We start from the raw sequence: 115343 nt of genomic DNA on the forward strand, positions 1-115343 counted from the left end.
CCACTCGCCGCCAGGTTGCCCCGCGCTGCCGTTCGACTTGCATGTGTAAGGCATGCCGCCAGCGTTCAATCTGAGCCAGGATCAAACTCTTCAGTTTAATCTCTGTTTTGTGTTCATTTCTGAACTCTGTTCTTTCGAACAGTGTCGCTCACTCAAAATACTGACAGTTCAATCTCCTATTGCTAGAAGATCGTCTTGCTTTATTTCTTGTGAACACTTGCTATATTATTTAAGCATTTCCAAACAACCTAAGTTGCTTGGTGCGCTTCACCAAGTGCCCACATTTATTGACTGTTAATTGTTAAAGAACCAAATTCTTTTCTACCCTGCCAGACTATCTTCCGATCCAGCTTTGCGTCGCAGCGTTGTGTGCGTCAGCAGCAGAGAAACGAGATTATGAAGCACTTTACTTACCCTGTCAACACCTGCAACTCTTTTCGTTTTGTTTCGCTCTTTCGAACGACTTAAACTGTTGCGCGGCATTTACAGCACCAGATCTTTCCGCAGCTTTTACTTTTCCGCTCAATCTCCAGCCTTGCTTCACTTTCTTCGCCCCGCTCTTCAGCGGGAGGCGAACTATAGCAAACTATCTCCCTACTTTGCAAGGGCTTTGCGGGAATTATTTAGTTCGTTTATAAAAAGCAAAATCATGGGTGCGCTGCGCGCACCTTATTATTCTTGGTGTTTGTCGTAGAGCTCTGTTGCTGGCATCACGGCTCATCGGCGGACGACGCTGGGCTCCTGCCTGCGCAGGAGCGACGAATCGATGGGTCTCTATATTGATGGCATTTCGCTCAGCGACCGAAACCCATCCCCATCCCTTCCTTCCCCTTGAAGGGGAAGGGGGTTTCACGGCTTGGCGAAATGTAGGCATTGCGAAACCCCGGCATCATCCCTAGAAGGGGGAAGGGTTTCGCATACATAGTTAACGTCGGCTTTTCCCGCAAGGAAATCCGTATATCAAAGCACATGCGGGTAAAATAGCGGATTCATCAAATCACTAATAGAACATCTGCTTGTGTATACACATATAAGCAGATCACTTGTCATTAGTGTCATCCGGACCGAATTTATGTTGCGCATTACCGATTTACAACTCCCGCTGGACCATGCCGAAGACGAGCTAAAAATAGCCGTACTAAAGGAATTGGGAATAACAGAAAAAGAATTGATTAATTTTACGGTGTTCCGCCGTAGCTATGATGCGCGTAAAAAGACGGCGATTATTTTGATCTACACGATAGATGTAGAAACGACGAATGAAGCTGCCTTGCTGGCCAGCCACAAAAACCGTACCAAGCTCTCAGAGATGCCAGACACATCCTATAAGTTTGTCACACATGCGGATAACAAGCCGTTCAAACGCCCAGTTGTGATTGGCTTCGGGCCTTGTGGTCTGTTTGTTGCGTTACTCTTGGCGGAAATGGGATTTAATCCTATCGTGCTGGAGCGTGGCAAAACTGTGCGTGAACGTACCAAGGATACCTGGGGTCTGTGGCGCAAGCGTGAATTGAAGCCGGAATCAAATGTGCAGTTTGGTGAAGGTGGTGCGGGCACTTTTTCTGACGGCAAGTTATATAGCCAGATCAAGGACCCCAAGCATTATGGTCGCAAGGTGTTGACGGAATTCGTCAAGGCTGGCGCACCGGACGAGATCATGTATGTCAGCAAACCGCATATCGGAACCTTCCGTCTGGTGAAGATGATAGAAGAGATGCGTCACAATATAGAAGCGCTGGGCGGTGAAATCCGCTTTGAGCAAAAAGTGACGGATATCGATATTGTTGATGGCAAGATTCAGGGCGTGCGCTTGAATGACAATGAATATATAGAGACTGCTCATGTGGTGCTGGCGATAGGTCATAGCGCCCGGGATACATTCCAGATGATTGCTGAGCGCGGCGTATATGTAGAGGCAAAGCCATTTTCCATCGGCTTTCGGGTAGAACATCCACAATCCATCATTGATAAAGCGCGCTTTGGTCCAAATGCAGGCAATAAGATTCTGGGTGCCGCAGATTACAAGCTGGTGCATCACGCCAAAAATGGCCGCTCTGTATATAGCTTCTGCATGTGCCCGGGTGGCACGGTGGTGGCAGCCACATCCGAGCCTGGCCGTGTCGTCACGAATGGCATGAGCCAATATTCACGCAATGAGCGCAATGCGAACTCTGCCATCGTTGTCGGCATTACGCCAGCCGATTATCCTGGCAATCCACTGGCGGGTATAGATTTGCAAAGGGCGCTGGAAGAAAAGGCCTATGAAGTGGGTGGTAGTAATTACAATGCACCTGGTCAGTTGGTTGGCGACTTTTTGGCCGCCCGCCCATCAACTGCGCTGGGTACGGTAGAGCCATCCTATAAACCTGGTATTACCTTGTGTGACCTGGCGACGGTATTACCTGAGTTTGCAATCACAGCAATACGTGAAGCCCTGCCTGAGTTTGAGAAAAAAATAAAAGGCTTTGCAATGAAGGATGCGATTTTGACTGGAGTGGAAACACGCACGTCTTCCCCCATACGCATCAAGCGCAATGACGATGATTTGCAAAGTCTGAATACACGCGGTCTGTTTCCTGCGGGTGAAGGTGCTGGCTATGCAGGCGGGATCTTGTCTGCCGCAGTAGATGGCATCAGGGTAGCAGAAGCTGTTGCCCTTGATATCCAGGCGAACACGTAAAAAGAAAAATCCAAGCAGACATAGAAAATGGCAAAAACGGAATTCGTTTTTGCCATTCTTCTTTGCGACTTGTTTTAACCCAAAAGATCTTCCAGTCCTGCAGCCAACTCCGCCAATGGAGGCATTTCTTCAAGGATAAGCTCTGGCTTGATGCCCAGTTTTTTTGCCACATCTGTTGGGAAAGTGGCTTCACGCTCTTCTTTGGAATAATGGCTTTCCTCTCCCCTCGCACACCAGGAGGCGATATGGACGACCGCACCTATCTGGTCAAACTCTGACTGTTGCAAGGGTTCTCCACAAGCCTTGATGGCAGTGGCAAAAGTATCCGGGAAGCGCCAGCGCCTGGACAACTCAGCACCTACGTCAAAAAAATCATACCCAAAGGACGTGCGTTCGACATCTGGCCTGCGCGGATCAAGCGGCCCGGCAGTTTTATCGACTTGCAGCATTTGCTCTGGCATACCTGCGTGCATGACTAACTGGCCTATGGCATGCATCAAACCAACAGTAAAAGCAAAGTCCGAATTACAGTGGGCTTTTTTTGCCAGCCATTTTGATACGACAGCAGTATGCAGGCTATAACGCCAGAATTGCTTAAGGTCCACCCCAGGCATAGCTTTGAAACCGCTGGTTAAACCGCTGCTGACCACGAGAGTACGAACGGTCATGAAACCCAGCATCAGCACAGCATCATCGACCGAACCGACCGTCCTTGATGCATGATAATAAGAAGAGTTTGCCAGGCGCAGCAGTTTTGCGCTGAGGACCTGGTCTGCAGACAGCTTGCGGGCAATCTCGTCTATGGAGACATCATCATTATTGAAACTGTCGATGACTTCCTGGACGACTTTGGGTATAGATGGCAAAGCATTTTGCTGCTGAAACAGATTCTCGATTTTCATAGGGCATCTCCTTTGGGGATGTGGATAAAGAGGTCTGTGCCTCTTATTATTTTCCGGAAATTGAATACCAGTCAGCAAATTCCCTGAGTAACCGGGAGAAATGCGTATTGCTATCAAAAATCATACTCTGATATTGGTTTTTCAGAAATGCTTTTTTGCTGTATGTATCGCTTTACACAAGATTGCTAACAATTCAGACAGGGTACCGTATTTTGATATCACTTTTCTGCTTGCATGGATGTAATTTGTTATTTTCTCGTCAGCTTACTTTTTGACTTGTTTCTTTACTTCACTTCGGGGTAGACATGGTGGTAAAGTAGTTTTTATAAGCCATAAACAAGTTTTGGATAAGTTCATCAAGTCAGAGCAAGCAGCCAGGAGACGCATCATGCAAAACGCCATAGAACTCGCAACACAAGTCGGTGAAGAACTCAAATCCAGAAAACTGATACTTAGCATAGCCGAATCCTGCACTGGAGGCGGCGTCGCCCATGCCATTACAGAAATTGCCGGTTCTTCGGAATGGTTTGACTGTGGCTTTGTCACCTATTCCAACTCATCCAAAACTGAATTGCTGGATATACCGGCAGCGCTGATCGCGCAACATGGTGCAGTCAGTGAAGAAATCGCCGCCGCCATGGCACAGGGTGCCTTGGCTAATTCTGAAGCCCATCTGTCCTTATCAACTACAGGTATTGCAGGCCCGACTGGGGCAGTACCAGGCAAACCGGTAGGAACAATCTGCTTTGGCTGGGTAGTCGGCGGTGTCTCTCATACAGAAAGACTGGTATTTGCAGGCGACAGGAAATCCGTTCGGGAACAAACTGTTGTTCATGCATTAGATAAATTACTAAGGTATATCAAGGAGTTATAAATTGCTGACGGCATTGCCAGCGACAATTGCTACATTCGTGCATTCACCAGCAAAATTAACGGCACATAGCAGCCGCCTGCATATTTTGCTGGTAGATGATGATGCAGAAATCGCTGAGCTGCTCAGCAATTATCTGGGCAAATTTGATATAAGCTGTGTCGCCGTACAAGATGGCGTGGCCATGCGCGCAGCATTGCAGTCTCATCATTTTGATGTCATTTTGCTGGACTTGATGCTGCCCGGCGAGGATGGCCTGAGTCTGTTGCGCCAACTACGCCGCCGCGCTACCACACCTGTGATCATGCTGACTGCCAGAGGCGAATTTGCTGACAAAATACTGGGACTGGAATCGGGTGCAGATGATTATCTGATCAAACCCATTGATACCCGGGAACTGGTCGCTCGCATACAAAGCGTCAGCAGACGCGCGCATACATCTGCGCGGCAAACACAAGAAATCAACGATAGCAAAACAACGGAAATACGCTTTGATGCCTGGGTGTTGAATTTGCCAGCGCGACAATTATGCAGCCCGGATAAACTCATTATTCCACTGTCAAATGCCGAATTCAGGCTCTTATTGGCCTTTATCAAAAGACCGGGGCAAATACTCAGCCGCGACCAATTAATCGATTTCGCACACAATAAGTCCACCGAAGTCTTTGACAGAAGCATAGATTTGCTGGTGTCTCGCCTGCGTCAAAAACTGGGTGATGATTCACGCAATCCCAGCCTGTTAAAAACCATACGTGGTGAAGGTTATCTGTTTAACGCCGCAGTGCTATGAAAAAGCTGCTTCGCGATACCATCTTCAGCCGCCTGTTTGGCCTGGCCATGGCGGCGGTAGTTGTCAGTCACATCGTCACCTTTATCCTGTTGTTTGTTTTTCTGGGAGATCACCGCCCTCCTCCTTCGCCAGAACATATGCCACCCCATCCCCCGCACGGCATATTGCACGGCCCTTTTCTGGGTTTTTGCCTGAGCATGGCAATACAACTGTTATTACTGGCGGTAGCTGCCTGGATAGGTTCACGCAGCCTGGCACGTCCCATGCAAAAACTGGCTGCTGCGGCAAGTACCCTGGGTAATCACGAACAGCCCCTGGCGATTCCGGAGACTGGCCCGGAGGAAGCACGCCAAAGTGCCAAAGTCTTTAATCAAATGCAAGAACGCCTGTTCCAGCAAATGGAAGAAAGGGAGCGTTTTCTGGCGGCAGTTTCCCATGATTTGCGCACCCCCCTAACGCGCATGAAGCTGCGTATAGAGCAACTTCAAAATGAAACCACAGGCGAAAAGTTGCTGGATGATGTGGAAGAAATGCGCATGATGCTGGACGCCACCCTGGATTATCTGCGTGGCAGTGAAGAATCCAGGCAAATGCTGGACATAACTTCACTGATGGCTGCCATTGTTGACAATATGCAGGACGAAGGCAAAGCTGTCAGCATGCACGGGGAAGCCAGGCCTTTAGCGGCCTTGCCAAATGAACTGAGGCGCTGTATCAGCAATCTGCTGGAAAACGCGATTGCCTATGGCAAAACTGCGCAAGTCAGTATGCATGACAGTCAGCATGAATTATTAATTTGTATTGAAGATCAAGGCCCGGGCATACCCGAAGCAGATTTGGAAAAAGTATTCGCCCCCTTCGTCCGTCTGGCTATTTCCAGAAATAAAAATACCGGTGGTGTTGGCCTGGGGCTCAGCATTGCCAGAGAAGTCGCAAGACGTCATCAAGGTAGCCTGATATTGAAAAATCGCCCCGAGCATCAAGGTTTGATAGCAGAACTGCGTCTACCAAGAGGATGAGTTCTACATTGTGTCAAAACCGATACAAAGCAGACACAAGCGCGCAACACGTGAATGCGACACTTCAGAACATGACAAGCATGACTGAAGGAGAACGCAATGAGCAGTATCACTGGCGTAAGTGGCAGCAATAGTAGTTATTTCCCGCAAACTGGCGGCACGCAAAGGCGTGAGCGCGACACCAGCAAGATAGCGGAAAATGTTTTTTCCAAGCTTGACACAAAAAACCAAGGCTATCTTGAAGTCACGGATCTTGAAACCGCATTTGGTAATATCGCGTCAACTTCATCTACTGGCGCTACCAATAGTGACAGTACAAGCAGCTCAACTGGCTCAACCAATACAACAGGCAATAACACCAGTATTAATGACTTGTTTAAAAAACTCGATAGTGATGGCGACGGTAAAGTCACCAAAAGCGAGTTTAGCGATGGTATTAAAAAACTCAGCGATGCCTTGGAAACGCAATTCAATGCCAGACGCACCCGTGGTGCAGAAGGTTCCAGGCCACCGCCGCCACCTCCTCCACCAGAAGACGGCGATGATACTGACCAGACTGGCCTGGACAAAACCCAGTTGACAGATTTGTCTGCCGAAGTTGGCAAAACCAATAGTAGTGCTGGTGCGGCACTCAGCCAGGTGGCGCAAAATTTTGAGGCTGCCGATACGAATCAGGATGGCAAGGTCAGCCTGCAAGAAACCCTGGCTTATCTTGAAAAGACTACTACCACCAATACTCAGGCGAGTAGTACGTCCGCAACTGCCAGTACAGCCAACACCGCGACCACAACCGCCAGCAGCTCAACAAGCAGTAGCTCAAGTACGGATACGGGCACCAGCACTGTATCAGATGGCACGGCCAGTTCTGTTACGAACACAAGTACGAATACTGATGCGGCCTTGTTCAAAAAGGCTTTACAGTTATTGCGCGCGTATAGCTCTCCCCCGACTACATCTACCAGCCAAAGTATTTCGGTCAGCGCTTGAAAACGAAATAATCCCGTAAGTATCAAACAACAGAAAGGCACATATTCATGATGTGCCTTTCTGGTTTTCCCGATTCAAGAAATTGTCATTGCTCCCGATTTTGCATCAATAACTCGTTGATGAGGACCGACTCTATCTTGTCTGTTTGTAGCGCTGTGTTCAAGCCAGACTTGAGTTGCGCCCTGACGGTGTCGAATCCTTCTTCACTATGCAAATCATCCGGATCAATCTTGGCAAATTCGATTTGAAAGATATTCGTCAGTATTTTCTTGTTTTCAAATAACCATTCCTTATCCTCAGTGCGGACTTGTATGGTGACTTGCATGCGCACCACTTGACCATTCAGGTTGGCGACTTGCTGCGGCAATACAAAATAACTTAGCCCGGCAGTATTGCTGGTCACGCTACGGATATAAAAGAAAATCCCCAGCAAAATTGCAAAACCAATCACCACAATGACGGCGGCATATATGCCAAAGCGATCTTTAGCTGCAGCAGTCTTTTTTGTTGAGTTTTTTGCAGTTGTCTTTTTAGGGGGACTATAGGCAGGTGCGGAGCTGCGCGACTGGGCTGCACTAGCTTTAGATGCGGGGCTGGCAGCCTGGGCGGCGGGCGTGTCAGTACCGACATCAAAATCCAAGTCAGGGTCTGGATTTTTTGTTTCACTGCCATCTATTGCTTCAAAATCCAATTGCGCACTGAGCAAGCTGGCTTTTGACCTATCTTTAGACATGACTACCTCTTATAGCTTGCGCATGGCGATATGCCCACGACACTGGTCAAGCAATTACATTGCCACATGGAAATTTTTAAGCAAGGAAAGCATAGCTCATATTTTACCCAAATTCACAAAAATCCAAGGCATGGGCTCGAAAAATTCAATGAACCAAGTATTGTGTTTACTCTATTTGGGCCATTTGTTTTTCAGCAATCATCCTTCCTCCTTCGCCGCTTGCACATCCAACCGGGTTTGGCACTTAAATGCTTCGTTACAAACTAAGGGTGTAAATCAGCAGCCAATTTCGCTATTATGTGGACATTCCCCCGCACGACCACGACAGGCATGACCAATCCCGCAATTCCCAAAGTCAGAAATACGAGCATAGACAATATCAAGGCTGTCTTGATATTTTTTGTCGTTTTCGGCCATCTGATAGAAATTTATGTGGGTGAAGATCATCTTTTGCGCTCCATCTGGATTTTTGTTTATTCCTTCCACATGCCCATGTTTGCCCTGATGTCAGGCATGTTTTCGAAGGCGCAATGGGATGATAAAAACGCTACGCAACTGATATCCACGGTTTTGGTGCCTTTGATAGGCTTTGAAATTATTTATGAAGCCACCGAGTTTGCCCTGAAAGGCACGGGCAGCGTTTATGTCGGCCTGATCGCCCCTTACTGGATGCTATGGTATCTGCTGAGTTTGTTATGCTGGCGCCTGATGCTGCCTTTATTTTCGCGCATGCAGTTTGGCGTCATGCTGGCACTGGCATTGTCACTGGTGGGCAGTTATTCTGAGCATGCTGGCTACTACCTTGGTATTTCACGTACCCTGATCTTCTTCCCCTACTTCTTGTTGGGTTGGAAGCTTGGCCCTGAAGTGTTCAATGTCAAAAAGAAGGAACGACTGTTTATCAGTGCGGCAGTGGTGCTGGCGGCCTTCATCGGCGCTTTCATGCTGAAAAGTGATTTTGACTATCGCTGGTTCTATGGCAGTTACTCACTGCACCGCCTGGAAATGGCTAACCTGACTGGCAGCATGTACCAGTTATTACAGTATGCAGCGTCGACGATAATAGGTTTAGCAGTGCTGTATTTGCTGGCGCAAAAAGATTTGCGTCTGGCACAGATAGGCAAGCGCTCCATCTATGTTCTGGTCTGGCATGGTATGGCGCTCATTATTTTGCAAGAAACCGGCGTATTACGAGCCATTTTCAAATATGAAAATACAGTAGCCCTGGCGATTTCAGTATTGGTTTCCATGGCGATCACATGGATATGCGCACATGGAAAAACCGAAGTTCTGACCAAGCGCCTGATTCTGAACCCACTCGCATGGTTGCTGATACCTCAGCCAGCAAGCAAACCTGCTGAGATCATCCCCGAAACACAAGAAAAACCTGTGCAGCAAGAACCTTAAATCTTGAACAACTCGCTTCTATCGATGAAAGCGAGTTTACTCTCAGCTAAATCTCATCAAACACCAAATGGCATCAGCTCAGTCCCGGGTTGGTGCCTTGGTTTTACCTTCATCAAACTGCTGTGGATTCTTGCCTGAAATGCCACAGTAAAACTCACGTATCTGCAGCATATCCGCCTCAATATCGCCACTCACGTTGAACATTTTCCCGATACCACCAGCCTTGCGCTTGAAGTCCAGATAACCAAGTGCAATCGGCACCCCGGCACCAAGAGCAATATAGTAAAACCCGGTTTTCCAGTGAGTAACCTTGCCCCTGGTACCTTCGGGCGGCACGATCACCGTCAATCTTTGATTTGCATGAAAAGCGTCTACAGTGCCTTGCACCAGGTTACCAGACTTGCTGCGGTCAACAGGAATACCGCCCAGCCAGCGCATGACATGTCCCAGCACTGGCGGAAACAAGCTGGACTTACCCATCCAGTAAACCCGCAAACGCAGGGCAAAACAAACCATCAAGGTCACCGGAAAATCCCAGTTACTTGTGTGCGGAGCGGCAATCAGGACATATTTTTGTTCGGCAGGAACGATACCCTCGACCTTCCAACCAATCAGCTTGAGTCCGAGTACGGACAGCCAGCGCATGATGGTATTGATGACGGGAGTTTCAAAAATGGTAAGATGCATGCCGTAAGTCTTTGATAAGAAAAGAGAATTCTGCCTTCTCTTCAAGCAAGCGGCATTATAGTGAGCGGTAGCAACTCTGGGAAATAAATATCGGCTTTTTTAAAATTAATTAACGAAAGCAATTAAACCAAGCTTATCAAGTCTTCACCCAATTCAGGATGTGTTCCCATTGGGGCAAGTCTTTTTCTACTCTGGAGGGGGCGACATCCCACAAAGTGGCGCCGTGGGCTGCCAGTTGTATGTAGTTTTGTGTATCCCGCAAAAAACCAAGTACTGGCAAGCCTAGCTGCCCTACGTAGTGTTCAAGCTGCTCAGCTGCCTTGCTGCGGGTGTTCACGCGCATGCCAAGTATGGCGATCTGGTAGCCATTTTTTTTATGCTGGGACAGGCTTTTCAGAAATTCTTCGGTAGCGAGGATATCAAAAATCGATGCCTGCAAGGGCACGATAATCTTGTCTGCGGACTTCAACACCATATCGAGCTTGTTGCCAACCAGCCCGGCCGGGGTGTCCAGCACAACATGGGTCGTGCCTTTGGGTGGTTTCAATACATTGCCGTCAGCAATATCCCAGGCCTGGATTTGGGGCAGATTCTGTGGCCGCAATGTCAGCCAAGTTCGCGAAGACTGCTGCACATCGGTATCACCCAGCATGACCTTGTGCCCATGCGCAGCGAAATAGCCAGCCAGGTTGGTTGCCACCGTGCTTTTACCGACGCCCCCTTTGGGGTTGACAATTGCAATGACAGGCATGTCCGCTCCTTTTACAGTTTAAGAACCGCAGCATCTGGTCAGATTATCCATATTAACCGGAAGATAGCAAGACTTCATCTGGAAAAGCTCATACGCAAAACCATCCCAACCGCTTTGCAAGTGCTAAAGAAGCATCAGGCAGGCACCAATAAGGCCAGATGTTGAGGGCTCAGATAACACCACTCCCCTTCTTCCAGTTCCAGCGATGCCAATGTCAATTTACCTATGGCTGTACGTTGCAAGGCAGCACAATGATTGCCAGCAGCGGCCAGCATGCGCTTGACCTGATGGTATTTACCCTGCTCCAGCACGATTTCCAGCAGATGATCACCCAACTTTTGGCAATGTATTGCTGCCAGTGGCGCGGGTTCATCATGCAGTTTCACGCCCTGCAATAATAAATTCACCAGATCTTCCGTCACTGGTTCAGCCGTTGTCGCCTGGTACACCTTGGGCACATGGCGCTTGGGTGAAGATTGAGCGTGGATAAATGGACCATCGTCAGACATCAGCAACATGCCGGTAGTGTCGTGATCAAGCCGCCCCACAGGCTGCACATCGCGCCAACTGAATTGCTCTGGCAAAAGTGTCAACACACCTGGATGATGGCTGGGCTTGCGTGAGCATTCAAAGTTTGCCGGTTTATTAAGAACGATATATACGCGCTCGCGGTATTCCCAGTCTTCTTCAAAAATATGAAACTGCAAGTCCTGGGTTTCAAAGCTGGTCTTGACACTGCGTATCACTTCACCGTTGATGGAGACTTCGCCATCTTCCACCAAGTCGCGGCAATATTTTCGGGTTCCAAATCCTTGCGACTGCAGGATTTTATCTAAGCTTAATTTTGTCATGCCGCGACTTTATCAGATGTTGCACTTACCCGGCTAGCCACCACTTGCTTTCAATTGACCTCAGCGGTTTCTTCATCCACCATTTTGGGATCAAGAGGCAAACTGATCTTGAAGCAAGTTCCCTTGCCCACTTCACTTTCAACAATGATATTGCCGCCCAGTATGCCAGTCACCAGGTTGTAAACAATATTGAGTCCCAGGCCACTCCCCCCCAAGCCCAGGCGGGTGGTGAAGAAGGGGTCAAAAATACGCCCTAGATTCCCATCTGGTATACCCTTGCCATTGTCGCGCACGGTTACTTCGACAAAACTTTCATCAAAAATGCGCGCGGTAATACTGACCGTGCCGCGATAGTCCCCTTCAAATGCATGAATAAAGGCATTGTTGATCAAATTGGTCATGACTTGCCCCAAAGGCCCAGGATAACTATCCATCATCAGCTTGGCTGGGACATTGTGCACAACATCATGACGTGTCTTGCGTATGGCAGGCCCCATCGTCAAAATCAGCTCGGACAGCATTTCGTCGAGCGCGAAGACACGGCGGTTGGCACTGGTCCTGTCGACGGCAACTTGCTTGAAGCTGATCACCAGCTCGGACGCCTTGCTCAAATTACGCAAGAGTAAATCGGCACCAGTCTTGGCGTTTCTCAAATATTCTTCCAGTACAGAACGGCGCAAGCCTTTTTCAAATTCGGCCAGCACATTATCTGTATGCTGGGCCAGCGTACTAGCCACGGTGACGCTGGTGCCTATAGGTGTATTGAGTTCATGGGCAACTCCCGCCACCAGAGAACCCAGCGCCGCCATTTTTTCAGTCCTGAGCAATTCCCTCTGCGCACGCTGCAGATTTTCCAGCACAATGGTCAATTCGCTGTTGGCTGCTTCCAGCGCCTGGGTGCGCTCAGACACCCGCCTTTCCAGCGTGGTGTTCATATTGCGAATTTCCTGCTCATTCTGGCGTTTTTCAGTAATGTCTTCTTGCACCAAGATAATCAGGGGTTCATTACCCAGCCGTATCATGCGACCTGATACCTGACAGAGGATGATTTTTTCCTGCTGGCCGCAGGTCAGCCAGGCTTCATAATCATGGATTTCACCATCACGTTCTATGATGCGCAAAATTTCCAGAAAATCAGCCTCATTGCGCCACAGGGCTTTCTGGGTTTCGCTATCCCCCAGAATTTCGTCATGTGACCAATAGAACTGCCTGACCCAGGCATCATTCACATCGATCATGCTGTAGTGCTGGCTCTTGCGCAGCACCGTCATGGCAACGGGGGAAGCCTGGAAAATACCGATGAATTTTTCTTCAGTGACCTTCAAGGCCTGCTCGGCACGCAGGCGTTCATTGAGCTCTTGTTGCAAGGTGATATTTTGCGCTTCTCTTTCGGTAATCAAACGTCCCAGGTTCAGACGCATCTTGTCCAGGCCCTGCGCCAGATTTCCAATTTCATCCTGACGCACCCATTCCAGCGGTTGATCCAGTTTGCCACGTGCCAGCCGTACCGTTGCCGACTGCAATTCCATGATAGGCCTGACGATGCGGCGTTCAAACAATAACCAGATCAGGATAAAAGAAAACACCACCTGGACCAGCAAGGCCAGACCGAGTTTAAGAAAATCTGCCCATAATTCTTTTTCGATATGCTCGGTGGTCAGTTCCAGCATGACACTGCCTATGACCTTGGTTTCCAGCAAGATCGGGCGTTCTTCGCGCAGGAATTTAGCGCCCTCTTTTTTGAATTTGCTGCTGTGGGCAAAAATGGATTTGGATTCATCCAGCACTTCCACGCTGACCACTTCAGGGTTGCGCATGACGGCTTGTATGAATTGATTGGCGACAGCCTTATCCAGCGTCCAGACTGGCACTGCCATGCCGCGCGACAGCATGTCGGCATATTGCGACATGGGATTACGTACGCGCAGTTGCAACTCGCGCTCGTATCTGTCCTGAACCAAAAAACGCCCCAACACAATCGCAGGCAATACGATGCCAACCACAACGCCGATAATAAGAATTTGTCGGAGGGAGAGTGTACGCAATGGATTACCTGTTGTTTGCAGCGGTTACTTCGATTGTTGCTTACGCCACAATTGTATATTTGCCGCGATGAGCTTGTTCATCACGTTTTGTTTGTCCAGTTTATAAACTGCCTTGGCAATACGGCCACGCATTTCTGGCGTGTTGCAGGCTGATTTATGGGATAGGGTCAAATATAAATTTTCATTTGTAATAGGTGGCGTGACGGTTTTCAAGCCTGAAATATTGAGCTTGGCAACATAGGCCAGGCCAGGGTCTTCTTCATAAATCAAATAATCTGCACGGGAAAGACTGAGCATCTTCAAAGCCTGTTCCAGACTGGGGACCATGGAAATCTTGAGTGACTCTTTGGCATAGCGATCAAAGTCTTCGCCAAAACTATTATTAATCACAGTCACCCCCTGCTTGCCTGCAAGGTCAGACCATTTTTTATACGGCAGATTAAAATTATTGCGGGTCCAGATCACTGTGCGTGTTTCACGAAAAGCCGGATAGAAATAATCCATGTATTCCAGTCTTGGCTGGGTAAAAAAGGCACCTGCCAACAAGTCCACACGGCCCAGTTTCGCTTCTTCCTGTACCCGTCCCCACGGGCCTACATATTTAATGTCGATAGGTATGCCGATTTCTTTGGACAATAATTGCATCCATTCAGCATTCGCCCCTATCAGGCGGTTTTCATCTTCTGGGTCACGCCACAAATAAGGGGGATATTCAGGGTTGCCAGTCGCTATCAGGCTTTTGCAGGATTCATTGGCACGTGCGGCTGAACTAAACGCTGTCGCCAGCAACAATGCCATCCAGCACAGCAACCGCAGCATGACATTATTTGAAGGACCAGCTTTGCAAGTATCAAGCTTCATGGCACGACCTTCTCGACAAGAACGTGGGGGATAGACACCTAAGTCTAACTGCTGGAATTAGGCTTGGCAAGGAAGTAGTTGCGAAGGAGGAACGGTTTCCAAAAAGAAAATAATTCCTCCAAATCCTGACTATAAGTGCAAGATTTTTACCATCTTGAAATCGGACAGAAAAAGGGATTGCGTGAGACTGAATTAAGCAACGCAATCCACTTTCGACATATCCTCATGCTATATGTTTATGATATAAGTTTAGCGCCTGACGATAGAATTACCATTACTTCTGACAGCATCACCGGACAGCAAACCAGGATCATGATCAAAAGCATAGGTTTGCTTGTTGCCATTATCAAAAGCCACCGTCACATTCCACTCCTTGGTCGTCTTCACTTTTTGTTCTATCTTGTGCCCGGCCAATGCGCCACCAGCAGCACCGGCAATAGTCGCCAGATCACGGCCAGTGCCACCACCAACCTGATTGCCCAGCAGGGCACCGGCAACGCCACCTGCAATCACGCCCAGGGCGCCGCCCTCACCTTCTTTATCCACAACGGCAACGGCAACGACTTTGCCGCAGTCAGGGCAAACCGGTTCGTGTCTGGCATTCACTGGAGCTGCAACAGGCTTGCTCATGTTTTGTTTGGCAACGGCCAGCGATGCATTGTATTCAGCCTTGGCATCACGCAAACACTGCATCCTGGCCGCTGAACTGCCAGCATCAGCGCACAGTTTTTTATCGTCGTTGTATCTTTGCGTGGCGCGTTTGCTGTCTGCTGCATATTGTTGTTTGGCAGTCATATTTTGCGCAAAAGCACCCGTCACGGCAGTCAACATCAGACTGGCCAGAAACAATTTTTTATTCATTTACTACTCCTCGATTGATCAAAGTTTTTATGGCTTGGTGAACCATATTACTCCTAACGTTGATAAAGGAAAATTGATGACCTAAATAACAATAATTGACAGTTCCTGGTCTACATCACGCCAGAGCTTAAACAGTGGTGCGTACGCTCACAGGTGTGCTCGCTATCGAGGTCGAGCTCAGTGATGCGGTCTCGCTCAATGACGCGAGGATCTTGTCGCGGCAGGTCGACAGGATTTCGTCGGCCAGGGGTGAATCGTCCGGGCATGCGCGCGACATGACTATGGCACCGATCGCATGCGCCAGTATATCAAGGGAGCTGGCTCGCGTCCGGCCTGCGTCTACACCGTTCAGGGAAGTGTCCTGCTGGCTCAACGCGGCCAACTGCATCTCAATGCCGGCCGCAAACGTGGTTCGCACCTCTTCGGGTTGACGCACGGCATCCCCGCACAGCGCAGCCATCGTACAGCCAGTCGCAAGAGTGTCGCGGTGCGCACGCGAGATATAAAGCCGCACGAACTCCGACATATCCACACCAGCAGTGAGCGCTGCAGACTCTGCGATGCCACAGGCCGCCGATTCTGCCATCAGGTCGGCCTTGGAGCGGAAGTGCTTGTAGAAGCCGCCGTGGGTGAAGCCAGCAGCCGCCATCAGATCGGCAACACCAACCCCATCGTAGCCGCGCTCCCGAAACAGTGTGGATGCCGTCTTGACAACGTGTACCCGGTTGGCTTGCGCCTGGGCTTTGGTGATCTTCATTTCTCGTCCTCGGTGGATTTACACATGCATGAAGGCCTCATTATATATTGATGTCAATCGTAATCAAAGTCTTGACAATTTTGATTATGATCGTCATCATTAAAGAAATCCCCAACACCAGAGGTTGAATCAGCATGATCAAGAAAACAATTTTTTGAACCATAAGGCCAGCAGGGCCACGCATCGGTGCGTCCTAAAATCAGATATCACTTTATCGGGGCGGTGCCCCTTCATAACCCAGAGAGCAAACACATGACTACATCTACCTCCGTTCTTATTACAGGCGCCTCCACAGGCATTGGTGCCACCTACGCCGAGCGTTTCGCGCGCCGCGGCCACGACCTCGTGCTGGTGGCACGCGACAAAGTGCGACTGGATGCCCTTGCGGCCCGCCTGCATCAGGAGCATGGCGTTACCGTCGATGTCCTGCCAGCTGACCTTACCAAATCCAGTGACCTGATCCTCGTCGAAGCACGTCTGCGCGACGATGAACGCATTGGAACGCTGATCAATAATGCCGGGATGGCACAGTCAGGCAGCTTCATCGAGCAGACCCCTGATCAGGTCGAGCGGCTGATTGCACTCAACACCATCGCACTGGCGCGGCTCTCAAACGCGGTTGCTCCACGCCTGGTGCGTGCTGGTAAAGGTGCAATCATCAACATCAGCTCAGTCGTTGGCCTGGCGCCTGAGTTCAATATGTCGGTCTATGGCGCAACCAAGGCCTTCGTGCTGTTTCTTTCGCAAGGTCTGCACTTGGAACTCTCGCCCAAAGGCGTCTATGTCCAGGCTGTGCTTCCCGCTGGAACCTACACTGAGATTTGGGAGCGTGCGGGTATCGACATCAGTGCCTACTCCGAGATGATGAAAGTAGACGACCTGGTTGATGCAGCACTGGCTGGCTTTGATCGTCGTGAACTCGTCACCATTCCGCCACTGCAAAACGCTGCACACTGGGACGCTCTCGATACCGCGCGGCAAGTGCTGCTTTCGGATATTCAACAAGCGAACGTGGCCGGGCGCTACAGGCCACAAGCCTGAGCCTGACCGTTTTCACCACAACTTGATTCGAAGATCCACGCCATGTCGTCTCTGCCAAGAACTACCCTTTGCCTCTTTGCGCTGTCCGCAGCGCTTGTTTCATCGTTTGCTACGGCCAGCGATGCGATTGCCGCGAACGTCGATACGGCCACTGCGACCACTGCAACCATGCCGCAGACAATGACCTGGAAAGACGTGTCTACGCAAAGCGTTTCCGCCAACGGCGTGGACTTCGCATACCGTGAACTCGGGCAACACAACGGCGGCACTCCGGTGGTGTTTCTCGTTCATCTGGCTGCCGTCCTGGACAACTGGGACCCACGCGTTGTTGACGGGTTTGCTGAAAAACATCACGTGGTCACGTTCGACAATCGTGGCGTCGGTGCATCGACGGGCACGCCAGCAAACACGATAGAACAAATGGCGGACGACGCCATCACTTTCATCAAGGCCAAGGGATACAAACAGGTTGATCTCTTCGGCTTCTCGATGGGAGGAATGATCGCGCAGGAGATTGTGCTCAAGGAGCCTGATCTGGTGCGCAAACTGATCCTGGCTGGCACAGGGCCTGCCGGTGGACCAGGTATCAGCACGGTGGCGGGTGTAGCGAACTACGACTTGCTCCGTGCGACCTTCACCGGCCAGGATCCCAAGCAGTATCTCTTCTTCACGCGTACGCCGAACGGTATCGAGGCTGGGAAGGGCTTCTTGAAGCGCTTGCAAGAGCGCACAGAGAATCGCGACAAGGAAATCACCGTGCGGGCCTACCTGGCTCAGCTTCAAGCGCTCAGAGTGTGGGGTCAGAAGCAGCCGGCCGACCTCTCGGTGGTCAAGCAAGCCGTTCTTGTGGTCAATGGCGATGACGACAGGATGGTTCCGACCATCAACTCGTATGACCTCGCCAAGCGCCTGCCGAATAGCCAGTTGATCATCTACCCTGATGCTGGCCATGGCGGGGTGTTCCAGTACCACAAGGACTTCGTACCCAAAGCACATGCATTTCTGGCGAACTGAGCCTTCATCCTTTTTTGCTATTTTGAATGATGCTTAACATATCAAACCCGTAACCCAAAAAGAGAAATAACCATGACATTCAAGGCGCTGCTTACCACCAAGACGGGCGATGTGATTTCCACCGCCTTGGTCGACTTCGACGAAGCCGATCTGATGCCAGGCGACGTCACCGTCGCGATCGACTATTCGACGGTGAACTACAAGGACGCAATCGCGATCAGTGGCCGCTCGCCGGTGATACGCCAGTTTCCGCTGATTCCGGGCATTGACTTCTCGGGCACCGTGGAAGCCTCGTCGCACCCAGGGTTCGCAGTGGGTGACCGCGTTGTCGCCAACGGTTGGGGCCTGAGCCAAACCCACCATGGCGGTTTCGCGCAGAAGGCGTGCGTCAGCGGCGACTGGCTGGTCAAACTGCCTGAGGTGTTTTCGACGCACGATGCCATGGCCATCGGCACGGCGGGGTATACCGCAATGCTGTCCGTGCTCGCGCTGGAGCATGCGGGAGTGACGCCGGACAAAGGTGATGTGTTGGTAACTGGAGCTGGCGGTGGCGCTGGTTCCATCTCTATCGCTTTGCTCTCCAAGCTAGGTTATCGGGTGGTCGCTTCGACCGGGCGACTGGAGGAGACTGGCTACCTGCGCGAGCTGGGTGCGGCCGAAGTTATCGACCGCCACACGCTGTCCGAGCCGGGCTCGCCAATCGCCAAGGAGCTCTGGGCAGGCGCGATTGACTCTGTGGGTAGCCACACACTGGCCAACGTACTTGCGCAGACCCGCTACCGTGGTGCGGTAGCGGCCTTCGGACTTGCGCAGGGCGCGGACCTGCCCGGCTCAGTATTCCCCTTCATCCGGCGCAACGTGACTCTGGCTGGCATCGACTCGGTCAATGCGCCACAAGACGTGCGGCTGCAGGCATGGGCACGTTTGGCCACCGATCTGGACTTAGGCAAGCTCGCCCGCGCTACGCAAGTCGTTGGCCTGGCCGATGTGCCCGGCCTTGCGGGCCCGGTGCTTCAAGGCCAAGTGCGCGGCCGCACGGTCGTGGACGTCAACGCATGAAGACAAAAACCTGCTGCATCACGGGTAAATAAAAAACCCGCCATCTGGCGGGTCTATATTGAGGATGATAGGAACACTTACAGCTTTGCCTTGATCAGCTTACCCAGTTTTTCTATACCTTCATTGATACGCTCTGGCGACACGGTGACGAAGGACAGGCGCAAAGTATTCTTTTCAGGATTGTTTGCATAGAAAGGTCCCCCAGGAACAAAGGCAACATTTTGCTGAATTGCTTCATCCAGCAATTGCTTGCTGTCCATGTGCTCAGGCAAGGTTACCCAGATGAACATGCCGCCTTCAGGTTTGGTCCAGCGCACGCCTTCCGGGAAATGTTTGCTCATCGCCTCAAGCATGGCGTTGCATTGTTTTGCATACAGAGTGCGTATTGTTGGGATGTGCTCGCTCAAGAAGCCATCCTTGATAACTTCATACACCACCATTTGTGTCAATTGTGCTGTGTGCAAATCAGCCGCCTGCTTGGCTTGCTCAAGTTTGCGTATCAGCGGTGTAGGGCCAACCACATAACCCAGGCGTATGCCTGGCGTCAGCACCTTGGAGAAAGAACCCATGTAAATCACGCCGCCCGGATTCATGTTCAGCATTTTTGGCAAAGGTTCGCCGCTGTAGCACAGATCGCCATAAGGATTATCTTCTACCAGCGGGATGCCCATGCGTGCGCAGGTTTCCACCAGTTCATAACGGCGCTCTACCGACAGCGTGCGTCCGGTTGGATTCTGGAAGTTTGGCAAGGCATACATCAGACGAGCGCCCGCACCTTTGGCAGCAACCGAGGCTGGTATCAGACCATGGTCATCGGTATCCACTGATTCAAATTCAGGGCGATAAACGGAAAAAGCCTGCAATGCACCCAGGTAGCTCGGTGTTTCCACCAAAACCTTGCTGCCTTCATCCACCAGCACTTTACCGAGCAAGTCCAGGCCTTGTTGGGAGCCAGACACCATCATGATTTGATCGGGCAGGATTTTTGAATCATTGGTAGACAAAGAATCAGCCAAAAACTCACGCAAAGGGGCATAACCATCGGTAGGACCATATTGCAATGCCGATTTACCTTGTTGCGTCAGCACCTTGTCAAAGGCGGCGCGCATGCGCTCTACCGGAAAGGTTTCTGGAGATGGCAATCCACCAGCGAAAGAAATCACTTCAGGACGCATGGTCACTTTTAGAATTTCCCTGATGGCTGAGCTTTGCAATTGCTCTGCGCGGTCAGAAAATTTCCAATCTATGGGGCTGGGATTCTCAAGTTTCATGCTGGTCTCACTATCTCTCGGTTAGGATTGCCATCTCGGGCAAGCTTATTGTTTTATAAAATTCAGGCGATCTCGACGATCATTTCAATTTCTACGCAAGCCCCCAGAGGGATTTGGGCAACACCAAAGGCTGAACGTGCATGCTTGCCTTGTTCGCCAAAGATTTCACCTATGAGTTCAGAAGCACCGTTTGTCACCAGATGCTGCTCGATAAAATCAGGCGTGGAATTGACCAGGCTCATGAGTTTGACAATTCGCTTAACGCGGTTCAGATCACCACCGCAGGCTGCCTGTAAAGTCGCGATCAAATCAACAGCGACCGCACGTGCTGCCAGTTTGCCTTCTTCAGTAGAGATATTTTTACCCAGTTGACCTACCCATGGCTTGCCATCTTTTTTGGCAATATGGCCGGACAGGAATACCGTGTTGCCAGTTTGCGCATACATGACGTAGGCAGCAGCAGGTGTCGCAACAGCAGGCAATTCAATATTTAATGCTTGAAGCTTTTCGTAAAATGACATGTCTATTTTCCAGGAAAAAGCACAACAGCCCTCACTGATGCACTAGAGATAATTAAATTTTTATTATTATTTTCTGCAAGTTTTAAGAGTTTGCAGAAGTCAAAACCTTGCTCTGGCAAATGCCGACTTAATAAAGTAGAAATTCAATCACAAATACCAGTCCTCTATTGTAAGCCCGCACCGAAGCGATTAACACCCCCTAGAGCATTCCATGTGACAGATTAAATTTGGTCATTCTGGGAGATTTCTCAGCTTCACCGTTGAATATTCATGCGTCGACCCAGTGCCACCACAATGATGACTGCAAGCGCAAAGAAGATTTCACGTCCAGTCAAAACTTCCCCTAATATCACAGCAGCACCCAGCAAACTCAAAAATGGTTGCAACAATTGCACCTGGCCAACGCGGGCAATACCACCGATCGCCAGGGCCTTGTACCAAAAGAAAAAGCCAATAAACATGGAAAATACCGAAACATAGGCAAACCCGGCCCAGGCACGGCCAGAGGCCTGTACACCATAATGCCAACCCAGCCAGGCTGTAACAGGTAACAACACTGGCAAAGCCAGCAACAAAGCCCAGGAAATGACTTGCTGTCCACCCATGCTTTGCGACAAACGTCCACCTTCGGCATAACCCATGGCGGCAGCAATCACGGCGATGAACAAGGCCAGGTCAGCAAATTGAAATGAGCCACCTCCCTGTATCAAGGCAAACACGATAACCAGACCACTGCCCAGTACTGCCATTACCCAGAAGCCGGTTGACGGCTTTTCATTAAAGCGCAAGGCGGCAAACAAGGCCGTGGCCAATGGCAAGATACCCAGCACGATAGCCCCATGAGTAGCGGGCACATAAGCCATGGCAACAGAGCTGAACAAGGGGAAGCCAACCACCACGCCCAGCGAGGTGATCAGCAATGGTTTGATTTGCGCACGTTGCGGCAATCCGGCGCCCTGCAGCCATAACAGAATACCTGAGCAGCATGCAGCCACCACGGCCCGCCCCAGTGCAACAAAGACAGGATTGAGTTCCGCCACTGCCATGCGGGTGAATGGCAGGGTCAGACTAAAAATCATGACGCCAACCAGGCCCAGGGCCATGCCTCTGTTTTCCTGTATCGGCATGACAGACCTGCCTGTTTTAATTTGCGTGCCGGTTGTCATTATGAACTCACCAACATAGGGTAAAGCGACAAGACCAGCAGCAAGGCCATGCCGTAGTTGAAGATGCGCAGATTGCGCTCCACCTTCAGCAAATGCCTGACCTTTGCACCGAACAAGGCCCACAGACCTACGCTGGGTAAATTGATGACCGCAAACACACCTGCAGCAAGGGCAACAATCCAGAATCCGCTGGTTGCGGGTATATAGGTACTGAAAGCACCCAGCGCCATGACCCAGGCTTTGGGATTGATCCATTGAAAAGCAGCCGCACTCAAGAAACTCATGGGACCAGCTTTGTGTGCACCGTCTTGCGTCTTGCTTTCTATAGGTCCGGCATTGGCAATATTCCAGGCCAGATACAGCAGATAAGCTGCGCCTGCCCATTTCAGCACGACATATAACCAGGGAAACACCGCAAACAAGCCCGCCAGACCAACGCCAACCGCCAGCACCAGTATCATGAAACCTATGCTGATGCCCAGCATATGAGGCAAGGTGGCACGAAAACCAAAGTTCACGCCAGAAGCCAGCAACATCAGGTTATTCGGGCCTGGTGTGATGGATGACACCAGGGCAAAAAGGGCGAAGGCCATCAAGGTATCAATTGCCATGTCTTACTCCGTGTTCGTGCCCCTGCTGGCAGCGATCAAAATTCTGTCGGTCATCCATCGTGTTTCTCCCGTTTTTACTTTAGTGTTGTGCTATCCTAAACGCAAAAACCGATACAGTACCAATACACTACAAACGATAATATTCGTACTGTAATGGTCAACTACCCATTACAGAAGACCAGTCTGGAGACATGCAATGCTGACGCCCACTTTTTTTATCTCACGTGACTCTGGCGGTTCGCTGGTAGAGCAAATCGTCAATGCCGTGGCCAACCGCATAGACGATAAATTGCTGCGCACCGGTGCGCGCATGCCGTCAATACGCCAGTTTGCCGATGAACAGGCGGTGTCGCGCTTTACCGTGGTGGAAGCCTATGACAGGCTGGTCGCCAAGGGTTATCTGGAATCGCGCCGGGGTGCCGGCTTCTTTGTGCGCGAACGTGCATCCATGCTGAATAACGTCCCCCATAATGCGCAAATAGCTCCCATCACCCAAAACCTGGATGTGGTGTGGCTGGTACGTAATATGTTCCGGCAGTTGCCACCACAAAAAATGCCGGGTTCCGGTGTTTTGCCACATGACTGGCTTGATGGCGAACTGGTGGCAAATGGCTTGCGCTCCATCAGCAGGTTGAACCAGAACCTCTTGCTGCACTATGGCACCCAGCAAGGCTTTTTGCCCTTGCGCCAGCAATTGCAATTGAAAATGGCTGAGCTGGAAATCGCGGCATCACCCGAACAAATCGTCATGACCAGCGGCGTTACTCAAGCACTGGATCTGGTGGCGCGTGAATTTACCCAACCCGGCGATACTATCTTTGTCGATGACCCCGCCTGGTTCTTGATGTTTGGCTCTTTCGCCATCCTTGGCACCAAGGTGATCGGCATACCGCGTCTGCATGATGGCCCGGATGTTGCCAAGCTGGCTGAGCTGGCTGCCCTGCACAAACCCAAGCTGTATATCATTAACTCGGTCTTGCATAATCCGACTTCGACTTCTCTCTCTGCAGCCAAGGCTTTCCAGGTTTTGAAGGCGGCCGAGGAACATGACTTCATGATCGTGGAAGATGATGTGTATTGCGATATGCATCCAGGGCCTGCAGTACAGGCGGCCACCCGTATTGCTGCGCTGGATCAGTTGAACCGGGTGATTTATCTGGGTGGATTTTCAAAATCGCTGGCAGCAAATTTGCGCGTCGGCTTTATCGCCACCTCGCCCGAACTGGCAATACGCCTGGCTGACCGCAAAATGCTGTCTACTCTGACGACGACAGAAATTGGTGAGCGCGTGGTGTATAAAATCCTGTCCGAAGGACATTACCGCAAGCATGTAGACCGCATACGCGTAAAGCTTGACGGAGTAAGGGATGACATCACCAAACGACTGGAACAACAGGGCATGAAGGTCGATTACCGCACGCCAGCAGGCATGTTCCTGTGGACAGAGACTGGCTGCGACACCAATAAGCTGACAGAGAAAGCCATGGAGCAGGGTTATCTGCTGGCACCTGGCAGCCTATTCTCACCCAGTCAACTCCCCTCCACCAAGATGCGTATCAATATCGCTGCGATGTCTGATCCTGGCGTTTGGGAGTTTTTAAAACGTGAGATAAATTAGCCCGCAGATCGATTAATGCAGGCTGGCATTGGCCAGCTTGACACCAAACCAGACAAACATGCTGCCCACACCACTCGACAAACTGGCAGACAGGCGACGACGCTTGCTGAAATTGCGCGCCAGGCGAGAACCCAGGAAGATCAATACCGATAAATAAGTGGTGCTGAATACCATCACCACTGCACTCAGTATCAGAAAAGGTACTGCTGGCGTCGGGTAGTCAGGGTCGATGAATTGCACAAAGAAAGACAGTAAAAACAGGATAGCTTTCGGGTTCAGCAAACTGATGACCAGGGCACGCTTGAAAGGGTTTTGCATATTCACAGCCGTCGCCTGCGTTTCTGCTACCGTCGCTGTCTTGTTACGCCATTTTTGTATGGCAGCCCAGATCAGATTGACACCTACCCAGGCCAGGTAAGCAGCACCGGCATATTTGACGACCATGAACAAAGCGGGATAAGTACGCAAGATACTGGCAGCACCCAGGGCAGTCAGCATGAGCAAAATACTGTCGCCCACAAAGATCCCTGCCGCACCTTTATAGCCTTCACGTACGCCACGTGTAGTGGCAACCGCCAATACATACAAAGAATTAGGTCCTGGCAACAAGATAATGCCCAGGGCACCCAATACATAAGTCCATAAATCAGTTACACCATAAAAACTCATTTTGCTCTGCCTTTATTTTGCTCAGTAGATTACTCAGTAGGCTCTACCGAGTTCCGCCGTCTACACCGGCTCAGGCACGAGATTAACATTTTGCGGCACTTCTTGCTCTGACCTGCCAGAACCCTCGCCTGCCCTGCGCAAAAGTGACAGTGCAGTATCCCCTTCACGCAATGTAGCAGTGCGTACGGTAGCGCTGACTTTCATTTCCTTGCCCGAGACCGAGATAGGCATGGCAATCACAGTGGCGCGGGTACGGTCGGCAATTTTATTGGCATCCTCCGCAGATGCTTCTGGTAAAAGCACACAAAATTCCTCGCCGCTAAAACGGGCTATGCAATCATAGGCGCGCATTGCTCGTTTCACACGGCGACTGACCTCAACCAGGATCACATCACCCACCTGTGGACCATGCGTATCGTTGATATGCTTGAAATCGTCCAGGTCAAGTACCAGCATGGACAATTGCTTGCCCAGGCGCTGGTGACGTTGCAGCTCAGTGTCTGAGATGCGCATGAATTCTTTCCAGTTGGCGACACCGGTGACAGGGTCCATATTCGCCTGCCTTTCCAGTTCTTGCTCTGCACTTAGCAACTTGCGCCTGTATCTGTGCACATAAGACGCGATAGCATGACCAGTGATGGCGACCGCCGGCAAGACCAGCACTACGCTGGCCGCCTGGGAAAAAGTACCTGATTGTTTATACAACAGCAGCAAACAGGATGCGGCGACAAACAAATACAGAGGAATGCGCAAGACACTCAAAGCCAGGGGCAAAGAAATGAAAGCCATCAACACCAGCCAGGCATCAACCATGTAATGCCCCAGATAATCGCGCGGCAGGCAGGCATTGCTGATGAACTGTATCAGCAAGACCATGACTATCCAGTGCATGGCATAACGGTCGAGTTTTGGTACGTTTTCTTCCCTGCCATATTGCCGTATCAACCACAGGGAATAAGCGAAACCGGCCAGGCGCATGACCAACAAGATAGCCAGTGGAATGTCAAACTCATGAAATAGTACATCTACCAGTGCCAGCGGCAGGAACGCCCATAGCATGATGCGCACCACACGACGGACTTGTGCCCTGTCCTGTTTGATGTACTGGGAACGATAGTTTTCTTCGCTGACGTCTTTATAATTCGTTTGCATTTTTGCACCGCTTTATTTTCAGCTACGTCTTGTTTTGCCTATTTGGTTCGCGATCAGACAGTTCAATTTTGATCAAAAGTGCATATGTATGCTACATTCTCACGCTGAACTTCTTAAATTCTGTACTAACGGAACCGGTCAGACTTAATTATATGCCCCACTTGGACCAACAACATGTTAAAGATTGCATAGGCGAAACGTCTGTGTCTGGCATGTCTGCGTCCGCGCAAACACAAGTTTTCAACTCAAGCTGTTGTTGAGTCTGCAAAACTGCATGCAGAAGGGATAGCCCTGTCTGCCCGTCTTGAGTATCTGCTTTCACCATCGATCACATTCACACTTAGCTATTTTCACAACAAATGGACATACTTCTCTACGATAACTGGGAACGCCGCCTGCGCCCTTTCAGCCCACTGAACAAAGACTGGGTGGGCCTGTACTGCTGCGGACCTACCGTGTATGACTATGCCCATATCGGCAACCTGCGCACCTACCTGTTTGAAGACCTGTTGCGCCGCGCCCTTGAATGGAATGGCTACACCGTGCGCCATGTCATCAACATTACTGACGTCGGCCATCTCGTCTCCGATGGTGATGACGGTGAAGACAAGATGGAAAAAGGCAGTCGTAAGGCCGGTGAATCTGCCTGGCAGATCGCCGACCGCTTCACTGCCGCCTTCAAGGATGATTTGCAAAAACTGCACATTCTTGAACCCGCCATCTGGTGCAAGGCCACCGACCACATCGCTGAGCAAATCGATTTCATTGCTGCCATAGAAAAAAATGGCTATATCTATCGCACCAGCGATGGCATTTACTTTGATACCAGCAAACAGGACGATTACGGTTTCCTGGCGCGTATCAAGCGTGATGCCATCAAGGCTGGCAGCCGTGTTGAACTCGGTGAAAAACTGCATGCGACCGACTTCGCTCTGTGGAAGTTCAGCCCACCGGACGAACACCGTCAAATGGAATGGGACAGCCCATGGGGCCGTGGCTTCCCTGGCTGGCATATAGAATGCTCTGCCATGTCAGCCAAATACCTGACGCCATGGTTTGATATCCATTGCGGTGGCGAAGACCATATTGCCATCCATCACAGCAATGAGATAGCGCAAAACCAGGCTTGCCATGGCACCCGCCTGGCCAACTTCTGGATGCATGGCTATTTCCTGCAAATCGATTCTGGCAAGATGTCTAAATCGACGGGTGAATTCCTGCGCCTGCAAACTTTGCTGGACCAGAACATTGATCCGCTGGCATATCGCTATCTGTGCCTGACTGCGCATTACCGCAGCCAGATGCAGTTCAGCTTTGAGGCTCTGTTGTCCGCACAAACTGCCTTGCAACGCTTGCGCGAGACTTATCATGCCTGGCCAGAAGGTGGCAGCGTCAATGCAGAATACAGCGAAAAATTCACAGCCTTCATCAATGAAGACCTGAATGTACCGCGCGCCCTGGCACTGGTCTGGGAAATGCTGAAAGCCGATTTGCCGGATGCCGACAAAAAAGCCACGTTGACAGAATTCGACAGAGTGTTTGGCCTGGGTCTGGCGCAATGGCAACCTGCAGTGCTGGCTATCCCGGCGGAAGTGCAAAGCCTGGCAGAACAACGTCAGGCTGCGCGTAAAGCCAAAAACTGGGCCGAGGCAGATCGCCTGCGTGGCGAGTTGCATGCACTGGGCTATGAAGTCGAAGATAAGGCCGAAGGTATGCAGATCAAGGCGCTGTAAAATTTAGGGTAGAAATCACCCAGGGGAAACAATCGTTTCCCCTGTTTTCATTCAAGACAAGAGGAAGCACCATGCAAAGTATCAGCCTGTCAAAAAAAGCAGCCGTCATTGCCAGTATGGCGATGCTGCCTGGCCTCAGCCAGGCTGGTATCTATCTGGAGGGAAAAGAAATTCCAGCAGATTTGCGCGCTTTCATCACAGCCGATACCAAACTGCTGGCCTTTGTCAGCACTGACTTGAATGGCGACGACAAGGCTGATTATGTTTTCATCCTGGAAAAACAAAAGAAAAACGCCACAGATGAAGATATGGAGCAAGGGCAGCGCCCCTTGCACATCGCCATACGCCAGGCCGATGGCAAATTAAAGCTGGTCAAGACCAACGAGAAAATCGTTCTCTGTTCTACCTGTGGCGGCGTGTTTGGTGATCCCTTTGCTGAGCTGACGGCAGACAAGAAAAGCTTCACAGTGTCCCACTACGGTGGCAGTGCCTGGCGCTGGGCGAATGCCTATCAATTCAATTACTCACGCAAGGACGATACCTGGCAACTGGTCAAGGCATCTGAATCATCCTTCCATACCAGTGAGCCGGACAAAGCCAAAGAAAAGATATACACGCCGCCCAAACATTTCGGCAAAATTGATATTGCCGATTTTGATCCTGAAAAATTCAAAGGCGCAGGTATCAAGTAGCGTGTACTAAGTAGCGTGTGCCAGGTAGCAAATACCAGGCAAACATTGGGGAGAAATCCCCAATCAATCTATAAACTCTTTTCAAACTGCAGGCGTATCATCGCACTTCCCGGTGTGACCGAGCTACGCAGCTTGCGACCATCCTGATCACTGTATTGCGAAGCCTGGAGCACATCCTGATGCAGGAGATTACTGACAGACAAGCGCAGTTGCATCTTGTTTTCCAGCTTCCACAAACCGTACAAGTCAAGATTACGGCTGACGCCAGTATAGTTGCGCAAACCAGGGGTGGCCTGCACAGTGCCCCCTGTCTGCAAATTAAAATTGAAGCCAAATGATTGTTGCTCGCTGCGCTTGTAATCCATACCCAGATTAGCAGTCAGCGGCACTTGATCTGTCAGGCGATTATCCGGCCCCGGTATGGCATCGAGCCTGGACCAGTTGCGTGCCGCATTCAGACGCACTTCTACTGGTGGCGCAGCAATCAGCAAATTCTGCAGGGCTATTTTTGCATCGAACTCTATCCCCATCACTTTGGCAGTGCCATGATTATATGGCGTCGTAATCCACACGCCATTTTTCTCATACAGGTTTTGCACAGTCACATCCTGTACGCGCTTGGCATAGGCTGACAGGCTGAACATGCTGTTTTTGCCAAAGTAAGATTCATAAGCCAGATCGGCACCCCAAGCCAGTTCAGGCAAGAGTTGCGGGTTACCCTGGTAGTCTGGATTAGTCGGTCCATTATCATTATTCGCCGTATAGCGGCGTGGCACAAGGCTACGCGGTGTGGGAGCCTTGTAAGTACGTGACAGGGCAAAGCGTAGCTGGTCTTTTTCTTGTTCCGGCAGTTTCCACAATAATTGCATGACCGGACTCCAGACGCTGGACCTGGTCTGCACTGGTGTCATCAGACGTCCTGTGGTTTCTGTATTCAAACCTTCCCAGCGTAAACCCAGATAAGCTTGCAAGCGATTTGTCACATCCCATTCATCCTGGGCAAACATGGCAATCCGGCGCACGTTGGCTTTGTAGTCTTCCGCCAGCGGGTCTATGATATTGGTATTAGTCTGCCGGTCAAATTGCAAACGCGCTTCACTGCGTTGCGTCAGCGTGGCATCCCAACCCAAAGCAAGACTGTGATCTTCGCGAAAGCGGCTCAAATATTTGCCGCTACTGCTGGCACTGCTTTCGGCGGCATTCGACACGACATGGCGATTGAAAGGCTGATCCTGCGGCAATGGATAACCAAAAAAATTGTAGTCAACCTCGCGGTGATTGTAATTAAAACCCAGCTTTACATTCAGCTTACTATCGGTATCTAGTCTGTGTGCCCAGTTCAGGTCTGTGCGTAATATGGCTGTATGCATGGACGCCTGATAATTATTGTCTGGATATTGCGTAGTGAGCTTCGTCATATTTATTTCATGATCACGACCCCAATTCAAATTGCCGTAGTAGTCAAAGAAACTCTGCAAGCTCAGCGTGTCGCCATTTTCCAGATTCCAGTTCAGCCTGGGGCTAAGTCCAAAGCGCCACACGTCTGTGACATTCTTTTGCTCCCTCAGGCGCAGAATTTTAAATTCGCCGCTTGCATCATAAATACTCTCGGTGACCAGGGGCGTGCTTTCATAGCCAGTTTTCGACAGAGTAGCGCTAACAGCATAGGAAAAACCGGCATTCTTGTCAGCGATCTCCAAAGCAAGTGAAGGATTCCAGTTATTTTCACTACGCGACATGCCGAATTTGACTTCTTTCCTGGCACTGCTTACACCTTTTTTCAGGATGATATTGATGGTCCCGGCCACTGCCTGCGCGCTGAACTCTGCCGTCGTCGTACGCAGGATTTCCACGCGCTCTATCAACTCAGGCGCGATACTGTCTATGGAAAATCCAGGCGCTACCGCATCGCCATTTAATAAGATTTGTGTATAGCCTGATCCCAATCCACGCATGCGCAATTCATTGCCCACCACAGACACACCAGGCTGGCGCTTTAATACGGCGGACAATTGCGTATCCCCATACTGCAGTAACTCAGCAGCATTGATGATGATTTTTGCGGCAGTGTCGTTCTTTCTTTGCGCTGTCGCACCCGGCCCTGCAACTTCCACCGTTTGCACGACTTCGCCATTCCTGGTGGGCGCATCAGCAGCACGCAATACCGGACTGAAAAGTAAAAGCGAGGCCCCAACACAGTTCATGCTGGCCTTCATGATTGCCTGGTACGGCAGGTTGGACGAGACAGATTTATTTCTTGAGGCAAGCTTGGGCATTTGTATGAAAATTTAACTGGGATAGTGCTGCCAGCCAGGGATGGCAAGCAGGAGATTTTTAGACAACGGGAGGAAGTGTAAAGTGGGCAAGACTATAGCAGAACAGGCTTGTGACAAAAGCCCGAAATCAAGTGACTGAGGAAGTCTTTTTCAAGGATAACGAGGGCTATGCCAGCCTGCTATTTTACCGATGGCAAACCCGTCTTGAGGTCTTTTAAAAAATCATCAAGTATGCGCGCAATGCTACCGTCATTTTTCATCGCCAGCAAAGTCGCATTGATGGCTTTTGAAGTCGAGCTTGAAGCAAATTCTGGCCTGACGCGCATGACATGGGAACCATAAGAAATAACCAGGCTAGGTCCCAACAAATGCGTCGATGCATTTCTTTCTGCCGCAGCCAGTATCGCTGGCTGGCTGGCGACAATACCCGAGATACGCCCGGCTTCCAGCATGCGCAGGCCATTTTCCAGCGTATTGATTTCTACTTTTCTGACCCTGTCATCCTGGCCAAACGTACCGTAACTCAAGCGACGCATCATGCCTATGCCTTTTTCCGTAGACAGCGCAATCAGATCATCATAATTCTTCAGCACGGCACCACGCTGCGCGACCACCACAATAGGGAACTGCGTCACCTCGGACAAAAAACTGCCTTCCTGATTTGTAAAATTTTCAGCCTGGGAAATACTATAAGCTTCTTTATCTGCCGGAAACATCACTATATGACGGGCACTGGGCACCACCACCAGTTCCAAAGACACACCGGATCGCCTGCGCAACTCATTAGCTATACGTACATTGATACCGTCATACCCCCCTTTAGTGTCTTTGACAAAAGCAAAAGGAGCCACTTCTGTCAGATAGAGATTGGCTGCACTAAGCCTGGGCGCATACCCATAAAGCAGATATAAACAAAGCAAACCCGCCACTTTAAGCAACATCGCTGTGACTCCATGAGCATTTAAGGATCAAAGAAATAAGTATCGATTAATCAGTACTGATCACCATTGATCAAATGAAGTTTAGTGATTTTTTGCAAAAATTACAAATATCCGTGCGTTCCCAGGATTAAGATGTAACATTTTCATGCTTTTTAAACAATCATCTTGAAATCCACCAAAGCGGCCTCACCTTCCACCTGCTAAAGCAATGTTGCAAACAATGCTTAAAAAAAGCAGCAGGCGAGCGATTGCCAACACTACTAAAGAAATCTTTGAGGGAAACCATGTCAGAAAAACAAACCCTGGGCTTTCAGGCCGAAGTCAAACAACTCTTGCAGTTGATGATTCATTCCTTGTATTCAAACAAGGAAATCTTTTTGCGCGAACTGATCTCGAATGCTTCTGATGCTTCAGACAAATTGCGCTTTGAAGCAATTAACGATGCCAGCCTGTTTGAAAACGATCCTGATCTGCAAATCCTGGTCAGCTTCAACAAAGAAACCCGCACCATCACTATCGCCGACAATGGCATAGGCATGAGCAAGGCAGATACCATAGAACATCTGGGTACGATCGCAAAATCCGGCACCAAAGAATTCTTTGGCAAATTGTCTGGCGACCAGCAAAAAGATGCCGCCATGATAGGCCAGTTTGGGGTTGGTTTTTATTCCGGTTTTATCGTTGCTGACCGCATCACCGTAGAAACCCGTCGCGCCGGTCTGCCTGCAGACCAGGCTGTACGCTGGGAATCTGAAGGTGCTGGTGACTTTAGCGTCGAAGATATAGTAAAAGAAGGCCGTGGCACCAGCATCACCCTGCACTTGCGTGAAGGCGAAGATGAGTTCCTGTCTGCATGGAAGCTTAAATCCGTCATCCGTACTTATTCCGACCATATCTCCCTGCCTATCAAAATGCAGAAAGAAGAATGGGATGAAGAGAAAAAAGAACAGGTCTTGAAGGACGAACTGGAAACCATCAACCAGGCCAGTGCCTTGTGGGCGCGCAGCAAGTCTGAGATCACGCCGGAACAATATGATGAATTCTACAAGCATGTCTCGCACGACTACAGCGCACCACTGACGCATACCCATAATCGCGTTGAAGGCCGCAGCGAATATACGCAATTGCTGTATATCCCGGCGCGTGCACCGTTTGACATGTGGGATCGCAACAAACGCGGCGGCATCAAGCTCTACGTCAAACGTGTCTTCATCATGGATGATGCTGAACAACTGATGCCAGTCTATCTGCGCTTTGTCAAAGGCGTCATTGATTCAAATGACCTGCCTTTGAACGTCTCTCGCGAAATCCTGCAGGAAAGCCGCGACATCAAGGCTATCCGTGAAGGTTCGACCAAACGCGTACTGGGCATGCTGGAAGACCTGGCAAATGCTGACGGTGACGACGCTAAAGAGAAGCAAGACAAGTACACCACGTTCTGGGGCGAATTTGGCCAAGTGTTGAAAGAAGGCGTTGGCGAAGACAGTGCCAACAAAGACCGTATCGCCAAACTCTTGCGCTTTGCCTCTACCCACAATGACAGCGATGTACAGAACGTGTCACTGGCAGATTACCTGAGCCGCGCCAAAGAAGGCCAGGACAAGATTTACTATGTCACGGCAGAGAGCTATGCAACAGCCAAGAACAGCCCGCATCTGGAAATCTTCCGCAAAAAAGGCGTTGAGGTCCTGCTGCTGACTGACCGTGTTGATGAATGGATGTTGTCCTATCTGACTGACTTTGAAGGCAAGGAACTGGCGTCTGTCGCCAAAGGCGGCCTGGACCTGGGTCAACTGGAAGATGAAGCAGAAAAGAAACAGCATGAAGAAACGCAGACCGAGTTCAAGGACCTGGTCGAGAAAATGAAAACAGCCCTGGCAGATAAAGCCAAGGATGTGCGCGTGACTTTCCGTCTGACTGATTCACCAGCCTGTCTGGTCGCAGATGAGCATGATTTGTCCGGTAACCTGGCGCGCATGCTGAAGGCGGCGGGTCAAAGCGCGCCCGACTCCAAGCCTATCCTGGAAGTCAATCCTGACCATCCTTTGGTACAGAAACTCAAGTATGAAGAAGCCAAGTTCGATGACTGGTCACATCTCTTGTTTGACCAGGCTTTGCTGGCAGAAGGCGGCCACCTCACTGACCCTAGCGGTTTTGTGAAACGTCTTAATGAGATGTTATTGAGTAAGTAAGTCAGTAAGTAGGTAGATAAGTAAGCTCAAGGATCTCAGTAATGAAAGAAAAACGGACTCAGCAGTGAGTCCGTTTTTTTATGCATCAGCGACAAATCTGAAAAATTAACGCGAAGGAAATACTTTTTCGCGCTGTTGTTTGGCAAACCAGTCACGCAACATCTGTTCTTCATAGCGAAAACTGGAATTGCCAGTGGCCAGACCGGAACGCATGAGGAAGTTCATATCCTTGATATTTTCTGTACCAGAGGCGATGCTTTTACCTTTTTCATCTTTCAAGTCAAAACTGAAAGTCATACGCGGCCAGTACAAGTCCTTGATGACACGTATATCATCGACAGTATTGCGAAAAAATGGACGTACATCACCAGCCAGGTCAACATCAGTCACTGTCACATCCCATTGACAGGCGTCGGGCAGTTTTTTCGCCATATCTGCAAATACCTGGTCAAGTTCCTTGATCATGCGTGCCTGGAAGCCTGATTTGGATTCATTGCCAGGGCGAATATCGGTATACTTTTCAGGCTCTTGCCAGGTGACTTTTACCTCACCCGCCTGTACCTGCGTCGCCATCACGGCAACCAAAAACACTGTGTTAAAAATCAATTTCATTTTCTAACCTCCTGATTCATTCTACTATAGCAAGTACTGCAAGATTTTCCATCATTCAAGAATAGTCCATGAATGCAAAAACGACCAGACATGCTGGTCACCAGCCAGAATGAATTTTGTCACAAAGTTTTTCAGCCTTCATTTGTACCGATGGTGCACTGAGACGGATATGGCATCGATATCACGTAGCAAAGCCATCTACTTGTTATCCTGAAAGCTGACCAGATATTAGCTACATGAAAACACCTGACTTGATCACGACGACACAATCTCCTTTGCTACAAGGTTTCCCGCCTGTGGTGGATCAAGATACTCACACACTGATACTGGGCAGCTTCCCTGGCGTTGCCTCACTCGATGCAACGCAATACTATGCATTCAAGCAAAACCAGTTCTGGCGTCTGGTTTCTGCATCACTGGGCACAGACCTGGTCAGCCTGGATTATGAACAGCGCCTGCAAGGCTTGCTGGCCCATGGTATTGGCCTATGGGATGTATTTCATTCTTGCGTACGCGCAGGCAGTCTTGATTCGGCGATACGTGATGGCAAACTGAATGATTTCTGCGGCCTGCAAGCCAGTCATCCACAATTGCGCAAGCTTTGCTTCAATGGTCAGACTGCTGGCAAAATGGCAGCTTATTTCAAACAGCGTGGCTATCTGACGGCGATACTTCCCTCATCCTCACCCGCTTATGCGATGCGCAGTTTTGAAGAGAAACTAAGGGACTGGCAAGTTGAACTAGGGCCTGTCACTCCCTGAAATTCATTTCATCAGTAGCATTGCGTTCTCGCTCCACCAAATCGCCCCATGTCTGGCGCAACAGGAAAAAGCAAATTTTTGCAGCTTTTTCGGTCAAAATTTATTACAACTTGTATGAATGATGTAAATTTGCTTTCCATAAACACTATGGAGGTTAAAATAAGCGAATGCTAATCAAACGAAAATCCATAGAAGCCGAGGCCAACCACAGGTCTGGCCCCACGGCTGCAGCGCCCAAGAAAGCCAACCGCAAACCCAAATTTGCTCCCGTCACCCTGTCTGAAATGGATGGGGTACGCTTTTTGCATTTTGGTACAGAATGGGTACAGGGGGCCATGCGCCTGCGCAAGCCCGACGCTATCGAACTCGAATATGCACAACAGATGATGGCCTGGATGCTGTTCATTGATGCACCACAACACCTGGCGCAGTTGGGACTTGGAACTGGTGCATTGACCAAATTCTGTTACCGTCAGTTTGAAGAGGCGTCAGTAACGGCGGTAGAACTCAATCCCTCAGTCATTGCCATTTGCGAAAGCATGTTCAAATTGCCGGCCAATGATGATCGCCTTCAAGTGCGGGAAATGGATGCCCTGGACTTTGTCAATGATGACAATAATCATGGTCATTTTGATGCCATGCAAGTGGATTTGTATGATGCCACCGCACGTGGCCCTGTGCTCGACAGTGCTGAATTTTATCAAGCCTGCGCAAATTGCCTGAAGGATAACGGCATCCTGACTGTCAACCTCTTTGGTGACCACCCCAGCTATGCACGTAACCTGAAAGCCATGCGCTTTGCCTTTGATACGGTGCTGTGCCTGCCAGAAGTCCATGATGGCAATGTTGTTGCTCTTGCCTTCAAGCGCAAACCTGAATTGAATTTCCCAGATCTGTATGAGAAAGCTGAACAGATCAAGGCCAGTACCAAATTGCCTGCAAAATCCTGGGTAAATGGATTAAAAGCGGGCTCAAAGTAGCCTGCAATTCAAAATAATTCCAAAATAAATTGATGGAAACGGCCATACAGTATGAATAAACCCGCACATCGCAGCCTGAATCTGCAACAAATTTTCACCTGGTTGATGGCTGACGGCATCGTCCTTAAAGATGAAGCCAAGACCCAGTTCCATGCGTCCCAAGGCTTGTTAAAAAATGGCCCGGCCAGTATGCATCCATTGACTGCGGTTGCGCAGGCCAGATTGCATTCGGCCATTTCCCCGCATATTTTGCTGACGCTGGATTGGCTGACAGAATGGGCGGCGACCAAGGTGAATTTGCCTTTTTACCGCATTGATCCCTTGAAGATTGATTTCACCAGCGTATCAGATGTCATGTCTGCGTCCTATGCGACCCGTTTCAACATCCTGCCAGTAGAGTCTACGGGCAATATCGTCGTCGTCGCAACGACTGAGCCATTCAATACTGAATGGCAGGATGAAATACTGAAATTCAGCAGTAAGGAAATTCGCCTGGTGCTGGCGAACCCGCTGGAAATTTCACAATACATCGTCCAGTTTTTTTCCCTGGCAAAATCCATCAAGGACGCGCGCAAGTCAAATAAGAATGACACCAATTTGCGCCAGAACTTTGAGCAACTGATAGAGATCGGCAAAACCAACAAGCAGGTTGATGCGAATGACCAGCACATCGTCAATATCGTTGACTGGTTGTGGCAATTTGCCTTTGAGCAGCGCGCTTCGGATATTCATCTGGAACCCAAGCGCGATATTTCGGTCATCCGTTTCCGTATCGATGGTGTTTTGCACCAGGTGTATCAGGTACCGGCCACCATCATGATCGCCATGACGGCCCGTATCAAATTACTGGGCCGCATGGACGTGATCGAAAAACGCCGTCCCCAAGATGGCCGTATCAAAACCCGCACCAGCGAAGGCCAGGAAGTCGAATTACGTCTGTCCACCCTGCCGACGGTGTTCGGCGAAAAAATGGTCATGCGTATTTTTGATCCTGAAGTCGTCGTCAAGACCTTGCCGGAACTGGGTTTTCCGCTGAATGACGCCAAGCGCTGGGACCACCTGACCAGCAAACCGCATGGCATTATCCTGGTCACGGGGCCTACCGGTTCCGGTAAAACCACCACCCTGTACACCACCCTGAAAGCGCTGGCGACACCGGATGTGAATGTCTGTACCGTCGAAGACCCTATCGAGATGGTAGAGGGCTCGTTCAACCAGATGCAGGTACAGTCCTCCATAGACCTGAGCTTTGCCGACGGCATCCGGGCTCTCATGCGTCAGGATCCTGACATCATCATGGTGGGCGAGATACGCGATTTGCCAACTGCCGAGATGGCCATACAAGCCGCACTGACTGGCCATTTGGTCTTGTCCACCCTGCATACCAATGATGCGCCATCAGCCATCATGCGTCTGCTGGAACTGGGCGTCCCTTATTATTTACTGGAAGCAACAATCATTGGCATCCTGGCTCAGCGTCTGGTCAGAACCCTGTGCATACACTGCAAATCGCCTGAAGGTGAATTACAGGATGCAGTCTGGGATACCCTGACCGAAGGCTGGGGCATCAGCAAACCCGAAAAAATCTACAAACCTGTCGGTTGCCCTGAATGTCGCCAGACTGGTTTCATGGGACGTACTGGTTTATATGAATTACTGACGGTCAGCCTGCCTTTCAGCAAACTGATCACTGAAAGTGCCGATATCCATGCCTTGCGTGCACAAAGCATCAAGGATGACATGAAACCCTTGCGCATTGCAGGCGCATATAAGATCATCGAAGGTGTTACTACGGCAGATGAGGTTTTGAAAGTCACTTCCTCACTGATCTAGCATAGTCTTCAGGGAAGGCGGGAATGCGTTCAACACCGGAAAGTGATACGCGACAACTACTATGGCAAATGCTGGTGCTTGCCATACTGTATGCGGCACTTGGACGCCTTTCCCTGCTACTTGCCATACCACCTGGTTATGCCATCGCCATCTACCCTTCTGCAGGCGTAGCACTGGGCATGGTCCTGACTGGCGGCTACCGCCTCTTGCCTGGCGTGGCAGTCGGCGCATACATTGCCAATTTACTCATTAATCAGAGCATCTTTGGTAACATCAATACCAATTCATTGATTGCATCAACTATTGTTGCTGCGGGAGCCACCCTGCAGGCCTTCACCGGCAGCAAGCTGGTCTTGAAAAAATTACAGGACAATCTGGCGCTGGATTCAGACAAGGCGATTTTCCAGTTTTTCATCTATGGCGGCATCATTGCCTGCCTGATCAATGCCAGTATCAGTGTCACCGCCCTGGTGGCTTTAGGTGTCATTCCCTGGCAGGATTTTTTCAATAACTGGATAGGCTGGTGGATAGGCGACACCTTCGGCGTTTTAACTATTGCGCCCATCATCATGGTGATCTATGGCAAGCCACGCGAAATCTGGTATGCCAGACGCTGGAGTGTCATGGTGCCATTGCTGATCTGCCTGATGCTGGTGATTACTGCATTTGCCTTTACCCGTTACCGTGAAGAACAAAAACAACAACTCGAATTCCGCTTGAAAGCTGAACGCATAGGCCAGAATTTGCAAAACAAGCTCGATACGCATGCCGACATCATGCGCAATATTGAGCGCCTGTATGCCAGTTCCCAGCAAGTCAGCCGCAGCGATTTTGCTACCTTTGTCAGCCATAACCTGCAAAGCCAGAAAGCCATTTCCTTCCTTTCCTGGGTACCCAGGGTCGATCTGCAGCAGCGACAAAGCTTTGAAGTGACCGTGCTGCGAGAAGGATTTGCCAATTACCAGATACAGGAGATGAATGAATTTCAGCAACTCGTTGAAGTCAGCGTCAGGGATGAATATTATCCCATCCGCTACATAGAGCCCTTCTTTGATAATCACCAGATGTTTGGTTATGACATGGGGTCGACCACTGCACGCAGGATCGCGATAGAAGATGCGCGCGACAGTGGTCATCTGACGGTAACCGACCCCTTGATTTTCAATGAGACCGATGGCCGGGAACAATTGCATGTACTGTTGTTTGCCCCTGTCTATGAAAACGGTAAACCGCAAGAGACCATGGAGCAAAGAAAGGCTGCTTTTTCAGGTGCAGCAGTCAGCATGATACGCATGGCTGACGTGGTCAGGGAAATTCTCTCAAACGAAGACATGCGTAGCGTGCGCATCAAATTTTATGATCTTTCTTACCCTGGTAAAAAGGGGATATTCATCGATGAAATCAGCGGACTGAACCAGGGTTACCTGTTCCAGTCCACCATCAATTTTGGTGGCCGGCAATTTGCCTTGCAGGCGCAGCCTTCGTCAGAATACTGGCGCACCCATGTCGCCTGGATTACCTGGATCACCATGATAGGTGGTCTGCTGTTCACTGGCCTGCTGGGCGCGTATCTATTGGTGGCAACGGCCCATACCTTTGGTATAGAAAGCCTGGTCGCACAAAGAACGGCTGAACTGCATGATAGTGAAGAACGCCTGCGCACAGTACTCGACAATGCAGCGGAAGGTATCTTGACGACGAATGAAAACGGCCTTATCGAATCCGCCAACCGTTCTGCAGAAGTCTTGTTGAAGTATGCTCATGGCAGTTTGCGCGGCAGGAATATATTTAGCCTGTTTCCTGATCCTGAATCCCTGCAATTCCTGACAACACATTTGCGTGCAACCGATCGTGAGAAACAATTTGAAGTGGCAGGAAAAAGTGAGCGCAGGGAATTGCTGGCGAAGCAAAAAGATGGTCAGGACGTACCAGTAGAACTGGCAATTACCCGTGTGCGCCTGGGCTTGCAAGTCTTGTACGTCATTATTGTGCATGACCTGTCCGAGAAAAAACGGGTGGAGAAACTCAAGACTGAATTTGTCTCCGCCGTCTCCCATGAATTGCGCACACCACTGACTTCCATACGTGGTGTGCTGGGTCTTCTGGTAGGCGGTGTTGCCGGAGAAATCCCGGAAAAAGCACAATCCATGCTGATGATGGCGAATGACAATGCCAAACGCCTGACGACACTGATCAATGATTTGCTGGATTTTGAAAAGCTGGAATATGGCAGCATGCAATTCCATTTCGAAACACTGCCACTGGCAGAACTGATAGACAGCACTTTGCAGTCAAATCAGGGATATGCGCAAAGTTTCGACATAGGTATACAGTATGAAACGCAGGTGGATCATGCTGTACTTGTGCGTGTGGATTCGCAGCGTTTTGTACAAGTCTTGTCCAACTTGTTGTCGAATGCCATCAAGTTCTCACGGCCACATGGACAAATCAATGTGCGTGCCACGGTGGAGCGCGATCAGATACGCATAGAAGTACAAGACTATGGCATAGGTATTTCAGAAGAATTCAAGAGCAGTATCTTCCAGAAATTTACCCAGGAAGATGCCAAGGCCGCCCGCAAATATGCAGGCACTGGCCTGGGCCTCAGCCTGACCAAGACCATGATAGAAAAAATGGGCGGGCAGATCGGCTTCAGCAGCACAGAAAACCTGGGTTCTTGCTTCTATATTGTCTTGCCGCTTGTTACTGCTGGTACAACTGCTACTGCCGCTGCCACACCGTCAACCACCGAGGCATAACGCAGGCGCGCACCCAGTTCCAGTTTAATGCGCTGGTTTTGCATGCGCCTTGATTCCGACATGAAGGACAGCAATACCGGGCTGACTTGCTGCGCCAGTTCGGCGCGTGGCAAGCGTGGTGGCCTTGGCAGTGCAAACGCATCCGCCACCAGATCAAAATACGCAGCCATCTTCATGTCACTGTCATCCACTGCGTGATAAACCCGGTTGGGTAGCGCCCGGAACAATGCCAGCCTGATCAACTGCGCCAGGTCATCTGCATGAATGTGATTGGTGTACACATCGTCAGCCTCTATCAGTGCGGGCGTGCCTTTGTGCAAACGTTCCAATGGCAGGCGATCAGCTGCATAGATACCCGGCACCCGCAGGATGGAAAGGCAGGAATGACTGCGCCTGGCCCAGGCACGCAGGCAGTTTTCAGCAGCCACGCGGCGCTGGGCACGGGCGTTTTGTGGACTGACCGCTCTGGTCTCGTCAAACGATGCCCCGGCACAGTCACCATACACCCCAGTAGTGCTGATATAAACAAGGCTGCTCTTGTCAGGTAAAATGGCGGTCAAATTTTGTGTGCGCCTGTCGGTCTTGCCTTCTGAGGGTGGTGGTGCCAGATGAACAACCCTGTCTGCCAGTCCTTTAAGGCGCGCCAAGGTATGTGGCTGATCCAGATTTCCTATCAAGGGAATGGCACCAGCAGCACGCAATTCTGCACAGCGCCCGGTCTGGCTGGTCAGGGCAAAGATGCGGAAATGCTGGCGCAATAATGGTAACAGGCGCATGCCTACATCGCCGCAACCTATGATAAGCAAGCGTGGCTTGCCAATTTGTTTAAACTGTTTTTTCATGTTCAGGATTGTATGACTTTTCAAGTAAGTGTCACCCCTAGTGGCCGTCAATTTAGCTGCGAAGAAGATGAAACCGTCTTGTCGGCAGCTCTGCGCGCAGGCGTCATCTTGCCATATGGCTGTAAAAATGGTGCCTGTGGCTCTTGCAAGGGCAAGATAGCCAGCGGCACAGTACAACATGGCCCGCATCAGCAACGCGCCCTGCCCGAGGCTGAAGAAGCCCTGGGCATGTCTTTGTTCTGCTGTGCCAAACCACAATCCGACCTGACCATAGAAGCCCGCGAAATCGTCGCAGATGGTGATTACCCGGTCAAGAAAATGCCTAGCCGCATTGCCAAACTGGAAAAGCTTTCGCATGATGTCATGCTCATCGCCCTGCAATTGCCAGCCAATGAGCGCCTGCAATACCGCGCCGGCCAATATATAGAATTCATGCTCAGGGATGGCAAGCGCCGCAGCTATAGCATGGCGAATGCCCCGCACCTGGATGAGCATATCACTTTGCATGTACGCCATATGCCAGGCGGTTTGTTCACCGATCAAGTGTTTACTACTCTGAAAGAACGCGACATCCTGCGCTTTGAGGGCCCACAAGGCACTTTCTTCCTGCGTGAAGATAGTGAAAAACCAATTATCCTGCTGGCTTCCGGTACTGGCTTCGCCCCGATCAAGGCATTAGTGGAACATTTGATCCATATAGAATCCAAGCGCCCCGTCAGCCTGTACTGGGGTGGCCGCCGCCCTGCTGACTTGTATATGCATGCTTTGTGCAAGGAATGGGAAAAGCAAATACCAGGCTTTAACTATATCCCTGTCGTTTCTGACGCCTTGCCTGAAGATGAGTGGGCTGGCCGCAGCGGTTTTGTGCATCAGGCAGTCATCGCTGACCATGCAGACTTGTCTGGCTATCAAGTGTATGCCTGCGGCGCACCTGTCGTGGTGGACTCAGCCAAGCGTGACTTTACGACACAGTGCCAGTTGCCTGCAGACGAATTCTATGCAGACTCCTTTACTTCTGAGGCTGATCTGGCGAATTGATGCATTGACAGGCACAAACACTGGTCAAATAGCCTATCGAAAACAGGGCTTACGCAAAGTCATCCCAGCAAGGCTATCGCTTTAGGAAACCGCCCTTGCAAGGGCGGTTCGTTACGTCGGCAGACAATACATTGTCTGAAACCCCGACTACACCGGCAACGACGAAGACAGTACTTTAGTACGCGGCTCCTAGGAGAGGAGTTGCAACGCAGCTGGGGCGGCTTTGCGTAAGTCCACCAAAATTTTTTTGACGCAGTGCGCAAAAAGTCCTATTATCCGTTTTATGAAAATTTTTACTGACATGTCCTCACCGAATATTGCACGACGTCGCAACTCGCCAAGCGAGCCTGGGCCGATGTAGGAGTGAGCGTGCGCGTAAAAAGCTGCACCACGAATATCCAGCCACAGGTTCCGCCCTGTGGCTTTTTTTTATCTTGAATTTTTGTCTATTCCCACCCACTGTAACGACCTTAGGAGTCTTGAAATGGAATTCAGTCAGTACAACGTAAATTCCCTGATGTACATCACCCCACGCCCAGAACTCGTGTTCGTCGAAGGCAAGGGCATGTATTTGACTGATCACAAGGGCAAGCGATATCTGGATTATCTGCAAGGCTGGGCAGTCAATTGCCTGGGTCATTGCCCAGACGTGATTCATGATGCATTGGTCACCCAATCGAAAAAATTGCTGAACCCTTCCCCGGCTTTCTATAACGCCCCTATGGTGGAGTTTGCTGATCTGCTGACGAAGAACTCTTGCTTTGACCGCGTGTTTTTCACTAACAGCGGTGCAGAAGCCAATGAGGGCGCAGTCAAACTGGCGCGCAAGTGGGGCCAGTTGAACAAGAATGGCGCGTTTGAAATCATTACCTTTGACCATGGTTTCCATGGCCGTACCCTGGCAATGATGTCTGCCTCTGGCAAACCAGGCTGGGACACGATTTTTGCTCCACAAGTCAGCGGCTTCCCCAAGGCAGACCTGAACGATATCGCGTCAGTAGAAAAACTGATCACCGACAAAACCGTAGGCGTCATGCTGGAGCCGGTACAAGGTGAAGGCGGCGTGATCCCCGCCAGCCCTGAGTTCATGCAAGCCCTGCGTGAATTGACCAGGAAGCATGGCCTGCTGCTCATCGTTGATGAAGTACAGACCGGCATGGGCCGTACCGGCGAATTGTTTGGCTATCAATTGTCCAACATAGAACCAGACATCATGACTCTGGCCAAAGGCATAGGCGGTGGCGTACCACTGGGTGCCCTGCTGTGCCGTGAAGAAGTAGCCTGCTTCGTTCCTGGCGACCAGGGCGGTACCTACAACGGTGCGCCTTTGATGGCAGCTGTCGGTATCGCAGTATTCAAGGAACTGACCAAACCTGGCTTCCTGGCATCGGTTCAGGAAAAAGCAGAATACCTGAGTCTGCAACTGGAAAAACTGTCTGAAGAATTTGGCATGCAAGGCGAACGTGGCTTTGGTTTGCTGCGTGCCCTGAAGCTGGGTGACAATATCGGCGGCAAGCTGGTGGAAGCTGCGCGTGATATGGAGCCAGTAGGTTTGCTGATCAATTCCCCTCGCCCTGACCTGCTGCGCTTCATGCCAGCCCTGAATGTGACGAAGGAAGAAATTGATGAGCTGATCAGCATGTTGCGTGTCGTAATACAGCAAGTCAAAAACGCAGCCTGAGCTTCAAGATAAAGAAAATGGCCTGTATTGTGAAAGCAATACAGGCCATTTTTTGTGACAAGAGCATTGCATCTAAAGCATCGCCTCTAAAGCTTGTTTAACATTTATCAATCTGTATTTAATCTGAATTTATCTTGTATATAATGCGCAATTCCATTCCAGCAATGAAAGCGCGCATGCATCACTTTTACAAGCCTCTCGCCCTCAAAATCGCCTTTGGTGTTTTCGGCAGCCTGTTCTTGCTTCAGGCTCCAGTTTCGCATGCAGCGGCTGAACCTGTTCCTATTGCGAATTTTTTCAAAGAATCGCAATTCCATGATGCCCGCCTGTCTCCTGATGGCAAAAACATCGCCATGATCATGAAGGGTGCGAATGACCGTATGGTGCTGGCAGTGCTGGAAATTGGCCAACTGCGCCCGGAAATTATCGCCAATTATGAAGACAAGGATGTGGACTCTTTCCACTGGATCAATAATGACAGGCTGGTCTACGATCTGACAGATCTGCAGTACAAAGAAGTCCAGCGCATTTTCAGACCTGGCTTATATGCGGTAAATAAAGACCGCAGCAAACGTGTACGCCTGGTCACACATCAGTTTACCAATCCCGGCACCAAGGTGGTAGGCGAATTACCGTGGTACACCCACTTTCTGGACATCGCTCATGATTTAAATTCGCCAGACATCTATGTCACTCAAGCTACCGAAGCCGGGTCTGGTATCTATGATCTGTATCGCCTTAACACGATAACAGGCAATACTGAACTTATTCCCCGCCCTGGCAAGGTCAACGCATGGTTGATAGACAAGGCCGGGGTTGCACGTGCCGCAGTCACGACAGAAGAAGACAAATCTGTCCTTAACTATAAAGACCCGAAAACCAATGCCTGGCGCAAACTGGCAACATCCAGCTGGACATCCGATGACAGGATAACGCCTGTGTTTTTCAGTCCGGAAGGTGATTTATATGTACGTGCCAACAATGGCAAGGAATTCAGCTCACTGTATCGTTTTGATCTGGAAAAGAATCAGCTCGAAGCAGATCCAGTAATCTCATTGAAAGGCTATGATTTTACTGGTCAGTTGATCTACAACGCTCCGCAAAAGAAGGTGTTGGGCCTGCGCTATGAAATGAGCAGACCTGCAACCATATGGTTTGATGAAACCATGGCGGATAAACAAAAGCAGATTGATGCACTTTTACCAGATACCCACAATGCCCTGCATTTCCCATCAGAACTGAAAACCAATATCGCGCTGGTTCATTCTTATTCAGATGTTGCACCTGGCTTTTGGCAGTTGTTTGATTTCAATACAAAAAAATTGGTGCGCCTGGGTGTCAGCAAACCTGACATCAAACCTGAGCAAATGGCAGAAAAGCAAATGCTGAATTACACAGCACGCGATGGTCTGCAGATACCTGTTAACCTGACCCTGCCTCATAATAGCTCAGGCAAAAACCTGCCAGCCGTGGTGCTGGTACACGGTGGCCCGTATTTGCGCGGCAATCACTGGAACTGGAATCCACAAGCGCAATTCCTGGCATCGCGCGGTTATGCCGTCATAGAGCCAGATTATCGCGGCAGCACAGGTTATGGCGCCAAGCATTTCCGTGCTGGTATCAAGCAATGGGGCCTGGCCATGCAGGATGATGTGGCCGATGCCGCCAAATGGGCAGTAGCCCAAGGCTATGTCGATGCCAAGCGTATTTGTATTGCTGGTGCCAGTTACGGTGGCTATGCGACCTTGATGGGCCTGATCAAAGACCCTGATATTTTCCGCTGTGGCATAGAGTGGGTAGGCGTCACCGACATCAATCTGATGTATGACATACACTGGAGTGATTTCTCAGATGAATGGAAATGGTTCGGCATGCCGGTATTGATCGGTGACCAGGTCAAGGATGCGGCTCAGTTGAAAGCTACCTCTCCCCTGCAAAATGCCGACAAACTAACACGTCCTTTATTGATGGCTTATGGCAAGCGTGACCGTCGTGTACCAATAGATCATGGCACCAAGTTCTATAAAGCCGTCAAAGAGAAAAATGCCAATGTCGAATGGGTGGAATATCCTGAAGAAGCTCACGGTTTTTTCCTGCTCAAAAACAATGTTGATTTCTGGGGCCGCGTAGAAAAATTCCTTGACCAGAATATCGGTAAAAGCCAATCACTGGCAGCATCAGACGCCGGTAAATAATCGTTCCTGCAAAAAGGCCACGAAAGTGGCCGTCTTCAACGCCAGCCAGTCGCGCGCTGGATACACTGCATACACTGGTGAGCCGCTGGGCAATTGATAATTGTCCAGCACCGCCACCAATTCCCCGCTTTGCAAGTGCTTGCTGACTATCAGCCTGTCTATCAACAAAACACCAGCCCCCGAACAGGCAGCGGCTACCAGAGCCAGCCCATTATTTGATTGAAAGTGGCTGCTCACTCTGACTTTCCTGATTTCACCATGCTCCAGCAAAGTCCATTCATCATTGGCCCTGCCCGCAGCGTTGATATACAACAGGCAGGCATGCTGCGCCAGATCCTCTGCCACCACAGGATGGCCTGCACTGGCCAGATAAGCAGGTGACGCGCAGAGTATGCGCTGACTATCCACCAGCTTGCGTGCAATCAGGCTGGAGTCTTCCAGGTGGGAAACACGGATGGCGACATCAATTTGCCCGGCAATCAGATCGACCAGCCTGTCTTCGACTTGCAGGGCAAAATCAATTTGCGGATAACGTTTGCAAAACTCCATCATGACCGGCACCAGCCGGGTGACCGCTGGAACGGGACAGGTCACGCGCAAGCGCCCTTTAACCTCTTGCTGGTGTTGTCCCGCCATTTGTTCTATGTTGGCTAATGCGGTATCGATGCGCTGCGCCTCATGCAGGACTTGCTCACCGATCTCGGTCAGGGTCAGCTTGCGGGTGGAGCGCTGTATCAGGCGTGCGCCCAGATCCTGCTCAAGCTTGGCCAGTTGCCGCGATAGCAAGGACTTGCCACAGCCCAGTTGTACGGCTGCCTTGCTGATGCTGCCAGCGCGGATGATGGAGGCAAATACGGCCAGGTGTTGTGGATTCAGCATAGAGTAGTCCTTTTATTGTCCCGTTTTCGACAACAATATTATGCAATATACCCAGCTTATCAGGCAACAATAAGCGTCCTATACTGCTCTCCATGGTCAGCGCTTTGCTGCCTTACCACTCGACAAGGAAAAAACATGAACGCCATCAACTCTCAATTCAAACTTGCAGCCCGCCCACAAGGCAGCGTCAAAGCCAGCGATTTCAATCATGTCACAGAACAGTTGCGTGACTTGCAAGCAGGCGAAGTGCTGATCAAGAACCTGTATATCTCGCTTGACCCTGCCATGCGCGGCTGGATGAATGAGAGCAAAAATTCCTATATGCCACCAGTTGCTATTGGTGAAGTCATGCGCGCCCTGGCTGTTGGCCAGGTAGTTGAATCAAACAATCCCAAGTTCGCTGTCGGTGATCACGTCAGTGGCATATTGGGCATGCAGGAATATGCCTATTCTGATGGTAATGGTATCAGCAAGATAGACCCAAAACTGGCCCCACTGCCACTATACCTGAGTACCCTGGGCATGCCAGGCATGACCGCTTACTTTGGTTTGCTGGAAGTCGGTCAGCCCAAGGAAGGTGATACGGTCGTCATCTCTGGTGCAGCAGGCGCAGTCGGCACCATCGTTGGCCAGATTGCCAAGATCAAGGGTGCGCGTGTTGTTGGTATCGCCGGTGGCGCAGACAAGGTTCGCTACCTGACAGAAGAACTGGGTTTTGATGCCGCAATCGATTACAAGAGCGAAGACGTCAGCGCCGCCCTGAAGCAGCATTGCCCTAAAGGCATAGACGTGTATTTCGATAATGTCGGCGGTGATATCCTTGATGCGGCCCTGGCGCAACTGGCCTTTGGTGCCCGCGTGGTGATTTGCGGTGCGATATCCCAATACAATAATACGACGCCAATCAAAGGCCCATCAAACTACCTGAACCTGATGGTAAAACGCGCAACGATGAAGGGCGTGATGGTATCCGACTTTTACCCACGTGCCATGGAAGCTGCGATGGTCATGGGTGGCTGGATCATGTCTGGCAAACTGAAAAGCCGTGAAGACATCGTCGAAGGCCTGGAAAATTTCCCTGAGACTTTCCAGAAACTGTTCACTGGCGAAAACAATGGCAAGCTGATCTTGAAAGTAGCTGGAGTCCAAGAAAGATAGTAAGCATCGATAGTAAGCATCAAATGAAAAGCCACCAGCATGCTGGTGGCTTTTTTGCTTAAGCTTAATTACTTAAGGTTTTAGAACAAAATGCAGCACAGACAATGCTGGCAAGGTGTAACTGAACTTGTTCTTGGAGATATTGCTGAGCCCACTCCTTGCAGTGATATTGGTGCTGCTGCCACTGACACCCCAGACCTGCGCATATTTCAGATTCACAGGGTGGCTGAGTTGAAAACTGCTCGTGACATTACTGCTCTGGCGATTGATGGCAATGACGTGTATGACGTTAGGGTCATTGGCATCGACCGCTGCATACACTACCGCATTGGTATTATTGCTGGAAACTGCCTTGACTGAGGTCGCTGGAAAAACAGATTTATTACCGTCATAATTTCTGTAAATTTTAAAACCGGCAGCGATGTACTGCTCTGCATCACCAAAATAAGTCGCGAGATACACGCCTTGTTTGCCAAAGGCACCTAACGCATCCGCCTGGGCAATCGCGCCTGTGATATCGCTCTTGCCGCCGAAATCATATTCAGTCACGGCCATTTTTGTGCCGGGGTAAAAGTCATTGATGGATTGCTGCAGCTTGGGCAGCATTTGCAGAGAGCGGCCATCAGTGAAACCATTACCGGATTGAGTAATCCAGCTAGGTTCTACATAAGTCGCATCCCACAAACTGCGCGCGGCCTGCACACGGTCAGTGGCATTGTAAGAAGCTTGCGGATAGTAGTGGAAAGAAAACACGTCGAGCAAACGGCGGCCAGCGCTTTGCGAAGCCTGGTTCATCTTTGCCAGATAGGCATTCGCCATGGCCATGCCATTGTAACGATAACGGTCCCCGGTATTATTGCTGTAATAGGGTTCTACATTGTATTGCGCCCAGTCAGATGGTTGATGCGAGGCTGAACCATCCCACACTGCCCACAGGCTGAACAAACCAAGGTAGCCGCTGATTGCAGGCCCAAAAGTTTCTGCGCTGGCATCCATGCGTTTGACTGTTGTTGCGAGACTGATATTTCTCTGTAAGACATCAGTAACCGTGGTCAGCATTGGATACAGGTTCGCATGCGTACCGCTTTCTCCGCTATTGGTTGTCCAGTGATGCCAGAGATCAGGCTCATTATCCAACTCATAGCCTTTAACACCATTTGCGGATGCACCATTGCCATATTTCTGGACAAGGAAATTGATTTCTTCATCTATATAAACCACACCATCACCCAAGCCCGGTACCAGACTCAGACCACCAGCCGCAGCCGGTTTGTCATTGACGATATTGACCCAGCGCGCCGTGTCCACATTCGACGGCCCGGCAGTGCTTTGCCAAAGCTGGGAACCCATGCAAGTGCTTGGAGGATTGAGGTTGATGATGTCTTTAGGCAGCTTGCCAGCGGCAGGCAACTGCAGCAAGGAATAAGTGCCCAGCACCAGCGACTGGTCCTGGAAACTTTGTAAGGCCGCACCAGGCGTGTAATAGGCCAAGCCATTGTTTGAATTGGGATTGCCTGCCCCGGCAGTAGCACTGACACCGGCATTGGATGAATGGCACCAGTCATTACCGGAATTGCTGACACCATTTTCCCAGTTATAGCTGGTCATGTTATTGCCACCCAGGCGGCGCGAGCGCAAATTCAGGCTTTGCAGACTGGCTTGCCCGCCCTGATTGGCCCAGCCAGCACGGCCTGTTCCATCGGCATAAGCGTTGTAACCATAGATCAATGGGCTGATAGTCTTGCGCTCTGCCTGCGTATCAATGGAAAATGTCACATTCTGCGCCGACGTTGTGGAAATTTCCACCGACATACCCAGAATTAAAAGAACTTTACACAAGCTGACTTGTCTCATGATGCACCCTTGGTCTGCTCGTAAGTAAATTATTTCCAAGTGAAAACTGAGCATTCAGGGTACTTCATAATTTTTAACAATTCAAGAAATGTCTGGCAGGCAAATGTAACTGTAAAACATACTGTTTCTTTTTTTCCTTGGAATAAATGAAAAACTGCTTACAGAATGTTGCAAATCCCGTTATTGAGTATCTTCTTCACCCAGCCTTTGCATGTATTCAAGGCTATTTTTTTGCAACACGACTTTGTAATTTAAATTTCAATTTACATAAGTATTTATTAAAAAACAATCCACATCCATTTTCGAGAATAACAATGAGACCAAGCAAACTCGCCCTCGCTCTTAGCCTGACCAGTCTGATGACTACCGTACTTGCTGCACCGGCCTATTATCGATTTCCCGCCATACGCGGTGATGCCATCGTGTTTACGGCAGAAGGTGATTTGTGGAAAGTAGCAAGTAATGGTGGCCAGGCACAAAGGCTGACCAGCCATCCTGCGGCAGAAGTCTTGCCCGCCATTTCACAAGATGGCAAATGGCTGGCATTTTCTGCCGCCTACGAAGGCGCGACTGAGGCTTATGTCATGCCGATGACAGGTGGCGTGCCCAAGCGCATCAGTTTCGAAAATGACCAGGTATCCGTGCTGGGCTGGACAACCAGTGGCGAAGTATTGGTGACAACACTCAATAGCACAGGCCCGGCATCGCACCGTATCATCGCCGCTATCAATCCGCAAACCCTGACACGCAGGGTGTTCCCGGTAGCAGACGCGAATGAAGCTGTGCTCGACGACAGCGGCAAGTATTTGTACTTCACCCGTTTTGGCTTGCACATGACGAATGACAATGCCAAGCAATATCGCGGTGGTGCTACTGCACAAGTCTGGCGGTATGACGTACAGGCTAAAACCGAAGCCACCCAATTATTTGCCGACGACAAAAGCAATAACCGCCGCCCCATGCTGTGGAAGGGCAAGCTTTACTTTGTCAGCGACCGCAATGGAGCCTTCAATATCTGGAGCGCCAACCCTGATGGCACGGATGCCCGCGCCCTGACCCAGCACAAGGATTGGGAAGTACGTAATCCCAGCGTGGCTGATGGCAAGATAGCCTACCAGCTCGGTGCCGACTTGCATGTACTCGATATCGCCAGTGCCAAAGACCAGACCTTGAGCATAGACCTGGTATCCGACTTTGATCAGCAGCGCAAACGCCAGATCAAAAACCCTATGGACTATGTGTCGAATATAGAAATCGCCGGCAAGGAAGAACGCCTGTTGTTCACCGCCCGTGGCCGCCTGACGATTGCAGGCTCGGGCCCGCAAAGACGGATAGACTTGCCAGTGCCAGAAAATGCCCGTGCCCGCGAAGCCGTGTTTTCGCATGATGACAAATCCGTGTACGCTATCGTCGATACTACGGGCGAAAATGAAATCTGGAAATTCCCTGCCAATGGCCTTGGCAAACCAGAAGTCCTGACAAGCAATGGTGACGTACACCGCTACCGTATCATCCCCTCCCCTGATGGCAAGTGGCTGGCGCATACCGACAAACGCGGCAGGCTGTGGCTGCTGGATCTGGCGACCAAGACAAATCAGGTGATTGATGACGCTGGCAAAATTGGTGCGGAGAGACAGGAAGAAGTCATCTGGTCGCCCGATAGCAAGACCATCGCCATCGTCAGGGCTGACAATAAATTGCAAAGACCACAAATAGGTTTGTATGCAGTAGACAGCAAGCAAATTCACTTTGTCACCAGCGACAGGTACAACTCACACGCACCTGTGTTCTCGCCAGATGGCCACTGGCTATACTTTTACTCTGAGCGCAATTTCCAGGTCAGCAACCGAGCCCCCTGGGGTGACCGTAATATGGGCCCGCACTTTGAAAAGCGTACTGGCCTGTATGCGCTGGCGCTGCAAGCAGGAAATCGCTTTCCCTTCAAGGCCGACGATGAGTTGAGCAAATCCGGTGACAAAGCTGCTGACAAAGCGGCAGATAAAGAAAAAGATAAAGATAAAACTGACGACAAGAGCGCAGACAAGTCAAAAGACAAACCTGGCGACAAAACTGAGGAAGTAAAAAAACCTGCCAAGCCTGCCCTGCCAGCCATACAGTATGCTGGTCTGGCCGAGCGCTTGTACCAGGTGCCGCTGGCTTACGGTAATTACCGCGACCTCGCCATTGACGACAAGCGTATTTATTTTTCAGAGCTGGAAGGCAGCGATGGCAAGGCCACATTGAAGACCCTGGCGATCAGCAAGACATCCCCGCAACCTGATATTTTTGCGGGCAATATACGCCAATTTGATTTGTCCACCGACAAGAAGCATGTGTTTTATCGCCAGCAAATTGGCACTGGCCCGAATGAATTCTTTGTTGTCGAGGCAGGTGCGAAACAACCAGGCGATGTCAGCAAATCCAAAGTCAGTATTAACGACTGGGCTTTCTTCCTCAGCCCCAAACTTGAATGGCAGCAAATGTATGCCGATGCCTGGCGCATGCACAGGGACTTTTTGTTTGATGACAAAATGCGCGGTGTAGACTGGAACAAGGTACGTACCAAATACGCACCGCTGGTAGATCGCATCACTGACAGGGCAGAGTTGAATGATGTACTGGGCATGATGGCCAGCGAAGTCAGCACCCTGCATTCACAAACCCGTCCCGGTGATATACGCCGTGCGGCACCTGAAGGACAAGCCGCTTCATTGGGTGCAGTATTGAGCCGCACGGCTAACGGCTATCGCATAGACCATATCTATCATACTGAACCGGAATTGCCGTCCGAGCGCACGCCCTTGTCACAACCTGATCTGGACATCAGGGAAGGTGACATCATCACCGCCATCAATGGTCAGGCAGTGCTGGAAGCACGCGATATCTCAGACCTGTTGACCAATCAAGCCGACAAACAGATATTGATGCACGTCAAACGCGGCGACCAGGCTGCCCGCGCTGTCATCGTCACGCCAGTCAATATGATGAAGCATGCCAATCTGCGTTACAGCGACTGGGAGCAAAGCCGTAGCGAGCAAGTCAACAAGGTATCGCAAGGCCGTATTGGTTACCTGCATTTGCGTGCCATGGGCACACAAGATATCAATAGCTTTGCCCGCGAGTTTTACAGCAATATAGACCGCGATGGTCTGATCATTGATGTACGCCGCAACCGTGGTGGCAATATCGATAGCTGGATCATAGAAAAACTCTTGCGCAAAGCCTGGGCTTACTGGGCTTCACCAACCTCTGCACCGTACACCAATATGCAGCAAACCTTCCGTGGTCATCTGGTGGTGCTGGTAGATGAATTGACTTACTCTGACGGCGAAACCTTCGCAGCGGGTGTCAAGGCCTTGAAGCTGGGTCCGCTAGTAGGCAAACGCACGGCAGGTGCCGGTGTCTGGCTGTCAGATAACAATACCCTGTCTGACAATGGCATGATCAGGGCTGCTGAAAATGCACAGTTTGGCATGGATGGCCGCTGGCTGGTGGAAGGTATAGGGGTAGTACCGGACATCGAAGTAGAAAATCTGCCACATGCCACCTTCAACGGCAAAGACCAGCAACTGGAGGCTGCAATTCAATTACTGGAGAAGAAACTGAAAGAACAGCCAATAAAAGCGCTGGTGCCGCAGGTTATTCCGCCGTTGAAATAAATGGCAACTCAATAATAGATCAGTAGTTTTTTCTTGTTGCGTGAAAATCCTCATAACTAACCACTATGAGGATTTTTTTATTTGCCTGAATGTTTACTGGTTCTGCGCCTTAAGTGAGGCAGCGTACAGAGTATTGATGAAAGTAGATATAGGCTGTAAATACGTATAAAAGTAAGTTCCAGGAAAGCAGGTAGTGCATGATTATCTCGCCCATCAGCTCAGTTACCACCTCATTAACCACGCCAGCATTGCAAGCAGCATCAGCAATCAATCTGGGTACGATTAATCCCCTGTCACCAGCAATAAGCAGCAACCCCGGCTTGCTTGATGCGATACATAGTAATAACATCACTGTTGATGTTTCTGCGCTGGGTGAGTTGTTGGCCTACACAGCGCGTTTGCAAAGCAGGCGAACTGCCAATGTTTCAACGAATGGCTCAACTACCAATACCGTAACGCAGGCTGATGCCACGCAAACCAAGGCTGACATTGCCCAGCTCACTGCTATTGCGACTTCATTGGTAGACACATTTAACCAACTGCAAGCCAGCAACTCCAATCTGGCCGAAAACCCTTTGATACCCAGCAGTAGCGACAGCCTCTTGCAGGCCATGAATGCGGGCGCACAAAATGCAGACGGCAGCAGCCTGTTCGAGCAATTGGGAAAAATTGGGATCAACTTGCAAAATCTCGCCCAACCAGACAGCAACAGTTTTCTGACACTGGATGTGAATGCTTTTCAAAATGCTCTGACGGAAAATCCAGCAGGCACGACATCTTTACTGACGCAAGCATTGCAGGTACTGGGTAGTGCCGAGAGCACGCTTATCGCACAAAATCAGGAACTGGCTTCTGGCAATCTTTTGGCAACTACCGGTTCGACTGATACTGAAAATACTGATGTGACAAATCCAGCTTCAAGTACCGATACGAATAGCAATAGTATTAGTAATGTCAGTAACAACAATGCATCAGTCAATGTAAATGAGGACGCAGTTACCGCGACGACCACCGCCGATGCACAACTCCAGCAAGCATTGGGAGATGAAGCGCTGCGAACTGCGATTGATACCACCAGGAATACTCAGGCAGCAGTTATCAGCGCCGACAGTGCCAATGATGCAGTGAGCAATTCGCAGCTTACGCCTGCAATATCCGCATCGTCAGAAACAACTACTACAGAAACGCTTGCCCCAAATAACGCGACAACGAATTCGCAAATTAATTCGCAAGTTAGTGCAGCGCTCAATCCAACTATTGACACATCTGCTGATGCCACGGCCAATATAACGTCTGCCATAACTTCTGCCACAGCGACAGACATAGCATCGAATACGACATTAAATACCAAAGCACCTGATCAGGAGAGCAGCACAAATGTTTCGGCAACTGCGTCCGGTGCAAGTGCAGGTAGTAACACCAGTGCCCTGTCAACTGCAACAGAAGCGCCTGAGATTACCGTCGCAGCGTCTTCGCTGCCGCTGAATTCACAAACTACAGCTCAAACAAATATCCAGGCACCACCTGCAGCATCAGTAGATACACCTACGACAATAGAGGCAAGCATAGCGAATGCAAATAAGCTTGCAGCAAACCCTGCAGTACCATCGTCGCTGCTGACCGAAAGCCAGCTGGAAAACCAGGTTGCGGCAAATTCGATTAAATTGAATGAGAGCGCCGCATCCAACACAGCATCAACAAATGCGAAGACAGTGCCCAACAACTCTTCCACGTTTGCAGAGGTCAGCAAGACACTCGATACGATCAATCAGGCTACCACAGCAGCAAACAAGCTTGCGGCTAACAATCCCCCTTTACCAAGCAGTCCAGTTTCAACGACAGTTGCTGCCCCGGTGGCTAGCAATGCCAGTACTCTGCAAACAACACCTGTCAATAACAATGCCATAATAAACACTAGCGCTAGTGGCACTGGCATACAGGCCAGCATCAATCCCCTGATTTCTGCCGCAGTAGCTGCATTTCGTGTGAGAGATGGTCTTCAGGCCAATACAACAGAAAAACCGCGCTCAGCAGAGACTGATGCAGTCACAGCGCCAGAAGCTGTCACGTTGGTAGAACCGGTCACACTGGATTTGCATGAACATGCACAAAACCAGCGTCATGATGCAGAGGCGGACTCTGCATATCATCAAGCCAAAGAGCTGGGTGAACCAGAAAAAGATAGTGATGCTGCTGGCGATATCAATGTAAAGGTCTGATCAATTTAAGGTATGGACTGCGGTTCGATCTGGCTGCTGATGGTCAACTCAGGTCAACTTAGGTTATCTGCTTGTCACCTTACTGACGATCAGCAGCATTACCAACCACGTCCTTATAAGCATGCCAGCTTGCATGCCCAATAATCGGCATAAGTATCACGAAGCCCAGATTCCAGCTCATGAAGCTGAGCACCACACTGGCAATGATGAGTGAAGACCAGATGATAGTCGCTGGAACATTGACGAACAAGGCAACACAACTGATGATCATGGCGGTAATGGCGTCGGTATCTCTGTCGAGCATCAAGGGTATCGACACCCAGCTGATGGCAAATACCAGACTGGCAAAAACAAAACCTATGAAGATATATACGGCCAGAAATTCCAGATTATTCAGTGAAAACAATTGCGCCAGAAAACCCTGCATGGTCGGCATGCCCTTGTTATAAAAAAGTGCAAAGATCACCAGTGAAGCACGCGCCCATACCATCATGATGACGGCCAGTACTAGCGCCAGCACGCCAATATTGCTCCAGCGACCCCGCATGGAAAATACACTGTCCAACAAACCTGAACGCACATTTTCAAGGCGACGGCTGATATCGTATAAACCCAGCGCTAGCAAAGGACCTACCAGCAAAAAACCACATGTCAGGGCAGACAAATATTCAGGTACATTATTCAGCACCAGTCGCAAGACCAGCCCCATGGCGGCAAAGCACGCGCCATAAAAAATGCTGGAGCCACCAGAAGCGCGAACATCTTGCCAGCCCAACCGCAACCAGACCAGTGGTCGGAACATGTTCACCCGGCGCAATGGCGGGAAAACTGCTTCATTGTCGATGACGGTCTTGATGTCAGGAGGTGCACTATCCCCGCCCCTGCCCTGCGATTGATTTGCCATATTCTCCCCAGATATGTGGAAATGTCCGCTTCTATGATACGGATCAATTTCCATCCTAAGACAGTCTGCTACTAATGGCAATCCATTGCTGCAGATGTTTTATTTCTTCTTGAATTTATCGCGCAAGAAAGTATTGAGGCCGGTGCTCAATTCGGGAGCTAAAGGTAGATCCGGGTCTGTATAAGAAGACATTTGCTGCGTCATGTCCCCGCGAATAATTTTCAATACATGGTTCATATCATGAACCAGCAAGCTGTCCGCCTCTGGCTTGGCCGCCATCAAGGCCTTCAATTGCGCAGTATCTACCTGTATATCCTTGTCACCCTGTATTAATAGTATAGGGCAACTCAGTTTGACTATTTCCTGTTCTGGCGTGTAATGAAACCAGGAAATAAGATAAGGCTGTACGCTGTCGCGATACAAAGACCTTAATTCTACCGGCACATCAGTATAGATTTTTCCAGCTTGCAGTGAACTGAGGATTTCTTCATTCCTGGTCGCCAGAAGTGGTGGCAACTTCCCTTGCAATTGCTGACGCAAAACATCCGCCGCATTTTTTGCCGGGCCTGCCACAGATATGTATGCTTTGACCGGCTCTTGCTGCGCAGCCAGCATGGCGATCAGCGAGCCCTCGCTATGACCAAGTATGGCCACACCAGAAAACCGTACGTCTGCTTTTAGCAACCTTATCCAGGCCACGGCATCCTGCACATAGGTTTCAAAGCGCAGATCAGCTTCAGATGCTACAGCACCTGCACTGCCAGCAACGCCACGCTTGTCAAAGCGTACCGATGCTACCCCAGCCTGTGCCATGGATGCTGCCAGCATTTTCAGTGAATCATTCTTGCCTTTCAGGCCGACCGTATTGCCATCCCTGTCGGTGGCACCTGAACCTGCAATAATCAATACAACAGGCGGTTTCACCCCATTGGCAGGCATGATCAGGCTGCCCTCAATCTTGCCACCTGTGGTAGCAAGTACGATATCCTGATCATAATCGGCCTGTCTTGCGATAGCCGATGTGCAAAAAATGACTGCCACCAGAGCCGCGGCAAATATCGTCATGCGCATGGGATTTACTCTTCGTGGTTCTTCAAGACTTTTTCTATGCGGCGGTCAGGTATCAGCCATATCAAGGCCATCGCGACATACATTGCCATCGCCACCAGGGGATACCAGCAAGCCAGCAACATGCCAGTAGCATAGACCGCAGGCGAAAGTTTGCCCTTCCAGTCTGCGCCTACAGCTTTTTTCAGCAATGAATCTGCCCCCTGAGTGGCAATGATCTGCTGTTGCAGGATGAAATAAGCAATCGCAGCCATCAGCAAGACCGCACCATACAGGGCTGCAGGGATAGGGGCGAAATGATTTTCACCTACCCAGCCAGTAGCGAATGGAATCAGTGAAAGCCAGAACAGCAAATGCAGGTTGGCCCATAAAATCCCGCCAGTCACCTTGCGGCAGGTATGCAGCATGTGATGGTGGTTATTCCAGTAGATACCGACATAGACAAAGCTCAGGATATAACTGAGGAATACCGGCCATACAGGCAGCAAGATTTCCAGTGTGCCACCATGTGGCACCTTCATTTCCAGCACCATGATAGTGATCAGGATGGCGATAACGCCGTCGCTGAATGCTTCCAGCCTGGTTTTTCCCATCATGCTTGCTCCGTCTTGTTAAACTTTAATTATTCTGACGGATATGTTTGTCCAGCGCCAGCAAAAAACTTTGTGACGCTTGTGTGGAGCTTGCAGGTGCCGGTCTAATTTGCTCAGCAGCTTATGTGTGCAATAGCCTGCCGCCAGCGAAAGACCAATTCTCCCAGGCTGTTTCCCTGAAGCAGACCATGATGTTTTCTGGATTCATGCTCTTGTCGCAGAGACGTTTCATGAGGGTGTCCAGTAACTTCTTCTTGATCTGTACACTGCGCCCGACTGACCAGAGTATCTCTATCAGGACAAAGTCCTGGTTTCTGTCCTTGTGCAAGTCAGGGTAATGAGTATCAAAGCGGAAGTTTTCGGTATCAAGTTCCAGTATGCGCTGGAACTTGTCTTTCTCTGGCACACCCGCTTCTACCAATGCCGCATGTACGGCATTCAAGACGGTCTCTTTGAACAACAGAGACTTGGGTTTGCAGACGGTGATTGTGACTAGGGGCATGATGTCTCCTTTTCTACAAAAACTGCGACTTTAAAGAAGCTTATTTCCATCTTAGCAAATTAATTAGCTCTTTTGAAATTTGTTCATGTTTATTTTAGTAAGGCTTTGTAGCGATTAAGTTATATCAAGCTTCGCTTAACAAATCCTTACCTAAGACCGCTATACAAGCCCGTCTCACCAAAGGTATCATCGCACATCATTTCCGCACGAAAACATTGCATGTCAGATAAGTATCACGCCATTTTTCTGAACGTCTCCCGTTTAATGGGGATGCTGCTCTGTCTGTGCTGCCTGCAATCAAAAGTGCATGCTGAAACTATCCTGCCTTTGCTACTCGCAGAAACCCGTGATGAAAATGGAGAGATTGCTCCCATCCGGCCAGAGAACCAAAAAATCATCGCCTATTTTGAACGCGCCATGGATGTGAAATTTGAGGTGCGTCGCTATCCCCTGCCCCGCGTCATAGAAAACATAGGCAAAGGTGAAGGACTGGGATTTGGCTTGTCGAAAAATAGTGAACGGCTGAAAACCATGCGTTATTCAGAAGCGGTTTTTTCAGACTTTGTGTGGGTCGTGGTCAGGGATGACAGCCATATGAAATATGCTGGCATCAACGATTTGCAAGGCAAATCCGTGGGCATAGTCAGGGGCATACGCTTTGGTGATGAGATCGACAAATTGCGCAATGTGGCGTTCAAGGTAGAAGAAGATCAGCCGCAAAGCAGTTCGCGCCTGAAAAAACTTTTATCAGGGCGCATGGATGTCATGCTGGTCAATTCACGCCTGCCGAATGCCAGGGACCTGGAAGCGGAACTGAACCTTTATCTGGATGAAAAGAACCTGCGCAGCGAAACACAAATGAATTACGGCGTCAAGGTGTTTGCCAAGCCTTTGCTGGTTGACCCCATCCATTTCACTGCTGGCATCAATACCAAAGCAGAAGTCATTAACAAAATCAATGCAGCCATCATCAAGGGCAGGAAATCTGGCGATTTGCCCACCCTCTGGAAAAATTAAGCAGTGTCACCGCTGAGCAATGTCAGGACATTACCCTGATCAGGCCGGGCGGCCCCACCCAGCATATCATCATAGACTTGCCTTACTGCAGTCTCACCCTGGCCGTGGATAACCTGCATCCATGGTTTTTCTGCCGCCATCACCGGTTGCATAAAGGCTTGCCAGGCTTCAGCCAAGCGCGATTGCACGCCATTCGGCCCCCAGTCTGTCATGCGCTTCTTGATTTGAGCTGGTGCAAAAAACAGAGTCGGTTTTGCGCCAGGCAGGTTTGATCCACCGCTCAACTCTTCCCAATGCGTGCCACCGACAGCACAGCTATATTTCATATTGTCTTTGAAATGATGATGCAACTGGCTGCGCAATTGTCCATTGCCAGCCATATCGACATACACAACGCCCTGGTCAGCAGCCAACTCAGTCACCTGGTCGTAACTGATGACCTCATCATAGATAGCCATATTCCGTACAAATCCCAGATTGCCAGCAGAAGTCAGACCAACGACCTTGCAAGCCTTGCCCTTGCGCAAGGAGAGCATGAATGCCAGACCATAAGCGGTTTTGCTGGAAGCACTGGAGATCAGTACGGTCTGTGCACCAAAGAACTGATTGTCATCGAGAAAATCATCAATCATGAATGAGGTGATGAACAAGGGTCGCAGCAAGACTTGCACATCTTCTGATTCTTTGGTGTAACCAGGGTCAGTACTTGTTCTGACATAGTGATTGTACAAACCATGCATTGCTTGCCTGTGCTCTGAACCATCGACAAAGCCGCCAGGCGATACCCGCGTCGCCTGTACTGTCAGATGAGTCGCCATGGGGTAGTAACCATAAAAGCGTTCACCTACTTCGACTCCTTCTGCTTTTGAAGCCAACACATCGCCAAAACCCCAGACCGGGATATTGCCCCAGCCTTCATCCGTAGGGAAAAAATTCCAGTAATGCATGGCTGTGCCAAAGGCGGCATAAGTCACATTATTGGATGTAAAAGCAAAACGCTCCACCTGCAAGACCACCTGGCCATTTTGCAGTTCTGCCTCAGCAGGCACATGCAGGGGCTTGAATCTGGACTCCAATAAATTGCTTTTATTGACAATAAATTCTTTGGCTGGATTTTTCATGGTCTCGTCTTTTTCTCGTCTTTATTTGTCATTTTATTAGGGAATTTACATTTAAATTCTAGTATTGCACGATTCAGGAAATTTTTCCTGTCTTGCCAATATTTCCATATAAGCAAAATCCCAGGCGCAATACCCCATCCATTCGCGCCATTTTTACTACCGTTCACGGCAAAGTTCCCTACCTCGTCGCATCTCCATTGAGGGTTAAGCACGCTCTATTTAATCTCCGTCCTGTAGCAAGCCCCCCATTTAAACAAACAGGAGATACACATGCGCGCATTTCACCTCACTACCAGTAAAAAAATTCTGCTGGCAAGCAGCCTGGCTTTGCTAGTCAGCAGCCAGGCCATGGCATTTTCTGAGCCAGAGTTTAAAACTGCCTTCCAGCAATTCACCCAGTCTGGCAAAGGTAGTGAAGAAGCTGCCGCCAGTGCCTTCAATGAATTGCTCAAGCAAGACCCCGCAAGCCCACTGATCATGGCTTATGCCGGTGCCAGCACGGGAAGGCTGGCAGTAACTACCATGTTCCCCTGGAAAAAAATGTCTTACGCAGAAGATGGCATGGCGATGCTCGAAAAAGCCTTGCAACTAGCCGCCGCCAATGAAAATGCGCAAGCGCATGGCAGCACGCCAGTGATACTGGAAGTCAAGTATGTCGCCGCCAGCACCTTCCTGGCTGTGCCAGCTTTCATGAATCGTGGTCCGCGTGGGGTCAAGCTCTTGAATGAAGTACTGGAACACAAGCAATTCGACAAGGCAGAACCAGGCTTTCGTGGCTCGGTGTTGATGCGCGCTGCCAGTCTGGCGAATGAACAAAAACGCCCTGAAGATGCCAAGCGCTACCTGAATGAAGTGGTCAAACAAAATGCACCGCAGGCAGAAGCCGCCAAGGCCATGTTGAAAGGTATCCCATCATGAGCCTGGCACCTGCCATAGAACTGCATGCAGTTCACAAGACCTACCAACTGGGTGCACATGTCGTCAAGGCATTGCAAGGTGTAGACCTGACACTGCAGCGTGGTGAATTGCTGGCCCTGACCGGCCCGTCTGGCAGCGGCAAAAGCACGATACTGAATCTGTGCGGCCTGATAGACCATGCGGACGCTGGCGATATCTTGCTGAACGGCGTCAACATCAATCAATACAATGAAACGCAAAAGACACTACAAAGACGCGACACCATAGGTTTTATCTTTCAAAGCTTTAACCTGGTGCCCGTCATGACAGTGGCTGAGAATGTCGATTACCCGCTCTTCCTGACCGGTGTACCGGTAGCCGAAAGACGTGAGCGGGTAACAGCGCAATTGAAAGCCGTTGGCCTGCATGAGCATGCCCAGCATTTGCCAGACGCCTTGTCTGGTGGCCAGCGCCAAAGGGTGGCTATCGCCCGCGCACTCATCAAACGCCCCAGCCTGGTGATTGCAGATGAACCCACGGCCAGCCTGGATTCACATACCGCCGACCAGGTGCTGGATCTGATGCGTGAACGTGGTCATGCAGAAGGCGTGGCCTTCATCATCGCCAGCCATGATAACCGCCTGACTAGCCGCAGTGACCGCATTGTGTCACTGCTGGATGGGAGATTGCAATGAAACTCAGCTGGCTCAAATTTGCCTTTTACAATACCCTGCGCAACCGCCGTCGTTCCGGCATTACCGTGGTGATTGCTGCACTGGGCACAGCCGCCATCTTGCTGGCTGGTGGCTTTGCCTATTCCACCTATGAAGGTCTGGCGCAGATATCGGCACGCAGCACGGGGCACCTCATCATAGGCAAGCCCCAGCACTTCACCAGTGACCAGGATGTGCCCCTGCAATATGGTCTGGAAAATGCAGCAGCCCTGCAAAGCAAGCTGCTGGCTGACCCTGCCGTACGCTATGTCTTGCCACGCATAGAATATAGCGGCCTGATCAGCAATGGTGACAAGTCCACCATCATGATGGCGGTAGGCATAGACCCGGATGCTGAATTCTCGGTCAAAGGCCCTACCCTGACATTGAAAGAAGGCGAACTCCTGCAAACCGAATCAGCAGAGGCAGAAATTGTTTTGGGTGAAGCACTGGCACGCAGCCTGAAAGCCAAACCCGGCAGCAGCCTGACGCTGATGGCCAGCACTACAGATGGTGCCCTGAATGCGGTTGATGTCACCGTCAGGGGCCTGGTATCTACGGGTGTGCCTGACCTCGATAAACGCCTGGTGTATTCAAACATCAAGACCGCGCAAAAGCTGTTGAATACCCAGCGCATTTCCAGCCTCGGTGTGTTCCTGAACTCCATGGATGCGACCCTGCCTGCGCAAGCCAGGCTGGCAAAAGTATTCCCTGATCTGACCGTGCAAAACTGGCTGGAACAAGCCTTCTTTTATAAATCTGTACGTGATTTGTATAACCGCATCTTTGGTGCACTCGGTGCCATCATCAGTGTCATCGTGGTGTTCGTGGTTGCCAATGCGATGGCCATGGCCATCATAGAACGTACCCGTGAAGTTGGCACACTGCGCGCAATGGGTACCTTGCCAGGGCAATTGATACGCAGCTTTTCATTTGAAGGAATGATATTGGGTGGCACAGGCGCCATCGCCGGTGCCTTGCTGGCGATTACCGTTGCGCTATTGCTCATCGTGTTCCCGGTAGAAATGCCGCCACCACCAGGACGCTCCAGCGGTTACCCCTTACTGATCACGATAGATGCTGCAATGTATGCCTTCACTGTGTTCATGATGATTGCCCTGTCCATGCTGTCATCGGCCTTCATCGCCCGCAAAACCTTGCGCCAACCTATCGTCGATGCGCTGGCACATAACTAAGACTGGAACAAAAATGAAAACAACTACCAACATCGCCGCCCTGCTGCTGGCAGCAGCAACAGGTCTGGCCAGGGCAGATGAAGTCAGTGACATCCTGAAAGCGGCTGACCAGTTCAGGGTCGGCACAGAAAACATGCAGGTGGAGACTGAGATCACTACTTTTGCCAAGGATGGCAGTAAGGAAAAGGAAAGAAATTACCTGGTGTTTTCACAAGTCAATCATCAATCCCTGGTGCTCATGAAAAGTCCGGCAGAAAAAGGGCAAAAAGTCTTGATGCTGGGTGATGACTTCTGGATGCTCTTGCCCGGCAGCCAGCGCCCGTTGCGCATCACGCCCATGCAAAAATTATTGGGGGATGCCTCTATCGGTGACATCGCCACCATGAGCTGGGCCCAAGACTACACAGGCAAAATCATAGGCGAAGAAAAATGCAACGACAAACCCTGCATGCATCTGAGCCTGAACGCTGTGCGTAAATCCGTGGCCTACCAGCGCATAGAACTGTGGCTGGGCAAGACCCGCCACGAACCCATCAAGGCAGACTTGTATGTGCAGTCAGAAAAACTCGCCAAGCAAGCCAGCTTTGTCCTCGACAAAGCGCAAGTGCCGACTACCGTGTCAGAAATGATCCTGCTGGATCAATTGAGTAGCCATAAGGAAACACGTGTGCGCTATCTCAGCCGCAAGCAAAAGACCGTACCTGAACAATGGTTGAATCCCATGTTCCTGGCCAAAAACCCTAGTCTGGAGTAGACATGCCTGATTTGAAAAACCCGGCCTTGGGTGCCGTGCTGACTGCCCTGCTCTGCACGCCTGCTTTTGCCATGGCTGAAGATGCGGACTTCAGCGGCCAGGTGCGCGGTCTGGTCAATAGCTATACCAGCAATAGCGCCAGTCAGTTGGCGATTGCCAATCAACTCGCCCCCGGCTTAAGCAGCAAGAACACGCAACTGGGCGTGGTGGAAACTGAATTACGCGCCAGTGGAAAAGGTATTAACGCTGTTGCTACCTTGCAGGGGCAAATCAATGATGGCGGGCGCAGCCAGGCCACGGCATGGCTCAATGAACTGTATGGCAGCCTGGGTGACGGCGCATGGCAGTTCAGTGCCGGCAAAAAAACCATTGCATGGGATGTAGGTTATGGTTTTCGCCCGAATGATGTCGTGGCCCAGGAAAAACGTCGCTCTCTGATCAGCACTACCGTCATCGGCAAGCCTTTGGCGAGTATTGATTATTTCACTGCGAATACATCAGCAACTTTGGTGTGGGTCAACCCCGGCCATGCCTCAACGACAGATATAGCAGATGAACAGGCATTGGCAGCACGGGTCTATCACCGTGCTGGCGGCGTCGATTTGCATGGCTTTGGCCGTTATGGTCAAAAGAGTGGAGGCAGCCTGGGTGCTGCTGCTTCCTGGGTGGCGACGGATGAAATGGAAGTACACGGCTCAGTACGCTTCATGCAAAGAAATACGGGCTTGCGCATGAATACAGATACCACACTACTGCAACGCACCAGCCCATGGCAAAACAATACACAAAACAATGTCGTGCAAGCCATGCTGGGCGCGAACTATACGACGGAATCGCAGCACAGTTTTTTCCTGGAAGCCTGGTGGGATGGCACGGCCTTGTCAGACCGCGAATGGCAAGACTGGAACAAGCGCAACCTGGCTTTGCAGGGCAGCGTAAATTATTTACCACAGATGCAACAAGTCATAGGCTATAACCTGGCCTGGCAAAACCAGGCATTGTCTGCCTCTGGCAATATCCGCCGCAAGAATGTCTTTGCACGCTGGAGCTGGCAAGAGAATAACTGGCAACCTTCGCTGGATATACTGTGGACGCCCGAAGACAATGGCCGCATCATCACCGCTGCACTGGGTTGGCAAGGTGACCGCATCAGTATCAATGGCGGCTTGCGTATTTATGGCGGCCCTAGCAAGGCAATACTGGCGCAACTGCCTGACAGCAAAACCGCCTACATTTCTGCGACCTGGGCATTTTGAGTGTAGGGATGCGCCGATTCAGCGATAATAGCGGCTTATTCCAAGATCGTTGAAAGTCGCGCATGTCGAAATCCCATGTTGATGCCAATTACCGTTTCATCGCCGCCAACCAGGAAGTCAATACCCGCATAGCACAAAGACATCAGGCACTGGCACTATATGTGACACTGGTGGTCAGCCTGCTGGCCGCCCTGGTGGCATTGAAGCCCGGTGAGCCAAACAGCAAACTGCCCATAGAATGGCTGGTCATGGGTTTTCCTGTGGCATCTATCTGCCTGGCATTTTTGAATTACAAGGCTGAACGCTCGATCACGAATTTACGCCATTTCCTGGCCACGCTGGAAAGACTGGAAGATGCCCACCTGCACCTTCCCAGCTATAACACTGACCCGCGCTGGGCAAGGAGCGCCAACAAGGCCAGGCGCTTTCAGGATTATGCATGTGCCGTACTGGTAGCTGCTGCGAATGCCATAGGCCTGGGTGCAGTCACCCACATCTACCCTGAGCGCATCGCTGCCAACCAGTTTGTCATCTGGATCAGTGCGATTACAGCACTGGCTTCCTTATTCGTTTTGCTCTTCATGCCCACCTGGAGTTATCGCCCGGACAGTGAGCTGGAAAAGCAGATCGTCGTAGCGAACGAAGGTGCTGCTATCGTCGATAGCTCAGACCAGCAGAACTCAGGCAAGTAAATTTAAGCAGAAAACTCCAGTTCAAACACTCTCTTCCCGGGCCACGCGCACAGCATTGCGCCCGGATAGTTTTGCCTCATAAAGCTTGGCGTCAGCACGCTGGAACCAGGCTTCGCCATCTTCTCCGGTCATTTTCTTTGCCACTCCTATTGATACGGTGACAGGATAGTCGCGCAGCAATTGCGCTTTTTCTACCAAAGCGCGCAATTCTTCAGCAAAACGCGCTGCAGCAATATCATCTATGCCCATGGCGACAACAACAAACTCTTCTCCTCCATACCGAAAAAAACTGTCTGCTGTACGTATACGCGAACGTAGCAGCGAGCAAAATTGTATCAAGACCTGGTCACCGACCATGTGACCAAACTGGTCATTGATCCTCTTGAAATGATCAAGATCAAGTATCAATATACAGACATCCTTTTGAACGCCATCTTTGGCGCATATGGTCTGCAGTTGTTTGTCAAAAGCACGACGATTCCCGGTCCCCGTCAAAAAGTCTTTTTCTGCCTGCTGGTTCAGCTCAAAATGCTGGAGGCTGGTACGGTCAGAAAAGATATATGAAAACAGATTGATCAACACCAGCGTCACAACCAGACTGGACAAGTCCAGCAACAGCATGGCATTACGTAAAATGAAGATCAGGCATAGCAAAGACACGCTATTGATCATCAGCGCTTCTTTCGCTCTGAGTATGAAGAAGGCTGCAATCATGGTGGGGTAGACCCAGTAGGCGATAGGGACGCCCTTGACATATACAGCCGCCAGCATGCCCATGGAATAAAACACGGTGACAGCAATACCGGCAAGACGTACCCGCCGGGTGCGCCAGACAAATACCATGATGCACAACATGCCAAGCACGATCAAGAGATCGACCGTTGCCATGAGCAAATTGCCCTGGAACAAGCGCACGATGCCAAAAGGAAGGATACTGGGTATGCTCAGGCCACAAAGCATGAGCAAGACAACTTCTTCTTTTGAGCGTTTTAACAACATGCTTGCGTTCCTGGTCTTTGCTGGCCATTGCTAACTATTGCTGACTATTCACTAACAGCGATTCTCACATTAATTGCGATGCTGTCCAATGCCAGCCTAACTCAAGCCACAAGTATATGTCCAACACTAAGCAACAAGCTTTGCGTGAAAAAAACAGTCTTGCTCAATCTTGCTCAGTCTCACCATAGCGCTATGGCAATTTGTTTATTTGCCGTCAATATCAGGATGCAAACAGGAATACATCCAGAAATTGCCTGGTGTGCCCCGCACCAGGCGAAAAGCCCGCAGATAACCCTCACGCCCAAAGCCCATACGCTCCAGCAGTTGTATGGAATGTGAATTGCTTTCAAGCACGGTCGCCTGTATACGGTTGTAAGCAGCTTCATGAAAACCCCAGTCACAGAGCGCCATTGCTGCGACTTGCATGATGCCCTTACCCCAGTATTCAGGCGCCAGGTCATAGGCGAGTTCTGCACTGCGATTGATGTCCGAGATGGTATGAAAACCAACTGTGCCTATCAAGCTGTCATCTGTTTTAGTGGCGATGGCAAGGCGTATGGGTGAATTGATCTCTTCACTCTCATACATGTTGAACTGCGATAGCAAATCGGCCGCACTACTGAGGTTCCAGCTGGTATGCCTGATCACCTCCGGATTCTTGAGATAGTCATACCAGGTTTCGGCATCGCTGCGGCGTATATTGCGCAGGCTTACATCCTTGTGTGAAATTTCTAGTAATTTGCTTACTTGCATACTATCTGCATGACTTGTGATGCAAGCTATTGTTTGGCGATCAGCTTACGTACAACATCATTAAACACTTCCACCATGCCTGCGTCAAACTGGCTTTCAATATTGGCATTGATCTCGGAAATCGCACTTAGCAAACTACGCCTGTAACTACGGTCAGAGCGTTCATTGGTGATAGAGCAAAAGGTATCCACTATCGCCAACATCCTTGCGCCAGGATGTATTTGCTGTCCCTGCAAACCATTTGGATAGCCAGAACCATCATAGCGTTCGTGATGGTCGAGCACGATACGGGCAGCCTCATCCCAGTCGCCAAAACGCAAGAGTATCTGGCTGGCGGTCACCACATGTTCCTGCACTATCTTCTGCTCTTCTCTGGATAAGCCCGCTTCCTTATTAAAAATGCTATGCGGGATAAAGCCCATACCAACATCATGCATTAAGGAGGCAGCCTTTAATTGCCGGGCATCTACCGGCAAACCCAGGGCTTCGTTCAGGGATTCAGTTAATTGTGCTGCTTGTTCACTACGATTTTTTCTATAAATGCTGAGATTATCGATTTGCTGGGCAAACTTGTACATCATTGCCATGTCATCTGATAATTCCAGCAATACCCGCGGCGCCCTGGCGACATTGTCCTTGTTGGCGACTTTGCCATCCAGCGAAGCAATTGCATCCTTGAACTGCTGCGCTTGAAAACCTTTGCTGCTGGTCTTTTCCAATGCATCACACAACTCATACAGCTTCTTGCGCCTGACATCGCTGGTATGCCCATTGGCAATCAGGTCATTGAGCAAATCCTCGACTTCATCGATGGCCAGCAGCAGAAATTCACCCAACTCACGGAAATAAGGGTCTTGCTCTGCCCTCACCCTGGCGACGATCTCTTCAACTTTGTGCAATAACTCAACAAAGGGAATCAATCCCACCATCTGGCAATTGCCCTTGAGCGAATGCATGGCACGGAACAGGCGGTGTACATAGGCTGCTCCCCCCTGATTATTGAGTTCTTTGACGCAAACCTCCGCTTCTTCGCAAGCTTCACGTGTGCAATCGACAAAGTCGTCAATGATGCTACGCTCCATTGCCAGAAATTCAGGACTAGTGAAACTGTCAACGCTGGTGGCGGTATTCATCTTGAGGCTTTCCTGATTGTCGTAGATCAATATTACTAAAAATTATAGTCCAAAGCAGGGTCCTTATATATTGTGCGGGAATTATTTTGAGTTCTCCCAGAGAATATCTACAAAATCTCAATAACTTGATTATTTGCAAAACCATTGCCTACCAGTAAGTAGTGATGACTGTGTCAATTGAAAAATTTAATAGTCAGACTGGCAAATCAATTGCTATTATAGGAAGAATAGCAGCAAGCGCTCTACTTGGTCGCATACGGCATAAGTGCAGTTTATTCAATTCAAGCTAAGATTTATTTCATGAAATCCAGTATTTTGAAATTGGTTTTGCCAGTCTGGCGTGTACTCCCGGCTGAATTTCGTCAATCCGGGTTGGCAGCAAAAATCCGGCAGCAATTTGTGACACCAGCACCGGAAGAGATACCTGCGCCTGTTGTGACACCTGTTGAGCCTGCAGCACCAGTGCATGTAGAAGTGGAGGATCCATTGATACCCGTGCGTGCGTGGCAAGATAGTTTCAAGCCCGTTCACGATTATCAGCAATCACCGCCCCCTGCCCGCACAGATCTGCTGAAATCATCCATGTGCACAGAACAAATGATGCGCACCGAAGTTTTTCAATACTGGACTGCACGCATGGGCGACAGGCCTGGCCATATGCACAGAAAAATCTGGGAATGGGCATTCATCACCCAGGCTTTGAAAGAACGCGGCATGCTGCGAGAAGGCCAACTAGGCCTGGGATTTGCTGTTGGCACTGAGCCATTGACAGCTATCTTCGCTGCGCATGGTGCCAGCATCATCGCGACAGATTTGTTTACCGAAGAAGCACAAGCCAAAGGCTGGGTCGATTCCACTCAACACGCAAATGGCTTTGAAGCCATCAACCAGCGTAATCTCTGTGATGAAAAAGAATTGCGCAGGCTGGTCGAATTCAAGTTTGCCGACATGAACAATATCAGTGAAGAGCTGCATGGCAAATTCGATTTCCTGTGGTCATCCTGCGCTTTTGAACATCTGGGCTCCATCGAGCATGGCAAGCAATTCGTCTACAATGCCATGCATTGCCTGAAGCCTGGTGGCATTGCAGTACACACCACAGAATTCAATATGTCATCGAACGAAGATACTGTAGCCGCTGGCGCGACTGTCTTGTTCCGCAAGCGCGATATCGAAGAAATCATCACTACCCTGCAATCACAAGGCCACCATATAGAAATAGACTGGGATGAAGGTGATGGCTTTGCAGATGGCCATGTCGATATGGCACCCTACATACAAGATACGCATCTGCGTTTGCAGATAGAAAAATACGTAGTGACATCGATAGGTTTGATCGTACAAAAAGCGGCGTAATTTTTAGCAATATCCGCATATTAAAAAGCCCTGCAATCTTCAACGACTGCAGGGCTTTTTAACTATCTGGCGATCTGACTATCTGGCGATCTGACTATCTGGCTGGCTTAATCAGCAAATACCTTGCTTGCAGGTGTGATGCTGACAGCCTCAGCCTTGATATTGAGTTTGCGCTTGCCGATGACTTGATCTTCATCCAGCAATTCCTTGGGTTTATCGGAATTGTATTTGATCGGTGATTCAGCATCGGCCACCAGTTTTGCCTTCAGGTCGGCGGCATCTTTGGCGATGATGACGACGGACAGGTTTTCTGCCGACAAATGCTTCTTGATGGCTGCATTGACATCTGCCAGGCTCAGCTTGCTCAGGTTATCACGCATCATCTTGGTGAATTCTGGCGTATGGTGCCATTGCGAATCCATGGCGTAGCCTAGCTGCTGGTCCTGGGTTGCCGTCATCATGAACACATTCTTCATCAGGTAGGCACGGGTGATCTCGAACTCTTCCTTGCTCAGGCCCTTGTTGACCATCCTGTCGAACTCGGTAAGCGCAACACGTATGGCCATTTGGGAATTTTCCGGTGCGACCGGGCGTATCCAGATTTCAAACAATTGGGACTGACGCGCCCTGTTGGCAGTCGGGAAGAACTGGAACATGCCGCCAGGGAAGGCTTCGATATACGCATAGTCACCATAATTCATGCCGCGTACTTCACGTATGCGCTGGTACAAATGGGAGGAACTGGCGCGGTGTTCGCCCAGCCAGGTCTTGACCAGCCACAGGGCGGCAAAATCAGGATGCGCACGCGTCACCGTGATAGGCTGCCCCAAAGAGATAGCGGTTGCCCGCGTATTCTTTTCTATGATCTCTACTTCCAGCCCTTTGCTGACCTTGCCCACAGGTGCGGCAATGCGCGCAATGCCTGCGCCTTCTGGCAATTTCGCCAAGGCCTGCTGCAAGGAAGCCTGCATCGCTTCTGTCACGTCGCCAGAAATACCAACCTTCAGCGCGCCCTTGGTATAAGCCTGTTTCCAGAACTGCTTGACGTCATCCAGCGTAATCGCATCTATGCCCTTGATCGTACCGAGCACAGGATGAGCATAGGGTGACGCTGCAAACACATTGGTTTGCAGGCGTTCTTTGGCGAGTTCTTCTTCGTTGTTGTCCTTCAGATCCAGCGTCAAGGCATTCTTTTGCGCATCCTTGAGACGGCGGAAATCTTCTTCGCGGAAGCCTGGTTCCAGCAATTGCGGCAAGGCGATATTGACCAGGTCATCCCATTTGTCTTTATGGACGGAACCGCTGAAGGTCGTCATTTCCTTGTCGGTCTGGCCATTGAAGCTGGCCGCCAGCGGGAATAATGCCTTCTTGATTTCATCAATCTTGCGCTCTTTGGAACCTGCCGCATCGACCATGGCTGCTGTCAGGGCTGCCAGACCTTCCTTGCCTGCCGGGTCATTGGCTGCACCGGCATTGAACACCAGCTTGAAGCGTATCTGTGGCAGAGCCGATTTTTGTACCAGCATGTCGAGCTTGGCACCTGTGCTCTTGTCAGCAAAGCTGGCCAGCTTGGGCAACTGGCTGACCTCGGCAGGCAAGGCTGCATTCGACAGCGTAGTGACGATCATGCTGTCATCGCTCAGGTATTTTTTCGCAGCTGCCTGCAAGTCGGCTGGCGTCAAACTATCTATGAGCTGATAGAACTGATTCATGGTCGCGTAAGAACGCTTGTAATGGACAAAGCGCACCAGGGTAGAGGCGATTTGCTCGGTATTATCGAGCGAGCGTATCACGCCGTATTTGAGTGCAGACTTGGCGTCGGCCAATTCCTTGTCCGACAATGGCTTGGTGGTGATGCCAGCAACGGTTTTCAGGATCGCATCACGTACATACACCACGTCTTCCGGCTTCTTGACGCGCGCGCCTATGGTAGCCAGGCCAGGGTCAACATTGTCTGGCGTAAAGTCAAACAACTGATCAACCTTTTGTTCGTCCTGCTGCAAACGTTTGTTCAGGGCAGAGGTAGAACCGAAAGACAGGTTAAGCAGCAGACGCAGGGCTGCATGTTCTTTGTTCACTTCAGAGAAAGCCGGTGCATGGAAAGCCACTGTCACATACGGCAAGGTAGAGCTGGGCCATGGCACATGTTTATAGATCGCACCTGTCGCTAGTGGTTCTGCCGGAACAGCAGGCTGCACCTTGCCGTGCTGCCATTTACCCCAGTACTTCTCAACCAGCGCAATGGCCTTCTGCGGCTCTACATCACCGGCAATGATGACGGTGGTGCGCTCAGGACGGTACCAGCGGTCAAAGAATACCTTGGAATAGGCATATTGATTGGGCATGTCCTCAATATCCTTGAGAAAGCCCATGGTGGTGTGTTTGTAGGTATGTTTCTGATATGCAGCATCGCGCATGACTTCAAACAGCTTGCTGATGGGATTGGCGCTGTTCTTGTTGTATTCACCCAGTACCGCACGCGATTCTGTCTTGAAGTCTGCTTCGCTATAGGACAGGTTCTGGAAACGGTCTGCTTCTATCCTCAGCATGGTTTCCAGGTCTTCCTTGGAAAAGGTCGTGTGATAGTTGGTCAGGTCATCGCTGGTATACGCGTTTTGTCTCGCACCAGTGGCGGTCAATATGTCTTTGTATTTGTCTGCCGGAATTTCCTTGGTACCGCGAAACATCATGTGTTCAAAGAAATGGGCAAAACCGGATTTACCCTCTTCTATCTCATTGCGTGAACCAGTCTGTACCGGGATGTGCAGCGAGATGATGTTTGGCAAGCCAGTAGGCACGATGATGATTTTCAGGCCATTGGGCAAGAGCTTTTCTGTTGCGTGAAATGGCAGCAGGTCTGCGGTTTTTTGTCCTGGTTTGGTTGCTTTGGCAGCCGTAGTTGCCGGGGCAGCTTTATCCTGCGCATGAACAGAAATAGCGGGAAGAAAGGCAGATGCCAGCGCAAGGGCCAGCGTGCTGCGTACAAAGGTTTTCATGGTTGCACCACCTGTAATATTTTATTGTAAGGGAGCTTGATCAGATTCTATGGAGCTACGTTTGACCAACACGCAAAGATAGCTCAAAAAGCAGCAATTTGACTACAGTTTGCAGAACAAGTTCATGGAGCCACTGATTAAGCTACTGCGCGACGCGATTTTGAACCTGCTGTTTTTGCAAGTTCGTCGCCGTACTGAAGCACAACTGCGCTTTTGGGTTTTCAATGCGTCAAGCTAGCGCCGCTCGCTACGCTTAATCAGCGATTCCTAAAAAACCAGAGTTCACTGGCGATGGATACAAAAAAGCCCTGATGCTTTTTATGCATCAGGGCTATCTTTACAACAAACTCACTTACTTTTTACGCTGCGGTGGCAAGTCAGTACAGACACCTTTATACACCTCAGCTGCCATACCTATCGATTCACCCAAAGTAGGATGTGGATGGATGGTCTTGCCGATATCGACTGCATCAGCACCCATTTCAATAGCCAGGGCAATCTCACCTATCATGTCACCCGCATGCGTGCCGACGATGCCGCCACCGACGATGCGCTTGGTTTCTGCATCGAACAGCAACTTGGTGAAGCCCTCGTCACGGCCATTTGCCACTGCACGGCCAGACGCTGCCCATGGGAAATGACCTTTTTCAAGCTTGACGCCTTTGGCCTTGGCTTCATCTTCTGTCATACCTACCCATGCAACTTCAGGGTCGGTGTAGGCAACGGATGGAATCACGCTGGCATCGAAGTAGGCTTTTTCACCGGAAGCGGCTTCTGCTGCCACATGAGCTTCATGCACGGCCTTGTGTGCCAGCATGGGTTGGCCAACCAGGTCACCAATCGCAAAGATATGCGGCACGTTAGTGCGCATTTGCTTGTCGACATTGATGAAGCCACGGTCAGTCACGGCCACGCCTGCCTTGTCGGCAGCAATTTTCTTGCCGTTGGGGCTGCGGCCTACTGCAACCAGTACCAGGTCATAGATTTGTGGTGCTGGTGCTGTTGCGCCAGCTTCGGCGGCTTCGAACGTGACCTTGATACCTTCAGGCAGAGCTTCAACGGCAACCGTCTTGGTTTTCAACATGATGTTGTCAAAACGTTTTTCATTGAATTTTTGCCAAACCTTGACCATGTCACGGTCTGCGCCCTGCATCAGGCCATCCAGCATTTCTACAACATCAATGCGTGAACCCAGAGTGGAATACACAGTCGCCATTTCCAGGCCGATGATGCCGCCACCAATGACCAGCATGCGTTTTGGTATCTGGCGCAATTCCAGCGCACCGGTGCTGTCAACAATGCGCGGGTCAGCCGGTACGAACGGCAGGTTCACGACAGAAGAGCCAGCGGCAATAATCGCTTGCTTGAACTGTACGGTTTTCTTGCTGCCATCCGCCGCTGTGACTTCTATATGGTTAGGGCTGAGGAATTGGCCCACACCCTGCACCACATTAACCTTGCGGGCTTTTGCCATGCCATTCAGGCCAGTCGTCATTTTCTTGATGACGCCTTCCTTGTAGCCGCGCAGTTTATCGATATCAATTTCTGGCTTGGCAAATGTCACGCCATGCGCTGCCATGGATGCAGTTTCATCAATCACGGCGGCCACGTGCAACAGTGCCTTGGATGGGATACAACCCACATTCAAACAGACACCGCCCAGCGTGGAGTAACGCTCGACCAGCACCGTGTTCATACCCAAATCGGCAGAACGGAAGGCAGCAGAATAACCACCAGGGCCTGCACCCAATACCATCATGTCACATTCGACATCGACCTTGCCGGTGTAACTGGACGCAACTGGCGCAGGTGCGGCAGAGGCGGCCTGAGCAACTGGAGCAGCAGCGCTTGCAGTTGTGGTTGCAACAGCGGGAGCAGACGCTGCCTGGCCTGCGGCTTCAACCAGCAACAGCAAGCTGCCTTCAGCAACCTTGTCACCGACCTTGACCTTGATTTCTTTTACCGTACCGGCATGGCTGGATGGAATTTCCATACTGGCCTTGTCAGACTCGACGGTGATCAGCGACTGATCTACCTTGATGCTGTCGCCAACCTTGACCATGACTTCGATGACTTCAACTTCCTTGAAGTCACCGATATCAGGTACTTTGACTTCGACGATACCAACTGGTCCGGCAGGTGCTGCTGCAATGGGTGCAGCAAGCGCGGCGGCGGGTGCTGATGCTGGCGCAGGAGCGGCCGCAACTGCCGGAGCAGCCGCAGGCGCTGCACTTGCCGCAGCTCCTTCAGCTTCTATGACCAGCAACAGACTGCCTTCGGCAATCTTGTCACCGAGTTTGACTTTCAATTCCTTGATTACCCCGGCGTGGCTGGATGGTATTTCCATGCTGGCCTTGTCGGATTCCACTGTCACCAGTGATTGATCAACCTTGATGGTGTCACCCACCTTGACCAGCAATTCTATGACTTCAACTTCCTTGAAATCACCGATATCGGGTACTTTGACTTCGATAGTGCTCATAGTCTGTTCTCCGTTCACAGCAAGGTTTTACGCAAATCAGCCAGTACATCAGCCAAATAAGCGGTGAACTTGGCAGCCATGGCACCGTCAATAACACGGTGGTCATACGACAGTGACAGCGGCAGCATCAGGCGCGGCTGGAATTGCTTGCCATCCCAGACTGGTTTGATACTGGATTTGGACAAGCCCAGGATCGCCACTTCAGGTGCGTTGATAATAGGCGTAAACGCCGTGCCACCGATACCGCCGAGTGAGGAGATCGTGAAGGTTGCGCCCTGCATGTCAGCAGGTTTCAACTTGCCATCGCGTGCCTGGGCAGACAACTCGCCCATTTCAATAGCGATTTGCGAAAGGGTTTTCTGGTCCGCATTTTTAACGACAGGCACCACCAGGCCGTTAGGCGTATCTGCTGCAAAACCGACGTTGTAATACTGCTTCAGAATCAGGTTTTCACCGGTCGCATCAAGCGAAGAATTAAATGCCGGGAATTTTTTAAGCGCAGCAACGCTGGCCTTGATGACGAAAGCCAGCATCGTCAGTTTGACACCGGATTTAACCAGGGCTTCGTTCGATGATTTACGGAATTCTTCAAGATCGCTGATATCCGCTTCATCAAATTGCGTGACATGCGGGATCATGACCCAGTTGCGGTGCAAATTAGGGCCGCTGAGTTTTTTGATGCGTGACAAAGGCGAAGTCGTGGTCGCGCCAAACTTGCTGAAATCCAGCGATGGCCATGGCAATACATCGAGGCCAACACCACTGCCATTTTTTGCCGGAGCAGAAACCGCAGCAACAGCTGTGCTGCCAGCCATGATGCCCTTGACAAAGTTTTGTACGTCTTCTTGCGTGATACGGCCTTTTTGGCCGGAACCGGCAACGCGACTCAGATCAACACCGAGTTCACGCGCGAATTTGCGTATGGATGGTGAGGCGTGCGCTTTGCCTGCGCTGGCTGTTGCTACCGGTGCTGCCGTAGCAGCTACAGGAGCGGCAGCAGGTGCTGGAGCCGCTGGTGCAGGCGTTGCCGCTACTGGCGCGGGAGCTGCTGCCGGAGCAGCCGCAGGCGCAGGTGCCGTAGGTGCCGCCGCCGGTGCCGCTGCACTTGCCGCAGCATCCACCACGATCAGCAAAGAACCTTCAGCAACCTTGTCGCCAACCTTGACTTTAATTTCTGTCACCACACCGGCATGGCTGGATGGAATTTCCATACTGGCTTTGTCTGATTCTACGGTGATCAGTGACTGATCAACCTTGATGGTGTCGCCGACTTTGACCATCAGCTCAATGACTTCAACTTCCTTGAAATCACCAATATCCGGTACTTTGACTTCTACGCTACTCATAGTTTTCTCCATTGTCGCCCTGCGCTATCGCAGGGCGGTTGGGGTGAAGCCAGGTTTCATCACCTGTCTTCACGCTCATCCTGTCTCTCCCTAAAAATGAAAGAGACAGGAAATGTTAGTGGGTGTCAGACGTAAAATTACACAGTAACCGGATTAGGTTTATCTGCATTGATACCGTATTTGGCAATTGCCTGCGCCACCACGGATGCAGACAAGGCACCTTCATCAGCCAGTGTCTTCAACGCAGCGATGACCACGAAGTAACGGTTGACTTCAAAGAACTCACGCAGTTTGGCGCGGGAATCAGAACGGCCAAAACCATCTGTACCCAAAACTTTGTAGCTGCGGTTTTTCGGTATGAAGGCGCGTACTTGCTCAGCAAAGGTACGCATATAGTCGGTTGCGACGACGATAGGGCCTGCCGTGTCTTTCAGGCACTGGGCGATGTAAGGCACGCGTGGTTCTGCAGTCGGGTGCAGCATGTTCCAGCGCTCAGCATCCTGGCCATCACGGGCCAGCAAAGTGAAGGATGGTGCAGACCAGACATCGGCAGCGATACCCCAGTCGTTTTGCAGCAACTCAGCACCGGCAATCACTTCACGCAAGATGGTGCCTGAGCCCATCAGTTGCACGCGGTGCTTGGTGGTTTGTTCGGATTTTTGCAACTGGTACAGGCCCTTGATGATGCCCTCTTCCTGACCGGCCTTCAAACCCGGGTGGCTATAGTTTTCATTCATCAGGGTGATGTAGTAGAACACATCTTCCTGATCAGTCACCATGCGACGCAGACCATCATGCATGATGACTGCCACTTCATGCGCAAAGGTCGGGTCATAAGGAATACAGTTAGGGATGGTGGACGCCAATACATGGCTGTGACCATCTTCATGCTGCAAGCCTTCACCATTCAGTGTCGTGCGACCAGCAGTACCACCTAGCAGGAAGCCACGTGCACGCATGTCACCAGCAGCCCAGGCCAGGTCGCCAATACGTTGCAGGCCGAACATCGAGTAATAGGTATAGAACGGGATCATGACGCGGTTATTGGTCGAGTAGGAAGTCGCCGCAGCGATCCATGAACTCATACCACCAGCCTCATTGATACCCTCTTGCAAAATCTGACCAGCCTTGTCTTCGCGGTAGTACATGACCTGGTCTTTATCGACAGGCTCATACAACTGACCCACCTGGCTAAAGATACCGATCTGACGGAACAGGCCTTCCATACCAAAAGTACGCGATTCATCGACCATGATAGGTACCACGCGCTGACCCAGGCTGGCATCACGCAGCAAGGCTGTCAGGATACGTACATAAGCCGCAGTCGTCGAAATTTCACGGCCTTCCGCAGTTGGTTCCAACATGGCCTGGAAGGCTGTCAGTTCTGGCACCACCAAGGCCTCGTCGGCTTTTTGACGGCGTTGTGGCAAATAACCACCAAGCTCTTTACGACGCGCATGCAGATATTGCATTTCTGGCGTGTCGTCAGCCGGTTTAAAGAATGGAATTGCTGGCAATTCAGAGTCCGCAATCGGCAACTGGAAGCGGTCACGCATGGCCTTGATGGCTTCGTCGTCGAGCTTCTTGGTATTGTGCGCGGTGTTGCGTGCTTCGCCGGATTTGCCAAAGCCAAAGCCCTTGATACTCTTCGCCAAAATAACAGTAGGCTGGCCCTTGTTTTCCTGGGCGACTTTAAATGCTGCGTAAATCTTGTGTGGGTCATGGCCACCACGAGTCAGACGCCAGATGTCGTCATCCGACATTTTGCTGACTATTTCCAGCAATTTAGGATGCTTGCCAAAGAAGTTGGCGCGTACATAGGCACCATCCTTGGCTTTGTAGTTCTGGTATTCGCCGTCAACGGTTTCCATCATCACTTTTTGCAGGATGCCGTCTTTGTCTTTCGCCAGCAACTCATCCCAGCCGCTGCCCCAGATGACTTTGACGACATTCCAGCCCGCGCCACGGAAATCAGATTCCAGTTCCTGGATGATCTTGCCATTGCCACGTACCGGGCCGTCCAGGCGTTGCAGGTTACAGTTGACGACGATGACCAGATTGTCCAGTTGTTCACGACCAGCCATGCCGATTGCGCCCATGGATTCTGGTTCATCCATCTCACCATCACCGCAGAATGCCCAGACCTTACGCTTCTCAGTATCTGCAATACCACGAGCATGCAAATACTTCAGGAAACGCGCCTGATAAATCGCCATCAACGGGCCCAGGCCCATGGATACCGTAGGGAATTGCCAGAAGTCAGGCATCAGTTTTGGATGCGGGTAAGAAGACAGGCCCTTGCCATCGACTTCACGGCGGAAATGCAGCAACTGCTCTTCAGTCAGGCGGCCTTCAAGGAAGGCGCGCGCATAGATACCAGGAGAAGAATGGCCTTGGATATAGAGCAGATCACCACCGTGATCTTCCGTCGGTGCATGCCAGAAATGGTTGAAGCCTATGCCCAGCATGTTTGCCAGCGAGGCAAAACTGGACAGGTGACCACCAAGGTCACCATCAACGCGGTTAGCCTTGACCACCATGGCCATGGCATTCCAGCGCATATAAGAGCGCAGGCGCTCTTCAATTTCCAGGTTACCAGGGCAATGTTCACCCTGGTCAGCCGGAATGGTATTCACGTAGGCAGTATTGCTGGAAAACGGGATATGGGCACCACGACGGCGCGCCAGGTCAACCATGCGCTCCATCAGGTAATGCGCACGTTCAGGGCCTTCGGCCTCTATGACTGCTTCAAGCGCATCCAGCCACTCATTTGTTTCAACTACATCGGGATCATTGGCGGCCTGGGCCAGCACCTGGTCTATCTGGGGTGACATAGAAGGGGTCTCCTGTTGGTGCGCGTTACGGTGAAACGCGCGGGGCGAATCGACAAATTACGGCTAGTTTTTTGTTCTCGCAAGTATTTTAACAGGACTTTTTAATTTTTCAAATAGCGATATATGATTTCATAATGTGAAATTTACGCCGCAACGCAGCAATTAAACTGCGAAATTCTTTTATTTTATTCATAAGCTCTCTATTAAAACTTAGCTCACGATGCTTGGTGTGCAGTGCAAAATCCTTGAAATACATGACGAGCATGCTTATTGCTTGCAGCACTTACCCTTTTATTAATCCACTGATAAGTTATTGCAATTTGCCGACAACTTTTCTAAAGGCAACAAAAAGGGCGATGAATAAATCATCGCCCTCTTAATCACCTTTTTAATCAAACTTCAGTAGTGTGCTTTGCAAGCTCTGCACTAACCCACATTTAGTTCAACCTGCCGCGCTACACGACGACTAATGCGTCAAGTGTAATTCTATTTGATGAGATGTGAAGTCACCAGCAGCATCCAATAAAAATTCTTCTATCAAAAGGTAGTCTTTCTTTACTTCACAGACTCTTCCAAAATTTCTTGCTATCAAATCATTTTTTCTTACGACGCGAACTACTCCAGATTCATCCATTATCGTTGCTTGCCGTTTGCGAAAGTTAACTGAAATTAATTTCAAATTCTCGACGCTACCGACAAATTGAATACTCTTCAATAATGCCACTAACGCTCTATCATCCGCACCTGCAAATCCAGAGGAGGCAAAAATCACAAGTCCAAAGACATCCTCATCTTTTGGATCCTTGATTGAAATTACTCGCTTTATTTTTTGATGCTGTTTCGCTGATGAAATACACTTCAAATCATCCAATCTTGAAATATTCTGCATTTCAGAAATTGAGCACCAAACTTTGTCTTTAGTGCCGCGGCGACCGTAATCAAACGTAATAACCTGTGAGTCATTACTTAATGTAAATACCTGACTATCAACCGATATATTTTTTTGAATGGTCCAACCAGGCGATGCATCCAAAAATATTGGAGGATTCCAAAAGGGTTTTCCATATGCAGAAATCTGTATAAAGAACAATATCCAAAATAAAAGAGCCCTATTCATAGAAAACATTTTTTCTCACTTTCCTCGACCAAGGCAGAGCAGCGGTAGGCAAGAAATGCAAGACGCTCCCCCTTTTTATGAACCCTTTTTTTTCATCAGGGAGGTCAAGGAGAAGTGTAATATTCTTTTGCTATCACATGCCCATTCGCATCAAATCCAATTGTCCAGAACTCAGGAATGATGAAGCCATCATAATGATATTCCAAAGTACATTGCCCCTGAACTCTCTCACCTATCCAACTTGGTGCATCTCGACATTCTTTATTAATTGCGCTAGGTTTTCCCATTAAGATTTCAACCTCGCGCTCACTCATTCCTTGAATTAAAGAATCGAATTGAGATAAGCGCTGAGTCCGGTGCGCATCAAATATCAACACACAAATCACAGGCACTAAAACCAATAGCGCTATCAACAAAATTATTGACTTTTTCCGCATAAACATCCATTTGATTTTGGTTTTGGTTCAAATTGCGCTATCTCTTTAGGCAATTTTTTTGAATACTGTGGAAAGTGTATATATTGGGGCCCAGCGTTTGCGGCACGATATCCTGCAGTACCTGGCATGCTTGTAGGAGCCCATACTGGTGGTTCGTTACCAGACGATTGCCCCTCACCGTATGAAGGTACACCACCAGCATCCATTTCGCCATTTGAACGTGCAGCACAATTATCACCCAACGCAATACTATAATAATCGCCAGGAAGGCCTTTGGTTTTATATCGCTTGTAATACTCGACCACAGTCAAATCTTGCTACGATGAGGTTTTAATAATATATAAATCGGTATTGCGTCGATTAGCTTCTCTAGCTAAATAATCAGCGACACTGGAGCCCAAATCAGTACCATTTCCAAAGCTATATACCCCTCCACCTGTGACGGCGATAGCAGTGTGGCCTATCGGATTTCCTGTAGTTGGGCCGTTCTCGATAGCCATAATATCCAACCCTCTCGAATCGAAAAATCCTGCAGGATTCCCCATGGCTGTTGATGACAAGTTGGCGAGCGCATCAACGTTCGCCAATATTTTCACAAGAATTTACGCAGGTATTTTTGACAGACTCTCATACAAATATTTTTACAAGCTCAATGAGAATTAAAGACATATCTGCGAGAATATTTTTCGGATTATAAAAGAATGAATTTACATCTATAAAAAAAACCAAAAAGACAGCAGCGAGACGGCTACATACGCAATGACTTTTATTAGTAGAACATGTCTCCTTTCCTGTTTTTCCCCAAGAAAATAAGCGCATATTCCAGCTAAAGGGGCAATTACTACAAACGAAATAATTGTACCAAAATCATGACTTTTCAAATATATGGACACTGAGAAAAACAGAAAAACCATATCAGAATTTTTCTTTATCCAATACAAAACACCCGTATCAAACTTACCGGCAAATTCACTAGCTATCAATACGATGCCGATCCACAAAAGAAGAAATGCAAAGAAAAGAAACCAAAATCGGCGAGTATCCATTTATTTTAAAATTCTTTCGACATGAATTATTTTTGAGCGGTGGGCACACCGCCCTATCTGCGAATCAAAATCCCAAAAGTATCGTCCCCTCTTCATAATCCGGCCCAGGGAAGCGCTGATTCCAAACAAATTTACTTGCATTGTTCTGCGGCTGCTCATTCGGTAACATCTCCCCAAACGGCGCACTATCCCAATGCCAGACTTCTGTCGCTGTCAAGACTCCAAAAATATCCCTTGATTTGGAGCATTGAACATAGCGATAGCAATGGAACATAAAAAACTGATATAGCCGACGAGCCAAACATAATAGCCAATCAAAAAATGATTCACGATGGATATGGGAGCTATCAATCCGCATAGCAATCCGAACGAAGATATTCCAGCAAAAATTAAAAGCGGAACTCTCCGTGGCCAAAACTTTAGAATAAACGGGGAAAATAGAAAAACAATATTTGTAAATGCCGCGATTCCGCAAAAAATAAAGTTAATATTTTTCCAAAATGGATAATCCAATTTACCAAGTAAAGCCAGGAAACCCATAGTACCGGCCCAAAATGTAGCTTGATAACCATTGCAATTCGCAGGGACATTCATCATTTGTAAATTAACGCATGGCAAAAAAGATGCCACTAGCATGCAAGCAAGTCCAATTAACCAAAGCCTGATCGAAATTTTCATGATCGCCCTTATTTCACAAGGCAATATTTTGGATCTTTAATCATTTTTGGAAAACGATCTACAATGACCTTTACAGCAGGATCATCTGGAAAATTTTCTCCAAGATTTTTTATGATCTTTTTAATTGTTTCTACTTGATTTTTCGTAAGTTCAACTGGCATGCCATTTATTAATCCAAGTAACGATGGAACTTGAAAAACTGAGACTTCGCTGATTACTTTGTCCGTAAGTGAAATAATTTGTTCTGGCGTTAAAGCTTTTTGTGTAACTGTATTTACGAAGTCTTGGACATTTTCAACTACTTCTTTCTCAACCGCACCTTTTTTTACTAAACCAAATGGGTCCATATAACCGACTGGATTTCCTGTAACATAAGCAAACACATTGATACCACCTTTCAAGTCAATCGGATCAGACTGCACATATCTACCAGATTGCGAATCATAATCTTTAAAGTAATTATAGTGGAACCCTGTTTCCTCGTCATAATACTGCCCCGGAAACCGCTGATTCCAAACAAACTTGCTCGCATTGTTTTGCGGCTGCTCATTCGGTAACATCTCCCCAAACGGCGCACTATCCCAGCGCCACACTTCTGTCTCTGTATTGTCAGCAATCACCCTCGGTGTATTCAGATGATCTGTATGAATGTCATACATTTTGGGGACGTTCTTGGTCACTGCTACCGGCACAGGTGCTGAGGTCATCGTTGCTCCCAGGTTGTCTGTCGTTTTGGCTGTAATGCTGTAGCTGCCTTGTACGACGTTTTCTCAATTAGTTTTGTACGGTGACTGCGTGACCGTGGCAATGCTGGTTGCACTATTGAAGAATTCAACCTTGCTGATGGTGCCTATTGGAAGGGGAATTGAGCAATCTGGTGCTCAAGGATGGAGGTGTTCGTTACCGTTTAAGGGTATGAAACCTGATATTCCTACCAAGAAGATGTAACAGCATATTTCAAAATTCTCAGGAAATCTTGGTAATTTAACTTGGGTAAGCTACATCACGGATGTTTCAAAATATAAATAAAAAAAGGGCGATGAATAAATCATCGCCCTCTCAATCGCCTTAAACAGCGTAAAACTTATTGCAACTACTTTTTATTTGAATTGATATTTCAGGCCAACTTTGAAGTAACGGCCAATTGCGCCGCTACCGTCCATAGGGTTGAAACCCATGGAACCGTATGTCAAAGGATCCAGTGGTGCAACCTTGTCAAACAGGTTGGAGATGGAACCAAAGATTTCCAGGTTTTTCATTGCCTTGTAGCGGAAAGACATATCAAGCGTCGTGAAGGAGCCCAGTGTGCAACCTGCTGGCGCATCTGTGCCATCAGCAAATTTGTTGGCACATGGTTGGCCTTCTTCATTGATGTTTTTCATGGAGCCGCGATAGTTGACAACGCCGGTCACGTTCCAGTCGCCTTTGTCCCAGCCCAGCACAAAGTTGACTTTGTCTTTAGGTGTACCTGCGCAGTTGGATGTATCGCAGTTACCGTGTGTGCCGGCATATTGATGCTGAACAGCACCGTCAACACGCAACCATGAGATAACGTGTGTCCAGTTGACGTCAGCAGTCAGTTTGCCGTATTCACCCAGGTTGATACGCTGTTTGGCGTTCAAATCCACACCCTTGACTTCAGTGTAGCTGGAGTTGGCATAAGGCGCTGCACCACCGATGATGGTACCTGTGCCTGGTGTGAGTACACCATTGATGGTCAGGTTATTATCCTGACGCAATACGCCTGGCAAACCAGCTGCTGTCTGGAAGGACATGGAGTTGATTTCGTTGTTACGGCGTATCAACCAGCCATCAACTGCGATGCTGCTGTTAGGCAGCGGGTCCCAGACTACGCCCAGAGTGTAGCCTTTGGATGTTTCTGGTTGCAGGTTAGGATTGCCAACTTTGAAGCCTGTGAAAGTGGCCGCGCAATCAGAAGACTGTGCGCCTGGCAGTGGTGTGCCATTCGGGCAACGGATTGGATCCCTGACGGAAGCCGTACCAGCACTGAAGCTTTCTGTACCGGATTCAGGTGCACTTGGTGCGCGGAAGCCTTCAGAGTAAGTACCACGCAGGGCAAATGTTTTCACTGGAGACCATTTGGCACCGACTTTTGGTGTCACGGAATTGAAGTGAGAATATTTGTCGTAACGCAAGGCACCGGACAGTTCCAGAGACTTGATGACCGGGGCCAGCAATTCAGCATAGACGGCTGATACTGTTTCATCACCTTTGGCAGCAACATAGCTGGCATTGATGGAGCCATCTTTACTGCCATCAAGAGATGGCATATTGTAGGACTCACGACGGTACTCTGCACCAACCGCCAGACCCATCATACCGCCTGGCAAAGCCATCAACTCGCGGGAAGCCTTGAAGTCGATGATGTCCATTTTGGTAGGTGCATCGATAGTCGCTGTCTTGACCATGGCTGCATACAGGGATGCAGGATTTTTACTTGCCTGTGTGCCGATGTAGTATGGGAAGTATGGGCTCTTAGGATCGCCCAAGGCAGACTTCAACACATTCATATTGATGGTGTTGGTATAGTCGAGATGCAGCTTGGATTCAGAATGCAGGATAGCTGTATCAAAATCCCAGCCAGCCATCGTACCTTTCAAACCAGCGACTGCACGATAGAAGGAGTTGTCAGCAATACGGCGGTTCGCACCGACGTCAAACATGGAGTAACGAATGCGGATATCAGCGCCATACGGATTTTGCGGATGCGAAGCCGACATCAGGATGGTGTTGCCGTAGTTGATGTTACCGTTCAAATTGTTTGGATTTGAAGGGAAGAACACATTGGCAGACGTGGAAGGTGGCGTTACAGTGAACGCTGCCTTACGTTGGGAATAGCCGAATTCAGCATACGCTTGCAAATCATCATTGATCTGGAAAGTGCCACGGGTGAACAGGTTCACGCCATCAATTTGCGGCAACATGGTACGGAACTGATCTGCGTACCACAGACAACCACCATTCGGATCCTGATTTTTTGTTGCCGACAAAGTCGAGCAACCTGGCAGGGACACGTAGTTCAGTGTCTTAGGATCGCGCAGGGAACCGGCAGGATTTGGCTGCGCGCTGTTGTTACCAGCGATATAACCAGAAGTGAAAGAGCCTACAGTCACCATAGGGTAACCCCAGCGACGCCAGTCGCCAGTGCCTATCCAGTCACGGTCAGAACGCTGGCTGTTCATCAACTCGTTGGACTTGTAAGCCTCGGCATTGACGATGATGTTGTATTTGTCTTTTTCCAGGTTACCAAAACCGGCAGTGATCGAAGCTTTTGTCTGATTTGCGTCGCGGGAACCAGAAGTACCAGCGCTGGCGCTGACTGTCACGCCTTCATAATTCTTTTTCAGGATGATATTGACAACACCGGCAATCGCATCAGCACCGTAGATGGAAGACGCACCGTCTTTCAGAATTTCGATACGTTCAACCACTTCCATAGGGATAGTGGAAATATCAGTAAATGCTTTTTGACCATCATCAGCACGACCGAACTGCGCCATGCGGCGACCATTCAGCAACACCAGAGTGGAAGTGGCACCCAGACCACGCAGGGAGATTGCGGTAGAACCAGCAGCAAAACCATTACCGAAGCTGGTTGGCAAAGAACCGGCACCATCCGAAGTCAGGGTTTGCAGGTATTCAGCAACGGTTGTTTTACCAGCTTTGTCGATATCTGCACGGCTGATGATTTGTATCGGCGATGCGGTTTCAGCTTCGGCACGTTTGATACTGGTACCGGTTACTTCTACTCGCTGTATTTTGGCGTCATCCTGCGCAAATGCAGGTTGTGCCAGCATGCCTGCTGTCATCATCAAGCCGCCAGAAAACATCACACGCAGCGATCTTGAAATTACCTTTTCCTTCAGCATATCTCTCTCCTAGGGGTTTATTTCTGGTGTTACATCGCGGCTAAACCAGCCACAATGAAAAATATTTTGAAAATTAATTTTCACAATATGTATGAAGCCATTCTTGAAATTTGAAGTCAATCAATACGCGGAGAATGCGGACAGAAAACAACAAAGCGATACAATTCCATAACCAAATGAAATAAAAGGCTTACGCAAAGGTAATTCAATAGCAAAAATTGATTGTTAATAACACAATTAATTGCACTACTGGTCTACTTGAAAAACAATGTTAAATGGCCGCGATACATTGTCACGATACATGGCCGCGATACATGGCCGTGACTGATGGCAAAAGCGTGAGCTTAATCAACGGGCATGTTCCATACACCGCCATCCCTTATAATCTTGGTTTACCTATTACTAACGACTGCCCCTATACAACCATGACTGCCCAAATCATCAGTGGAACCCAGCTTTCCCTACAAATACGTGCCGATGTAACACAACGTGCCGCCAAACTGAGCGCCGCAGGCAAACAACCAGGCCTGGCCGTCATCCTGGTCGGTGAAAATCCGGCGTCGCAAGTGTATGTGCGCAACAAGGTCAAGGCATGTGAAGACTGTGGTTTTTACTCGGTTTTGGAAAAATATGATGCAAATTTGACAGAACAAGCCTTGCTTGAGCACATTGCAAGATTGAATAATGATGCAAAAATCAACGGCATCCTGGTGCAACTGCCCTTGCCTGCCCACATCAATGCCAACAAGGTCATCGAAGCCATCGCCGCTGAAAAAGACGTGGATGGTTTCCATATCAGCAATGCTGGGCTATTGATGACTGGTCAACCATTGTTCCGACCATGCACACCCTATGGCGTCATGAAGATGCTGGAATCTATAGCTTATCCGGTACGCGGGGCCAATGCTGTGGTGGTCGGTGCCTCGAATATCGTTGGCAAACCGCAAGCCATGCTGCTCTTGCAAGCGGGCGCTACTGTCACCATCTGTAATTCGAAGACCCGTGATCTGGCAGCGCATACGCGCAATGCCGACATTCTGGTGGTGGCGACAGGCAAGCGCAATATCGTCACGGCAGACATGATCAAACCTGGCGCAGTCGTCATCGACGTGGGTATGAACCGTGACGATGAAGGCAAACTCTGTGGTGACGTTGATTATCTGCCAAGTAAAGAAGTCGCGGGTTATATTACGCCAGTACCAGGCGGTGTCGGTCCCATGACGATCACCATGTTACTGGTCAACACCATAGAAGCCGCTGAAAGAATTTAATATGACCCAAGACAATCCCCTGCTCGACTTTAGTGATTTACCACGCTTTTCTGACATCCAGGCTCAGCACATAGGCCCGGCCATTGCCACCCTGCTGGAAGAAAACCGCGCAGTGATTGCTGAGCTTGAAAAAAACACTGGCCCGGTTACCTGGGACAAGTTTGTCGAACCACTGGAAAACGCCACAGAAAAACTGGGGCGCGCCTGGGGGATAGTCGGTCATTTGAATGCGGTTGTCGATACACCAGAGTTGCGTGCTGCCTACAATGAGAACCAGCCAGCCATCACTGAATTCTGGACAGAACTGGGACAAAACCTCGCTCTGTTTGCTGGCTATAAAGCCTTGCAGCAAGCACCTGAATTTGCCAGTCTGCCGCAAGCCAGAAAAACCATCATCCAGAATGCGATACGCGACTTCCAGTTGAGTGGCGCAGAACTGGCTGAAGACAAGAAACTGCGCTACGCAGAGATACAAGAAAAACAGGCCTCCCTGTCGACCAGGTTTTCTGAAAATTTGCTGGATGCAACCAATGATTATGGCCTGTTCATAGAAGATGTGGCCGAGCTCAAAGGCTTGCCAGAAGATGTCTTGCAGGCAGCCAAATCAGCGGCAGAAGCCGATAGCAAAATTGGCTATAAATTTACCCTGCACTTCCCTTCGTATTTCCCGTTGTTGCAATACGCAGAAAACCGTCAGATCCGCGAAACCATTTACCGCGCCAATGCTACCAAGGCCTCAGAGCTTGGCAGCAAAGCAGAATGGGATAATAGTGACATCATGGCTGAACTGCTGCGCCTGCGCAAGGAAGAAGCGCTGTTGCTGGGTTACCAGAATTTCGCAGAAGTATCGCTCGTCAGCAAGATGGCTGATTCACCTGCGCAGGTCAATCAATTCCTTGAAGACCTGGCAAAACGCGCCCGTCCTTATGCAGAAAAAGACCTGGCAGAATTGCGTGCCTTTGCAGCAGATGAACTGGGCATCAGCGATATGCAGGCCTGGGATACAGCCTATGCATCCGAAAAACTGCGTCAGCAACGTTATGCTTTTTCTGAGCAGGAAGTGAAAGAGTACTTCCCTGAGCACAAGGTTGTTGATGGTCTGTTCCGTGTCATCCAGACCTTGTTCGCTGTCGACATCAAACCCGACCAGGCAACTGTCTGGCATAAGGATGTGCAGTTTTACCGGCTTGAAAAAAATGGCGTACTGATAGGTCAGTTTTACCTTGACCTGTATGCCCGTAATGGCAAGCGCGGTGGTGCCTGGATGGATGATGCCCGTGGCCGCAGATTGACTGCGCAGGGTGTGCAAACACCTGTCGCTTACCTGACTTGTAATTTCAGCGCACCAGTCACCATGAATGGCGTGGCAAAACCTGCCTTGTTCAGCCATGATGAAGTGATTACCCTGTTCCATGAATTTGGCCATGGTCTGCACCATTTGCTGACCAAGGTCGATGACTTGTCTGTCTCAGGTATTTCTGGCGTGGAATGGGATGCGGTTGAATTGCCGTCACAATTCATGGAAAATTTTTGCTGGGAATGGGATGTATTGCAGCACATGACTGCTCACGTTGATACAGGTGCAGCACTGCCACGTGCCTTGTATGACAAGATGGTCGCTGCAAAAAATTTCCAGTCTGGTTTGCAAACCCTGCGCCAGGTTGAATTCTCCCTGTTTGATATGCGTCTGCATGATGCTTTTGAACCAAATGGTACACAAAGTGTACAAGACATTGTGCAGGCTGTACGCGCCCAGGTGTCTGTCATGCAACCGCCAGAGTTCAATCGTTTCCAGCATTCTTTCAGCCATATCTTTTCTGGCGGCTATGCAGCAGGCTATTATAGTTATAAGTGGGCCGAAGTTTTATCTGCCGATGCCTATGCCGCCTTTGAGGAGCATGCTGGGCAAGCGGGCAGTACTTTGTCACGTGCTGTCGGCGAAAAATTTCAAACTGAAGTCCTGGAGGCTGGCGGTTCGCGCCCTGCCCTGGCTTCATTCAAGGCATTCCGCGGCCGCGAACCGGTTATCGATGCTTTATTGCGTCACAATGGCATGAGTGCCTGAGTCCTTAGGAGAAAAATATGACATTCAATAAAAAGGTCCTGATCTGCAGCATGATTTCCAGCATTTTCATGGTGGCGACAGCGCAGGCACAAATGTATAAATCGGTAGGACCAGACGGTAAAGTCACTTATAGCGATCAACCGCCTGCTGCCAATCAAAAGGTAGAAAAGAAAAAACTGCCCAGTACTTTGGAAGGCGGCAATCTGCCACCTGAACTGTCGATTGTCGTCGCAAAAAATCCGGTCACTCTGTACTCAACCAATAGCTGCTCGCCATGCAATGATGGTCGCAGCCTGCTTAAAAGCCTGGGCATTCCGTTTACCGAAAAAACCGTAAACACTGCTGCAGATCAGGAAAAAATGAAGCAAGTAAGTGGCGATCTGCAAATGCCATTGCTGGTGATTGCGAATGTCAAATTCAGCGGCTATAGTGCGGATGACTGGAAAGATGCACTGGGCAAAGCTGGCTATCCTGCCACTAGCAAGCTGCCTAAAGATTACCGCTATGCCGCAGCTGAACCTGCAGCCCCGCCGCCCCCGCCTGCCGTGCCCAAAGCACAGGATGCCGCAAGACAAGCAGCGACTCCCCAGCCCAAGAAGCCAGATGATGGTTTTAAATTTTGAGCTCGCATGACACGCATAGATTTTCATAGCAATGTGGCAGACAAGCTGAATTACTCTTGCCGCCTGATACGTAAGGCCCATGCTGCCAATTGCAAGATGGTGGTGTACCACCATGACCGTGCGTATCTGCAGCGACTGAATGATGCCTTGTGGACGCTTACTGAAGCTGAATTTTTACCTCACGTTATGCTGACCGATCCTTTGTCGGCCATGACCCCTATCGTGCTGAGTCATGATGAACATGCGGCTTGTCCACATTATGAATTATTGATCAATCTGACTGCCGCCACGCCTGCGAATTTCCAGCAGTTTCAGCGCATGATAGAAGTCATCTCTGCAGATGATGCAGATAAACTCGCCGGACGCGAACGCTACCGTCACTACCAGCAGCAAGGCCATACCCTTACCCACTCTGTGGCGAAATAAAATGAATAATCAAATAGACGCCAGCATTCCTGTGTTGACTGAGGTCATCAAACCGGAAGAACTACTCACACCTGCTGCCAAGACAGCCGCTGTAACTGACGAGCTGGATACTGACAGTGCAGTAGCACCAATCAATGACAAGGCCAACAATAACTATCCGGGAAAAACGGAAGAAGACTGGCAGGCGCTGGAGCAAAGCCTGCGCGAAAACGTCTTGCGCCAAGTCCTGACGCGCATTGATTTCGTCCTCGAACACAGGATCCGGGACAATCTGGCCGATGTTTTGCAAATTGCCGTGGCAAATTTATCAACGGAAATACGCTCAGGTTTGCATAAAACCCTGGAAGAAGTGATCACCCGTGCAGTGACCCAGGAAATCACCAAGGCAAAGACACCTAAATAATCAAAATAATTAATAATATTTTTATTTTTAAACATAAAGATCTCATCCATGTTTAAAAATAAAAATCTGAAGTAGCTTTCTGATTACCTGAGAAAGCAAAGTATTTCTACAATCTCCCTCATCATATACAAGATGAGACACAGGAGATTTACCCCATGAAAGTCATCGTTCTCGGTTCCGGCATTGTTGGCACGTCTTCCGCATGGTTTTTGAAAAAGCAGGGTCACGAGGTCATCGTTATTGATCGCCAGCCAGGTGCAGCGCAAGAAACCAGCTTTGCCAATGGTGGCCAGATTTCTGTCTCCCATGCTGAACCATGGGCCAATCCCTCGGCACCGCTGAAGGTCTTGAAATGGCTGGGGAGAGAAGATGCACCACTATTGTTCCGCCCGCGTGCGGAATGGCTGCAATGGCTGTGGGGCATGCATTTCCTGCGTGAATGCACACCTGGCCGCACGGCAGAAAATATCCGCCAGATCGTCGCCATCTCTGAATACAGCCGCCTGACTTTGCGTAGCCTGCGTGAAGAAACCGGCATACAGTATGACAATCTGAGCAAGGGCATACTGCATTTTTACACCGATCAAAAAGAATTTGATAGCTCACTGCCCGCTGCAAAACTCATGCGTGACCTGGGTTGTCCGCGCGATTCTATCGATGCCGATGAAGTGGTACGCCGAGAACCTGCCCTGGCAGGCATACGCGATAAAATCGTTGGTGGCGACTATACTGAAACCGATGAGTCAGGCGACGTCTATCAATTCACGACAGGCCTGGCCGAGAAGGCAGCCTCAGCAGGCGTGCAGTTCCAGTTCAACACCACAGTGACCCGGTTGCTATCTGAAGGCACAGGTGCGAGCGCGAAAATTACCGGGGTAGAAATCATTGACGCAGCCGGACGACACAAAACCTTGCGCGCCGATGCATTTGTTGTGGCCATGGGCAGCCATTCACAAAGCTTGCTAAAACCCCTGGGCATATCCCTGATGATTTATCCGGGTAAAGGTTATTCAGCTACTTATCAAATTACCAATCCCGATCAGGCACCCGTGATCTCTCTGACTGATGATGGCTACAAACTCGTGGTGTCGCGTCTTGGTAACCGCCTGCGCGTGGCCGGCACTTGTGAAATCAATGGCTATGGCCGGGAACTGAATACCGCACGCTGCGAAGCCATCACCAGACGCACCCGCGAGCTGTTCCCGCATGCCTGCGACTATGATAATCCGGTTTACTGGACAGGTTTACGGCCACTGACGCCTTCCAACGTCCCTTATATAGGTAAATCCCGTATCAGTAATCTTTTCCTCAATACCGGTCACGGCACTTTGGGCTGGACCATGGGTGCAGGTTCTGGCCGCGCCATTGCAGACATCGTTTCGGGTTTGCAGCCGGATGTGGATTTTGCGTTCACCGGCATGCAGCGCCAGGCAGGCAAAATCGTCCTGCAGCCAGCCTGAAGCAAGAATTTAATCTCAAAACCTGCACAAACAAACAGATAAACAGTCAGGCACTGCCCTGCAAGCTATCCCCTCCCGGGATGGTATTGAAACCAGTTTCCCCTCACGCAAGTTGCCAGATTGAATTTCTATCTGCAACAACTTGCGTTCTTTTTGTCATCCGTTCGCCCTGATCCCACGTTAACTGACAAAACAGGCCAAATCATTTGCCTTTATTTGCCTTTAATACGCACAGGTAACTCTTCAGCTTTTTCATCAAACGAAATGCGTGTCGTAAATTTGGCACGCTTCATGGGGAAACGGGAATGGAAATGCCTTACATTGCCAGAGCCGGAAATGGCGCGCCGCACAAATTGGTAGTAGGCGTCCATATCAATGATGTGGACAACCAGAAAATAGTCATACTCCCCAGACACAAAATAACACTGCATGACCTCAGCTTCCTTATTCATGCGCGCTTCAAATTCACGCATGAATTCGTCAGACTGATTGATCAGCGACACCTCCAGAAAAGCCAGCATGCCATAGCCAAGGGCAAAGCTGTCGACCATCGCCACTTCGGCACTGATCACTCCAGCCTCACGCAATTCGCGTATGCGGCGCAGGCAGGTGGGCTGGGAGATATGCAGCTTGTCAGCCAGTATCCTGGTAGGGGTTTGGTTGTCTTTTTGGAGCAGGTTCAAAAGCTTGCGATCAAGCTTGTCAAGGGTGCGATATTGGGGCATATAAAAAACGTCAGTTTGGAGAAAAAACCACACAAAATAGCTTTGCGAAATATTTTTTCTGTTGTACCTTCTTGCTGTTCAGTTATCTGAATAAGTCAGAGATGCAGTACTGTTATCCTACTTTTTAATCCTTAGGAGTATGTTCATGTCGTTCAAAACTAAAATGATTCCACTGGCTGGCGCAATTGCTTTCGCTTTCGCTGGTGCTGCGGCAGCTCAAGATCTGGTAGTAAAAATTGGTCACGTTGGCCCTATCTCCGGCGCGATCGCCCACTTGGGTAAAGACAATGAAAACGGCGCCAAAATGGCGATCGAAGAACTGAACGCCAAAGGCGTGATGATCGGCGGCAAAAAAGCCAAATTCGAATTGCTGGCTGAAGATGACGGTGCCGATCCAAAACAAGGCACAACCGTAGCACAGAAACTGGTTGACGCGAAAGTAAACGGCGTTATCGGTCACTTGAACTCCGGTACAACTATCCCAGCATCCAAAATCTACAATGATGCTGGTATCGTTCAAATCTCCCCATCTGCAACTAACCCAAAATACACACAACAAGGCTTTAAAGGCGCGTTCCGTGTAGTGGCCAATGACGGTCAACTGGGTGGCACACTGGGCCGCTTTGCTGTTCAAATCAATAAAGCGAAAAAAGTCGCTGTTATTGATGACAAAACAGCCTACGGTGAAGGTGTAGCTGCTGAGTTTATCAAAGGTGCCAAAGGCAAGGGTGCAGAAGTTGTTGTGCAAGAACATACAACTGACAAATCCACAGATTTCAGCGCCATCCTGACCACAATCAAAGCTAAAAACCCAGACGTCATCTTCTTCGGTGGTATGGATGCAGTTGCTGGTCCTATGCTGCGTCAGATGAAAGCACTGGGCATCACAGCCAAATTCATGGGCGGTGACGGTATCTGTACAACTGACCTGGTTAAACTGGCTGACAACGGCATTGGCGAAGGCCAGGTAGTTTGCGCTGAAGCCGGCGGTGTTCTGGACGCACAGAAGAAAGTCAATGATGACTGGAAAGCTGCATACAAGAAAAAATTTGGTATAGACGTCCAAATTTACGCACCGTATGTTTATGATTCCGTCATGGTCATGGTAGAAGCAATGAAAAAAGCTAATTCTGCTGAACCAGCAAAATACCTGCCAGAACTGAAGAAAATCCATTACAAAGGCGTAACAGGCGATATCGCATTTGATGACAAAGGCGACATCAAAGACGGCACACTGACTTTGTACACATACAAAGGCGGCAAACGTGAACTGCTGCGCGTAGTTAAGTAATAACTGAGTAATACCTGAGTAAAAACCGCTGTGTGCAGGACATTGCAACTTTAAACTGCGGTGTTCTGCAAGCCCTCAGCGGTTCTTATGAGCAATAAAAAACCTGGCAATTGCCAGGTTTTTTATTGTCTGCAGACTTGATGCAGATCAAAACATCTGCATCAAGCCAAAGCTCATTTCAAGCTCAAAATCCATTTAACCAGGGTTTTTGCTTCTGCCTCGTTCACCTGTGCATTTGCTGGCATAGGGATAGCACCCCACACACCGGAGCTGCCTTTCAGTACTTTTTGTACCAGTTTGGCTTCAGCAGTTTTATCAGCAGCATATTTCTTGGCTACATCCTTATAAGCGGGGCCAACAACCTTGTTGTCCACTGCGTGGCAAGCCATGCAGTTTTTTGCTTTCGCCAGATCAGCGTTTGCCATCGCCGAGCCAGAAACCACCATTGCCAACACCGAACCTACCAATAAAGAGTATTTCATTGCTTTCTCCAGGTTAAAAACTCATTCATTCTACCGCTTTTTGACAATTTTAACGTTTATCCCCATGCCGGGGTTGACCTGCAGTAAAATTAAGGAAACTCAATTGATCTGCAACAGTGAGTTTGATAGTTTTTCAAAACAAAGGATGTCTCTCATGTTCATCATCATCATTTTATTCATCATGCTGGTATTAAAGCTGGCAGATGTGTGGGTTTTTGCCACTATGTCCTGGTGGTGGATCATAGGTGGTGCCAGCGCAGCCTTTGTATGGTTTGAAATTCTTGAACGCATGCTGGGCCTGGACAAGCGCAAAGACCATGCTCATTTTGAAAAAATCCAGAAAGAACGCGTCAAGCGCGCCTTTGACAAAAAAACTCACCGCCGTTAATTTCAGCGTGCGTATCAAACCCGGACTATTTTTTCCGGGCTTGCATACTGCCTCAATACGAATACAGCAAAATACCGGCTGACCTGCCAGATGTCTTTACCCGAATTACGAAATCTTGAGTTGCGCCAGTTGCGTTACTTCCTTGCCGTTGCGGAAGAAATGCATTTTGGCAGAGCCGCTACGCGGCTGCACATGACTCAACCACCTTTGTCGCAAGCCATACAGGCACTCGAAGCCATACTTGGGGCAGAACTGTTTATCCGCAATACGCGTAATATCTCATTGTCATCGGCAGGGCAAGCACTCTTGCCCGAAGTCAGGCGGCTGCTGCAACAGGCGCAATCCCTACCCGAACTGGCGCAAAGAGCCGCCAGTGGCACCTATGGTCATCTGTCGCTGGCCTTTGTCTCGATTGCTGACTATAGCGTGCTGCCACCAGCATTGCGGGAATTTCGCCGCCATCATGCCGATGTCCATATAGAACTGCGTGAGGCCACCACTGACGTACAACTGGCGGCGCTGGAAAATGGGGAAATTGATGCAGGTTTTTTGATACCGCCACTCCCTGAAAAGCTGCAAGGCTTATTCAATTATCAAAAAGTACTGTCCGAACCACTGATGCTGGCAGTCCCTGAAAGCCAGGCTCTGGGGCGTCAGCAATTGCGTCTGAGCGATTGCGCTGACCTCCCCCTTATCCTGTTCCCACGAAAAATAGCCCCGGCTTTGCATGATGCCATCCTGGGTTGCTTCCATGCGGCGGGCCTGACGCCAGCCATAGGCCAGGAAGCCATACAGATGCAAACCATCGTCGGTTTGGTCTCGGCTGGCATGGGTATCGCGCTTGTGCCACAATCCGTCTCAAATTTGCAGCGCCCCGGTGTACTGTATTTTGATTTGCCGGAAGCCAGTGCCACGGTGGAAATTGGCCTGGCCTGGCGCAAAGATAATCATTCTGCAGTGCTGGCGGCATTTGCCCACCTGTTTAACTTACCAAATCATCCATGCTGACTCATCCCAATCCTGACCCTGTCGCTTTTCACCTGGGCCCTGTCTCTGTCCACTGGTACGGCATCATGTATCTGCTGGCCTTTGCCCAGTTTATTGCACTCGGTCGTGTCAGACTCAGGCAGCCGCATGTCGCAGCGCAGGGATGGACGCGTGAACATATAGACGACATGTTGTTTTTTGGCGTACTCGGCGTGATATTGGGTGGCCGTCTGGGCGAAGTATTTTTTTACGGATTTTCCTATTACATGGCTAATCCGCTGGAAATATTTGCGGTCTGGAAAGGCGGCATGTCTTTTCATGGCGGGTTCATCGGCGTACTGATCGCCATGTTCCTGTGGGCACGCAAAGCCAGGTTTCATCTTGCCGATGTGTATGACTTCATCGCCCCACTGGTCCCTTTGGGTTATGCTGCCGGTCGCCTGGGTAATTTCATCAACCATGAATTGCCAGGGCGCGTAGCATCTGCAGACTTGCCCTGGGCCATGATCTGGCCTGGCATTAACTACCCGGTTCACCCCTCCCCCATCTACCAGGCGTTGGTTGATGGCTTGCTGGTCTTTATCATACTCTGGCTGTATGCCTCCAAAGCCCGGCCACGGCTGGCTGTCGGTGCCTTATATGTGACGCTGTATGGCTGCACACGCTTCTTCACAGAATATTTCCGTACCCCCGACTATGAAGTCAGCATCCTCGGAATGACGATCTCGGCAGGACAAATGTTGTCGTTCCCGATGATCATAGCTGGCCTTATATTATTAACACTTTCTTATAAGTTTAATAAAAAATAGCCATACTAAATTTAACTGTTCTCTTTGTCGAATTCATATAAACTTTAAAGCATACTTGGGACAAGAACCCGGGGTAAGAACCTGACATCCGCAAGTCATCCTGTTTTTTCGCGTATCCGTCCAGAGAAGCAAGACTGCGACTATGCATAAAATCTGCTCAGCATTGATAGTAATGATTTGCCTGTGCTGGCAGAATTCTGGTGCCGTCGAGATGGTGAAGGTGTATAGCTATCATCTGAAGCCGCCGCTGATCCTGGATCAAGTCACGGGGCGGGGTCTGTACAACGACATGCTGAGTTATCTTAATAAAGAAAACACTGCCTACCGATTCGAACTCATTTATCTGCCACGTCGTCGCCTCGACTTGCTGGTCAATTCCGGCAATCTGGATGGACTGGTAATTGGTGTCAGCCCGGTCTGGTTTAACGACAGGGAAGAGCAAAAATTTCTGTGGACCCTGCCGGTCATGAACGATATCGACGATGTCGTCTCATCAAAAAATCATCCCTTCGAGTTCACAGGCGCAAAATCCATGACTGGCCTGCGCATAGGCCTGGTTTTGGGCTACTACTATTACGGTGTCAATGAACTCGTCGCCGAAGGAAAAATTCAGCGTGACGATGCCAGTAGCGAAGAACATAGCTTTCGCAAGTTGCTGGCGGATCGTATAGATGCAGCTATCATCAGTCGCTCCAACTACGATTATGAAATGAAAAACCACCCTGACCTGAAGGGTCAGTTTTATATCTCAAAAAAACCGCATGACCAGTATGACAGGCAAATACTGGTCCCATTAAACATGCCCAAGGTTCAACAGCAGATCAATGTCATTTTGAGGAATGCTGTCAACGATCCTATCTGGCAAAAGCTGGTCAATGCTTATCGCTGAACCTGAAATATTCTTGACGATGAGAAAAATTTACTTGACGAGCATAGGCAACATCTCTTAAAGTAAATGCATGAACTCTTTTTTGACATCGACATCTGCAAGAAAAACTGCTGACAGCACCAAGCTGCAAGCAGCGCTGTCGTCTGTGTCTATCTCTCTAGTTCTACTACCATCTCTAGCAAGCTCGCTACTATAAGTTGCGTCTTGTCCAGTTTTAAGCGGCATACCTGCCAGCCTGAAACACCAGTATCAAAAATTACCTTTATATCCCAGTAGTACCCAGCACAGGGTTCCTGACATCAGGAAAAACAGCATGACACCATCAGGCACATCAGCAAAGAAATCAGCAGGCGCAATCAGCGTCATGTCTGGCTTTGCACGCCCACAGTCTGCGCTGCAACGTAGTTACCGCCTGCTAGCGCTACGACTACTGATCGGTTAACCGGCCTCGCGTATCTCTGTGGCAGCCGGTTAGCTTGGCGCCGCCACATCAGCATCCATTCAACAAATTGAAAATATCAGCGCCTTGCTGAGGCACTGTGCCAGCCCAAGGAAAAGAACATCATGATGAGTAATCCAGTTAAAAAATATCAGCCCTTCCCCACTATCGCTTTGCAGGACAGGCAATGGCCCAGCCGCAGCATCAGCAAAGCACCGATATGGATGAGTACGGATTTGCGTGATGGTAACCAGGCGCTGATAGAACCTATGGATGCCAAGAAAAAACTCAGGTTCTTTGAAATGCTGGTGAAGATTGGTCTCAAAGAAATCGAAGTGGCCTTCCCTTCTGCATCAGAAACAGATTTCGCCTTCGTTCGCAAACTCATAGAAGAGCAACGCATACCGGATGATGTGACGATAGAAGTATTGACGCAATCCCGCGAAGACCTGATACGCCGCACTGTCGATTCTGTGCGCGGTGCCAAGCGCGCGATCGTACATTTGTATAACCCGATAGCACCTGCTTTCCGCCGCATCGTATTTGGCAAATCGCGTGAAGAAGTCAAACAGATTGCCACTGATGGCACTCGCCTCATCAAGCAACTCACGGATGCCATGCCTGAGACAGAATGGGTATTTGAATATTCACCAGAGACTTTCAGCATGGCAGAACTGGATTTTTCAAAAGAGGTGTGTGATGCGGTTGCCGCCATCTGGCAGCCCACAGTTGAACGCAAGATGATCATCAACTTGCCAACCACCGTCGAATGCGCAACGCCCAATGTGTATGCCGACCAGATTGAATGGATGGACAGGAACCTCGCGCAACGCGACGCCATCATCCTCAGCGTGCATCCTCACAATGACAGAGGCACGGCAGTCGCCGCCGCAGAGCTTGCTGTCATGGCCGGTGCCGACAGGGTTGAGGGCTGCCTGTTTGGAAATGGCGAACGCACCGGTAATGTCGACCTCGTCACACTGGCCTTGAATTTGTACACCCAGGGCGTTGATCCCGGACTGGATTTTTCTGATATCGACAGCGTCAGGCAGTGCGTGGAAGAATGCAACCAATTGCCTGTGCATCCGCGCCACCCTTATGTCGGCGACCTGGTATTCACGGCATTTTCTGGCTCACACCAGGATGCGATCAAAAAAGGTTTTGCCCAACAACAAAAAGACGCCATTTGGGAAGTGCCTTATTTGCCGATAGACCCGGCTGACCTTGGTCGCAATTATGACGCCGTCATTCGCGTGAATAGCCAATCTGGCAAAGGCGGCATGGCATTTTTGCTGGAACAGGAATATGGCATCAGCATGCCAAGGCGCATGCAAATTGAATTCAGCCGTGTTGTGCAAACCGCTGCCGACGACAGCGGCAAGGAAATGACGGCACAACAGATACACCAGATTTTCAGCGACAGCTATCTCGCGCCAGCAGCACCCATCAGTTATCAAGCTCATCACGCAAACCCGGTCCTGCATCACAGGACATCACCATCCGATCCGGCACAAGTATCCTTGCATGTCGATCTGCTGCACCACGGACAGCCACAAGCTATCCAGGGTACAGGTCATGGTATTGTTGAAGCACAGATCAATGCCTGCCAGGTGCTTGGATATCAAGTCAGGATCATCGACAAACAAGAACAACAAGTGACGCAGCATGGTCGTTCACAGTACATCAGCATCATCGAGGCACGCGTCAACGATGGCAGCAGCCAGCATGGTGCGGGCATTGCAGAAGATGCGGCAACGGCCAGCATGCGCGCCATCATCAGTGTGATTAACCGTCATGCCTATACTGAGATGACAGTGCAAATGATTGCTGCCTGAAGTGCTATGTAGCTAAGAATTTTTAAAGAGCGTAGCCAGCTTGCTGACGCTGCGCTCTATCTCAGCACAAGTCAGTGAAGCAAAACCCAGTAACAGGCCACCAGGACTTTCTGCCGGCCTGTTTGTTTTTCCAGGCACATCGGCATAGTGACCGAGGCCCCTCAACTCCAGTCCGATTTTTTGTCCTGCTTCTATGATCTGCTCTTCATCATAAGCCTGTTTGAAATACACGGCCAGATCAAGCCCACCATCTTGCGCACCACAGACAAGTTCATCTGCCAATTCCTTTTCCAGACAATTCACCAGACATGCCTGGCGTTCTGCATACACTTTTCTGGTGCGCTTGATATGCCTGCCGAAATGGCCTTCTGCAATAAAGTCGGCCAATGTCATTTGCGGCATGATGCTGGTATGTTTATCGATGACGGCCTTGGCCTGTATCATCGGTTCCAGTAATTTTTCTGGCAAAACCAGATAACCCAAACGCAAACCCGGAAACAGTACCTTGGACAAGGTGCCGACATAAATGACACTCTGATGTGTATCCAGGCTTTGCAAGGATGCCAGTGGTGAACTGCCAAAACGGTATTCACTGTCATAGTCGTCCTCCACTACCCACACTGCATTTGCCTGCGCCCATTCCAGCAAAGCCATGCGTCTTTGCAGGCTCATGGTCATACCCAGGGGCATCTGGTGGGAAGGTGTAACAAAGGCGACTCTCGCATCGGGATAATGCCTCGCTGCATACGTGACATCCATGCCTTCATCGTCAACAGGCACGGCACAAATATCGGCCTGTGCCGCATGCAGGGCGGCGGTCGTTCCACGATAACAAGGGTATTCCACCACGGCCTTTTCACCCGGATCGAGCAGCATGGTACTCAGCAAATATAGCGCCTGCTGCGAACCGGATGTGATCAGGATTTGTTCTGGCGCGCAGTTCACACCGCGGGCTGCCTTCAGATACACCGCCAGCAATTCGCGTAAAGCCAGGTGACCAGCAGGATCGCCATAGCCTAATTGTCCTTTGGGGTGACGACAGTGGCGTGCTTCCAGCCTGGCCCAGATATCGAAAGGGAATAGATCCAGGTCAGGCATGCTGACCCTGAACGCTCTTACACTGCCCTGATGAAAGCGCGTACTGCCGCGTGGGTCTATATGCTGTAGTCCACGTTTTGAAATCCTGCCCATCACTGGAATAGCAGGAGCATTACTAACTGGCGCCTTGCTGCGCTCTGTAAAAGCCGGTAACTCTTCATTGACAAAGGTGCCCTGCCCTACCGAACCTCGCAAATAACCCTCAGCCAGCAACTGATCATAGGCATTCAAGACCGTTTGCCGGGAAATATTCAGCACCTGACAAAACTCGCGGCTGGGTGGCAACTGCATGCCGGGCAGCATCTGGCCTGCCAATATACTTTTTCTTATTTCGGCGTACAACTGTCTGTACAAGGGTTGGCGGTCTTGTCTGTCCAGGGCAATCCCGGCAATCATTTGAGAAATATGCATGCTCTTGCCCAAATTGGCCCTCTTATTTTTTATAAAATTGGTACTTTTCAATAACCAATACCAGGAATAAGATTAACGCATATTCATGACGGCGGAGTAAACAAATGCATCAATATCAGGCAAAAATTTTATGGGAGCGTGGCGAACAGGCTTTTAGCGACAATCGCTACAGTCGTGCGCATGCCTGGGAATTTGATGGCGGCCTGGTGGTACCGGCATCTTCATCCCCTTTATCCGTCCCTGTACCCATGTCGGAAGAAAAAAATGTCGATCCAGAAGAAGCACTGGTTGCGGCGCTGGCATCTTGTCACATGCTGTTTTATTTATTCTTCGTGGCCAAACGTGGCTACGTGGTGGATCGATACCGTGACCTGGCGGTGGGCATCATGGATAAAAATGCGCAAGGCAAGCAAGCCATTACCTGCATCCATCTGCGTCCGCAGGAAAGCTATAGTGGTGATAAGCAGCCAGACTTGCAGGAGCGTGAAGAACTGCATCATATGGCGCATGAACACTGTTATATAGCCAACTCCATTAACGCCGAAGTCATCATAGAAATCGAGTAAGCCATGTACATGCCCAGTCATTTTGCTGAAGAACGTATTGAAGTCTTACACGCCTTGATACAGGCGCATCCACTGGCTGCACTGGTCAGCTTGCAAGCAGGTGAACTTGAAGCGAATCACATCCCATTCCTCATCTCAGCACCAACGACAGATGCACCGTATGGCGTCTTGCGTGGCCATGTCGCCCGCAATAACCCGGTCTGGCAAAGCGCAGCTTCAGGTCAGGATGCGTTGTTGATTTTCCAGGGAGCGCAAGCCTATATCAGCCCGCGCTGGTATGAAGAAAAACAGCGCAGCGGTTCTGTTGTACCAACCTATAACTATGCTGTCGTTCATGCGCACGGCCCCATGCGCATCGTCGAAGACAGGCAGGAATTTTTACGCCTGCTCAGCGATCTCAGTGACAATTTTGAGAGCAAGTTCGAACAACCATGGAAGGTCAGCGATGCGCCTGCAGAATATGTGGACAGGATGATGGACATGATAGTCGGCATAGAAATCCCGGTACGCCGTATCAGCGGCAAATGGAAAACCAGCCAGAACAAAAGCACGCAAGACAGGGTGAACATGGTGGATGGCTTGCGTGAAAAACAGGACCAGGCTTCTCGCGCATTGGCAGATGTCATGGAACAGCAATTGTTTGAAACCGAATAAAACAAAATGATAAGGAACAGAAATGAGTAAAGTAGTGGTCCGTGCAGTCACCAAAGAAGATTTCGCCAACTGGTCTGTTTTGTGGGATGGCTATAACCAGTTCTATGAACGCACTGGCCCAAATGCCTTGCCAGAAGCAGTCACACTCAGGACCTGGGGCAGGTTTTTTGATAGCTATGAACCAGTGCATGCCCTGGTGGCTGAGCTGGATGGGCGCCTGGTCGGGCTGGCGCATTATCTGTATCACAGAACCACCAGTCGTATCGAAGCCAGTTGTTATCTGAATGACTTGTTCACCAGCCCTGATAAGCGTAGTCAGGGTGTGGGAGCTGCCTTGATAGAGGCCGTGTATGAACAGGCAAAACTGGCGGGGTCCAGCGTCGTCTATTGGAGCACCCATGAGACCAATGAGACCGCTCAAAAACTGTATCGTCAGGTGGCAGACCGATCAGGATTTATTCTCTACAAAAAAATCCTGTCATCATAAATAAAGGAAATCCATTTATTTACAAGAGCAGTGCGAGCGGGCAATATGCAAGCACATTGATATCCACCCAGCTCTTTAAATGGAACTGCTTTTATTACTCGTCTGCGTACTTGCTCTGCTTTATGGAGCAAGGCTATTGCAAATAGCCTTGTGGCCCAAAGTGCAAGTGCGTGTTTTGAGCACCAGTCAAGAGATCACTGGCGACGATGATGGTTGCGCTACTGGCTGGCTACATGTTGAGCTTAAGTATTGGCATCAATCACAAAAATACCAGGTTCAGTGGCGCGTTGACCTGATGCAGCACAGGCATTTGCCAGATGCCTTGTGGATGGTCATAGCACCATCCATGCCTGAACACCCTCGCTTCCCCATTTCTATCATCAAGCCATTGGCGGTATTGACTGTCAGCGTGATTTGCCTGGCTATTCAATTAACCCGCTTGTATTGATATTGATATTGTTTTCAAGCTCAAATTTGCCGTTCTGCAGCATAAGTTTCTCTAAAATTCCTGAACTTTAGCTAAAACAAAGCATCTATATATCTTTCCCCACAACAAGCTTCATAGCAAGGACATACCATGTCACGTACCCTGATTTCTCTCGCTCTTGCCAGCCTGTTTACCAATATGCTGACAACGCCAGCTTTTGCACAAAATGCCAAAGCTGTTACCAATAGCACCGTCACTGCGCATAAACTGCAATCTGGCATAGATTTGCAGTGGATAGACAAAACCGTCAGACCGCAGGACGATTTTTACCAGCACATGTCGGGCAAGTGGCTGGCGACTGCAGAAATACCGGCTGATCGTGGCCGCTTTGGCTCGTTTGACCAGTTGCGCGAACTGTCAGAACAAAGGTCTTACGACATCATCCAGGTCCTGGCTGCAAACAAACAGCTTGCCGCAGGTTCAAACCAGAAAAAAATTGCCGATCTGTTTAATAGCTTCATGGATGAAGCACGCGCCAATACGCTGGACATCAAGCCCTTACAAAACCAGTTTGCCCGCATTGATGCAATTACCGACAAGTCAAAACTACCGGCCTTGATGGCAGAACTCGGCAAGCTGGGTGTGAACATGCCTGTCGCGACTGGCATTAACCAGGATGCTCGTGACTCGAGCCGCTATGCGGTATATCTGAGCCAGAATGGCCTGACCATGCCAGACCGCGATTATTATCTGAAACAGGATGATGCGAAGTTGCAGGGCTTCCGCGACGCATATCTCAAGCACCTGGAAAAAATGCTGGACATGAGCGGCCAGGCCAAGCCTGAACAAGGCGCAGCCGCCATCATGGCGCTGGAAACCGAGATCGCCAAAATACAATGGACCAAGGTAGAAAGCCGGAAACCGGTTAAAACCTATAACAAGATGGACCTGAAACAGCTTGAGCAATTATTGCCTGGCTTTGACTGGAATGCTTATTTCAGTGAGGCAGGCATGGCAGGCAAAATGGACGATGTCATTGTGCGTCAGCCTGATTTTTTCAGTAGCCTGGCCAAGATCATCGCCACAACGCCACTCGATACCTGGAAGACTTACCTGAAATGGCAAACGCTGAATGCCTACGCGCCCTTCCTCAGCCAGCGCTTTGTCGACCAGGATTTTGAATTCACCAGCAAAACTTTGCGCAGTGTCCCAGCTAATCAGGCGCGCTGGAAACGAGGCGTAGGTCGGGTGGAAGAAGCCCTGCCAGAAGCACTGGGGCAATTGTATGTGGAAAAATATTTCCCGCCCGAAAACAAGGCACGCATGCAAACCATGGTCAGTAATTTGCTGCTGGCCTATAAGCAAAGCATAGAAACCCTGAGCTGGATGAGCCCGGAAACCAAGAAAGAAGCGCTGACCAAACTGGCCAAATTCAATTCCAAGATAGGCTACCCTGATCAATGGCGCGACTACAGCAAGCTGGCCATTGCCAGGGATGATCTGGTCGGCAATATCATACGTGGCCGTGAATATGAATATCAGCGCCAGTTGGTAAAACTGGGCAAACCAGTCAGCCGTACTGACTGGGGCATGAGCCCGCAAACCGTGAATGCTTATTACAATTCACGCCAGAATGAAATCGTCTTCCCTGCGGCGATATTGCAGCCACCATTCTTTAATGCGGCAGCCGACGATGCCGTCAATTATGGCGGCATAGGTGCAGTCATAGGACACGAAATCAGCCACGGTTTTGATGATTCTGGCAGCGAGTTCGACGGCGATGGCAATTTGCGTGAATGGTGGACCAAGGAAGACAAGGCCAACTTTGGCAAACTGACAGCCGCCATGATTGTCCAGTACAGTGCCTATAGCCCGCTGCCTGGTTACAAGGTCAATGGTGCGCTGACTCTGGGTGAAAATATTGCTGACAATTCCGGCTTGTCCATCGCTTACAAGGCCTACCAAATTTCCCTGGGTGGCAAGCCAGCGCCAGTGATTGATGGTTACACAGGCAACCAGCGTGTCTTCATGGGCTGGGCACAAGTCTGGCGTGGCAAATCACGTGATGGCGAAACCATACTCAGGGTGAGTACTGATTTCCATTCCCCCGCCGAATTCCGCGGCAACGGGCCCTTGACGAATTTGCCAGCGTTTTATTCTGCCTTTGGCGTCAAGAAAGGCGACAAGATGTATGTAGCCCCTGAAAAGCGCATCACCATTTGGTAATTAACATTCAGGCAAAAGAGGCAGCAATGCCTCTTTTTTAATGGAAACAGCCATAAATGATCAATATTTTCCCAGTAGCAATATCTACCACTGGGTTTTTACAAAAAACGAGCCCAAGCTTATCAGTGTCGCAATGACGATATAGCCCGGCTGTGGCAAAATAGCCGGGATTAAATTCCACAGTTGAAAGCAAATTTATGAGTTTTGTACGCCGTGTCCAGCAAGATAAGTATGATGTCTATGATAAAGAGGACGTGCATGCTCGCTTACATTTCTTCAAGAATCTGCAAACCATCACGAATGCCATCCATTCGACCAGCAATATCGAGCAAATCATGCTCGATCTGTCGCACGATATCTGCAATCTGTTTGACTGTGAACGCCTGACCTTGTACTCGGTAAATTACAAGAAAAATGCCATCGAATCCAAGGTCAAGACTGGTTTGACCTCATTCAAGGATTTTGCCCTACCTATCTCTGAAAAGAGCGTGGCTGGTTTTGTCGCCATGAGCAAACAGACAGTCAATATTCTGAACGTGTATGACGAGACTGAACTCAGGAAGCATTCACCCAAGCTGGAATTCTTGCGCCGGGTTGATCAACGCACTGGCTTTCGTACCAAGCACATGATGGTTGGCCCGCTGATTCACGAACAAAGCAATGAATTGCTGGGTGTACTGCAACTCATCAATAACCGCAATGATTGCCAGTTCCCGCCCTTGCTGGAAGAAGGTTTCAAATACTTGCGCAATACCCTGGCTGTGGCCTTTGCCCAGCGTCTCATGTCGCCCCAGGTTATTCATACCAAGTTTGATTCACTGATCAAGTCATCGATACTGTCCATACCTGAACTGGGTCTGGCTGCGCGTGCAGCACGTCGCAAGGGTGTGGATGTGGAAGAAATCCTCATTGATGAATTTGAAGTTAATTTGTCTGATATAGGCAATTCCCTGGCGACTTTCTTTGAGTGCGAATACCAGCCCTACAAGGCAGACCGCACACGCCCGGACGCCCTGAAAAACTTCAAACGCGCCTATGTGGAAGATCATCACTGGGTCATCCTCGAAGAGAATGCCGACAGCCTGACTGTCATGACGACTGATCCTGAGCGTGTCATGGCTTCGCGCATCGTGCATAGCCTGTTTCCTATCGCCAAAATACAATACGTAGTGACGACACAAAGAGAATTCAGGCAAACGGTGGAGCAGTTCTTTGGTGATACTGAAGCTGCAGTGACGACCACTGAGCAAAATGCGCAAGATGCGATTGATACTGTATCAGCTGCTGAAAAAGCCCTGATCACGCAAGTCAGGGAAACCATACAGGATGCCTTTGCCAAGAGCCACCCTGAATTCCAGATTGATGTGCGCTCCCGCGAAGACAAGACTGTCAGCCGCATGCACAAGGACGGTTCTGTACAGCGTATCGCAGGTCAGGTGATTGTTGATTTCCATGTCGATTTTCTTGATACCGGCATGAATACGGCAGCATAAATACAGCCAGCATAGAAAAACGCCACGCTATTGATAAGCGTGGCGTTTTTTATTAAGGTGCAGCTTCAGACAGTTTTTGCAAATCAGGCCGCTGCCTGGCGATCTGTTGCCAGACCTGCCTGGCTTCGCCAAAAGCCCGCTTGCTTTGCAGCATGGCTGCATACATGACCCAGTCTTCGACTCCTGCATTGTCTTCCGGCTTCAATTCACTCAGGCTAGTGGCTTCCGCATTGCTGGCCATTTTAAATTCAGACCGGGCAGTATATGTCTTGCCATCTTTGGCTGAGACATAAGCGACTTGCCAACGGTAAGTCGCGCCGTCTTCCAGTTTTATTTTCTCCGGCAATTGCCAGTTATTCTCTTTGGTCTTTTCGCTGACGATGAGTTTCTCATCCATGTCAGAAATACTGATGTCAAACTCTGCAGCTTCCGCAGAAATCCAGTTAAATGCTGGACGCTTGCCGAGTAACAAGGAATTGTTTTCAGGTGTGACGGCAACAATACGTGGCGGCACCTGGCGCATGCGCACGGCACCGGCAATGACATTACTGGTTTCTGCCGCACGCACGAGTTTTTCTGCCATGGGCCGGACTAGCGCTTTTTGCCCCTGCAGACTGGTGACGCCATCTTTTTCTATTGTCACCGTCGCAGGGCCGCTCAGTTGATACACCGAACGTGTCGCATACAAGGACAACGAAGCCTTGGCACCAGTCTCCAGGGTAATTTGCATCTTTGGCTGCAGGTAAGCCAGCAATTGCAGTTTGGACGTCACGCCATTGACTTCCATCTTGCCATTGCCCTGCACGTCCAGCACCATGCCCAGGGCTGCTTCAGCCTGTGCCAGGCCGCAAGTCAATGCAGTGACAAGACTGACTATGATGGTCAGATAAGCTTTCAATGCGTTCATATTTTTATTCATATTCACACTCATCAATTAAATTGCAGCATTTAAATTTCTGTAACAACAGATACTGGCTGCCAACCCCATACAGCGATGGCAGAACGTCCCTTGAGGTTTTTATCACCGAGGGCAATCAGCGTGTCAGCTTCAGCCAGGCTGGCAACTACAGTCGCAGAACAGACGACAGGATACCCCACATCCTTGCACAGCCCCTCTATCCTTGCTGCAGTGTTCACGGTATCTCCTATGGCTGTGTATTCATGCCGCTCTGCCGAACCAACCTGACCAATCACCGCATCGCCTGCATGCAGGCCGACACCTATCTGTAATACAGTTTTACCTTCTGCCTGCAATTCAAGGTTCAACGCATCCAGTGCAAGCAGCATGGCCCGCGCGGTATTGAAAGCATTTTGCGCCGGATTATCGAGTTGCTTGGGCGCGCCAAAAAATGCCATCATGCCGTCGCCGATAAACTTGTCTATGGTGCCGCCATGTTCATGCACAATCTTGCTCATGACGGCAAAATAACGGTTCAAGAGGCTGACCACATCTTCAGCCTGAGCATGCTCACACAAAGTAGTGAAACTACGGATATCCGAAAACAAAACGCATACATGTAAACGCCTGCTTTGTGAAGTCTGGTCTATGCGGCCTTCAACTATCTCCTGCATGACAGCCGGACTGACCCGGCCAGAAAAAGCTTTGCTCAAGCGTTGCTTGTCAATATAGTGCTGCCAGGCTTGCCATGCACTGCTGCTGCTCAGGGCTAACAGGCCCGTCAGAAGCGCTGCCGTCGGTGGTAACCAGACATCGTATTGCATGGCGATGCCGCTGGTCACAAACAGGCCCACAGTCGCCACCGCAAACACCAGCAGTTTGATACGTATACTACGCCCCAGCCAGAACAGTGCAAACAAGGCACACAAAGCAAACAGACCAGGCGTTCCAGCCTGTTGCAATAAACGCTGGTTCAGTATGCTGCGTAATAACTGCGCGTGTGCCAGCACACCGGGATTCGGATCATTCACCGGCAACCAGGCTGCCAGTGACACCGGCAAATCGACAAGATCAGTTGCATCCATGGTCGCACCCAGCAAGACGACTTTACCTGCAAAGCGCTGCTGCAACTCTGCTATTTTTCCCTGCTCTGCGAGCTTCAAGACTTCTTGCAGTGGGATATACCTGAAGCGCTCACCGAGACGGTAATTGATCAGACCATTCCAGTCTTGTCGTACACCTGCCGCCGCAGCTATTTCAGTCGCCAGCCCGCGTTCACTGCGATCGGGCTGACACTCCCGCCCAGGGAAACGACGTATGCGCTGGTCGCCGTCACGGCAAAATTCAGCTGAGGCGACAGCCTGGAATTGTTCACTCTGCATGCCTAGCACCGCCGCATAATCCACCTGGATATCCCGGTAATGCGCATGCTTCAAGTCCCAGATTTTGGCGGTGACCAGCGGTGTGGTCTGTATGCTGTCGAGCAAGCCACTCAACAATATCTTGTGAAAATCAACTGCGTCCTTGCGGGTAGAAATGAGGCTGTCAAAGCGTTTTTCAGGCAGGCTGAGGTCCATACCGACTACCTTGACTCCAGCCTGATTCATGGCTCTTAAAAAATTGGCCAAGTGCTTGTGATTCAGACTTAATGGTTCATCAACTTCATCCAGAAAGGCCTCATCTATCCCTATCACCACGGGATCTATGGCTATTTTTTGAGGAAAGTATTCACGTGATAATTTGAATTGCAGGTCGAGAATTTTATTGTCTATTGCAATTACCGCTGGCAAACACAACAAGATTGCGGCCACAACAAGCAGCACCAGCAAGCCCAGCACTTGCAGCAAGCGTGGGGTAAAAAAATCCTGCAGGCGTCGGGACTTGGTCATGGCAACTTAGTATCTCAATAAACCAGTGGCAGTCGGCAATAAGCCGCCCCGTCCAACCAGGCTCAGGGAGCTACCGCTACCCAGCCGGCACAAGTCTGCCGCCAGGTCAGCAAAATCATAAGTCTGCGCATTCAAATTCACCAGACTGGCAGAGAAATCGACTTGCGGGCTACTCAATCTGACAGCCCCGTTCACGCCATCAGGTGCTGCTGCCTGTATCAAATTCTTGCCACCACCATCAAATTTTAATGGCGCACCGCCAAGCAGCAATTGATTGCCACTCGCGATGGTGGCGTTCACCTGTATGTTCACATTACCACCGCTGGCAGCCTTCGCCGCAGTATTTGCCTGGACGAAACCACTGCGCAGTATCAGGGCTGGCGCATTGATGCTGATATCGCCACCATTACCTGCCTGCAAACCTGTAACGGAGGTAGTGATTTGTGAGCGTTCAAGTATCAAAGCGCCTTTGCCCTGTACAGTAATCGCTCCGCCATTACCTTCAAAAGCACTGGTGTTGATATTACTGTTTTTTGCAAGCAGGCGGTGAGCGTAGTTGAGGCGGATATCACTAGCCGCCACATTGCCACTGGCAGAAGCAATGATCTGCGCTTGCTGCAATGTGATATCCGAAGCATCAATTGCCAGCAAGGTCTTGGCTGGTAATTTGTCGGCGTTGACCTGCGCAGCATTGCTAATTGAAATTATGCCCTGATCCAGATTCAGGCTATCTGTCGCCTTGATATTGACATTACCTGTATAGCCACTGGATGCAGCGCCTGCTTCTGAACTGATGACGGCATTGCTGTCCACACGGATTTTACTGGCATTGACATTGACTTCTCCCGCCTTGCCCTTAGCATAGGCACTCGATGAAATTAATGCTGCATTGCTCATCTGCAGTTGGCCCGCAGTGACATTCACGGTACCGGCATTGCCGACTGACCTGCTGGTAGATTCATCACCGGCATTGGCGCTGCTGAAGATACCAGTACTCAAGACCTTGGGATTCCCCTCATCATCCTTGATGGGGTTACTGAGCTTGCCATCGAGGCTGATGCTGGCGGCATTGACCTTCACCGTACCAGCCGAGCCAGTGGTATAACTGGTCGTCGCGGACGATATCTGGCCACCATCCTTTAATGACAAATTGCCTGCCACATTGACAGCTACATTTCCTGCATTGCCTTGTGCCTGCGTGCCAGCATCACTATAGATGCCGGTCGCCAGGCTCTTGCCATCAATATCAAGGCTGGCAGCATCAATGCTGACGCTGCCGCCATTGCCAACAAAATGGGTGGCAGAAGAAATTCTGCCACCGTTTTGTATCTGCAAAGATTGACTGGTCTTGACTGCAATATTCCCAGCATTACCCATGCCTATGGTTTCTGCCAGAATGCCGCTGCCGTCGCCGTCAAGGGCCAAGGCATTGACAGTCACATTGATGGAACCGCTATTGCCGCGTGTGTAAGTTGTAGTGGATATACGCCCGCCACCAGCCAGTGATAATTTACCCGTCAGGCTTACATCAATATCACCGCCACTACCACCACGGAAGCTGGCTACGGTGCGAAAATCACCCGCGTCACTATAGATGCCCGCTTCCAGCCCCTGACCATCAATGTTGAGGCTATTGCCAGCAAACCTGATCTTGCCAGCCTGCCCTGCATCAAATGCCGAGGTTGAAATACCACCTTCAGAAAATATCGTGGTGCCGCCACTGACATTGACACTGACATTACCGGCATTACCAGCAGCGCCAGAAATACTGTTGATGCCGGTAGAGACGCCGTTGCCATTGATCAGCAATTCTGCCGCATTGACTTTGACATCGGCACCCTGCCCCGCAGAGTAAGTAGCAGAAGATATCTGAGCACTATTCAATACACTGAGTTTGCCTGTGGCAGTGGCCTCGACATTGCCGGCATTGCCCGACCCTTTATTGGTGGTGCTGAGCAAGCCTGTATATGGACCATTGGCCTCTGCGCCATCCAACATAATGTCGCTGGCATTCACACGCACATTGCCAGCATTGCCTGAAGTATAGGTCGATGAGGAAATGACGGCACCATTCAGGATATTGAGTTTACCAGCCACTTTGATGTCAAGATTACCCGCATTGCCATAAGCATCATTAGCCTGACTGAAAATACCTGTCACCTGGCCCTTGCCATCCATGCCGATATTAGCTGCATCAAGCTTGATGGAACCGGCATTGCCGGAACTGAAGGTGGAAGTAGAAATGCGGCCAGCGTTGACTATGCTGATCTGCTGGTTTGCCGCAATAAAGATGTCACCCGATTTGGCCCCACCATCATTGGCATTGCTGAAAATGCCGGTAGGTTTGCGTGCATCCTGGCCGTCAATAAGAATATCTCCAGCCTGCACTCGTATCTGGGCACCGTCGACATTGCCACTCACCGATGCATTGATACTGCCGCCATTGAGAATACTCAATTTGCCGTCCCCTTTAGGCAAATCACCGGCAAAACCGACTTCCAGCTTGTTCTTGCCCACGGCAGCCACGCGCACTGCTGCACCCGGTGCGAGCAAGCTTGCATCATTGATCGTGATATCGCCAGCGGCCAAGGTCAGCGTTTGTTGCGGGCGGAGATTGATAGTCGCACCATTTTTGAATTCGAGAGCGGCAGAATTATTACCCAAAAATCCAAAAGCTTCAGGCGCAGCGGCGG

At 50.0% G+C, this 115343-nt stretch carries 95 protein-coding genes and 1 rRNA gene (1 of these 96 running past the window's edge); 50 read left to right on the forward strand and 46 right to left on the reverse strand.

Annotation, left to right across the window (positions count from 1 at the left end; all coding sequences use genetic code 11):
• Positions 1 to 97 (reverse strand): 16S ribosomal RNA (locus tag ACO0LD_RS19160); the annotation flags it as partial.
• A 975-nt stretch (positions 98 to 1072) separates the two neighbouring features.
• On the opposite strand from ACO0LD_RS19160, the gene ACO0LD_RS19165 reads away from it, so the two are divergent.
• A complete protein-coding gene (locus ACO0LD_RS19165) occupies positions 1073 to 2680 on the forward strand; it encodes an NAD(P)/FAD-dependent oxidoreductase (protein WP_423009718.1) in 1608 nt (535 codons plus the stop codon).
• Positions 2681 to 2754: 74 nt separating this feature from the next.
• On the opposite strand, the gene ACO0LD_RS19170 is transcribed toward ACO0LD_RS19165, so the two are convergent.
• Positions 2755 to 3582, reverse strand: coding sequence for an HDOD domain-containing protein (locus tag ACO0LD_RS19170; RefSeq protein WP_423009720.1), 828 nt, complete (start codon positions 3580 to 3582; stop codon positions 2755 to 2757).
• A 388-nt stretch (positions 3583 to 3970) separates the two neighbouring features.
• Between ACO0LD_RS19170 and ACO0LD_RS19175 the strand changes: the two genes are divergently transcribed.
• The 4 genes from ACO0LD_RS19175 (at position 3971) to ACO0LD_RS19190 (ending at position 7249) form a co-directional block, all read left to right on the forward strand.
• Positions 3971 to 4456 carry a CinA family protein gene (locus ACO0LD_RS19175; RefSeq protein ID WP_423009722.1) on the forward strand — a complete coding sequence of 162 codons (486 nt, stop codon included), beginning with the start codon at positions 3971 to 3973 and terminating at the stop codon, positions 4454 to 4456.
• A 1-nt stretch (position 4457) separates the two neighbouring features.
• Positions 4458 to 5243, forward strand: a complete 786-nt coding sequence (locus ACO0LD_RS19180) for a response regulator (protein WP_423009724.1) — start codon at positions 4458 to 4460, stop codon at positions 5241 to 5243.
• Positions 5240 to 6262, forward strand: a complete 1023-nt coding sequence (locus tag ACO0LD_RS19185) for an ATP-binding protein (RefSeq protein WP_423009726.1) — start codon at positions 5240 to 5242, stop codon at positions 6260 to 6262. Before ACO0LD_RS19180 ends, ACO0LD_RS19185 begins: the two co-directional genes overlap by 4 nt.
• 99 nt (positions 6263 to 6361) lie before the next feature.
• Complete coding sequence (locus ACO0LD_RS19190; RefSeq protein WP_423009728.1) at positions 6362 to 7249, forward strand: EF-hand domain-containing protein; 888 nt, start codon at positions 6362 to 6364, stop codon at positions 7247 to 7249.
• 85 nt (positions 7250 to 7334) lie between these two features.
• Here ACO0LD_RS19190 and ACO0LD_RS19195 read toward each other — a convergent pair whose 3' ends face one another.
• Positions 7335 to 7982 carry a flagellar basal body-associated FliL family protein gene (locus ACO0LD_RS19195; RefSeq protein WP_423009730.1) on the reverse strand — a complete coding sequence of 216 codons (648 nt, stop codon included), beginning with the start codon at positions 7980 to 7982 and terminating at the stop codon, positions 7335 to 7337.
• Between the two features lie 297 nt (positions 7983 to 8279).
• On the opposite strand from ACO0LD_RS19195, the gene ACO0LD_RS19200 reads away from it, so the two are divergent.
• Positions 8280 to 9389 carry an acyltransferase family protein gene (locus tag ACO0LD_RS19200; protein ID WP_423009732.1) on the forward strand — a complete coding sequence of 370 codons (1110 nt, stop codon included), beginning with the start codon at positions 8280 to 8282 and terminating at the stop codon, positions 9387 to 9389.
• 78 nt (positions 9390 to 9467) lie between these two features.
• On the opposite strand, the gene ACO0LD_RS19205 is transcribed toward ACO0LD_RS19200, so the two are convergent.
• The 7 genes from ACO0LD_RS19205 to ACO0LD_RS19235 all read right to left on the reverse strand — a co-directional run bounded on the left by ACO0LD_RS19205 (position 9468) and on the right by ACO0LD_RS19235 (position 16202).
• Positions 9468 to 10076: a lysophospholipid acyltransferase family protein gene (locus tag ACO0LD_RS19205; protein ID WP_423009734.1), complete on the reverse strand. Its 609-nt coding sequence runs from the start codon at positions 10074 to 10076 to the stop codon at positions 9468 to 9470.
• Positions 10077 to 10212: 136 nt separating this feature from the next.
• The gene (locus tag ACO0LD_RS19210) at positions 10213 to 10827 is read right to left on the reverse strand and encodes a ParA family protein (RefSeq protein WP_423009736.1); all 615 of its coding nucleotides are present in this window, start codon (positions 10825 to 10827) and stop codon (positions 10213 to 10215) included.
• A 134-nt stretch (positions 10828 to 10961) separates the two neighbouring features.
• Positions 10962 to 11678, reverse strand: coding sequence for a pseudouridine synthase (locus ACO0LD_RS19215; RefSeq protein ID WP_423009738.1), 717 nt, complete (start codon positions 11676 to 11678; stop codon positions 10962 to 10964).
• Positions 11679 to 11728: 50 nt separating this feature from the next.
• On the reverse strand, positions 11729 to 13723 hold the full coding sequence (locus ACO0LD_RS19220; protein ID WP_423009740.1) for an ATP-binding protein: 1995 nt from the start codon (positions 13721 to 13723) through the stop codon (positions 11729 to 11731).
• A gap of 24 nt (positions 13724 to 13747) precedes the next feature.
• A complete protein-coding gene (locus ACO0LD_RS19225; protein ID WP_423009742.1) occupies positions 13748 to 14584 on the reverse strand; it encodes a substrate-binding periplasmic protein in 837 nt (278 codons plus the stop codon).
• A gap of 249 nt (positions 14585 to 14833) precedes the next feature.
• The gene (locus ACO0LD_RS19230; RefSeq protein WP_423009744.1) at positions 14834 to 15445 is read right to left on the reverse strand and encodes a glycine zipper 2TM domain-containing protein; all 612 of its coding nucleotides are present in this window, start codon (positions 15443 to 15445) and stop codon (positions 14834 to 14836) included.
• A gap of 127 nt (positions 15446 to 15572) precedes the next feature.
• The gene (locus ACO0LD_RS19235; protein ID WP_423009746.1) at positions 15573 to 16202 is read right to left on the reverse strand and encodes a TetR/AcrR family transcriptional regulator; all 630 of its coding nucleotides are present in this window, start codon (positions 16200 to 16202) and stop codon (positions 15573 to 15575) included.
• A 252-nt stretch (positions 16203 to 16454) separates the two neighbouring features.
• On the opposite strand from ACO0LD_RS19235, the gene ACO0LD_RS19240 reads away from it, so the two are divergent.
• The 3 genes from ACO0LD_RS19240 to ACO0LD_RS19250 all read left to right on the forward strand — a co-directional run bounded on the left by ACO0LD_RS19240 (position 16455) and on the right by ACO0LD_RS19250 (position 19316).
• Complete coding sequence (locus ACO0LD_RS19240; RefSeq protein WP_423009748.1) at positions 16455 to 17243, forward strand: SDR family NAD(P)-dependent oxidoreductase; 789 nt, start codon at positions 16455 to 16457, stop codon at positions 17241 to 17243.
• Positions 17244 to 17411: 168 nt separating this feature from the next.
• Complete coding sequence (locus ACO0LD_RS19245) at positions 17412 to 18257, forward strand: alpha/beta fold hydrolase (RefSeq protein WP_423009949.1); 846 nt, start codon at positions 17412 to 17414, stop codon at positions 18255 to 18257.
• Between the two features lie 72 nt (positions 18258 to 18329).
• Positions 18330 to 19316 (forward strand): MDR family oxidoreductase, encoded by a 987-nt coding sequence (locus tag ACO0LD_RS19250; RefSeq protein WP_423009750.1) that lies wholly within the window; start codon positions 18330 to 18332, stop codon positions 19314 to 19316.
• A gap of 77 nt (positions 19317 to 19393) precedes the next feature.
• Here ACO0LD_RS19250 and ACO0LD_RS19255 read toward each other — a convergent pair whose 3' ends face one another.
• The 4 genes from ACO0LD_RS19255 to ACO0LD_RS19270 form a co-directional block, all read right to left on the reverse strand.
• Complete coding sequence (locus ACO0LD_RS19255; protein ID WP_423009752.1) at positions 19394 to 20587, reverse strand: PLP-dependent aminotransferase family protein; 1194 nt, start codon at positions 20585 to 20587, stop codon at positions 19394 to 19396.
• A gap of 62 nt (positions 20588 to 20649) precedes the next feature.
• Positions 20650 to 21108, reverse strand: coding sequence for a RidA family protein (locus ACO0LD_RS19260; protein WP_423009754.1), 459 nt, complete (start codon positions 21106 to 21108; stop codon positions 20650 to 20652).
• Between the two features lie 254 nt (positions 21109 to 21362).
• Entirely contained in the window at positions 21363 to 22274 is a 912-nt protein-coding gene (locus ACO0LD_RS19265; RefSeq protein ID WP_423009756.1) for a DMT family transporter, read from the reverse strand.
• A complete protein-coding gene (locus ACO0LD_RS19270; RefSeq protein WP_423009758.1) occupies positions 22274 to 22885 on the reverse strand; it encodes a LysE family translocator in 612 nt (203 codons plus the stop codon). Before ACO0LD_RS19270 ends, ACO0LD_RS19265 begins: the two co-directional genes overlap by 1 nt.
• Before the next feature lie 196 nt (positions 22886 to 23081).
• Between ACO0LD_RS19270 and ACO0LD_RS19275 the strand changes: the two genes are divergently transcribed.
• Positions 23082 to 24503: a PLP-dependent aminotransferase family protein gene (locus tag ACO0LD_RS19275; RefSeq protein WP_423009760.1), complete on the forward strand. Its 1422-nt coding sequence runs from the start codon at positions 23082 to 23084 to the stop codon at positions 24501 to 24503.
• A 12-nt stretch (positions 24504 to 24515) separates the two neighbouring features.
• Here ACO0LD_RS19275 and leuE read toward each other — a convergent pair whose 3' ends face one another.
• Complete coding sequence (leuE, locus tag ACO0LD_RS19280) at positions 24516 to 25172, reverse strand: leucine efflux protein LeuE (protein ID WP_423009762.1); 657 nt, start codon at positions 25170 to 25172, stop codon at positions 24516 to 24518.
• 60 nt (positions 25173 to 25232) lie between these two features.
• Positions 25233 to 26324, reverse strand: a complete 1092-nt coding sequence (locus ACO0LD_RS19285) for a GGDEF domain-containing protein (RefSeq protein ID WP_423009764.1) — start codon at positions 26322 to 26324, stop codon at positions 25233 to 25235.
• A gap of 359 nt (positions 26325 to 26683) precedes the next feature.
• Between ACO0LD_RS19285 and cysS the strand changes: the two genes are divergently transcribed.
• Positions 26684 to 28057 carry a cysteine--tRNA ligase gene (cysS, locus tag ACO0LD_RS19290; protein ID WP_423009766.1) on the forward strand — a complete coding sequence of 458 codons (1374 nt, stop codon included), beginning with the start codon at positions 26684 to 26686 and terminating at the stop codon, positions 28055 to 28057.
• A gap of 71 nt (positions 28058 to 28128) precedes the next feature.
• Positions 28129 to 28749: a hypothetical protein gene (locus ACO0LD_RS19295; protein WP_423009768.1), complete on the forward strand. Its 621-nt coding sequence runs from the start codon at positions 28129 to 28131 to the stop codon at positions 28747 to 28749.
• Positions 28750 to 28817: 68 nt separating this feature from the next.
• Here ACO0LD_RS19295 and ACO0LD_RS19300 read toward each other — a convergent pair whose 3' ends face one another.
• Positions 28818 to 30953, reverse strand: a complete 2136-nt coding sequence (locus ACO0LD_RS19300) for a TonB-dependent receptor plug domain-containing protein (protein WP_423009770.1) — start codon at positions 30951 to 30953, stop codon at positions 28818 to 28820.
• Positions 30954 to 31204: 251 nt separating this feature from the next.
• Positions 31205 to 31966: a transporter substrate-binding domain-containing protein gene (locus ACO0LD_RS19305; protein WP_423009772.1), complete on the reverse strand. Its 762-nt coding sequence runs from the start codon at positions 31964 to 31966 to the stop codon at positions 31205 to 31207.
• A 284-nt stretch (positions 31967 to 32250) separates the two neighbouring features.
• Between ACO0LD_RS19305 and htpG the strand changes: the two genes are divergently transcribed.
• A complete protein-coding gene (gene htpG, locus ACO0LD_RS19310) occupies positions 32251 to 34158 on the forward strand; it encodes a molecular chaperone HtpG (protein WP_423009774.1) in 1908 nt (635 codons plus the stop codon).
• A 105-nt stretch (positions 34159 to 34263) separates the two neighbouring features.
• Here htpG and ACO0LD_RS19315 read toward each other — a convergent pair whose 3' ends face one another.
• On the reverse strand, positions 34264 to 34770 hold the full coding sequence (locus tag ACO0LD_RS19315) for a DUF3016 domain-containing protein (RefSeq protein ID WP_423009776.1): 507 nt from the start codon (positions 34768 to 34770) through the stop codon (positions 34264 to 34266).
• Between the two features lie 275 nt (positions 34771 to 35045).
• On the opposite strand from ACO0LD_RS19315, the gene ACO0LD_RS19320 reads away from it, so the two are divergent.
• The 4 genes from ACO0LD_RS19320 (at position 35046) to ACO0LD_RS19335 (ending at position 41103) form a co-directional block, all read left to right on the forward strand.
• On the forward strand, positions 35046 to 35531 hold the full coding sequence (locus tag ACO0LD_RS19320; RefSeq protein WP_423009950.1) for a DNA-deoxyinosine glycosylase: 486 nt from the start codon (positions 35046 to 35048) through the stop codon (positions 35529 to 35531).
• 167 nt (positions 35532 to 35698) lie between these two features.
• Complete coding sequence (locus ACO0LD_RS19325; protein WP_423009778.1) at positions 35699 to 36511, forward strand: methyltransferase domain-containing protein; 813 nt, start codon at positions 35699 to 35701, stop codon at positions 36509 to 36511.
• 51 nt (positions 36512 to 36562) lie between these two features.
• A complete protein-coding gene (locus tag ACO0LD_RS19330) occupies positions 36563 to 38344 on the forward strand; it encodes a GspE/PulE family protein (protein ID WP_423009780.1) in 1782 nt (593 codons plus the stop codon).
• A gap of 23 nt (positions 38345 to 38367) precedes the next feature.
• Positions 38368 to 41103, forward strand: coding sequence for a CHASE domain-containing protein (locus tag ACO0LD_RS19335; RefSeq protein ID WP_423009782.1), 2736 nt, complete (start codon positions 38368 to 38370; stop codon positions 41101 to 41103).
• Here the strand turns inward: ACO0LD_RS19335 and ACO0LD_RS19340 are convergent.
• Complete coding sequence (locus ACO0LD_RS19340; protein ID WP_423009784.1) at positions 41028 to 41945, reverse strand: SDR family oxidoreductase; 918 nt, start codon at positions 41943 to 41945, stop codon at positions 41028 to 41030. The two genes, ACO0LD_RS19335 and ACO0LD_RS19340, sit on opposite strands and share 76 nt — an antisense overlap.
• Before the next feature lie 12 nt (positions 41946 to 41957).
• On the opposite strand from ACO0LD_RS19340, the gene ACO0LD_RS19345 reads away from it, so the two are divergent.
• From ACO0LD_RS19345 to ACO0LD_RS19355, 3 genes are all read left to right on the forward strand, one after another.
• Positions 41958 to 42983: a CDP-6-deoxy-delta-3,4-glucoseen reductase gene (locus ACO0LD_RS19345; protein WP_423009786.1), complete on the forward strand. Its 1026-nt coding sequence runs from the start codon at positions 41958 to 41960 to the stop codon at positions 42981 to 42983.
• Positions 42984 to 43467: 484 nt separating this feature from the next.
• Positions 43468 to 44664, forward strand: a complete 1197-nt coding sequence (locus ACO0LD_RS19350; protein ID WP_423009788.1) for an acetylornithine transaminase — start codon at positions 43468 to 43470, stop codon at positions 44662 to 44664.
• A gap of 176 nt (positions 44665 to 44840) precedes the next feature.
• Positions 44841 to 46859 (forward strand): alpha/beta hydrolase family protein, encoded by a 2019-nt coding sequence (locus ACO0LD_RS19355; protein WP_423009790.1) that lies wholly within the window; start codon positions 44841 to 44843, stop codon positions 46857 to 46859.
• Here ACO0LD_RS19355 and ACO0LD_RS19360 read toward each other — a convergent pair.
• On the reverse strand, positions 46842 to 47738 hold the full coding sequence (locus ACO0LD_RS19360; protein WP_423009792.1) for a LysR family transcriptional regulator: 897 nt from the start codon (positions 47736 to 47738) through the stop codon (positions 46842 to 46844). The two genes, ACO0LD_RS19355 and ACO0LD_RS19360, sit on opposite strands and share 18 nt — an antisense overlap.
• A gap of 135 nt (positions 47739 to 47873) precedes the next feature.
• Between ACO0LD_RS19360 and ACO0LD_RS19365 the strand changes: the two genes are divergently transcribed.
• Complete coding sequence (locus tag ACO0LD_RS19365; protein WP_423009794.1) at positions 47874 to 48896, forward strand: NADP-dependent oxidoreductase; 1023 nt, start codon at positions 47874 to 47876, stop codon at positions 48894 to 48896.
• 72 nt (positions 48897 to 48968) lie between these two features.
• On the opposite strand, the gene ACO0LD_RS19370 is transcribed toward ACO0LD_RS19365, so the two are convergent.
• Positions 48969 to 50672 carry a glycoside hydrolase family 44 protein gene (locus ACO0LD_RS19370; RefSeq protein WP_423009796.1) on the reverse strand — a complete coding sequence of 568 codons (1704 nt, stop codon included), beginning with the start codon at positions 50670 to 50672 and terminating at the stop codon, positions 48969 to 48971.
• 392 nt (positions 50673 to 51064) lie between these two features.
• Here ACO0LD_RS19370 and ACO0LD_RS19375 point away from each other — a divergent pair, with 392 nt between their 5' ends.
• Together ACO0LD_RS19375 and ACO0LD_RS19380 are read left to right on the forward strand one after the other, a co-directional pair.
• Positions 51065 to 54409, forward strand: coding sequence for a S41 family peptidase (locus ACO0LD_RS19375; protein WP_423009798.1), 3345 nt, complete (start codon positions 51065 to 51067; stop codon positions 54407 to 54409).
• Between the two features lie 197 nt (positions 54410 to 54606).
• The gene (locus tag ACO0LD_RS19380) at positions 54607 to 56628 is read left to right on the forward strand and encodes a hypothetical protein (RefSeq protein WP_423009800.1); all 2022 of its coding nucleotides are present in this window, start codon (positions 54607 to 54609) and stop codon (positions 56626 to 56628) included.
• Positions 56629 to 56707: 79 nt separating this feature from the next.
• Here ACO0LD_RS19380 and ACO0LD_RS19385 read toward each other — a convergent pair whose 3' ends face one another.
• The 4 genes from ACO0LD_RS19385 to ACO0LD_RS19400 form a co-directional block, all read right to left on the reverse strand.
• Complete coding sequence (locus tag ACO0LD_RS19385; protein ID WP_423009802.1) at positions 56708 to 57532, reverse strand: DUF2189 domain-containing protein; 825 nt, start codon at positions 57530 to 57532, stop codon at positions 56708 to 56710.
• A gap of 99 nt (positions 57533 to 57631) precedes the next feature.
• The gene (locus ACO0LD_RS19390; protein ID WP_423009804.1) at positions 57632 to 58603 is read right to left on the reverse strand and encodes an alpha/beta hydrolase family protein; all 972 of its coding nucleotides are present in this window, start codon (positions 58601 to 58603) and stop codon (positions 57632 to 57634) included.
• Positions 58604 to 58608: 5 nt separating this feature from the next.
• The gene (locus ACO0LD_RS19395) at positions 58609 to 59193 is read right to left on the reverse strand and encodes a TMEM175 family protein (protein ID WP_423009951.1); all 585 of its coding nucleotides are present in this window, start codon (positions 59191 to 59193) and stop codon (positions 58609 to 58611) included.
• A 121-nt stretch (positions 59194 to 59314) separates the two neighbouring features.
• Complete coding sequence (locus ACO0LD_RS19400; RefSeq protein WP_423009806.1) at positions 59315 to 59695, reverse strand: tautomerase family protein; 381 nt, start codon at positions 59693 to 59695, stop codon at positions 59315 to 59317.
• 303 nt (positions 59696 to 59998) lie between these two features.
• On the opposite strand from ACO0LD_RS19400, the gene ACO0LD_RS19405 reads away from it, so the two are divergent.
• The gene (locus ACO0LD_RS19405) at positions 59999 to 60712 is read left to right on the forward strand and encodes a substrate-binding periplasmic protein (RefSeq protein ID WP_423009808.1); all 714 of its coding nucleotides are present in this window, start codon (positions 59999 to 60001) and stop codon (positions 60710 to 60712) included.
• Here the strand turns inward: ACO0LD_RS19405 and ACO0LD_RS19410 are convergent.
• Positions 60709 to 61833, reverse strand: coding sequence for a DUF2855 family protein (locus ACO0LD_RS19410; protein WP_423009810.1), 1125 nt, complete (start codon positions 61831 to 61833; stop codon positions 60709 to 60711). The genes ACO0LD_RS19405 and ACO0LD_RS19410 overlap by 4 nt on opposite strands.
• 270 nt (positions 61834 to 62103) lie before the next feature.
• Between ACO0LD_RS19410 and ACO0LD_RS19415 the strand changes: the two genes are divergently transcribed.
• The 6 genes from ACO0LD_RS19415 (at position 62104) to ACO0LD_RS19440 (ending at position 67341) form a co-directional block, all read left to right on the forward strand.
• Complete coding sequence (locus ACO0LD_RS19415; protein WP_423009812.1) at positions 62104 to 62751, forward strand: hypothetical protein; 648 nt, start codon at positions 62104 to 62106, stop codon at positions 62749 to 62751.
• Positions 62748 to 63425, forward strand: coding sequence for an ABC transporter ATP-binding protein (locus ACO0LD_RS19420; RefSeq protein ID WP_423009814.1), 678 nt, complete (start codon positions 62748 to 62750; stop codon positions 63423 to 63425). Before ACO0LD_RS19415 ends, ACO0LD_RS19420 begins: the two co-directional genes overlap by 4 nt.
• Entirely contained in the window at positions 63422 to 64639 is a 1218-nt protein-coding gene (locus ACO0LD_RS19425; RefSeq protein ID WP_423009816.1) for an ABC transporter permease, read from the forward strand. The genes ACO0LD_RS19420 and ACO0LD_RS19425 overlap by 4 nt, the downstream gene beginning before the upstream one ends.
• A gap of 13 nt (positions 64640 to 64652) precedes the next feature.
• On the forward strand, positions 64653 to 65393 hold the full coding sequence (locus ACO0LD_RS19430; protein ID WP_423009818.1) for an outer membrane lipoprotein-sorting protein: 741 nt from the start codon (positions 64653 to 64655) through the stop codon (positions 65391 to 65393).
• Between the two features lie 2 nt (positions 65394 to 65395).
• Positions 65396 to 66649 (forward strand): hypothetical protein, encoded by a 1254-nt coding sequence (locus tag ACO0LD_RS19435; RefSeq protein WP_423009820.1) that lies wholly within the window; start codon positions 65396 to 65398, stop codon positions 66647 to 66649.
• A gap of 62 nt (positions 66650 to 66711) precedes the next feature.
• Positions 66712 to 67341, forward strand: coding sequence for a hypothetical protein (locus ACO0LD_RS19440; protein ID WP_423009822.1), 630 nt, complete (start codon positions 66712 to 66714; stop codon positions 67339 to 67341).
• 21 nt (positions 67342 to 67362) lie between these two features.
• On the opposite strand, the gene ACO0LD_RS19445 is transcribed toward ACO0LD_RS19440, so the two are convergent.
• From ACO0LD_RS19445 to ACO0LD_RS19455, 3 genes are all read right to left on the reverse strand, one after another.
• Positions 67363 to 68340: a GGDEF domain-containing protein gene (locus tag ACO0LD_RS19445; protein WP_423009824.1), complete on the reverse strand. Its 978-nt coding sequence runs from the start codon at positions 68338 to 68340 to the stop codon at positions 67363 to 67365.
• A 204-nt stretch (positions 68341 to 68544) separates the two neighbouring features.
• Entirely contained in the window at positions 68545 to 69093 is a 549-nt protein-coding gene (locus ACO0LD_RS19450; RefSeq protein ID WP_423009826.1) for a GNAT family N-acetyltransferase, read from the reverse strand.
• Between the two features lie 26 nt (positions 69094 to 69119).
• Positions 69120 to 70226, reverse strand: coding sequence for an HD-GYP domain-containing protein (locus tag ACO0LD_RS19455; RefSeq protein WP_423009828.1), 1107 nt, complete (start codon positions 70224 to 70226; stop codon positions 69120 to 69122).
• A gap of 300 nt (positions 70227 to 70526) precedes the next feature.
• Between ACO0LD_RS19455 and ACO0LD_RS19460 the strand changes: the two genes are divergently transcribed.
• Positions 70527 to 71582: an SAM-dependent methyltransferase gene (locus tag ACO0LD_RS19460; RefSeq protein ID WP_423009829.1), complete on the forward strand. Its 1056-nt coding sequence runs from the start codon at positions 70527 to 70529 to the stop codon at positions 71580 to 71582.
• A gap of 107 nt (positions 71583 to 71689) precedes the next feature.
• Here ACO0LD_RS19460 and ACO0LD_RS19465 read toward each other — a convergent pair whose 3' ends face one another.
• From ACO0LD_RS19465 to ACO0LD_RS19510, 10 genes are all read right to left on the reverse strand, one after another.
• Positions 71690 to 74578 (reverse strand): M16 family metallopeptidase, encoded by a 2889-nt coding sequence (locus ACO0LD_RS19465; RefSeq protein ID WP_423009830.1) that lies wholly within the window; start codon positions 74576 to 74578, stop codon positions 71690 to 71692.
• A gap of 352 nt (positions 74579 to 74930) precedes the next feature.
• Positions 74931 to 77060, reverse strand: coding sequence for a dihydrolipoyl dehydrogenase (gene lpdA / locus ACO0LD_RS19470; RefSeq protein ID WP_423009831.1), 2130 nt, complete (start codon positions 77058 to 77060; stop codon positions 74931 to 74933).
• A 14-nt stretch (positions 77061 to 77074) separates the two neighbouring features.
• Complete coding sequence (gene aceF, locus ACO0LD_RS19475) at positions 77075 to 78406, reverse strand: dihydrolipoyllysine-residue acetyltransferase (protein ID WP_423009832.1); 1332 nt, start codon at positions 78404 to 78406, stop codon at positions 77075 to 77077.
• 137 nt (positions 78407 to 78543) lie between these two features.
• Complete coding sequence (aceE, locus tag ACO0LD_RS19480; protein WP_423009833.1) at positions 78544 to 81240, reverse strand: pyruvate dehydrogenase (acetyl-transferring), homodimeric type; 2697 nt, start codon at positions 81238 to 81240, stop codon at positions 78544 to 78546.
• 466 nt (positions 81241 to 81706) lie between these two features.
• Complete coding sequence (locus tag ACO0LD_RS19485) at positions 81707 to 82366, reverse strand: pilus assembly protein PilP (protein WP_423009834.1); 660 nt, start codon at positions 82364 to 82366, stop codon at positions 81707 to 81709.
• 95 nt (positions 82367 to 82461) lie between these two features.
• Positions 82462 to 82794, reverse strand: coding sequence for a hypothetical protein (locus ACO0LD_RS19490; protein WP_423009835.1), 333 nt, complete (start codon positions 82792 to 82794; stop codon positions 82462 to 82464).
• 317 nt (positions 82795 to 83111) lie between these two features.
• A complete protein-coding gene (locus ACO0LD_RS19495; protein ID WP_423009836.1) occupies positions 83112 to 83390 on the reverse strand; it encodes a hypothetical protein in 279 nt (92 codons plus the stop codon).
• 663 nt (positions 83391 to 84053) lie between these two features.
• Complete coding sequence (locus ACO0LD_RS19500; protein ID WP_423009837.1) at positions 84054 to 84518, reverse strand: hypothetical protein; 465 nt, start codon at positions 84516 to 84518, stop codon at positions 84054 to 84056.
• Positions 84519 to 84526: 8 nt separating this feature from the next.
• The gene (locus tag ACO0LD_RS19505) at positions 84527 to 85225 is read right to left on the reverse strand and encodes an RHS repeat domain-containing protein (protein ID WP_423009838.1); all 699 of its coding nucleotides are present in this window, start codon (positions 85223 to 85225) and stop codon (positions 84527 to 84529) included.
• Between the two features lie 393 nt (positions 85226 to 85618).
• Positions 85619 to 88408, reverse strand: a complete 2790-nt coding sequence (locus ACO0LD_RS19510) for a TonB-dependent receptor (RefSeq protein WP_423009839.1) — start codon at positions 88406 to 88408, stop codon at positions 85619 to 85621.
• Between the two features lie 425 nt (positions 88409 to 88833).
• Here ACO0LD_RS19510 and folD point away from each other — a divergent pair, with 425 nt between their 5' ends.
• From folD to ACO0LD_RS19540, 6 genes are all read left to right on the forward strand, one after another.
• A complete protein-coding gene (folD, locus tag ACO0LD_RS19515) occupies positions 88834 to 89679 on the forward strand; it encodes a bifunctional methylenetetrahydrofolate dehydrogenase/methenyltetrahydrofolate cyclohydrolase FolD (RefSeq protein WP_423009952.1) in 846 nt (281 codons plus the stop codon).
• Position 89680: 1 nt separating this feature from the next.
• Positions 89681 to 91744, forward strand: a complete 2064-nt coding sequence (locus ACO0LD_RS19520) for a M3 family metallopeptidase (RefSeq protein ID WP_423009840.1) — start codon at positions 89681 to 89683, stop codon at positions 91742 to 91744.
• 17 nt (positions 91745 to 91761) lie between these two features.
• The gene (locus ACO0LD_RS19525; protein WP_423009841.1) at positions 91762 to 92367 is read left to right on the forward strand and encodes a DUF4124 domain-containing protein; all 606 of its coding nucleotides are present in this window, start codon (positions 91762 to 91764) and stop codon (positions 92365 to 92367) included.
• A gap of 6 nt (positions 92368 to 92373) precedes the next feature.
• Positions 92374 to 92793, forward strand: a complete 420-nt coding sequence (locus ACO0LD_RS19530; protein WP_423009842.1) for a DNA polymerase III subunit chi — start codon at positions 92374 to 92376, stop codon at positions 92791 to 92793.
• Between the two features lies 1 nt (position 92794).
• The gene (locus ACO0LD_RS19535) at positions 92795 to 93196 is read left to right on the forward strand and encodes a hypothetical protein (protein WP_423009843.1); all 402 of its coding nucleotides are present in this window, start codon (positions 92795 to 92797) and stop codon (positions 93194 to 93196) included.
• Between the two features lie 155 nt (positions 93197 to 93351).
• Positions 93352 to 94656, forward strand: a complete 1305-nt coding sequence (locus tag ACO0LD_RS19540; RefSeq protein WP_423009844.1) for a D-amino acid dehydrogenase — start codon at positions 93352 to 93354, stop codon at positions 94654 to 94656.
• Positions 94657 to 94868: 212 nt separating this feature from the next.
• Here ACO0LD_RS19540 and ACO0LD_RS19545 read toward each other — a convergent pair whose 3' ends face one another.
• Positions 94869 to 95381, reverse strand: coding sequence for an Lrp/AsnC family transcriptional regulator (locus ACO0LD_RS19545; RefSeq protein WP_423009845.1), 513 nt, complete (start codon positions 95379 to 95381; stop codon positions 94869 to 94871).
• Positions 95382 to 95526: 145 nt separating this feature from the next.
• Here ACO0LD_RS19545 and ACO0LD_RS19550 point away from each other — a divergent pair, with 145 nt between their 5' ends.
• Positions 95527 to 96672, forward strand: a complete 1146-nt coding sequence (locus tag ACO0LD_RS19550; RefSeq protein WP_423009846.1) for a branched-chain amino acid ABC transporter substrate-binding protein — start codon at positions 95527 to 95529, stop codon at positions 96670 to 96672.
• Between the two features lie 173 nt (positions 96673 to 96845).
• Here the strand turns inward: ACO0LD_RS19550 and ACO0LD_RS19555 are convergent, their stop codons facing one another.
• Positions 96846 to 97154, reverse strand: a complete 309-nt coding sequence (locus ACO0LD_RS19555) for a c-type cytochrome (protein ID WP_423009847.1) — start codon at positions 97152 to 97154, stop codon at positions 96846 to 96848.
• 154 nt (positions 97155 to 97308) lie between these two features.
• Between ACO0LD_RS19555 and ACO0LD_RS19560 the strand changes: the two genes are divergently transcribed.
• From ACO0LD_RS19560 to leuA, 6 genes are all read left to right on the forward strand, one after another.
• A complete protein-coding gene (locus ACO0LD_RS19560; RefSeq protein ID WP_423009848.1) occupies positions 97309 to 97542 on the forward strand; it encodes a TIGR04438 family Trp-rich protein in 234 nt (77 codons plus the stop codon).
• A 90-nt stretch (positions 97543 to 97632) separates the two neighbouring features.
• Positions 97633 to 98550 (forward strand): LysR family transcriptional regulator, encoded by a 918-nt coding sequence (locus ACO0LD_RS19565; protein WP_423009849.1) that lies wholly within the window; start codon positions 97633 to 97635, stop codon positions 98548 to 98550.
• Positions 98544 to 99338 carry a prolipoprotein diacylglyceryl transferase gene (lgt, locus tag ACO0LD_RS19570; protein ID WP_423009850.1) on the forward strand — a complete coding sequence of 265 codons (795 nt, stop codon included), beginning with the start codon at positions 98544 to 98546 and terminating at the stop codon, positions 99336 to 99338. Before ACO0LD_RS19565 ends, lgt begins: the two co-directional genes overlap by 7 nt.
• Before the next feature lie 142 nt (positions 99339 to 99480).
• The gene (locus ACO0LD_RS19575; RefSeq protein WP_423009851.1) at positions 99481 to 100227 is read left to right on the forward strand and encodes a substrate-binding periplasmic protein; all 747 of its coding nucleotides are present in this window, start codon (positions 99481 to 99483) and stop codon (positions 100225 to 100227) included.
• Positions 100228 to 100540: 313 nt separating this feature from the next.
• Positions 100541 to 100669, forward strand: coding sequence for a hypothetical protein (locus tag ACO0LD_RS19580; RefSeq protein WP_423009852.1), 129 nt, complete (start codon positions 100541 to 100543; stop codon positions 100667 to 100669).
• 119 nt (positions 100670 to 100788) lie between these two features.
• Positions 100789 to 102501, forward strand: coding sequence for a 2-isopropylmalate synthase (gene leuA, locus ACO0LD_RS19585; protein WP_423009953.1), 1713 nt, complete (start codon positions 100789 to 100791; stop codon positions 102499 to 102501).
• A gap of 12 nt (positions 102502 to 102513) precedes the next feature.
• On the opposite strand, the gene ACO0LD_RS19590 is transcribed toward leuA, so the two are convergent.
• Positions 102514 to 104010 (reverse strand): PLP-dependent aminotransferase family protein, encoded by a 1497-nt coding sequence (locus ACO0LD_RS19590; RefSeq protein WP_423009853.1) that lies wholly within the window; start codon positions 104008 to 104010, stop codon positions 102514 to 102516.
• Positions 104011 to 104114: 104 nt separating this feature from the next.
• Between ACO0LD_RS19590 and ACO0LD_RS19595 the strand changes: the two genes are divergently transcribed.
• The 6 genes from ACO0LD_RS19595 to ACO0LD_RS19620 all read left to right on the forward strand — a co-directional run bounded on the left by ACO0LD_RS19595 (position 104115) and on the right by ACO0LD_RS19620 (position 109863).
• Positions 104115 to 104576: an OsmC family protein gene (locus ACO0LD_RS19595; protein WP_423009854.1), complete on the forward strand. Its 462-nt coding sequence runs from the start codon at positions 104115 to 104117 to the stop codon at positions 104574 to 104576.
• A 3-nt stretch (positions 104577 to 104579) separates the two neighbouring features.
• The gene (locus tag ACO0LD_RS19600) at positions 104580 to 105230 is read left to right on the forward strand and encodes an FMN-binding negative transcriptional regulator (protein ID WP_423009855.1); all 651 of its coding nucleotides are present in this window, start codon (positions 104580 to 104582) and stop codon (positions 105228 to 105230) included.
• A 22-nt stretch (positions 105231 to 105252) separates the two neighbouring features.
• Positions 105253 to 105717 carry a GNAT family N-acetyltransferase gene (locus ACO0LD_RS19605; RefSeq protein WP_423009856.1) on the forward strand — a complete coding sequence of 155 codons (465 nt, stop codon included), beginning with the start codon at positions 105253 to 105255 and terminating at the stop codon, positions 105715 to 105717.
• 79 nt (positions 105718 to 105796) lie between these two features.
• Complete coding sequence (locus tag ACO0LD_RS19610; RefSeq protein ID WP_423009857.1) at positions 105797 to 106165, forward strand: hypothetical protein; 369 nt, start codon at positions 105797 to 105799, stop codon at positions 106163 to 106165.
• A 129-nt stretch (positions 106166 to 106294) separates the two neighbouring features.
• The gene (locus ACO0LD_RS19615; protein WP_423009858.1) at positions 106295 to 108370 is read left to right on the forward strand and encodes a M13 family metallopeptidase; all 2076 of its coding nucleotides are present in this window, start codon (positions 106295 to 106297) and stop codon (positions 108368 to 108370) included.
• A 197-nt stretch (positions 108371 to 108567) separates the two neighbouring features.
• Positions 108568 to 109863, forward strand: a complete 1296-nt coding sequence (locus ACO0LD_RS19620; RefSeq protein ID WP_423009859.1) for a hypothetical protein — start codon at positions 108568 to 108570, stop codon at positions 109861 to 109863.
• A 52-nt stretch (positions 109864 to 109915) separates the two neighbouring features.
• Here ACO0LD_RS19620 and ACO0LD_RS19625 read toward each other — a convergent pair whose 3' ends face one another.
• The 3 genes in view from ACO0LD_RS19625 to ACO0LD_RS19635 are tightly spaced (at most 41 nt apart) and all read right to left on the reverse strand, a layout consistent with a single transcriptional unit that may run on beyond the window.
• A complete protein-coding gene (locus ACO0LD_RS19625) occupies positions 109916 to 110770 on the reverse strand; it encodes a hypothetical protein (RefSeq protein ID WP_423009860.1) in 855 nt (284 codons plus the stop codon).
• Positions 110771 to 110811: 41 nt separating this feature from the next.
• Positions 110812 to 112650, reverse strand: coding sequence for a CHASE2 domain-containing protein (locus ACO0LD_RS19630; RefSeq protein ID WP_423009861.1), 1839 nt, complete (start codon positions 112648 to 112650; stop codon positions 110812 to 110814).
• 6 nt (positions 112651 to 112656) lie between these two features.
• Positions 112657 to 115343, reverse strand: partial view of a beta strand repeat-containing protein gene (locus ACO0LD_RS19635; protein ID WP_423009862.1) — the 3' portion only. 502 nt of this gene lie beyond the right edge of the window; only the last 2687 of its 3189 coding nucleotides appear in the window; its start codon lies off the right edge, out of view; its stop codon occupies positions 112657 to 112659.

It is taken from the genome of Undibacterium sp. Ji83W (assembly GCF_049340385.1).
In the GTDB taxonomy this organism is placed as follows: domain Bacteria; phylum Pseudomonadota; class Gammaproteobacteria; order Burkholderiales; family Burkholderiaceae_D; genus Undibacterium.

Excerpts from the sequence above, each read along its gene's own strand:
- ACO0LD_RS19445 (WP_423009824.1), bottom strand. The coding sequence starts at position 68,340 with ATGTTGTTAAAACGCTCAAAAGAAGAAGTTGTCTTGCTCATGCTTTGT.
- ACO0LD_RS19630 (WP_423009861.1), bottom strand. The coding sequence starts at position 112,650 with ATGACCAAGTCCCGACGCCTGCAGGATTTTTTTACCCCACGCTTGCTG.
- ACO0LD_RS19235 (WP_423009746.1), bottom strand. The coding sequence starts at position 16,202 with ATGAAGATCACCAAAGCCCAGGCGCAAGCCAACCGGGTACACGTTGTC.
- htpG (WP_423009774.1), top strand. The coding sequence starts at position 32,251 with ATGTCAGAAAAACAAACCCTGGGCTTTCAGGCCGAAGTCAAACAACTC.
- ACO0LD_RS19455 (WP_423009828.1), bottom strand. The coding sequence starts at position 70,226 with ATGAATACCGCCACCAGCGTTGACAGTTTCACTAGTCCTGAATTTCTG.
- ACO0LD_RS19545 (WP_423009845.1), bottom strand. The coding sequence starts at position 95,381 with ATGCCCCAATATCGCACCCTTGACAAGCTTGATCGCAAGCTTTTGAAC.
- ACO0LD_RS19210 (WP_423009736.1), bottom strand. The coding sequence starts at position 10,827 with ATGCCTGTCATTGCAATTGTCAACCCCAAAGGGGGCGTCGGTAAAAGC.
- ACO0LD_RS19625 (WP_423009860.1), bottom strand. The coding sequence starts at position 110,770 with ATGAACGCATTGAAAGCTTATCTGACCATCATAGTCAGTCTTGTCACT.
- ACO0LD_RS19620 (WP_423009859.1), top strand. The coding sequence starts at position 108,568 with ATGAGTTTTGTACGCCGTGTCCAGCAAGATAAGTATGATGTCTATGAT.
- ACO0LD_RS19285 (WP_423009764.1), bottom strand. The coding sequence starts at position 26,324 with ATGCAAACGAATTATAAAGACGTCAGCGAAGAAAACTATCGTTCCCAG.
- ACO0LD_RS19305 (WP_423009772.1), bottom strand. The coding sequence starts at position 31,966 with ATGTTGCTTAAAGTGGCGGGTTTGCTTTGTTTATATCTGCTTTATGGG.
- ACO0LD_RS19590 (WP_423009853.1), bottom strand. The coding sequence starts at position 104,010 with ATGCATATTTCTCAAATGATTGCCGGGATTGCCCTGGACAGACAAGAC.
- ACO0LD_RS19465 (WP_423009830.1), bottom strand. The coding sequence starts at position 74,578 with ATGAAAACCTTTGTACGCAGCACGCTGGCCCTTGCGCTGGCATCTGCC.
- ACO0LD_RS19215 (WP_423009738.1), bottom strand. The coding sequence starts at position 11,678 with ATGACAAAATTAAGCTTAGATAAAATCCTGCAGTCGCAAGGATTTGGA.
- ACO0LD_RS19170 (WP_423009720.1), bottom strand. The coding sequence starts at position 3,582 with ATGAAAATCGAGAATCTGTTTCAGCAGCAAAATGCTTTGCCATCTATA.
- cysS (WP_423009766.1), top strand. The coding sequence starts at position 26,684 with ATGGACATACTTCTCTACGATAACTGGGAACGCCGCCTGCGCCCTTTC.
- ACO0LD_RS19355 (WP_423009790.1), top strand. The coding sequence starts at position 44,841 with ATGCATCACTTTTACAAGCCTCTCGCCCTCAAAATCGCCTTTGGTGTT.
- leuE (WP_423009762.1), bottom strand. The coding sequence starts at position 25,172 with ATGAGTTTTTATGGTGTAACTGATTTATGGACTTATGTATTGGGTGCC.
- ACO0LD_RS19255 (WP_423009752.1), bottom strand. The coding sequence starts at position 20,587 with ATGAAACTTGAGAATCCCAGCCCCATAGATTGGAAATTTTCTGACCGC.
- ACO0LD_RS19415 (WP_423009812.1), top strand. The coding sequence starts at position 62,104 with ATGCGCGCATTTCACCTCACTACCAGTAAAAAAATTCTGCTGGCAAGC.
- ACO0LD_RS19425 (WP_423009816.1), top strand. The coding sequence starts at position 63,422 with ATGAAACTCAGCTGGCTCAAATTTGCCTTTTACAATACCCTGCGCAAC.
- ACO0LD_RS19335 (WP_423009782.1), top strand. The coding sequence starts at position 38,368 with ATGCGTTCAACACCGGAAAGTGATACGCGACAACTACTATGGCAAATG.
- ACO0LD_RS19600 (WP_423009855.1), top strand. The coding sequence starts at position 104,580 with ATGTACATGCCCAGTCATTTTGCTGAAGAACGTATTGAAGTCTTACAC.
- ACO0LD_RS19550 (WP_423009846.1), top strand. The coding sequence starts at position 95,527 with ATGTCGTTCAAAACTAAAATGATTCCACTGGCTGGCGCAATTGCTTTC.
- lgt (WP_423009850.1), top strand. The coding sequence starts at position 98,544 with ATGCTGACTCATCCCAATCCTGACCCTGTCGCTTTTCACCTGGGCCCT.
- aceE (WP_423009833.1), bottom strand. The coding sequence starts at position 81,240 with ATGTCACCCCAGATAGACCAGGTGCTGGCCCAGGCCGCCAATGATCCC.
- ACO0LD_RS19270 (WP_423009758.1), bottom strand. The coding sequence starts at position 22,885 with ATGGCAATTGATACCTTGATGGCCTTCGCCCTTTTTGCCCTGGTGTCA.
- ACO0LD_RS19205 (WP_423009734.1), bottom strand. The coding sequence starts at position 10,076 with ATGCATCTTACCATTTTTGAAACTCCCGTCATCAATACCATCATGCGC.
- aceF (WP_423009832.1), bottom strand. The coding sequence starts at position 78,406 with ATGAGTAGCGTAGAAGTCAAAGTACCGGATATTGGTGATTTCAAGGAA.
- ACO0LD_RS19340 (WP_423009784.1), bottom strand. The coding sequence starts at position 41,945 with ATGAAAAAACAGTTTAAACAAATTGGCAAGCCACGCTTGCTTATCATA.
- ACO0LD_RS19325 (WP_423009778.1), top strand. The coding sequence starts at position 35,699 with ATGCTAATCAAACGAAAATCCATAGAAGCCGAGGCCAACCACAGGTCT.
- ACO0LD_RS19185 (WP_423009726.1), top strand. The coding sequence starts at position 5,240 with ATGAAAAAGCTGCTTCGCGATACCATCTTCAGCCGCCTGTTTGGCCTG.
- ACO0LD_RS19315 (WP_423009776.1), bottom strand. The coding sequence starts at position 34,770 with ATGAAATTGATTTTTAACACAGTGTTTTTGGTTGCCGTGATGGCGACG.
- ACO0LD_RS19615 (WP_423009858.1), top strand. The coding sequence starts at position 106,295 with ATGTCACGTACCCTGATTTCTCTCGCTCTTGCCAGCCTGTTTACCAAT.
- ACO0LD_RS19530 (WP_423009842.1), top strand. The coding sequence starts at position 92,374 with ATGACACGCATAGATTTTCATAGCAATGTGGCAGACAAGCTGAATTAC.
- ACO0LD_RS19560 (WP_423009848.1), top strand. The coding sequence starts at position 97,309 with ATGTTCATCATCATCATTTTATTCATCATGCTGGTATTAAAGCTGGCA.
- ACO0LD_RS19505 (WP_423009838.1), bottom strand. The coding sequence starts at position 85,225 with ATGACCTCAGCACCTGTGCCGGTAGCAGTGACCAAGAACGTCCCCAAA.
- ACO0LD_RS19535 (WP_423009843.1), top strand. The coding sequence starts at position 92,795 with ATGAATAATCAAATAGACGCCAGCATTCCTGTGTTGACTGAGGTCATC.
- ACO0LD_RS19165 (WP_423009718.1), top strand. The coding sequence starts at position 1,073 with ATGTTGCGCATTACCGATTTACAACTCCCGCTGGACCATGCCGAAGAC.
- ACO0LD_RS19450 (WP_423009826.1), bottom strand. The coding sequence starts at position 69,093 with ATGCAAGTAAGCAAATTACTAGAAATTTCACACAAGGATGTAAGCCTG.
- ACO0LD_RS19225 (WP_423009742.1), bottom strand. The coding sequence starts at position 14,584 with ATGAAGCTTGATACTTGCAAAGCTGGTCCTTCAAATAATGTCATGCTG.
- ACO0LD_RS19375 (WP_423009798.1), top strand. The coding sequence starts at position 51,065 with ATGAGACCAAGCAAACTCGCCCTCGCTCTTAGCCTGACCAGTCTGATG.
- ACO0LD_RS19260 (WP_423009754.1), bottom strand. The coding sequence starts at position 21,108 with ATGTCATTTTACGAAAAGCTTCAAGCATTAAATATTGAATTGCCTGCT.
- ACO0LD_RS19230 (WP_423009744.1), bottom strand. The coding sequence starts at position 15,445 with ATGAATAAAAAATTGTTTCTGGCCAGTCTGATGTTGACTGCCGTGACG.
- ACO0LD_RS19390 (WP_423009804.1), bottom strand. The coding sequence starts at position 58,603 with ATGCGCATGACGATATTTGCCGCGGCTCTGGTGGCAGTCATTTTTTGC.
- ACO0LD_RS19275 (WP_423009760.1), top strand. The coding sequence starts at position 23,082 with ATGCTGACGCCCACTTTTTTTATCTCACGTGACTCTGGCGGTTCGCTG.
- ACO0LD_RS19175 (WP_423009722.1), top strand. The coding sequence starts at position 3,971 with ATGCAAAACGCCATAGAACTCGCAACACAAGTCGGTGAAGAACTCAAA.
- ACO0LD_RS19245 (WP_423009949.1), top strand. The coding sequence starts at position 17,412 with ATGCCGCAGACAATGACCTGGAAAGACGTGTCTACGCAAAGCGTTTCC.
- ACO0LD_RS19295 (WP_423009768.1), top strand. The coding sequence starts at position 28,129 with ATGCAAAGTATCAGCCTGTCAAAAAAAGCAGCCGTCATTGCCAGTATG.
- ACO0LD_RS19410 (WP_423009810.1), bottom strand. The coding sequence starts at position 61,833 with ATGAAAAATCCAGCCAAAGAATTTATTGTCAATAAAAGCAATTTATTG.
- ACO0LD_RS19195 (WP_423009730.1), bottom strand. The coding sequence starts at position 7,982 with ATGTCTAAAGATAGGTCAAAAGCCAGCTTGCTCAGTGCGCAATTGGAT.
- ACO0LD_RS19610 (WP_423009857.1), top strand. The coding sequence starts at position 105,797 with ATGGAACTGCTTTTATTACTCGTCTGCGTACTTGCTCTGCTTTATGGA.
- ACO0LD_RS19435 (WP_423009820.1), top strand. The coding sequence starts at position 65,396 with ATGCCTGATTTGAAAAACCCGGCCTTGGGTGCCGTGCTGACTGCCCTG.
- ACO0LD_RS19510 (WP_423009839.1), bottom strand. The coding sequence starts at position 88,408 with ATGCTGAAGGAAAAGGTAATTTCAAGATCGCTGCGTGTGATGTTTTCT.
- ACO0LD_RS19440 (WP_423009822.1), top strand. The coding sequence starts at position 66,712 with ATGTCGAAATCCCATGTTGATGCCAATTACCGTTTCATCGCCGCCAAC.
- ACO0LD_RS19490 (WP_423009835.1), bottom strand. The coding sequence starts at position 82,794 with ATGCGGAAAAAGTCAATAATTTTGTTGATAGCGCTATTGGTTTTAGTG.
- ACO0LD_RS19575 (WP_423009851.1), top strand. The coding sequence starts at position 99,481 with ATGCATAAAATCTGCTCAGCATTGATAGTAATGATTTGCCTGTGCTGG.
- ACO0LD_RS19525 (WP_423009841.1), top strand. The coding sequence starts at position 91,762 with ATGACATTCAATAAAAAGGTCCTGATCTGCAGCATGATTTCCAGCATT.
- ACO0LD_RS19540 (WP_423009844.1), top strand. The coding sequence starts at position 93,352 with ATGAAAGTCATCGTTCTCGGTTCCGGCATTGTTGGCACGTCTTCCGCA.
- ACO0LD_RS19350 (WP_423009788.1), top strand. The coding sequence starts at position 43,468 with ATGGAATTCAGTCAGTACAACGTAAATTCCCTGATGTACATCACCCCA.
- ACO0LD_RS19300 (WP_423009770.1), bottom strand. The coding sequence starts at position 30,953 with ATGAACTGTGTTGGGGCCTCGCTTTTACTTTTCAGTCCGGTATTGCGT.
- ACO0LD_RS19330 (WP_423009780.1), top strand. The coding sequence starts at position 36,563 with ATGAATAAACCCGCACATCGCAGCCTGAATCTGCAACAAATTTTCACC.
- ACO0LD_RS19190 (WP_423009728.1), top strand. The coding sequence starts at position 6,362 with ATGAGCAGTATCACTGGCGTAAGTGGCAGCAATAGTAGTTATTTCCCG.
- ACO0LD_RS19555 (WP_423009847.1), bottom strand. The coding sequence starts at position 97,154 with ATGAAATACTCTTTATTGGTAGGTTCGGTGTTGGCAATGGTGGTTTCT.
- ACO0LD_RS19565 (WP_423009849.1), top strand. The coding sequence starts at position 97,633 with ATGTCTTTACCCGAATTACGAAATCTTGAGTTGCGCCAGTTGCGTTAC.
- lpdA (WP_423009831.1), bottom strand. The coding sequence starts at position 77,060 with ATGAGCACTATCGAAGTCAAAGTACCCGATATCGGTGATTTCAAGGAA.
- ACO0LD_RS19250 (WP_423009750.1), top strand. The coding sequence starts at position 18,330 with ATGACATTCAAGGCGCTGCTTACCACCAAGACGGGCGATGTGATTTCC.
- ACO0LD_RS19595 (WP_423009854.1), top strand. The coding sequence starts at position 104,115 with ATGCATCAATATCAGGCAAAAATTTTATGGGAGCGTGGCGAACAGGCT.
- ACO0LD_RS19400 (WP_423009806.1), bottom strand. The coding sequence starts at position 59,695 with ATGCCCCTAGTCACAATCACCGTCTGCAAACCCAAGTCTCTGTTGTTC.
- ACO0LD_RS19365 (WP_423009794.1), top strand. The coding sequence starts at position 47,874 with ATGAACGCCATCAACTCTCAATTCAAACTTGCAGCCCGCCCACAAGGC.
- ACO0LD_RS19380 (WP_423009800.1), top strand. The coding sequence starts at position 54,607 with ATGATTATCTCGCCCATCAGCTCAGTTACCACCTCATTAACCACGCCA.
- ACO0LD_RS19485 (WP_423009834.1), bottom strand. The coding sequence starts at position 82,366 with ATGTTTTCTATGAATAGGGCTCTTTTATTTTGGATATTGTTCTTTATA.
- folD (WP_423009952.1), top strand. The coding sequence starts at position 88,834 with ATGACTGCCCAAATCATCAGTGGAACCCAGCTTTCCCTACAAATACGT.
- ACO0LD_RS19200 (WP_423009732.1), top strand. The coding sequence starts at position 8,280 with ATGTGGACATTCCCCCGCACGACCACGACAGGCATGACCAATCCCGCA.
- ACO0LD_RS19500 (WP_423009837.1), bottom strand. The coding sequence starts at position 84,518 with ATGAAAATTTCGATCAGGCTTTGGTTAATTGGACTTGCTTGCATGCTA.
- ACO0LD_RS19265 (WP_423009756.1), bottom strand. The coding sequence starts at position 22,274 with ATGACAACCGGCACGCAAATTAAAACAGGCAGGTCTGTCATGCCGATA.
- ACO0LD_RS19430 (WP_423009818.1), top strand. The coding sequence starts at position 64,653 with ATGAAAACAACTACCAACATCGCCGCCCTGCTGCTGGCAGCAGCAACA.
- ACO0LD_RS19385 (WP_423009802.1), bottom strand. The coding sequence starts at position 57,532 with ATGGCAAATCAATCGCAGGGCAGGGGCGGGGATAGTGCACCTCCTGAC.
- ACO0LD_RS19580 (WP_423009852.1), top strand. The coding sequence starts at position 100,541 with ATGACACCATCAGGCACATCAGCAAAGAAATCAGCAGGCGCAATCAGC.
- ACO0LD_RS19520 (WP_423009840.1), top strand. The coding sequence starts at position 89,681 with ATGACCCAAGACAATCCCCTGCTCGACTTTAGTGATTTACCACGCTTT.
- ACO0LD_RS19420 (WP_423009814.1), top strand. The coding sequence starts at position 62,748 with ATGAGCCTGGCACCTGCCATAGAACTGCATGCAGTTCACAAGACCTAC.
- ACO0LD_RS19240 (WP_423009748.1), top strand. The coding sequence starts at position 16,455 with ATGACTACATCTACCTCCGTTCTTATTACAGGCGCCTCCACAGGCATT.
- ACO0LD_RS19360 (WP_423009792.1), bottom strand. The coding sequence starts at position 47,738 with ATGCTGAATCCACAACACCTGGCCGTATTTGCCTCCATCATCCGCGCT.
- ACO0LD_RS19460 (WP_423009829.1), top strand. The coding sequence starts at position 70,527 with ATGAAATCCAGTATTTTGAAATTGGTTTTGCCAGTCTGGCGTGTACTC.
- ACO0LD_RS19605 (WP_423009856.1), top strand. The coding sequence starts at position 105,253 with ATGAGTAAAGTAGTGGTCCGTGCAGTCACCAAAGAAGATTTCGCCAAC.
- ACO0LD_RS19345 (WP_423009786.1), top strand. The coding sequence starts at position 41,958 with ATGACTTTTCAAGTAAGTGTCACCCCTAGTGGCCGTCAATTTAGCTGC.
- ACO0LD_RS19395 (WP_423009951.1), bottom strand. The coding sequence starts at position 59,193 with ATGGGAAAAACCAGGCTGGAAGCATTCAGCGACGGCGTTATCGCCATC.